The organism is Modestobacter caceresii, assembly GCF_000761485.1.
GTDB classification, from domain to species: Bacteria; Actinomycetota; Actinomycetes; order Mycobacteriales; family Geodermatophilaceae; genus Modestobacter; species Modestobacter caceresii.
The window spans coordinates 1-82,374 of sequence record NZ_JPMX01000007.1 but is presented as its reverse complement, the minus strand read 5'-3'; the positions used below and the strand labels follow the sequence as shown (position 1 = coordinate 82,374).

At 74.6% G+C, this 82,374-nt stretch carries 83 protein-coding genes, 1 tRNA gene and 1 pseudogene; 24 read left to right on the top strand and 61 right to left on the bottom strand.

Going from position 1 to position 82,374, the window contains the following annotated elements:
• Positions 1-753, bottom strand: a 753-nt coding sequence (locus IN07_RS02435; RefSeq protein ID WP_036333201.1) for a hypothetical protein, incomplete at its 3' end; no start/stop codon positions are given.
• Positions 750-1,031 (bottom strand): hypothetical protein, encoded by a 282-nt coding sequence (locus IN07_RS02430; protein WP_036333200.1) that lies wholly within the window; start codon positions 1,029-1,031, stop codon positions 750-752. The genes IN07_RS02430 and IN07_RS02435, both read right to left, overlap by 4 nt.
• A 165-nt stretch (positions 1,032-1,196) precedes the next feature.
• Here IN07_RS02430 and IN07_RS02425 point away from each other — a divergent pair, with 165 nt between their 5' ends.
• Entirely contained in the window at positions 1,197-1,634 is a 438-nt protein-coding gene (locus tag IN07_RS02425; protein ID WP_036333199.1) for a pilus assembly protein TadG-related protein, read from the top strand.
• Positions 1,635-1,681: 47 nt separating this feature from the next.
• On the opposite strand, the gene IN07_RS02420 is transcribed toward IN07_RS02425, so the two are convergent.
• A tRNA-Tyr gene (locus tag IN07_RS02420) sits at positions 1,682-1,763 on the bottom strand.
• Positions 1,764-1,852: 89 nt separating this feature from the next.
• On the opposite strand from IN07_RS02420, the gene IN07_RS02415 reads away from it, so the two are divergent.
• Positions 1,853-2,344 carry a YajQ family cyclic di-GMP-binding protein gene (locus IN07_RS02415; RefSeq protein ID WP_036333198.1) on the top strand — a complete coding sequence of 164 codons (492 nt, stop codon included), beginning with the start codon at positions 1,853-1,855 and terminating at the stop codon, positions 2,342-2,344.
• 39 nt (positions 2,345-2,383) lie between these two features.
• Here IN07_RS02415 and htpX read toward each other — a convergent pair whose 3' ends face one another.
• Positions 2,384-3,247 (bottom strand): zinc metalloprotease HtpX, encoded by an 864-nt coding sequence (gene htpX / locus IN07_RS02410; protein WP_036333197.1) that lies wholly within the window; start codon positions 3,245-3,247, stop codon positions 2,384-2,386.
• A 212-nt stretch (positions 3,248-3,459) separates the two neighbouring features.
• Here htpX and IN07_RS02405 point away from each other — a divergent pair, with 212 nt between their 5' ends.
• Positions 3,460-5,433 (top strand): 2-oxoacid:acceptor oxidoreductase subunit alpha, encoded by a 1,974-nt coding sequence (locus tag IN07_RS02405; RefSeq protein WP_052090572.1) that lies wholly within the window; start codon positions 3,460-3,462, stop codon positions 5,431-5,433.
• A complete protein-coding gene (locus IN07_RS02400; protein ID WP_231557958.1) occupies positions 5,430-6,554 on the top strand; it encodes a 2-oxoacid:ferredoxin oxidoreductase subunit beta in 1,125 nt (374 codons plus the stop codon). Before IN07_RS02405 ends, IN07_RS02400 begins: the two co-directional genes overlap by 4 nt.
• Positions 6,555-6,614: 60 nt before the next feature.
• Here the strand turns inward: IN07_RS02400 and pdxR are convergent, their stop codons facing one another.
• Positions 6,615-7,937, bottom strand: a complete 1,323-nt coding sequence (gene pdxR / locus IN07_RS02395; protein WP_231557957.1) for a MocR-like pyridoxine biosynthesis transcription factor PdxR — start codon at positions 7,935-7,937, stop codon at positions 6,615-6,617.
• A 126-nt stretch (positions 7,938-8,063) separates the two neighbouring features.
• Between pdxR and IN07_RS02390 the strand changes: the two genes are divergently transcribed.
• Positions 8,064-8,750, top strand: a complete 687-nt coding sequence (locus IN07_RS02390; protein ID WP_036333193.1) for a pyridoxamine 5'-phosphate oxidase family protein — start codon at positions 8,064-8,066, stop codon at positions 8,748-8,750.
• On the opposite strand, the gene IN07_RS02385 is transcribed toward IN07_RS02390, so the two are convergent.
• The 18 genes from IN07_RS02385 to IN07_RS02300 form a co-directional block, all read right to left on the bottom strand.
• On the bottom strand, positions 8,734-9,927 hold the full coding sequence (locus IN07_RS02385; RefSeq protein WP_064972345.1) for a PQQ-dependent sugar dehydrogenase: 1,194 nt from the start codon (positions 9,925-9,927) through the stop codon (positions 8,734-8,736). The two genes, IN07_RS02390 and IN07_RS02385, sit on opposite strands and share 17 nt — an antisense overlap.
• 12 nt (positions 9,928-9,939) lie before the next feature.
• Positions 9,940-11,016, bottom strand: coding sequence for a polyprenyl synthetase family protein (locus tag IN07_RS02380; RefSeq protein WP_081975121.1), 1,077 nt, complete (start codon positions 11,014-11,016; stop codon positions 9,940-9,942).
• Positions 11,017-11,090: 74 nt separating this feature from the next.
• Positions 11,091-12,635, bottom strand: coding sequence for an NADH-quinone oxidoreductase subunit NuoN (gene nuoN / locus IN07_RS02375; protein ID WP_036333191.1), 1,545 nt, complete (start codon positions 12,633-12,635; stop codon positions 11,091-11,093).
• The gene (locus IN07_RS02370) at positions 12,635-14,359 is read right to left on the bottom strand and encodes an NADH-quinone oxidoreductase subunit M (RefSeq protein ID WP_036333189.1); all 1,725 of its coding nucleotides are present in this window, start codon (positions 14,357-14,359) and stop codon (positions 12,635-12,637) included. The genes nuoN and IN07_RS02370 overlap by 1 nt, the downstream gene beginning before the upstream one ends.
• A gap of 40 nt (positions 14,360-14,399) precedes the next feature.
• Positions 14,400-16,304 carry an NADH-quinone oxidoreductase subunit L gene (nuoL, locus tag IN07_RS02365; protein ID WP_036333244.1) on the bottom strand — a complete coding sequence of 635 codons (1,905 nt, stop codon included), beginning with the start codon at positions 16,302-16,304 and terminating at the stop codon, positions 14,400-14,402.
• A 31-nt stretch (positions 16,305-16,335) separates the two neighbouring features.
• Positions 16,336-16,635 (bottom strand): NADH-quinone oxidoreductase subunit NuoK, encoded by a 300-nt coding sequence (gene nuoK / locus IN07_RS02360; protein WP_036333187.1) that lies wholly within the window; start codon positions 16,633-16,635, stop codon positions 16,336-16,338.
• Entirely contained in the window at positions 16,632-17,537 is a 906-nt protein-coding gene (locus tag IN07_RS02355; protein WP_231557956.1) for an NADH-quinone oxidoreductase subunit J, read from the bottom strand. The genes nuoK and IN07_RS02355 overlap by 4 nt, the downstream gene beginning before the upstream one ends.
• Positions 17,534-18,214, bottom strand: a complete 681-nt coding sequence (gene nuoI / locus IN07_RS02350; RefSeq protein ID WP_156119001.1) for an NADH-quinone oxidoreductase subunit NuoI — start codon at positions 18,212-18,214, stop codon at positions 17,534-17,536. Before nuoI ends, IN07_RS02355 begins: the two co-directional genes overlap by 4 nt.
• Positions 18,207-19,646, bottom strand: a complete 1,440-nt coding sequence (gene nuoH / locus IN07_RS02345; protein ID WP_036333185.1) for an NADH-quinone oxidoreductase subunit NuoH — start codon at positions 19,644-19,646, stop codon at positions 18,207-18,209. Before nuoH ends, nuoI begins: the two co-directional genes overlap by 8 nt.
• Entirely contained in the window at positions 19,643-22,162 is a 2,520-nt protein-coding gene (locus IN07_RS02340; protein ID WP_064972344.1) for an NADH-quinone oxidoreductase subunit G, read from the bottom strand. Before IN07_RS02340 ends, nuoH begins: the two co-directional genes overlap by 4 nt.
• A complete protein-coding gene (gene nuoF, locus IN07_RS02335; RefSeq protein WP_036333183.1) occupies positions 22,159-23,487 on the bottom strand; it encodes an NADH-quinone oxidoreductase subunit NuoF in 1,329 nt (442 codons plus the stop codon). Before nuoF ends, IN07_RS02340 begins: the two co-directional genes overlap by 4 nt.
• Before the next feature lies 1 nt (position 23,488).
• Positions 23,489-24,493, bottom strand: coding sequence for an NADH-quinone oxidoreductase subunit NuoE (gene nuoE / locus IN07_RS02330; RefSeq protein WP_036333181.1), 1,005 nt, complete (start codon positions 24,491-24,493; stop codon positions 23,489-23,491).
• On the bottom strand, positions 24,490-25,812 hold the full coding sequence (locus IN07_RS02325; RefSeq protein WP_036333179.1) for an NADH-quinone oxidoreductase subunit D: 1,323 nt from the start codon (positions 25,810-25,812) through the stop codon (positions 24,490-24,492). Before IN07_RS02325 ends, nuoE begins: the two co-directional genes overlap by 4 nt.
• Complete coding sequence (locus IN07_RS02320) at positions 25,809-26,528, bottom strand: NADH-quinone oxidoreductase subunit C (protein ID WP_036333177.1); 720 nt, start codon at positions 26,526-26,528, stop codon at positions 25,809-25,811. The genes IN07_RS02325 and IN07_RS02320 overlap by 4 nt, the downstream gene beginning before the upstream one ends.
• Complete coding sequence (locus IN07_RS02315; protein WP_036333175.1) at positions 26,525-27,193, bottom strand: NuoB/complex I 20 kDa subunit family protein; 669 nt, start codon at positions 27,191-27,193, stop codon at positions 26,525-26,527. Before IN07_RS02315 ends, IN07_RS02320 begins: the two co-directional genes overlap by 4 nt.
• Positions 27,194-27,229: 36 nt before the next feature.
• Positions 27,230-27,592, bottom strand: a complete 363-nt coding sequence (locus IN07_RS02310; RefSeq protein WP_081975124.1) for an NADH-quinone oxidoreductase subunit A — start codon at positions 27,590-27,592, stop codon at positions 27,230-27,232.
• A gap of 233 nt (positions 27,593-27,825) precedes the next feature.
• Positions 27,826-28,029, bottom strand: a complete 204-nt coding sequence (locus IN07_RS25045; RefSeq protein ID WP_036333173.1) for a hypothetical protein — start codon at positions 28,027-28,029, stop codon at positions 27,826-27,828.
• A 196-nt stretch (positions 28,030-28,225) separates the two neighbouring features.
• A complete protein-coding gene (locus tag IN07_RS02300; RefSeq protein WP_081975117.1) occupies positions 28,226-28,942 on the bottom strand; it encodes a demethylmenaquinone methyltransferase in 717 nt (238 codons plus the stop codon).
• A gap of 38 nt (positions 28,943-28,980) precedes the next feature.
• Between IN07_RS02300 and IN07_RS02295 the strand changes: the two genes are divergently transcribed.
• The gene (locus tag IN07_RS02295; RefSeq protein ID WP_036333170.1) at positions 28,981-30,255 is read left to right on the top strand and encodes an isochorismate synthase; all 1,275 of its coding nucleotides are present in this window, start codon (positions 28,981-28,983) and stop codon (positions 30,253-30,255) included.
• 112 nt (positions 30,256-30,367) lie between these two features.
• Complete coding sequence (locus tag IN07_RS23725) at positions 30,368-33,073, top strand: putative bifunctional diguanylate cyclase/phosphodiesterase (protein ID WP_052090570.1); 2,706 nt, start codon at positions 30,368-30,370, stop codon at positions 33,071-33,073.
• 12 nt (positions 33,074-33,085) lie between these two features.
• Here the strand turns inward: IN07_RS23725 and menD are convergent, their stop codons facing one another.
• Both menD and IN07_RS02280 read right to left on the bottom strand, forming a co-directional pair.
• Entirely contained in the window at positions 33,086-34,831 is a 1,746-nt protein-coding gene (menD, locus tag IN07_RS02285) for a 2-succinyl-5-enolpyruvyl-6-hydroxy-3-cyclohexene-1-carboxylic-acid synthase (RefSeq protein WP_036333168.1), read from the bottom strand.
• Positions 34,828-35,790, bottom strand: coding sequence for an o-succinylbenzoate synthase (locus tag IN07_RS02280; RefSeq protein ID WP_052090567.1), 963 nt, complete (start codon positions 35,788-35,790; stop codon positions 34,828-34,830). The genes menD and IN07_RS02280 overlap by 4 nt, the downstream gene beginning before the upstream one ends.
• A gap of 125 nt (positions 35,791-35,915) precedes the next feature.
• On the opposite strand from IN07_RS02280, the gene IN07_RS02275 reads away from it, so the two are divergent.
• From IN07_RS02275 to IN07_RS02260, 4 genes are read left to right on the top strand one after another with little or no spacing between them, the layout of a single operon-like run.
• Positions 35,916-36,617 carry a CDP-alcohol phosphatidyltransferase family protein gene (locus IN07_RS02275; protein WP_197058316.1) on the top strand — a complete coding sequence of 234 codons (702 nt, stop codon included), beginning with the start codon at positions 35,916-35,918 and terminating at the stop codon, positions 36,615-36,617.
• Positions 36,610-37,167 (top strand): hypothetical protein, encoded by a 558-nt coding sequence (locus IN07_RS02270; protein ID WP_036333166.1) that lies wholly within the window; start codon positions 36,610-36,612, stop codon positions 37,165-37,167. The genes IN07_RS02275 and IN07_RS02270 overlap by 8 nt, the downstream gene beginning before the upstream one ends.
• Positions 37,168-37,194: 27 nt before the next feature.
• The gene (gene menE, locus IN07_RS02265; RefSeq protein WP_231557955.1) at positions 37,195-38,340 is read left to right on the top strand and encodes an o-succinylbenzoate--CoA ligase; all 1,146 of its coding nucleotides are present in this window, start codon (positions 37,195-37,197) and stop codon (positions 38,338-38,340) included.
• Complete coding sequence (locus IN07_RS02260) at positions 38,340-39,209, top strand: 1,4-dihydroxy-2-naphthoate polyprenyltransferase (protein WP_036333164.1); 870 nt, start codon at positions 38,340-38,342, stop codon at positions 39,207-39,209. Before menE ends, IN07_RS02260 begins: the two co-directional genes overlap by 1 nt.
• A 46-nt stretch (positions 39,210-39,255) precedes the next feature.
• Here IN07_RS02260 and IN07_RS02255 read toward each other — a convergent pair whose 3' ends face one another.
• Positions 39,256-39,579: a DUF4229 domain-containing protein gene (locus IN07_RS02255; RefSeq protein ID WP_036333162.1), complete on the bottom strand. Its 324-nt coding sequence runs from the start codon at positions 39,577-39,579 to the stop codon at positions 39,256-39,258.
• A complete protein-coding gene (locus IN07_RS02250; protein WP_036333160.1) occupies positions 39,572-40,009 on the bottom strand; it encodes an Lrp/AsnC family transcriptional regulator in 438 nt (145 codons plus the stop codon). The genes IN07_RS02255 and IN07_RS02250 overlap by 8 nt, the downstream gene beginning before the upstream one ends.
• A 130-nt stretch (positions 40,010-40,139) precedes the next feature.
• On the opposite strand from IN07_RS02250, the gene IN07_RS02245 reads away from it, so the two are divergent.
• Positions 40,140-40,382 carry a hypothetical protein gene (locus IN07_RS02245; protein WP_036333158.1) on the top strand — a complete coding sequence of 81 codons (243 nt, stop codon included), beginning with the start codon at positions 40,140-40,142 and terminating at the stop codon, positions 40,380-40,382.
• An 88-nt stretch (positions 40,383-40,470) separates the two neighbouring features.
• Here IN07_RS02245 and IN07_RS02240 read toward each other — a convergent pair whose 3' ends face one another.
• The 14 genes from IN07_RS02240 to IN07_RS02175 all read right to left on the bottom strand — a co-directional run bounded on the left by IN07_RS02240 (position 40,471) and on the right by IN07_RS02175 (position 55,175).
• On the bottom strand, positions 40,471-40,872 hold the full coding sequence (locus IN07_RS02240; RefSeq protein ID WP_036333156.1) for a hypothetical protein: 402 nt from the start codon (positions 40,870-40,872) through the stop codon (positions 40,471-40,473).
• Positions 40,873-41,005: 133 nt separating this feature from the next.
• Complete coding sequence (gene ccsB / locus IN07_RS02235) at positions 41,006-41,989, bottom strand: c-type cytochrome biogenesis protein CcsB (protein WP_036333154.1); 984 nt, start codon at positions 41,987-41,989, stop codon at positions 41,006-41,008.
• Complete coding sequence (gene resB, locus IN07_RS02230; RefSeq protein WP_036333152.1) at positions 41,986-43,638, bottom strand: cytochrome c biogenesis protein ResB; 1,653 nt, start codon at positions 43,636-43,638, stop codon at positions 41,986-41,988. Before resB ends, ccsB begins: the two co-directional genes overlap by 4 nt.
• Positions 43,639-43,711: 73 nt before the next feature.
• A complete protein-coding gene (locus IN07_RS02225) occupies positions 43,712-44,569 on the bottom strand; it encodes a cytochrome c biogenesis CcdA family protein (protein WP_081975116.1) in 858 nt (285 codons plus the stop codon).
• Between the two features lie 3 nt (positions 44,570-44,572).
• Positions 44,573-45,148, bottom strand: a complete 576-nt coding sequence (locus IN07_RS02220; RefSeq protein ID WP_231557953.1) for a TlpA family protein disulfide reductase — start codon at positions 45,146-45,148, stop codon at positions 44,573-44,575.
• On the bottom strand, positions 45,141-45,776 hold the full coding sequence (locus IN07_RS02215) for a histidine phosphatase family protein (RefSeq protein ID WP_036333148.1): 636 nt from the start codon (positions 45,774-45,776) through the stop codon (positions 45,141-45,143). Before IN07_RS02215 ends, IN07_RS02220 begins: the two co-directional genes overlap by 8 nt.
• A complete protein-coding gene (gene hemL / locus IN07_RS02210) occupies positions 45,773-47,137 on the bottom strand; it encodes a glutamate-1-semialdehyde 2,1-aminomutase (RefSeq protein WP_036333146.1) in 1,365 nt (454 codons plus the stop codon). Before hemL ends, IN07_RS02215 begins: the two co-directional genes overlap by 4 nt.
• A 159-nt stretch (positions 47,138-47,296) precedes the next feature.
• Positions 47,297-48,298 (bottom strand): porphobilinogen synthase, encoded by a 1,002-nt coding sequence (gene hemB, locus IN07_RS02205; protein ID WP_036333144.1) that lies wholly within the window; start codon positions 48,296-48,298, stop codon positions 47,297-47,299.
• On the bottom strand, positions 48,295-49,854 hold the full coding sequence (locus tag IN07_RS02200; protein ID WP_036333142.1) for a bifunctional uroporphyrinogen-III C-methyltransferase/uroporphyrinogen-III synthase: 1,560 nt from the start codon (positions 49,852-49,854) through the stop codon (positions 48,295-48,297). Before IN07_RS02200 ends, hemB begins: the two co-directional genes overlap by 4 nt.
• Positions 49,855-49,942: 88 nt before the next feature.
• Positions 49,943-50,881, bottom strand: a complete 939-nt coding sequence (hemC, locus tag IN07_RS02195; RefSeq protein WP_197058315.1) for a hydroxymethylbilane synthase — start codon at positions 50,879-50,881, stop codon at positions 49,943-49,945.
• Complete coding sequence (locus tag IN07_RS02190) at positions 50,878-52,296, bottom strand: glutamyl-tRNA reductase (protein WP_052090565.1); 1,419 nt, start codon at positions 52,294-52,296, stop codon at positions 50,878-50,880. Before IN07_RS02190 ends, hemC begins: the two co-directional genes overlap by 4 nt.
• On the bottom strand, positions 52,293-52,982 hold the full coding sequence (locus IN07_RS02185) for a redox-sensing transcriptional repressor Rex (protein ID WP_052090562.1): 690 nt from the start codon (positions 52,980-52,982) through the stop codon (positions 52,293-52,295). The genes IN07_RS02190 and IN07_RS02185 overlap by 4 nt, the downstream gene beginning before the upstream one ends.
• Positions 52,983-53,239: 257 nt before the next feature.
• A complete protein-coding gene (locus IN07_RS02180; protein WP_036333140.1) occupies positions 53,240-53,500 on the bottom strand; it encodes a glutaredoxin family protein in 261 nt (86 codons plus the stop codon).
• Entirely contained in the window at positions 53,493-55,175 is a 1,683-nt protein-coding gene (locus tag IN07_RS02175) for a class I adenylate-forming enzyme family protein (protein WP_231557952.1), read from the bottom strand. The genes IN07_RS02180 and IN07_RS02175 overlap by 8 nt, the downstream gene beginning before the upstream one ends.
• A gap of 155 nt (positions 55,176-55,330) precedes the next feature.
• Here IN07_RS02175 and IN07_RS02170 point away from each other — a divergent pair, with 155 nt between their 5' ends.
• Positions 55,331-55,999 carry a sigma-70 family RNA polymerase sigma factor gene (locus tag IN07_RS02170; protein WP_197058314.1) on the top strand — a complete coding sequence of 223 codons (669 nt, stop codon included), beginning with the start codon at positions 55,331-55,333 and terminating at the stop codon, positions 55,997-55,999.
• Positions 56,000-56,084: 85 nt separating this feature from the next.
• Positions 56,085-56,996, top strand: coding sequence for an HAD family hydrolase (locus IN07_RS02165; RefSeq protein ID WP_036333136.1), 912 nt, complete (start codon positions 56,085-56,087; stop codon positions 56,994-56,996).
• A 300-nt stretch (positions 56,997-57,296) separates the two neighbouring features.
• Here IN07_RS02165 and IN07_RS02160 read toward each other — a convergent pair whose 3' ends face one another.
• The 5 genes from IN07_RS02160 to proC form a co-directional block, all read right to left on the bottom strand.
• Positions 57,297-58,205, bottom strand: a complete 909-nt coding sequence (locus IN07_RS02160) for a lysophospholipid acyltransferase family protein (RefSeq protein ID WP_036333218.1) — start codon at positions 58,203-58,205, stop codon at positions 57,297-57,299.
• Complete coding sequence (locus IN07_RS02155) at positions 58,198-59,328, bottom strand: NAD-dependent epimerase/dehydratase family protein (RefSeq protein ID WP_036333134.1); 1,131 nt, start codon at positions 59,326-59,328, stop codon at positions 58,198-58,200. The genes IN07_RS02160 and IN07_RS02155 overlap by 8 nt, the downstream gene beginning before the upstream one ends.
• Before the next feature lie 10 nt (positions 59,329-59,338).
• Positions 59,339-59,437 carry a 30S ribosomal protein bS22 gene (locus IN07_RS24460; RefSeq protein ID WP_012854759.1) on the bottom strand — a complete coding sequence of 33 codons (99 nt, stop codon included), beginning with the start codon at positions 59,435-59,437 and terminating at the stop codon, positions 59,339-59,341.
• A gap of 347 nt (positions 59,438-59,784) precedes the next feature.
• Positions 59,785-60,138, bottom strand: coding sequence for a helix-turn-helix domain-containing protein (locus tag IN07_RS27020; protein WP_231557951.1), 354 nt, complete (start codon positions 60,136-60,138; stop codon positions 59,785-59,787).
• Positions 60,139-60,411: 273 nt separating this feature from the next.
• On the bottom strand, positions 60,412-61,242 hold the full coding sequence (gene proC, locus IN07_RS02145) for a pyrroline-5-carboxylate reductase (protein WP_036333132.1): 831 nt from the start codon (positions 61,240-61,242) through the stop codon (positions 60,412-60,414).
• A 58-nt stretch (positions 61,243-61,300) separates the two neighbouring features.
• Between proC and IN07_RS26900 the strand changes: the two are divergent.
• A pseudogene (locus tag IN07_RS26900) lies at positions 61,301-61,845 on the top strand (type 1 glutamine amidotransferase domain-containing protein).
• 9 nt (positions 61,846-61,854) lie between these two features.
• On the opposite strand, the gene IN07_RS23720 reads toward IN07_RS26900, so the two are convergent.
• The gene (locus IN07_RS23720) at positions 61,855-62,832 is read right to left on the bottom strand and encodes a hypothetical protein (protein ID WP_052090560.1); all 978 of its coding nucleotides are present in this window, start codon (positions 62,830-62,832) and stop codon (positions 61,855-61,857) included.
• On the bottom strand, positions 62,832-63,776 hold the full coding sequence (locus IN07_RS02130; protein ID WP_036333130.1) for a Ppx/GppA phosphatase family protein: 945 nt from the start codon (positions 63,774-63,776) through the stop codon (positions 62,832-62,834). Before IN07_RS02130 ends, IN07_RS23720 begins: the two co-directional genes overlap by 1 nt.
• 39 nt (positions 63,777-63,815) lie before the next feature.
• Here IN07_RS02130 and IN07_RS02125 point away from each other — a divergent pair, with 39 nt between their 5' ends.
• The gene (locus IN07_RS02125; protein ID WP_036333128.1) at positions 63,816-64,655 is read left to right on the top strand and encodes a hypothetical protein; all 840 of its coding nucleotides are present in this window, start codon (positions 63,816-63,818) and stop codon (positions 64,653-64,655) included.
• Here IN07_RS02125 and IN07_RS02120 read toward each other — a convergent pair.
• The gene (locus IN07_RS02120) at positions 64,551-65,636 is read right to left on the bottom strand and encodes a helix-turn-helix domain-containing protein (protein ID WP_036333212.1); all 1,086 of its coding nucleotides are present in this window, start codon (positions 65,634-65,636) and stop codon (positions 64,551-64,553) included. The genes IN07_RS02125 and IN07_RS02120 overlap by 105 nt on opposite strands.
• Before the next feature lie 81 nt (positions 65,637-65,717).
• Here IN07_RS02120 and IN07_RS02115 point away from each other — a divergent pair, with 81 nt between their 5' ends.
• Complete coding sequence (locus IN07_RS02115) at positions 65,718-65,975, top strand: hypothetical protein (protein ID WP_036333126.1); 258 nt, start codon at positions 65,718-65,720, stop codon at positions 65,973-65,975.
• A gap of 10 nt (positions 65,976-65,985) precedes the next feature.
• Complete coding sequence (locus tag IN07_RS02110; RefSeq protein WP_036333123.1) at positions 65,986-66,204, top strand: DUF3072 domain-containing protein; 219 nt, start codon at positions 65,986-65,988, stop codon at positions 66,202-66,204.
• A 224-nt stretch (positions 66,205-66,428) separates the two neighbouring features.
• On the opposite strand, the gene IN07_RS02105 is transcribed toward IN07_RS02110, so the two are convergent.
• Positions 66,429-67,109, bottom strand: a complete 681-nt coding sequence (locus tag IN07_RS02105; RefSeq protein WP_036333121.1) for a response regulator transcription factor — start codon at positions 67,107-67,109, stop codon at positions 66,429-66,431.
• Entirely contained in the window at positions 67,106-68,410 is a 1,305-nt protein-coding gene (locus tag IN07_RS02100) for a sensor histidine kinase (RefSeq protein ID WP_036333119.1), read from the bottom strand. The genes IN07_RS02105 and IN07_RS02100 overlap by 4 nt, the downstream gene beginning before the upstream one ends.
• Before the next feature lie 259 nt (positions 68,411-68,669).
• Between IN07_RS02100 and phoU the strand changes: the two genes are divergently transcribed.
• Positions 68,670-69,338: a phosphate signaling complex protein PhoU gene (gene phoU / locus IN07_RS02095; RefSeq protein WP_231557948.1), complete on the top strand. Its 669-nt coding sequence runs from the start codon at positions 68,670-68,672 to the stop codon at positions 69,336-69,338.
• 127 nt (positions 69,339-69,465) lie between these two features.
• Here the strand turns inward: phoU and IN07_RS02090 are convergent, their stop codons facing one another.
• The 5 genes from IN07_RS02090 to mshA form a co-directional block, all read right to left on the bottom strand.
• Positions 69,466-70,227, bottom strand: a complete 762-nt coding sequence (locus tag IN07_RS02090; protein WP_036333117.1) for a phosphoglyceromutase — start codon at positions 70,225-70,227, stop codon at positions 69,466-69,468.
• Positions 70,228-70,276: 49 nt separating this feature from the next.
• Complete coding sequence (locus tag IN07_RS02085) at positions 70,277-71,554, bottom strand: aminotransferase class I/II-fold pyridoxal phosphate-dependent enzyme (protein WP_197058313.1); 1,278 nt, start codon at positions 71,552-71,554, stop codon at positions 70,277-70,279.
• Between the two features lie 208 nt (positions 71,555-71,762).
• A complete protein-coding gene (locus IN07_RS02080) occupies positions 71,763-73,322 on the bottom strand; it encodes an MFS transporter (protein ID WP_036333115.1) in 1,560 nt (519 codons plus the stop codon).
• Positions 73,319-73,843 (bottom strand): type III secretion system chaperone family protein, encoded by a 525-nt coding sequence (locus IN07_RS02075; protein ID WP_036333113.1) that lies wholly within the window; start codon positions 73,841-73,843, stop codon positions 73,319-73,321. The genes IN07_RS02080 and IN07_RS02075 overlap by 4 nt, the downstream gene beginning before the upstream one ends.
• Positions 73,840-75,234, bottom strand: coding sequence for a D-inositol-3-phosphate glycosyltransferase (gene mshA, locus IN07_RS02070; protein ID WP_231557947.1), 1,395 nt, complete (start codon positions 75,232-75,234; stop codon positions 73,840-73,842). Before mshA ends, IN07_RS02075 begins: the two co-directional genes overlap by 4 nt.
• A gap of 114 nt (positions 75,235-75,348) precedes the next feature.
• On the opposite strand from mshA, the gene IN07_RS02065 reads away from it, so the two are divergent.
• On the top strand, positions 75,349-76,152 hold the full coding sequence (locus tag IN07_RS02065) for an SDR family oxidoreductase (protein ID WP_036333111.1): 804 nt from the start codon (positions 75,349-75,351) through the stop codon (positions 76,150-76,152).
• Between the two features lie 136 nt (positions 76,153-76,288).
• Here the strand turns inward: IN07_RS02065 and IN07_RS02060 are convergent, their stop codons facing one another.
• The gene (locus tag IN07_RS02060; RefSeq protein WP_036333109.1) at positions 76,289-76,564 is read right to left on the bottom strand and encodes a hypothetical protein; all 276 of its coding nucleotides are present in this window, start codon (positions 76,562-76,564) and stop codon (positions 76,289-76,291) included.
• Positions 76,561-77,595: a UDP-N-acetylmuramate dehydrogenase gene (locus IN07_RS02055; protein WP_036333108.1), complete on the bottom strand. Its 1,035-nt coding sequence runs from the start codon at positions 77,593-77,595 to the stop codon at positions 76,561-76,563. The genes IN07_RS02060 and IN07_RS02055 overlap by 4 nt, the downstream gene beginning before the upstream one ends.
• 40 nt (positions 77,596-77,635) lie before the next feature.
• On the opposite strand from IN07_RS02055, the gene IN07_RS02050 reads away from it, so the two are divergent.
• Genes IN07_RS02050 through IN07_RS02035 form a run of 4 tightly spaced genes read left to right on the top strand, consistent with a single transcriptional unit; the run spans position 77,636 to position 80,398 of the window.
• Positions 77,636-78,481 carry a class I SAM-dependent methyltransferase gene (locus IN07_RS02050; RefSeq protein ID WP_063124212.1) on the top strand — a complete coding sequence of 282 codons (846 nt, stop codon included), beginning with the start codon at positions 77,636-77,638 and terminating at the stop codon, positions 78,479-78,481.
• 26 nt (positions 78,482-78,507) lie between these two features.
• Positions 78,508-79,287 carry a maleylpyruvate isomerase N-terminal domain-containing protein gene (locus IN07_RS24455; protein ID WP_197058312.1) on the top strand — a complete coding sequence of 260 codons (780 nt, stop codon included), beginning with the start codon at positions 78,508-78,510 and terminating at the stop codon, positions 79,285-79,287.
• Between the two features lie 2 nt (positions 79,288-79,289).
• Positions 79,290-80,150 carry a spermidine synthase gene (locus IN07_RS02040; RefSeq protein WP_036333106.1) on the top strand — a complete coding sequence of 287 codons (861 nt, stop codon included), beginning with the start codon at positions 79,290-79,292 and terminating at the stop codon, positions 80,148-80,150.
• 44 nt (positions 80,151-80,194) lie between these two features.
• Complete coding sequence (locus IN07_RS02035) at positions 80,195-80,398, top strand: PspC domain-containing protein (RefSeq protein ID WP_036333104.1); 204 nt, start codon at positions 80,195-80,197, stop codon at positions 80,396-80,398.
• Between the two features lie 27 nt (positions 80,399-80,425).
• On the opposite strand, the gene IN07_RS02030 is transcribed toward IN07_RS02035, so the two are convergent.
• From IN07_RS02030 to IN07_RS02020, 3 genes are all read right to left on the bottom strand, one after another.
• Positions 80,426-80,713: a DUF2516 family protein gene (locus tag IN07_RS02030; protein ID WP_036333102.1), complete on the bottom strand. Its 288-nt coding sequence runs from the start codon at positions 80,711-80,713 to the stop codon at positions 80,426-80,428.
• A gap of 137 nt (positions 80,714-80,850) precedes the next feature.
• Positions 80,851-81,777 (bottom strand): hypothetical protein, encoded by a 927-nt coding sequence (locus IN07_RS02025; protein WP_231557946.1) that lies wholly within the window; start codon positions 81,775-81,777, stop codon positions 80,851-80,853.
• Positions 81,774-82,274 (bottom strand): helix-turn-helix domain-containing protein, encoded by a 501-nt coding sequence (locus IN07_RS02020; RefSeq protein WP_081975113.1) that lies wholly within the window; start codon positions 82,272-82,274, stop codon positions 81,774-81,776. Before IN07_RS02020 ends, IN07_RS02025 begins: the two co-directional genes overlap by 4 nt.
• Between the last annotated feature and the right edge of the window lie 100 nt (positions 82,275-82,374).

Sequence of the window (82,374 nt, the reverse complement as noted above, 5' to 3'; positions counted from 1 at the left end):
GAGCCGACCGACCACGGCGGCGGCGAAGGCCGGGCTCGCCGCGTGCCCCGACCAGCGGACGGCCGCCGCATCGAGCTGCGCGGCCGTACCCGGCCGGGTCAGGTCGTCGGCGGCCTGCACCCCCAGGGCGGTGAGCGCGCCGGCCCCCCAGCCCGGCAGGCGGCCGGCGAGCCAGCCGGTCACCCGTTCGGCGTCCCCTGGGCGGGCGGCCCCACCCAGCGGTGCAGCGACCGCGGCGAGCACCGCCGCGACGGCGATGGCGTCGGCGGTCAGCTCGTCCAGCAGGGCCCGGTGCTCGACGGCGCGGTCGGCGTCGTCCACCGCGACCGCCGCGGCGAGGTCGGCGGCCTGGTCGCGGCCGGGAGCGGGGACGCCGCCGTCCCACGCCGGCCCCATCAACACGGCGAGCCGGGACCCGGCGTGGGCGAACTGGTCACGCTGGTCGGCGCGCAGGGCGGCGACCCGCGCGAGCACGGTCAGCCAGAGCTCACGGTGCGCAGCGAGCCGGGCGGCCGCCGTCGTCAGTGCGCTGTGCAGCTCGCCGGTCACGGCCGTCGCCGTGGCGACCTCGGTGGTCACCGCCGCCGCGTCGGCTCCCTGCCAGCCGGTGTCGACGGCCGCCGCGCCCAGCAGGTGCACCGTCGTCCCCGCGGCGAAGCCGGCCGATGTGAGCTGGTCGAGGACGTCGCCCAGGGCAGCCGGGGAGCCCGGCGGGTCGGGCAGCTCCGCCGGCGTGGGGAGCAGCGTGCTCACCGGGGGACCGCCGCGCCCCGCCCGGGGAGCAGCTCGCCGTCCAGCTGTTGCCAGGAGTCGGCGGCCGTCGCCACGGCACTCCGCAGCCAGGCCAGTTCTCCGGCCAGACAGCCACCGGCGGCCGCCACCGTCTCGCCGAACCCGGCCACGACCGGGCCGAGCGGACCGCCCACCCCCGCGCCGTCGCCCGTCGCCCTGACCTGGGCCACCCGGGCCGACGCGGCGTCCAGCACCCCGGCCAGCGCGTACAGCCGGGCCGGGACCACCTCGATCACCATGCCGGGGAGTCTGGCGGCCCGACGGCGTCGTCCCCGGCCGTCGTCCACAGGCTCGTTGGCGTCGCAGGCCGAGCGGGGCGTCGTCGTCCACACCGTCCACAGGCGTCGTCCACAACCGGTGGACGACGGCGGAGCACCGCTGCGGCCCGCCTCTAGGCTGCGCGCGTGCGCACCGGACCGCCCGACGTCGGCGACCCCGAGGCCGGGTCGACCCTGCCCTTCGTGCTGGTCTGCTGGCTGGTGGGGGCGCTGATGGTGTTCGGCGCGATCGCTGCCTCCGACGCCTTCCTGGAGCAGCAGGAGGTCCAGTCGGTCTGCGACGGTGCCGCGCTGGCGGCGGCGAACCAGGTCGACGAGGGTGCCGTCTACACCCGCGGGGTGGGCACCGAGCTGCCGTTGACCCGGGCGGCGGCCGAGGCGGCCGTGGCCGACCAGCTCGGGGACGCGGGCGTCGTCCTGGACTCGTGGTCGGCGGTGACCGACGGCGCCGAGGTGACCGTGCGGTGCAGCCGGTCGGTCCCGATCGCCTTCGGCTGGCTCTTCCTGGCCGGCGAGCCACTGGAGCGCACCGCCGTGGCCAGCGCCCGGGCACCGACCGCATGAACGAGGACGGCCCCCGACCGCGTGGTCGGGGGCCGTCGTACCAGGTGTGGCGGGTGAAGGATTCGAACCTTCGTAGGCTAAGCCGACGGATTTACAGTCCGCTCCCATTGGCCACTCGGGCAACCCGCCGTGGTGGTACCGGGAGAGCTTACAAGACGGGGGACGACGTCCTCGCCGGGTCCCCGGCGGCACGCCGTCCCCACTGAGGAGGAACCGACATGGCCGATGCGTCCTTCGACGTGGTGAGCAAGGTCGACCGGCAGGAGGTCGACAACGCCCTGAACCAGGCGGGCAAGGAGCTGTCGCAGCGGTTCGACTTCCGTGGCGTGAACGCCACCATCGCCTGGGCCGGCGAGGAGGCCGTGAGCCTGCAGGCCGACACCGAGGAGCGGGTGGCCGCAGCGCTCGAGGTGTTCAAGGAGAAGCTGGTCAAGCGGGGCATCTCGATGAAGGCGCTGGACGCCGACGAGCCGCAGTCCTCGGGGAAGGTCTACAAGATCTCCGCCCGGATCCAGCAGGGGATCGCCTCGGACAAGGCCAAGGAGATCGCCAAGGCCATCCGCGACGAGGGCCCCAAGGGCGTGCAGGCGCAGATCCAGGGGGACCAGCTCCGGGTCAGCGGCAAGAAGCGCGACGACCTGCAGGCGGTCCAGCAGCTGCTGAAGAGCAAGGACTTCGAGATCGCGCTGCAGTTCGACAACTACCGCTGAGCTGAGGGAGACGGCCCCCGCGCCGCGGCGCAGGGGCCGTCAGCCCAGTTCCCGGGCCATCTGCTGCAGCCGGGCGATGCGCTCGGCCATCGGCGGGTGGGTGGCGAACATCGACGCCATCCCCTGCCCGCGGAACGGGTTGGCGATCATCAGGTGGCTCTGGGTCACCAGCCGGTCGTCCTGCGGCAGCGGCCGGGCCGCCACGCCGCGCTCGAGCTTGGACAGCGCACTGGCCAGCGCCAACGGGTCGGAGCTGAGCCGCGCACCGGAGGCGTCGGCCTGGTACTCCCGGCTGCGGCTGACCGCCATCTGGACCAGGCCCGCGGCGACCGGGCCGAGGAAGACCAGCAGCAGGCCACCCAGCCCGCCGCCCTGCCGGTCCTCGGACCGGCCACCGAACAGCGAGGCGAACATCGCCATGTGCGCCAGGTAGGTGATCACCGTGGCCATGGCGCCGGCGACCGAGCTGATCAGGATGTCGCGGTTGTAGACGTGCGAGAGCTCGTGGGCCAGCACGCCGCGCAGCTCCCGGCGGTCCAGCAGCTCCAGGATGCCCTGGGTGCAGCAGACGGCGGCGTTGCGCGGGTTGCGGCCGGTGGCGAAGGCGTTGGGCTGGTTCGTGGGGCTCACGTACAGCCGGGGCATGGGCTGACGGGCCTCGGTCGCGAGCTCGCGCACGATCGCGTAGAGCTGCGGGGCCTGGGTCTCGGTCACCGGGAAGGCACGCATGGCCCGCAGCGCCAGCTTGTCGGAGTTGAAGTACGCCCAGCCGTTCACGCCGAGCGCCAGCACCAGCGCGATGAGCAGCCCGCCGCGGCCGAAGAAGCTGCCGACCAGCAGGATGACCCCGGCCATCAGGCCCAGCAGCACGGCCGTCTTCAGTCCGTTGTTCCAGCGTTGCACGAGCGGTAGAACGCCGCCGGCCCGATCCCCGTTCCCCCGGCGGGCTGGGGCCCGGCTGTGAGGTGAGCCGACCCTGTGTGGCTTCCCTCACGTCGACGGCCGAGCCGGTCCCCCGGCGCGCCGCGCACGTAGCCTGGCGGGTCGGAGGTACCTCACACATGACTGGCACCAACCCCGGAATCAGCTCTGCCGCGAACGGTGTTGCCCCTGGCATGCACCCCGCCGTGGACCCCGCCATCGACGCTGCCGCCCACAGCTCCGCCCCCGGCGGACTGGTGAAGAGCGTCGTCGAGCTCGATCGCGTCGTCATCCGGCTCGCCGGGGACTCCGGCGACGGGATGCAGCTCACCGGTGGCCGCTTCACCAGTGAGACGGCCTCGTTCGGCAACGACCTGTCGACGCTGCCGAACTTCCCCGCCGAGATCCGGGCGCCGACGGGCACCCTCCCCGGGGTCAGCAGCTTCCAGCTGCACTTCGCCGACCACGACATCATGACCCCGGGCGACGCCCCGGACGTGCTGGTCGTGATGAACCCGGCGGCGCTGAAGGCCAACCTCGTGGACCTCCCCGGCGGTGGCCTGCTGATCGCCGACTCCGACGAGTTCACCCCGCGGAACCTGGCCAAGGTGGGCTACGCCAGCAACCCGCTCGAGGACGGCTCGCTGGAGAAGTGGCAGCTGGTGAGCGTACCGCTGACCTCGATGACCACCGATGCGCTCGCGGACTCCGGCCTGGGCAAGAAGGAGGCCGAGCGCAGCAAGAACATGTTCACCCTCGGCCTGCTGTCCTGGATGTACCACCGGCCCACCGAGGGCACGATCCGGTTCCTGGAGCGGCAGTTCCGCCGCAAGCCGCAGATCGCCGCGGCCAACATCGCCGCCTTCCGCGCCGGGTTCAACTACGGCGAGACGACGGAGGCCTTCGCGGTCTCCTACGAGGTCAAGCCGGCTCCGATGGCCCCGGGCAAGTACCGGCACATCTCCGGCAACCAGGCGCTCTCCTACGGCCTGGTCGCCGCGGGGCAGCGCTCGGGCCTGCCGGTGTTCCTCGGGGCCTACCCGATCACCCCGGCCAGCGACATCCTGCACGAGCTGTCCAAGCACAAGGCCTACGGCGTGCGCACCTTCCAGGCCGAGGACGAGATCGCCGGCATCGGCGCGGCCCTGGGCGCCTCCTTCGGTGGGGCGCTCGGTGTGACGACGACGTCCGGTCCGGGTGTGGCGCTCAAGGCCGAGACCATCGGCCTGGCCGTGATGACCGAGCTGCCGCTGCTCATCGTCGACGTGCAGCGCGGCGGCCCCTCGACCGGCCTGCCCACCAAGACCGAGCAGTCGGACCTGCTGCAGGCCCTCTACGGCCGCAACGGCGAGGCCCCGGTGCCGGTCATCGCGCCCCGCTCCCCCGGCGACTGCTTCGACGCCACGCTGGAGGCAGCGCGGATCGCGCTGACCTACCGGACGCCGGTCATCCTGCTGTCCGACGGCTACCTGGCCAACGGCGCCGAGCCGTGGTCGATCCCGGCCACCGACGAGCTCCCCGACCTGCGCACGGAGTTCGCCACCGAGCCCAACGGTGAGGACGGCGAGTTCCTCCCCTACCTGCGTGACCCGGAGACCCTGGCCCGGCCCTGGGCGGTCCCCGGGACGGCGGGGCTGCAGCACCGGATCGGTGGGCTGGAGAAGGCCGACAAGACCGGGAACATCTCCTACGACCCGGAGAACCACGACTTCATGACCCGCACCCGGCAGGCCAAGGTCGACGGCATCGCCGCCTCGATCCCGGCGACCGAGGTCGACGACCCGGACGGCGACGCCCGGGTGGCCGTCATCGGCTGGGGCTCCACCTACGGACCGATCGGCGCGGCCTGCCGTCGGATCCGCGCCTCGGGCCGTTCGATCGCCCAGGTGCACCTGCGCCACCTCAACCCGCTGCCGGCCGACCTGGGCGAGATCCTCGCCCGGTACGACCGGGTCGTCTGCCCCGAGATGAACCTCGGTCAGCTGGCCATGGTCCTGCGGGCCAAGTACCTGGTCGACGTGCACAGCCACACCCAGGTGCGCGGGCTCCCGTTCCGCGCCGCCGAACTGGCTGCCGTGTTCCAGGACGTCATCGACGGGACCACCGGGACGGTCGCCACCCTCGACACCGGCTCCGACACCCCTGCACAGACGGGAGCGGCACTGTGACCGCCATCGAGTCCACCAACGCCCACGTGCACGACCTCGGCATGCCCGCCGCAGGTCCGGACGTCACCACGATCTCCGGCGCCATCGACGCCTCGGTCGCGGCGAACGGCCCGAAGCAGACGACGCTGAAGGCCAAGGACCTCAAGACCGACCAGGAGGTGCGCTGGTGCCCGGGGTGCGGTGACTACGTCATCCTCAACGCGGTCCAGAGCTTCCTGCCCAGCCTCGGCATCGCCCGCGAGGACATGGTCATCGTGTCGGGCATCGGGTGCTCCTCCCGGTTCCCGTACTACATGAACACCTACGGGATGCACTCGATCCACGGCCGGGCCCCGGCCATCGCGACCGGACTGGCCGCCTCCCGCCCGGACCTGTCGGTGTGGGTCGTCACCGGGGACGGCGATGCGCTGTCCATCGGCGGCAACCACCTGATCCACACCCTGCGCCGCAACGTGAACCTGACGATCCTGCTGTTCAACAACCGGATCTACGGGCTCACCAAGGGGCAGTACTCGCCGACGTCGGAGGTCGGGAAGGTCACCAAGTCCACCCCGATGGGCTCGATCGACGCCCCGTTCAACCCGGTGTCGCTCGCGCTGGGCGCGGACGCGACCTTCGTCGGCCGGGCGATGGACTCCGACCGCAAGGGCCTCACCGACGTGCTGCGCCAGGCCGCCGAGCACCAGGGCACGTCGCTGGTGGAGATCTACCAGAACTGCAACATCTTCAACGACGGCGCCTTCGAGCTGCTCAAGGACCCGGCCACCGGCCCGATGTGGACCATCCCGCTGGTGCACGGCGAGCCGCTGGTCTTCGGCCCGGGGGGCGCCTCCTGCGTCGTCCGCGACGACTTCGGCGGCCTGCGGATCGCCGAGACCAACCAGGTCGACGCGAGCCAGATCGTGGTGCACGACGCGCACCGCGAGGACCCGTCGTACGCCTTCGCGCTGTCCCGGCTGTCCAGCCAGGACCTGCGCTACAGCCCGATGGGCGTCTTCCGGTCGGTGGCCAAGCCCACCTACGACCGGATGATGGCCGACCAGCTCGAGGACGCCGCGGCCCAGGAGCCCGCCGACCTCGACGCCCTGCTGGCCGGCAGCGACAGCTGGACCGTCAGCTGATCCGAGTCGACCGCTGAACGCCGGTGGCCCAGGACCTCTCCGGTCCTGGGCCACCGGCGTTCATGCCCCGCGGAGCAGCTCGGTGAGCACCGCCAGGGCCCCGGCGAGCTCGCCCCTGGTGGGGTGGGCGAACCCGAGCACCAGCCCGGCCCGGTCCCCGTCGGCGCCGGCCAGGTGGTGCCGTCCCAGCCCGTCCAGGGCCACCCCGCGGGCCGCGGCCGCCGCGATGACCGCCGCCTCCGTCCCACGGTCGGGCAGCGGCACCAGCACGTGGGCTCCGGCGGGGTCTCCCTCCGCCAGGCAGCCGGCCGCGGTCACCGACGCGAGCACCTCCGCCCGGCGGCCGGCGAGCTCGCGGCGCAGCCGCCGCAGGTGCCGGGCGAGGTCGCCGGAGTCGGCCAGCGCGGCGAGGACCCGCTGACCGGCCCGAGCCGGGCGGGTGCCCGTCCTGGTCCGCCGGGCGAGCAGGTCGGCGCGCAGGCCCGGTGGCGCCACCAGCCAGCCGGCACCCAGGGTCGGGCTCACGATCTTGCTGGTGGTGCCGAGGTGGACGACGACGTCGGGCCCCAGGGCACCGAGCAGCGGCAGCGGAGCGACGTCGTAGCGCAGCTCGCCGTCGTAGTCGTCCTCCAGCACCCACCAGCCCTCGGTGCGGGCGCGGGCGACGAGGTCCAGCCGCCGGGCTGCCGACATCCGCAGGCCGAGCGGGTACTGGTGGGCCGGGGTGCAGTAGACGGCGGCCACCCCGGCCGGCACCGCGGCGACGACCAGGCCGTCGCGGTCGACGGGGACGGGCACCGGCTGCACACCGGCGTCGACCAGCGCACCGACGACCCGCTGGTACCCCGGGTCCTCCACCCCGACCCGGCTGCCCGGGGGCAGGACGCGGGCGACCTCGGCCACGGCGGCCGAGGTGCCGGACGTGGCCAGCACGTCGGCTGCGGTGGCCGACAACCCCCGGTGGCGCAGCAGGTGCTCGGCGACGGCGGCGCGGAAGGCCGGGTCCCCGGCCGACTCGGTGGTGGCGTCGGGCGCGCTGTCCCCAGCGGCACGCCAGGCACGACGCCAGGCCGCCTGGTCGAGCACCTCGAGACAGGGCGACCCGGCCCGCAGGTCGACGAGCGCCGGACCCGTCGGCGGCGCGGCCAGGCCGGCGCGGGCCGGTGCCGGTCGGGCCAGCACGGAGCCGACCACGAACGTGCCCACCCCGCGGCGCCCGGCAGCCCACCCCTCGGCCAGCAGCTGGTCGTAGGCGGCTGCGGTGACCGTCCTGCTGACCCGCAACGCCGCAGCCAGCTCCCGGGTGGACGGCAGTCGGTCACCCGGGCGCAGTGCACCGGCCACGGCGGCCTCCCGCAGCCCGTCGGCCAGCTGCGCCGACAACGGCCTCGCGGCCGACCGGTCGAGGACGACGGGCGGGACGTCGATCAGCGGACACCTCCGGTGGCCTGGCGGAAAAGCGGCGGAATGGCCCTTGGAGGATGCCACTGCGTGCTGCACGTTGGGGGCATGGACGTCGCAGCCCCGCTCTCCCCCACCGCCCGCAGCACCATCCGCCGCGGAGCTCGGCGGGCCCGCACCGACCGCGCGGAGCTGTACGCCGTGCTGGACGCCGGGCTCGTCGGCCACCTGGGCGTCGTGCTCGACGGCGCGCCGGTGGTGCTGCCCACCGGGTACGGCCGGGTCGGCGACACCCTCTACCTGCACGGCTCGACCGGCGCGGCCACCCTGCGCGCCGCCGCGGCCGGTCAGCCGGTGGCCTTCACCGTCACCCACGTCGACGGCGTCGTCTACGCGCGCTCGTCCTTCCACCACTCGATGAACTACCGCTGCGCCGTCGTGCACGGCACCGCGCAGCTGGTCACCGACCCCGCCGAGCGGCTGCGCGCGCTGGCGGCGCTGACCGAGCAGCTGGCGCCGGGCTCCTGGACGGCGACCCGGCAGCCGGACCGCCGGGAACTGGCCGCCACCGCCGTCCTGGCGCTGGACCTCGCCGAGGCGAGCCTGAAGGTGCGCACCGGCCCGCCCGGGGACGACGAGCGCGACCTGGCGGCCGATGCCGGCCCGGCGCCGGTGTGGGCCGGGGTCCTGCCGCTGCGCACCGTGCTCGGCGAGCCGGAGCCCGATCCGCTGCTCCCGGCCGGGGTGCCGGTGCCGCCCCGGGTGCGGGACCGTGCGCTCAGCTGGCCGGGGTGACCCGGAGCAGCTGGTCCTCGCCGTCGCCGTCGTCGGTGGTGACGTAGAGCGCGCCGTCCTGCCCCTGCTCGGGGGTGCGGATGCGGCCGTGGGCGTCCTCGAGCTCGGGCAGCCGGAAGGACTCGACGAGCTCGCCGTCATCGGTCAGCCGGAGCGCGAGGACGCCGGTGTCCTTCTGCACGCCGATGAGCAGCAGCCCGTCGTAGTCACCCCAGGCCTCCCCGTCGAGGAACGTCGCCCCGGACGGCGCGATGGTCGGCTCGCCGGAGGACCAGACCGCGGGCACGGCGCCGGGGGCGGTCATCGGCACGCTCTCGTCGTACACGCCCGCCCCGACCGGGTCCCAGCCGTGGTCGGCACCCGGCTGGAGCAGGTTCACCTCGTCGTCCCGGTCGGGCCCGTGCTCCACCGAGTACACCTGGCCGGAGTCGGGGTGCACGGCCAGGCCCTGCACGTTGCGGTGCCCGTACGTCCAGATCCGGTCAGCGGCGTCGGCGTCGGCGGTGAACGGGTTGTCCGGCAGGGCCTCACCGGTGTCCGGGTCGATCCGGAGGACCTTGCCGGCGAGCGAGCCGAGGTCCTGGGGGTTGGTCCCGAGGGCGTTGTCCCCCGTCCCGACGAAGAACGCGCCGTCGGGGCCGAACTCGACCCGGCACCCGCCGTGCCGTCCGCTGTCGGCGTTGACCGGGATGCCGCCCAGCAGTGGGTCGGCGACCCGGGTGGCGGTGGTCCACCCCTCGTCCACGGTCCAGGCGACCACCTGGATCTCGGCGCCATCGGCGGACTGCACGCCCTGGCAGGTGTAGAAGCGCCGGTTGTCGGCGAAGGCCGGGTCCAGGGCGAGCCCCATCAGGCCGGTCTCCCCCTCGGCGAACAGGTCGTCGAAGTCCGCGTCCAGCGTGCGCGCCTCGCCGTCGGGCAGCACCGCGGTCAGGCCGCCGGCGCGCTCGTCGACCAGCAGGGTGCCGTCCGGCGCCTGGGCGACGTCCCAGGGGTGGTCGAGCCCGTCGAGCACGACCTCGACGTCCAACGCGGGGGCACCGGTGGGTGCGGACACCGGCGCAGGGGCGGCCGCGTCGGTGTCGCCAGCGCCGGAGTCGGTGGCACCGCAGGCGACGAGCAGCAGCACGGCCCCCATGCAGGGTCCCGCCGCGAGCTTGCGAGCGGTGGGGGGCATGGGGGTCCTTCCTCAGCTGGTGCGGGTCACCACGTACGTGCACAACCCGGAGAGGGCCTCCCGCACCGGGCCGTCGGGCACCGCCGTCAACCGGTTGCGGGCCCGGTCGGCGTACTCGCCGAGCACGGCGGTGGCCCGGGCGAGCGAGGTCGAGCTGCGCAGCAGGGCGAGCGCCTCGGCGTGCTCGGTGTCGTCGACGACCGGGCCGGCCACCAGCTCGCGGAGCCGGGCCTCGGCCGGGTCGTCACCGGCCAGGGCGAACAGCACCGGCAGGGTGGCGATCCCCTCGCGCAGGTCGGTGCCGGGGCGCTTCCCCGACACCCCGGCCTCGCTGACGATGTCGATCAGGTCGTCGGAGAGCTGGAAGGCCACCCCGACCTCCTCACCGAACGCGGTCAGCGCGGTGACCAGCTCCGGGGTGGCGCCCGCGAACGAGGCACCGAATCGGGCGGAGGTGGCGACCAGGGACCCGGTCTTGTCGGCCAGCACCCCGAGGTGGTGGCCGACGGCGTCCTCGCCCGGCTGGGCGCCGACGGTCTCCCGCAGCTGCCCGGTGACCAGCCGCTCGAACGTCCGGGCCTGCACCCGGACGGCCTCCGGACCGAGGTCGGCCAGCAGGTCCGACGCCCGGGCGAAGAGGAAGTCGCCGGTCAGGATGGCGACGCTGTTGGTCCAGCGACTGTTGGCGCTCGGGGCGCCCCGGCGGACGGAGGCCTCGTCCATCACGTCGTCGTGGTACAGCGTGGCCAGGTGGGTCAGCTCGCAGACGACGGCCGCGTCGACCACCTCGGGGGCGTCCGCGTCGCCGAGCTGGGCGGCGAGCAGGGCCAGCAGCGGCCGGAACCGCTTGCCGCCGGCGGCCATCAGGTGACCGGCGGCCTCGTTCACGAACGCGTGCTCGCTGGCGACCGAGGACGCCAGCCGGGCCTCCACCCGCGCCAGCCCGTCGGACAGGGCCTCACCGAGCTCACCGTCGGGCAGCCAGGGGCCGATCGTCGAGGCCGGGCTGGCGGGCCGGTGCCAGGACTGGCCCTCTCGCTGGGGGTCGCGTCCGCCGCCCTGGGGGCTGGTGGTGCCGGCTCCGGTCATCAACCGACGAAGATAGCCGCCGCGCACGGCCCCCGGCGCACCGGCCTGCCGCCGGCCGGGCCGTCGGGAGCCGGTCAGCCGACGAACACCGCGGCCGACTCGGCCAGCTCGAGGACCGCGCCGGGCAGGACGCCGAGCACGAGCGTCGCGGCTGCGGTGACCGCGAGCACGATCGTGGTCGGCATGCCGGGCACGCCGACGGTGGGGCCGTCGGGCGCGGGGTCGGAGAAGTACATGAGCACGACCACCCGCAGGTAGAAGAACGCCGCGATCGCACTGGCGACCAGGGCGGTGACGACCAGCGGCCAGGCGCCGGCCTCGATGGCGGCCCGGAAGACGGCGAACTTGCCGGTGAACCCACTGGTGAGCGGGATGCCGGCGAGGGCCAGCAGGAAGAAGGACATCAGCGCGGCCACCAGCGGGGAGCGCTGGGCGAGGCCGGCCCACTGGGAGAGGTGGGTGGCCTCGCCGTCGCCGTCCCGGACCAGGGTGACCAGCCCGAACGCGCCGAGCGTGGTGAGGCCGTAGGTGACCAGGTAGAACATGGTCGCGGCCAGCCCGTAGCCGGTGCCGTCCGGGCCGAGGCCGATGACCCCGGTGAGCAGGAAGCCGGCGTGGGCGATCGAGGAGTAGGCCAGCATCCGCTTGACGTCGGTCTGGGTGAGCCCGAGCACCGCGCCGACCACCATGGACGCGATCGCCAGGGCGTAGACCAGCGGGCGCCAGGTCCAGTCGGCGGTGCCGAAGGCCACGTAGAGCAGCCGCAGCACCGCCCCGAAGGCGGCGACCTTGGTGGCCGCGGCCATGAAGGCGGTCACCGCGGTGGGGGCGCCCTGGTAGACGTCGGGGGTCCAGCTGTGGAAGGGCGCGACGCTGGCCTTGAACATCAGCCCGACCACGAGCAGGCCCAGCCCGATCACCATCAGGGCGCTGCCGCCCTCGGTGACCACGGCCACCCGCACGTCGGACAGCCGCACGCTCCCGGTCGCGCCGTAGACCAGGGCCAGCCCGTACAGGAAGAACGCCGAGGCGAAGGCGCCGAGCAGGAAGTACTTGACCGCCGCCTCCTGGGACAGCAGCCGGCGGCGGCGGGCGAGCCCGGACAGCAGGTACAGCGGCAGGCTGAGCACCTCGAGCGCCACGAACATGATCAGCAGGTCGTTGGCGGCGGTGAACAGCATCATGCCGCCGATGGCGAAGGAGGCCAGCGGGTAGGCCTCGGTCTGCACCCGCTCGGAGGTGGCCAGCTCGCGGTCCCGGACGCTGCCGGCCGGGACCGCGGCGGCGGCGACGAACGCCGAGCGGGCCGGGTCGAGGGCGCGCTCGCTGAACAGCAGGACCGACAGCGCGCCGAGAACGGCGATCGTCCCCTGCAGGAAGAGGGCCGGCCCGTCGACGGCCAGCGCCCCGGCGGCGGTGACCTCCTCGGTGCCGGCCAGCAGCAGCGTGGCGACGAAGGCCCCGACGGTGCCGACCAGGGCGATCGTCACCTGCACGGGATGGCGCACGGACCGGGGCGTGAACGCCTCGACCAGGACGCCGACGCACGCGGCGCCGAAGACGAACAGCAGCGGTGCGAGCGCCGCATAGGACAGGTCCGGTGCCTCGATGGCGCCCATCAGTCGGTCCCCCCGGTCCCGGTGCTGCCCGGTGCAGCAGGCGTGCTGCCCCCGGGGTCGACGCCGATGTCGCTCATGGTGGCCTCGACCGCCGGGCTGACCAGGTCGATCAGCGGCTGCGGGTACACCCCGAGCACCAGGATCAGGGCGACCAGCGGCGTGACGACGGCGATCTCCCGCCCGGACAGGTCACGGACCGCCAGCACCCGGGCCCGCGCCGGCGCCTCCAGCACCGCGGTCGCCCCGCCGGCACCGCGCTCGGGGACGGCGGTGGCGCCGCCCCGGGCGCCGTGCTCGCCAGCGCCGTGATCAGCAGGGCCGTGATCAGCAGCGCCGTGATCAGCAGGACCGTCCTCGTCGACCAGCAGCACGCCGCGCGGCGGCCCGTGCATGACCCGCTGGTACATCAGCAGCACGTAGAGGGCGGCCAGCACGATCCCCACGGTGGCGATGATCGTGAACACCGGGCGGGTCGGGAACGCCCCGATCAGCACCAGGAACTCGCTGACGAAGCTGTTGGTGCCCGGCAGCGCGAGGGAGGCCAGCCCGGCGAGCAGGAAGACCCCGGCCAGCAGCGGCGTCCTGGCCGCCAGGCCGCCGTAGTCGCGGATCTGCCGGGAGCCGCCGCGGGCGATGACCATGCCGACGACGATGAACAGCAGGCCGGTGGCGATGCCGTGGTTGAACATGTAGAGCACCGCGCCGGTGGCTGCCTCGGTGGTGAAGGCGAAGATGCCCAGCGCGATGAAGCCGAAGTGCGCGATCGAGGTGTAGGACACCAGCCGCTTCATGTCGCTCTGCCCGACGGCCAGCAGCGCCGCGTAGATGATCCCGGCCACGGCGAGCACCAGCACCCAGGGGGCCAGGTCGCGGGACGCGTCGGGGAACAGCGGGAGGCAGTAGCGCAGGAAGCCGAAGGTGCCGACCTTGTCCAGCACGCCGACCAGGAGCACGGCGCCGCCGATGGGTGCCTCGGCCCCCGAGTCGGGCAGCCAGGTGTGGAAGGGCACCAGCGGTGCCTTGATGGCGAAGGCGAGGAAGAAGCCGGCGAACAGCAGCTTCTGCACGTTCGGGTCGATCTCCAGCTGGCGCAGCGCGTCGAAGGCGAACGTGCCCTCCCCGAGCTGGGAGTTGCTGACCACGTACAGCCCGATCACCGAGGCGAGCATGACCAGCCCGCCGAGCAGGCTGTACAGGAAGAACTTGACCGCGGCGTACTGCCGGTTCGCACCCCCGAAGCTGCCGATCAGGAAGTACATCGGCACGAGCATCGCCTCGAAGAAGACGTAGAACAGGAAGACGTCGGTGGCGGCGAAGACCCCGACCATCAGCGACTCGAGCAGCAGCAGCCACGCCCAGAAGGCGGTCATCGACCGCGCCGGGCGGCCCGGCCGGGGCAGCGGGGTGTCCCGCCACGAGGCGCCCACGACGACCGGCACCAGCACGCCGATCAGCAGCAGCATGGACAGCGCGATGCCGTCGACGCCGAGGGCGAAGTCCACCCCGAAGTCGGGGATCCAGGCCACCGAGGTGGTCAGCTGGAAGCGCTCGCCGCCGGGGTCGAAGGCGACGGTGGTCAGCACGGCGAGCAGCAGGACCAGCAGGCTCACCGCCAGGGCGAGCTGGCGGGCCAGCGCCTCCCGGGCGGCCGGCAGCGCCGCGACGGCCGCCGCACCGACCGCCGGGACGACGATCATCAGGACCAGCCAGGGGACGTCGGTCACGGCCGGGCCGCCTCTCCGCGGGTGGGGGTGTTCAGGGTGGTCATGCCGTCACCGCGACCAGGGCGCCGGCGACCAGCACCGCGCCGCCGAGGATGCCGAGGGCGTAACTGCGGACGAACCCGGTCTGCACCCGACCCAGCCGGGCCGACCCGCCACCCAGCGCGGCGGCCGCGCCGTTGACCGCGCCGTCCACCCCGCGCGCGTCCAGCCAGACCAGCGCGCGGGTCAGCCACATCCCGGGGCGCATGACGAGCGACTCGTTGACCGTGTCGGCGTAGAGCCCGCGACGCGCGGCGGTGACCACCGGCGAGACGCGGGCCGGCGCCGTCGTCGGCACCTCGCGGCGGCCGACGAACAGCCAGGCCGTGAGCGCCCCGAGGGCGACGACGATCGTGACGACGATGCTGACCACCAGCGGCGACACCAGGTGCGCGGCCTCCTCCGGCTCGCCGAACACCGGCTCCAGCCAGCCGCTGAGCGGGAAGACCGACACCAGCAAGAAGCCCGCGGCGACCGACCCGAAGGCCAGCAGCACCATCGGCGCCGTCATCGACGCGGGGGCCTCGTGCGGGTGCACGCCCTCCTCCCAGCGGGGTCGGCCGAAGAACGTCATCAGCATCAGCCGGGTCATGTAGAAGGCGGTGAGCCCGGCGCCGAGAACGGCGACCCCGCCGAGGACCCAGCCGGAGACGCCGCCGCGGTCCAGCGCGGCCTCGATGATCGCGTCCTTGGTCCACCAGCCGGACAGGAACGGGAAGCCGATCAGCGCCAGGTAGCCCAGCCCGAAGGTGACGAAGGTGATCGGCAGCTTCCTGGCCAGGCCGCCGAAGCGGCGCATGTCGACGGAGTCGTCCATCGCGTGCATCACCGAGCCGGCACCGAGGAACAGCCCGGCCTTGAAGAAGCCGTGCGCCAGCAGGTGGGCGATGGCGGCCGCGTAGCCGACCGGCCCGAGCCCCACGGCCAGGAACATGTAGCCGATCTGGCTGACCGTGGAGTAGGCCAGCACCTTCTTGATGTCGTCGTGGGCGCAGCCGGCGATGGCCCCGATCAGCAGGGTGACCGCGCCGACGGCCAGGACGACGGTGCGGGCGGTGGGCGTGGCGTCGTACAGCGGGGCGCTGCGGGCGATCAGGTAGACCCCGGCGGTCACCATCGTGGCCGCGTGGATGAGCGCCGAGACCGGCGTCGGGCCCTCCATCGCGTCGGGCAGCCAGGCCTGCAGCGGGAACTGGCCGGACTTGCCGCAGGCGCCGAGCAGCAGGAGCAGCCCGATCGCGGTGACGGTGCCGCCGGCGAGCAGCCCGACCGAGCCGAAGACGCCGGCGTAGGACGTCGTCCCGAGCTGGGCGAACATCAGGAAGATCGCCAGCGCCAGGCCGACGTCCCCGACCCGGTTCATCAGGAAGGCCTTCTTGGCCGCCGTGGCGGCCGCCGGGCGGGTGTGCCAGAACGCGATGAGCAGGTAGGACGCCAGGCCGACGCCCTCCCAGCCGACGTAGAGGGCCACGTAGCTGTTGCCCAGGACCAGCAGCAGCATCGCCGCGACGAACAGGTTGAGGTAGGCGAAGAACCGGCGGCGGCCGGGGTCGTGCGCCATGTAGCCGATCGAGTAGACGTGGATCAGCGCACCGACCCCGGTGATCAGCAGGGTGAAGGCCGCCGACAGCGGGTCGAACAGCAGCCCGGCGGTGACGTCGAGGTTGCCGGTGTCGATGAAGGTGAACAGGTCCAGGCTCACTGTGCGGCCGGCGCGTTCGGTCAGCGCGAGGGTGCAGGCGAGCGCGACGGCGAACGCCGCGACCACGGTGCCGGTGGCCAGCAGGTGGCCCCAGCGATCGGTACGCCGCCCGCCCAGCAGCAACAGCGCCGCACCGGCCAGCGGCAGCACGATCACCAGCCACGCGACGGACAACAGCCCGTCGACCGGGACCGACGCAGGCACGACCTCGTTCACCCCTGTGCTCCCGTTCCGCTCAGTACTTCAGCAGGTTGACGTCGTCGACCGAGGCCGAGCGGCGGGTGCGGTAGATCGACATGATGATCGCCAGGCCGATGACCACCTCCGCGGCGGCGACGACCATCACGAACAGGGCGATGACCTGGCCCTCGACCGTCCCGGTGCTCCGGGCGAAGGTGATCAGCGTGAGGTTCACCGAGTTGAGCATCAGCTCGATGCACATGAACACGACGATCGCGTTGCGCCGGACCAGGACGCCGACCGCGCCGATGGTGAACAGGATCGCGGCCAGCACCAGGTAGTTCGTGATGGTCATCGGGGCGCGCCCTCTCCGCTGCCGGGGACCGGGCCGGTGGTGCCGCCGCCGATCGTGCCGAGCGCGGCGTCGGTGCCCCCGGCGTGCGGCAGCCCCTCCCGCTCGGCCCCCACGCTGCCGGTGCGCGGCAGCTCGTCGACCCGCACGGGCTCGACCCCGGTCGCGAAGCTGCTCGGCGCGAGACCGCCGTCGGGCAGCCGGCCGGGCGCGGCGATGGAGTTGGCCCGCGCGTAGACGCCGGGCCCGGGCAGCGTCTGCGGCCGGTCGGTGAGGAACCGGGCGCGGGAGCGCTCCTTCTGGCTGCGCAGGACGCCGGGCTCCCGTTCGGCGTGGGTGAGCATCAGCGCGCCCACCGCGGCCACGATGAGCAGCGCACCGGTGACCTCGAAGGCAAGCACGAAGCGCCCGTAGAGGACGGCGGCGATCGCCTCGACGTTGCCGGCGGCCGGCCCGCCCGCGGTGTCCTGCACCGCCGCGAGACCGATCACCGGCAGGTCCTCGGCGCCCCGCGCGACACCGGCGCCCACCAGCCCGGCGAAGCCGATGCCCAGGACGATCGCCGCCACCCGCTGCCCACGCAGCGTCTCGACCACCGAGTCCGACGTCTCCCGGCCGACCAGCATGAGGACGAACAGGAACAGGATCATGATCGCGCCGGTGTAGACGATGATCTGCGCCGCACCGAGGAACGGCGCCTCCTGGACGACGTAGAACACGCCCAGGCTGAGCATCGTGGCGACCAGCCACAGCGCCGAGTGGACGGCGTTGCGGGACAGCACCATCCCCAGCGCACCGGCCAGCGCGACCGGGGCGAGCACCCAGAAGACGATCGTCTCTCCGGTGCCGATGACCACCCCGGTGTCCGCAGCTGCGGCCACGACGCCCATGTGCCCGACGTTCACGCCCGCTCCTCGAGCACCGGCTCGGCCGCCTGCTGCGTCGGGGGCGCCGCCTTGGGGTCGCGCACGTAGTAGTCCTGCTCGTCGTCGCCCAGCCGCATCGGGTGCGGCGGCTGCTCCATGCCGGGGAGCAGCGGGGCCATCAGCTGCTCCTTGGTGTAGATCAGCGCCTGGCGGTCGTCGTCGGCGAGCTCGAAGTCGTTGCTCATCGTCAGCGACCGGGTGGGGCAGGCCTCGATGCACAGCCCGCAGAAGATGCAGCGCAGGTAGTTGATCTGGTAAACGGCGCCGTAGCGCTCACCCGGGGAGAAGCGGGCGTCCTCGGTGTTGTCCCCGCCCTCGACGTAGATGGCGTCGGCGGGGCAGGCCCAGGCACACAGCTCGCAGCCCACGCACTTCTCCAGGCCGTCGGGGTGCCGGTTGAGCACGTGCCGGCCGTGATAGCGCGGCTTCGTCTGCTTCGGGACGTCGGGGTACTCCTCGGTCGTCACCTTCTTGAACATCGTGGCGAAGGTGACCCCGAACCCCTGGGCGGGCCCGGGCAGCCAGCTGGACCGCTTGCCGGGGGCCGTGGTGGCCGGCGCCGCGGAGGACTGCCGGGCGATGGCCGTGCCCTCCCGCCGGGCCGGGCTGGCGCCTGACGTCGGCTCGGTGGGGGGCGGCGGGGTGGGCTCAGACATCGTCGGTCTCCTCGGGCGTGGTCGAGCTGGAGCGCCGTCCGGTGCCGACGACGGTCCCGGCGCCGACGGACTCGCGGCCGCGCAGCCGGGGCGACGGCGGTACGACCAGGTCCATCGGGGGCACCGGGAACCCGCCGGCGGCCCGGTCGCGGCCACGGGCGTCCAGCACCTGCGGCTCGGCCGGTGCCGGTCCGCCGGCGGCGGCCTCGCGGGCCGCGACCCGGGTGTCGCGGTTGCGCATCCGGGAGGCCAGCAGCAGCCCACCCAGCAGCACCAGCGCGATCGGCACCCCGACGAAGACCGCCATCTCGCCGGCGTCCACGTCGGTCTCCCGGGCGACGGCGCGCAGCGTCGCGACGACGAGGATCCAGACCAGGCCGACCGGGACGAGCACCTTCCAGCCGAAGCTCATGAACTGGTCGTAACGGAGCCGGGGCAGCGTGCCGCGCAGCCAGACGAAGACGAACAGCGCGACGACGACCTTGGCGAAGAACCACAGCAGCGGCCACCAGCCGGTGTTGGCGCCGTCCCAGATCGAGATCGGCCAGGGCGCCCGCCAGCCGCCGAGGAAGAGCGTGGCGGCCAGCGCGGAGACGGTGACGATGTTGATGTACTCGGCCAGGAAGAACAGGGCGAACTTCAGCGACGAGTACTCCGTGTGGAAGCCGCCGACCAGCTCGCTCTCGGCCTCGGGGAGGTCGAAGGGTGCCCGGTTGGTCTCGCCCACCACGGCGATGACGTAGATGACGAAGGAGACCGGCAGCAGGACGGCGAACCAGCTGGGCCCGGTGAACTCCAGGCCGAAGAGGGACAGCTCGGTGCCGTCGGCCTGGGCGGCGACGATCTCCGAGGTCGACATCGAACCGGCGTAGAGGAACACCGCGACGATCGACAGGCCCATCGCGATCTCGTAGCTGATCATCTGGGCGGCGCTGCGCAGCGAGCCGAGCAGCGGGTAGGTCGACCCGGAGGCCCAGCCGCCGAGCACGATGCCGTAGACGCCCATCGCCGAGCAGGCCAGCACGATGAGCACCCCGATCGGGGAGTCGATGAGCTGCAACGGCGTGCGCTCGCCGAAGATGCTGACCGTCGGGCCGAGCGGGATGACCGAGAACGCCAGGAAGGCCGGGATGGTGGCGATGACCGGCGCCAGGAAGTACACCGGCTTGTCGGCCAGCGCCGGCATGATGTCCTCCTTGAACGCCAGCTTCAGGCCGTCGGCAAGGCTCTGCAGGTAGCCGCGCGGCCCGACCCGGTTGGGGCCGATCCGCTGCTGCATCCGGGCGACGACCTTGCGCTCGAAGACGATGGCGAACAGCGTCATCAGCACCAGCACCCCGAAGATGCCGACGATCTTGATGAGCACGATCCACCAAACGTCGGACCCGAAGTCCGCCAGCGTCGGCTGGTCGGCGGCGGCGAAGACGGTCACTCCTGGGCTCCCCGCAGGCTGGAGACGGAGGTCGCGCCGGCCGGGGTGGGCGGCGGACCCGCCAGCCGGACGACGGAGCCGGGGCCGGCGCCGAGCTGGGCGCGGACCTCGCTGCCCGGCGACCGCATCGGCAGCCAGACCACCCCGTCGGGCATCTCGACCAGCTGCACCGGCAGCGTGACCGCCCCGGCCGGGCCGGTGACGGTGAGCGGGTCGCCGTCGGCCAGGCCGAGGCGGCGGGCGGCGTCCTTGCCCAGCCGGGCGGCCGGGGGCCGGGCGGTGCCGGCCAGCGCCGGCTCCTCCCGCTGCAGCGTCCCGACGTCGAGCAGCTGCCGCCAGGAGGCGAGCACCGCCTCGTCCTCGGCCAGCTCCGGCAGCGGTGCCGGCGCGACCTCGACCCCCGTCCCGGCGGGGGCCTGGGCGGCGCCGCCGAGGGCGGTCAGCTGGGCGCGGACCTCGGTCACCGACCCGACCCGCAGGTCGACGCCCAGGTGCTCGGCCAGGCCCTGCAGCACCCGGCCGTCGGTGAGCTGGCCGGTGCCGTGCAGGGTCGCGTCGAACGGGCGGACCCGTCCCTCCCAGTCCAGGTAGCTGCCGGCCTTCTCCGGGGCGGCGGCGACCGGCAGGACGACGTCGGCGTGCGCGGTGACCGCGGTCGGGAACAGCTCCAGGCTGACCACGAACCCGGCCGCCTGCAGCGCCCGCTCGGCCAGCACCGGGTCGGGCAGGTCGGCGGGGTCGACGCCTCCGACGAGCAGCCCGGCCAGGGCGCCGTCCCGGGCGGCGGTGAGGATGCCGGTGAGGTCCCGTCCCGGGGTCGCCGGCACGTCGGCTCCCCAGCGCTGTGCGACGGCGGCCCGGTCGGCGGCACTGGCGACGGTGCGGCCGCCCGGGAGCAGGGTCGGAAGCGCGCCCACCTCGACCGCGCCCCGCTCCCCCGCCCGGCGCGGCACCCAGCCGATCCGGGCGCCCGTCTCGGCGGCGAGCGCGCTGACCGCGGAGAAGCCGCCCGGCACCTCGGCCAGCCGCTCGCCGGCCAGGATGACCGCGCCCGGGTGGAACAGCGCGACGGCCGCCTCGGCGAGGATGCCGTCCACCGGGTTGGCGGCGAGCGCCTGCAGCAGCTGGGCCTCCTGGCCCGGGACGGTCGGCAGCACGGTGGCCTGCAGCTTCTCCGCGGCGCGGGTGCTGAAGGGGGCCACGTCGAACACCTGCATGCCCGCCGTCCGGACCGCCCGGCGCAGCCGCAGGAAGACGATCGGCGACTCCTCCTCCGGCTCGAAGCCGACCAGCAGCACCGCCTGGGCGGAGCTCAGGTCGTCGTAGCTCACCGCGCCGGCCCCGGGCGCGGTCCCGGCGACGTGCGTGGCCAGGAAGTCCAGCTCCTCGGCGGAGTGCGCGCGGGCCCGGGCGTCGACGTCGTTGGTGCCCAGCGCCACCCGGGCGAAGGCGGCCCAGGCATAGGCGTCCTCCACGGTCAGCCGGCCACCGGGCAGCGCCCCGACCCCGCCGGCCGCGCGCGCGGCGCGCAGGCCCTCGGCGGCCGCAGCCCACGCCTCCGGCCAGGAGGCGGGCTGCAGCTCGCCGTCCCGGCGGACCAGCGGCGTCATCAGACGCTCGTTGCTGCTGGCGTAGCGGAAGGCGTAGCGGCCCTTGTCGCAGTTCCACTCCTGGTTGACCGCCGGGTCCTCCCCGGCCAGCCGCCGGGTCACCGTGCCGCGCCGGTAGTCGGTGCGCTGGGCGCAGCCGCTGGCGCAGTGCTCGCAGACGCTGGGCTCGCTGCGCAGGTCGAACGGGCGTGCGCGGAACCGGTAGGTGGCGCTGGTCAGCGCGCCGACCGGGCAGATCTGGGTGGTGTTGCCGGAGAAGTAGGACTCGAACGGCTCGTCCTCGTAGATCGCCACCTGCTCCAGCGCGCCGCGCTCGAACAGCTCGATGAACGGGTCGCCGGCCACCTGCTGGCTGAACCGGGTGCAGCGGGCGCAGAGCACGCAGCGCTCGCGGTCCAGCAGCACCTGGGTGCTGATCGGCAGCGGCTTGGGATAGGTGCGCTTGGTCTCGACGAACCGGGACTCGGCCCGCCCGTTGGTCATCGCCTGGTTCTGCAGCGGGCACTCCCCGCCCTTGTCGCAGACCGGGCAGTCCAGCGGGTGGTTGACCAGCAGCAGCTCCATCGTGCCCTGCTGCGCCTTGTCCGCGACCGGGCTGGTCAGCTGGGTCTGCACCACCATGTCCGGGGCCACCGGGGTGGTGCAGGAGGCGACCGGCTTGCGCTGCCCCTCGACCTCCACCAGGCACTGCCGGCATGCGCCGATCGGGTCCAGCAGCGGGTGGTCGCAGAACCGCGGGATCTGCACGCCGATCTGCTCGGCGGCCCGGATGATCAGCGTGCCCTTCGGCACGGCGACCGGGAAGCCGTCGATGGTGCAGTGCACGGCGTCGGGTGGGGTGTGCGGGCCGGGCGCGCCCGGCGGCAGCGCCGGCGCGGGCTCGGGGGTGGCCGGGGTGAGGGTCATCGGGCTGCTCCAACCGGCTCGAGCCGCAGCGAGCGACCGAGGCGGGCCTGCTCCTCGGCCGGCAGCAGCGCGACGTAGTCGTCCTTGAAGTACTTCAGTGAGCTGGCGATGCAGCTGGTCGCGCCGTCACCGAGGGCGCAGAAGGAGCGGCCCAGGATGTTGTCGCAGGTGTCGGTGAGCAGGTCCAGGTCGGCGGCCCGGCCCTGCCCGTGCACCAGCCGCTCCAGGATCTGGACCAGCCAGTAGGTGCCCTCCCGGCACGGGGTGCACTTGCCGCAGCTCTCGTGCGCGTAGAACTCGGTGAACCGGAGCGTGGCCTCGACGATCGAGTCGGTCTCGTCGAAGACCATCAGCGCGGTGGTGCCCAGCATCGAGCCGGCCGCGGCGACCGAGTCGAAGTCCAGCGGCACGTCGAGGTGCTCGGCGGTGAAGTAGGGCGTCGAGGAGCCCCCCGGCGTCCAGAACTTCAGCTCGTGACCGGGCCGGACGCCGCCGGCCATCGCCAGCAGCTCGCGCATCGTCGTCCCCATCGGGGCCTCGTACTGGCCCGGGCGCACGACCCGGCCGGACAGCGAGTAGATCTTCGGGCCGGGCGACTTCTCCGGGCCCATGCTCTTGAACCACTCGGCGCCGCCGCGGACCACGTACGGCACGCTGGCCAGCGTCTCCACGTTGTTGATCACCGTCGGGGAGCCGTAGAGGCCGGCGACGGCGGGGAACGGCGGCTTGAGCCGGGGCTGCCCGCGGTAGCCCTCCAGGGAGTCCAGCAGCGCGGTCTCCTCGCCGCAGATGTAGGCCCCGGCGCCGGCGTGCACCACCAGCTCGAGGTCGTAGCCCGTGCCCAGCACGTCGCTGCCGAGGTAGCCGGCTGCGTAGGCCTCCTGCACGGCGGCCATCAGCCGGCGGTGGGCGTGCACCGCCTCCCCACGGACGTAGATGACGGCGAAGTGCGAGCGGATCGCGTAGGCGGTGATGATCACGCCCTCCACCAGGGAGTGCGGGTCGGCCATCATCAGCGGGAGGTCCTTGCAGGTTCCCGGCTCGCCCTCGTCGGCGTTGACCACCAGGTACTTGGGCGCCGCGGCCGGGCCGGTGGGCTCCTCCCCCGGCTTGGGCTGGGGGATGAAGGACCACTTCATCCCGGTCGGGAAGCCGGCGCCGCCACGACCGCGCAGACCGGAGTCCTTGACCAGTCCGACGACGTCGGCCGGCGCCATCTCCAGGGCCGAGCGGAGCGCGCGGTAGCCGTCGAGGCGCTCGTAGGTCTCCAGCGTCCAGGAGCGGGGCGCGTCGAAGCGGGCGGTGAGGACGGGGGTCAGGGGCATCTCAGGTCTCCCGCTCGATCGAGCTGTTCTGCCCGGCGCCCGAGCTGGTGGGCGGGGTGTCGGTGCCCTCGCGGCCGCGCTCGGCCGGCTGGCGGCCGGCGGGCTCGGGGGTGTCCGGGTGGTGCTGGGCCGCCCCGGCGCGCTCGGCGGGCGTGTCCGCGGAGGCGACGGCGGTGTCGGCTGCCTGCTCGGACGCCGTCTCGCCCGGCCCGCCCGCGGGCTCGACGTCCGGCTCGGGGGCGGCCTCCGGCTCGGGGCCCTGCAGCGACGGTGCGGTCTCGCCGCGCTCGGCGGCCAGCCGCACCCCGGCCAGCGTCGGCTCACCGGTCGACGGGGCGTCGATCGCGGCCCGCTCGGCGGCCAGGTCGGCGTGCTGGGAGAAGCCGGCCAGCTGCCGGGAGACGCCGCGGAAGTCGGTCAGCGGCGCCCCGCGGGTGGGTGGCGGCTTCTCCCCCATCCGCAGCGCGGTGACCAGCGCCCGGGCCGACTCGACGTCCTGCTGGTCGTAGAACTCGTAGTCGACGGTGACCACCGGCGCGTAGTCGCAGGCGGCCAGGCACTCGGCGTGCTCCAGGGTGACCGAGCCGTCGGCGGCGGTCTGGTCGTGGCCCACGCCGAGGTCGGCGGAGATCGCGTCGTAGATCCGCTGCCCGCCGAGGACGGCGCAGAGCGTGTTGGTGCAGACGCTGACCAGGTGCTCACCGGTCGGGTGCCGCTTGTACATCGTGTAGAACGTCGCGACCGCGCCCACCTCGGCCTTGGTCAGCCCGAGCAGCCGGGCGCAGAACCCCACGCCCTCGGGCGAGACGTAGCCTTGAACCGACTGCACCAGGTGCAGCATCGGCAGCAGCGCCGACCGCGGCTGCGGGTAGCGGGCCATCAGCTCGCGGGCCTCGGCCTCGGTCTGCTCGGTCAGCGGCGGCAGGTCCGGGGCGGCCGGCTCGACCGGGCTGGCGTCCAGCCCGGTGACCGCCGTCCCCTCGTAGGAGCCGGGCAGTGCACTCATCGATCCACTCCCCCCATCACGGGGTCGATCGAGGCGATCGCGGCGATGACGTCGGCGATCATGCCGCCCTCGCTCATCGCCGCGGTGGCCTGCAGGTTGACGAAGCTGGGGTCGCGGACGTGCACCCGGAACGGGCGGGTCCCGCCGTCGCTGACCACGTGGTAGCCGAGCTCGCCGCGGGGGGACTCGATGGCCGTGTAGACCTGGCCGGCCGGCACCCGGAAGCCCTCGGTGACCAGCTTGAAGTGGTGGATCAGGGCCTCCATCGACTGGCCCATGATGTGCCGGACGTGATCCAGGGACTGGCCCATGCCGTCGGCGCCCAGGGAGAGCTGCGCCGGCCAGGCGATCTTCTTGTCCTCGACCATCACCGGTCCGGGCTCGAGCCGGTCCAGTGCCTGGCCGATGATCTTGATCGACTCGGTGATCTCGCCCATCCGCACCAGGTAGCGGCCCCACGCGTCACAGGTGTCCGCCGTCGGCACCTCGAAGTCGTAGGTCTCGTAGCCCAGGTACGGCTCGACCTTGCGCATGTCCCAGGGCAGCCCGGCCGCGCGGAGGACCGGGCCGGTGACGCCGAGGGCCACGCAGCCGGTGAGGTCGAGGAAGCCGACGTCCTTGAGCCGGCGCTGCCAGATCGGCTGGCCGGTGAGCAGCCGATGGGTGCCGGCGACCCGCTCGGGGAGGACGGCGAGCAGCTCCCGCACGGACTCGACGGCGCCCTCGGGGAGGTCCTGCGCCAGCCCGCCCGGGCGGACGTAGGCGTGGTTCATCCGCAGCCCGGTGATCTCCTCGAGCACGTCCAGGACCAGCTCCCGCTCCCGGAAGCCGTTGGTCATGCCGGTGAGCGCGCCCATCTCCATGCCGAAGGTGGCCAGCGCGACCAGGTGCGAGGCGATCCGGTTGAGCTCCATGACCAGCACCCGGATGGTCTGCGCCCGCGGCGGCGCCTCGATGCCGAGCAGCTTCTCCACGGCCAGGCAGTAGCCGGTCTCGTTGAACAGCGGAGCCAGGTAGTCCATCCGCGTGACCAGGGTCGTGCCCTGGGTCCAGGTGCGGTACTCCGTCGTCTTCTCGATGCCGGTGTGCAGGTAGCCGATGACGACGCGGGCCTGGGTGACCGTCTCGCCCTCGAGGTCGAGCACCAGGCGGAGCACCCCGTGCGTGGAGGGGTGCTGCGGGCCCATGTTGACCACGAGCCGCTCGTCGCCCTGGGTGTCGGCGCCGAAGGTCTGGTCCCAGTCGCCGCCGGTGACCGTGTAGACCCGGCCCTCGGTCGTCTGCCGCGAGCCGGCGTACGGGTCGCTGGTGGTGGTCATCGGTAGCTCCGCCGCTCGTCGGGGGGCGGGATCTGCGCGCCGTGGTACTCCACCGGCACGCCACCCAGGGGGTAGTCCTTGCGCTGGGGGTGACCCTCCCAGTCGTCGGGCATGAGGATCCGGGTCAGCGCCGGGTGGCCGTCGAAGACGACGCCGAACATGTCCCAGGTCTCGCGCTCGTGCCAGTCCGCGGTCGGGTAGACGGAGGTGACCGAGGGGACGTGCGGGTCCTCGGCGGTGACCGCCACCTCCAGCCGGATCCGCCGGCGGTAGGTCATCGAGGTCAGGTGGTAGACGACGTGCAGCCGCGGCCGGTCCGGCGTCACAGCGGGGCCGCCGCTGTCGGCGTAGTCGACGCCGGAGACGCTGCTGCACAACTCGAAGCGCAGCGCCTCGTCGTCCCGCAGGGCCCGGACCAGGGTGAGCAGGTGCTCGCGGGCGACGAACCAGGTGATCTCACCCCGGTCGACCAGGACCCGGTGGACGGCGGCGGCGTAGGTGGCCTGGCCGACCGCGTCGGTCAGCGCGTCGGCGACCTCGTCGAACCAGCCACCGTAGGGCCGGTCCGTGGAGTGCAGCGCCACGGCCCCGCCGGGCTCGACCCGGACCAGCCCGCCGAAGCCGGAGGTGTCGCCGCTGCCGGTGACCCCGAAGGCGCCCTTGCGGAATCCCCCGCCGGGCTCGGTCGCCGCGCCGAAGCCCGCCTCGTCGCTCACCGGTCCGCTCCGGGCAGGACGACGGCGTTGCCTCCGCGCTGCTCGATGGCGAACTGACCGGTGCGGCCCTCGGCGGCGGCCTGCTCGTAGGCGCGCCGCGCCGCCGGGTCGGCCCGGACGCTGGAGGGCATCGCCAGGTGCAGCTCCGGCGCCGTCCCGTTGGCCCGGGCCTCGGCCTGCTCCCGGGCACGCTTGGCGCCCAGCGGCTGGTGCTGGATCTTGTGGTGCAGCTTGAGGATGGCGTCGGTGAGCATCTCCGGCCGCGGCGGGCAGCCCGGCAGGTACATGTCCACCGGGACGATGTGGTCGACGCCCTGCACGATCGCGTAGTTGTTGAACATGCCGCCGGAGCTGGCGCAGACGCCCATGGCGAGCACGTAGCGCGGCTCGGGCATCTGGTCGTAGATCTGCCGGAGGACCGGGGCCATCTTCTGGCTGACCCGCCCCGCCACGATCATCAGGTCGGCCTGCCGCGGGGAGGCGCGGAAGACCTCCATGCCGAAGCGGGCCAGGTCGTAGCGGCCGGCGCCGGAGGCCATCATCTCGATCGCGCAGCAGGCCAGGCCGAAGGTGGCCGGCCACAGCGAGGACTTGCGGGTCCAGTTGACCAGCTTCTCCACGCTGGTCAGCAGGACGCCGCTGGGGAGCTTCTCCTCCAGGCCCATGTCAGCGCCCCCTCTCCGTGGTCGGTGTGGTGCGAGTCAGTCCCACTCCAGCCCCCCGCGGCGCCACTCGTAGACGAAGGCGATGAAGACGGTGCCGATGAAGACGGCCATCGCGGTGAGGCCCCACAGGCCCAGCGCGTCGTTGGCGACCGCCCACGGGTAGAGGAAGACGATCTCGATGTCGAAGACGATGAACAACATCGCGGTCAGGAAGTACTTGACCGGGATCCGCCCGCCGGTGAGCGGCTGGTCGACCGGCTCGATGCCGCACTCGTAGGCCTGCACCTTCGCGCTGTTGTAGCGGCGCGGGCCGATGAACGGGGCCGCGGTGACCGAGAAGAGCGCGAAGCCCGCCGCGAGCACGAAGAGCCCGACCAAGGGCACGTAGTTCGACAGCATCAGCCACCCCCCACCGGGGGCGTGCACGTCTTCGGGCGGGACACTGCGACGACCTCCCCATGCTCGTGGACACCGGACCGACGACTGCGAACTGGTTCACCGTCTGCTTGTGAACAAGTTCACAAAGTCTCGTGGTCGAAGCCTATGCCGAGGGGTGTCGGAACACCAGGACCCCCGGTGATCGAGTTCACACCGGGGGTCCTGACAGGCCGCGCAGAGCGCTGATCGTGGGCTCACAGCGGCCCGGGGGCCGATGTGGGCGGCGGCGCGGTGGGGTCGGTCGGGCCCGGTCCCGGGACCGGCGCGGGGGCCGGCGGGGAGATCGGGTCGGTCGGGGAGATCGGGTCGGTCGGGTCCGGTCCCGGGACGGGATCCGGGGCCGGCGGGGAGATCGGGTCGGTCAGCGACGGGGGCGCGGGGGTTGGCGGGATCGTCATGCCCGGAGCCTGCTCCTCCCGGGGCGGCCGGGGAACACCCTCCGCCCGGGACGGGGACTCGCCGAGTGACGAGCTGTGCACGTCTCCGCCGGGCACGAGGCGTCGACGACTCGACACTCGACGAGCGGAGACCGACGCGGCGACCAGCAGCAGGAGCGCGGGCGCCAGGAGGTGGGCACCCCCTGGGCAGTCGTCCCTAGACGCGGGTGCCGCGGTGCAGGGCGACGACGCCGCCGGTGAGATCGCGCCACGCGACGTCGGCCCAGCCGGCGCCCTGCAGCCACCGCGCCAGCTCCGGCTGCGGCGGCCACGCCCGGATGGACTCGGCCAGGTAGACGTAGGCCTCCGGGTTGCTGCTGACCGCCCGCGCGATCATCGGCAGCGCCCGCATCAGGTACTCGGTGTAGACGGTGCGGAACGGCCTCCACACCGGGCTGGAGAACTCGCAGACCACCAGCGTGCCGCCGGGCCTGGTCACCCGGGAGAACTCGCGGAGCGCCGCCTGCGGGTCGGCCACGTTGCGCAGCCCGAAGGAGATGACGACACCGTCGACGCTCTCGTCGGCCAGCGGCAGCGCCATCGCGTCCCCGGCCACCTTCGGTACCGGCCGGGACGCCCCGGCGCGCAGCATGCCCTGGGAGAAGTCGCAGGCGATCGCGTGCACTCCCCCGGCGGCGAGCTCGACGGTGGAGACCGCCGTCCCGGCCGCGACGTCGAGCACGGTCGCACCCGGCCGCGCACCCAGCGCCTCGCGGGTGGCCCGGCGCCAGCCGGCGTCCAGCCCGGCGGAGAGCACCGTGTTGGTCAGGTCGTACCGGCCGGCGACCCGGTCGAACATCGCCGCGACCTCCGCCGGCCGCTTGTCCAGCCCGGCTCGCGTCCCCGCCGTCCCAGCCCGTTCCCCGGTCGCCACGACGGCGACGCTACCTGCGCCCCTCCTACCCTGGAGCGGTGACCACGGCAGCCGCACGCACCGCGACCAGCGCGGCAGCGGTCACCACCACCCCCCTGGGCGCCCGGCGCACGCCGCTGCTGACCCTGCTCCCCCGCGACGGCGCGCTCGCCTGGGTGCGCCGCGGCGAGGGCCTGATCGGCTGGGGCGAGGCGGCCCGGCTGGAGGTGTCCGGCCCCGGTGCGCTCGCCGAGGCCGCCGACTGGTGGGCCCAGCGCTGCGCCGGTACCGAGGTCCACGACCCGGTCGGCGTCCCCGGCTCCGGGCCGGTCCTCTTCGCCTCCGTGGCCTTCGACCCGGCGGAGGGGACGTCGGTCTTCGTCGTCCCCGAGGTGGTCGTGGGCCGCCGCGACGGGTGCACCTGGGTGACCGTCACCGGCGACGCGGACGACGAGGACCTCGCCGTCGTCGAGACCTCACCGCAGCACGCGGCCACCTCGATCGGCCGGCTCGCCTACGCCGACGGCGCCCTCGACCCGATGGCCTGGTGCGGCGCCGTCGCCGCCGCGGTCGCCCGGATCGACGCCGGCGAGCTGGACAAGGTGGTGCTGGCCCGCGACCTGCTGGTCAGCGCCGACCGGCCGTTGGACCCCCGCCGGCTGCTGCTCCGCCTGGCCGAGCGGTTCCCGGACACCTGGACGTTCGCCGTCGACGGCCTGCTCGGCGCCACCCCCGAGCTGCTGCTGCGCCGGACCGGCCGCGAGCTGGACGCCCGGGTGCTGGCCGGCACCGCCCCGCGGGGCGCCGGCGCGGAGGACGACCGGCTGGCGGTGGGCCTGCAGACCTCGGTCAAGGACCACGCCGAGCACGCCTACGCCGTCGACTCCCTCGCCGACGCGCTCCGGCCGTTCGTCGACGAGCTGGTCGTCCCCGAGCAGCCCAGCGTGCTCACCCTGCCCAACGTCCGGCACCTGGCCAGCGACGTCCGCGGCCGCCAGCGGGACGACGACGCCACCGGACTGCTGGAACTGGTCGGCGCCGTGCACCCCACCGCCGCGGTCTGCGGCACCCCGACCGCCGGCGCGGCCCGGGTGATCGCCGAGCTCGAGGGGATGGACCGCGGCCGCTACGCCGGGCCGGTCGGCTGGCTCGACGCGCGCGGCGACGGGGAGTTCGGGCTGGCGCTGCGCTGCGCGCAGCTGACCGGGGCCGACGGGGGGCGGCAGGCCCGGCTGTTCGCCGGGTGCGGCATCGTCGCCGACTCCGACCCGATCGCCGAGCTGGCCGAGACCCAGGCGAAGCTGGCTGCCTTCCAGGCCGCCCTGGAGGACTGACTCCCTCCCCCGGAAGGGGGGATCACACCGCCTGAGTGCCCCCCTCAGGTGAAGACGAGCCGCCGGCGTCCCGACAGTCTCCAGAACGGGAACACCGACAGGGGGACGACGGATGGACAGCAGGACGCTGAACGGTGGCGGGCGTACGGCCGTCGCCGCGTGGCTGCTGCTGGCCGCTGCCCTCATCGTCCTGGTCGGGTCCACCGGCGGCGAGACCGTGTCCTCGGTCGTCTCCCTGCTCGTCAGCATCACCGCCGCGGTCGCCGCCTGGCTGGGCGTCCGGCGGTGCCGCCCGGGGCCGGCGGCCCGGTGGGTCGCGGTCGCCGTCTCGCTCAACGCCCTCGGCGACCTCCTCTGGCAGCTCCAGGCGTGGCTGGCCGATGCCCCGCCGGACGTCTCGGTGGCCGACGCCGCCTACCTGTCCTCCTACTGCGCCCTGGGGGCCGCACTGCTGGTCTACGCCGGCGACGGCGACCCCCACCCACGGGCCCGGTTCCACGCCCTGCTCGACGGCGCTGCCGTGCTGGTGATCGCCCTGCTGGTGGTCTGGCAGAGCTCCGTGCACTCGACGCTGACCGACGACAGCCTGCCGCTGGGCACCCGGGCCGTCTGGGCTGCCTACCCGCTGCTGGACGCGGTGGTCATCGGCCTGGTGGTGCGCGGCATGGTCGTGCAGTCGCGGATCGGGGTGCCGGCGCTGCTGCTCGGCCTGGGCTCTACCGCCTGGCTCGCCTCCGACCTGGCCTGGCTGCTGCTGGCGGCCCCGAACACGGTCAGCGGCTGGCTGGACGCCGGCTGGCTGATCGGTGCGGCCGCGTTCGCCGCGCTGCCCTGGAGGGACCGCTCGGACCTCCCGGCCGGCCCGACGGTCACGCCCGGGACCGGGCGCTGGCGGATGACCCTGGCCTTCCTGCCGCTGCTGGTGCCCGGGGCGTTCGAGCTCCGGGCCTGGGTGGCCGGGGAGGACATCGACCCGCTGCCGGGCCTGCTGGCCACCTCCACGCTGACCGTGCTGATGATCGTGCGCGCCCAGCGGCTGCTCACCGACCAGAGCCGTGCCCGGGCCGAGGTCCACTCGTTGGCCCGGCGCTACGAGGCACTGGCGGTGACCTCCTCCGACGCGGTGGCCGTCGTCGACCGTGACGGGCGGCTCACCTCGGACTCCCGGTCGCTCGCCGCGCTGCTCGGGCGCCCGGGCTGCACCGGGCGCTCGCTGCCACAGCTGCTCAGCGGCGTCGGTGTGGACCCCGCCGACGTCCTGGCCACCCTCGACCGGGCCCGGCTCGTGCCGGGTCAGCCGGTCGAGCTGGAGCTGCGGGGCGACCACCCCACCGGCGGCACGGTGTGGCTGGGTGGCCGCGTCGTGGACCTGCGAGACGACCCCGACGTCGGGGGCATCGCCATCAGCGTCTACGACATCACCGCCCGCAAGCTGGCCGAGCAGGAACTGGCCCACCAGGCCTTCTACGACGGGCTCACCGGGCTGGCCAACCGGTCGCTCTTCCTGGACCACGCCGAGCAGGCGCTGCGCCGGGCCGGCCGCACCGGCAGCCCGCCGATCGTGCTCTGCCTGGACCTCGACGGGTTCAAGGACGTCAACGACAGCCTCGGCCACCTGGCCGGGGACGACCTGCTCCGCACGGTCGCCGAGCGACTGCAGGGCGTCGTCCGTGCGACCGACACGGTGGCCCGGCTGGGCGGCGACGAGTTCGCCGTCCTCATCGACGACACCCGGGGCGGCCTGCCGGCCGCCGCCTCGCTGGCCGAGCGGCTGCTGCAGGTCCTCGGCGAGCCGGTGCTGCTGCACGGCCACCGGGTCACCGTGGCCGCGAGCATCGGCATCGTCGCCGCCGAGCCCGAGGCGACCCCGCTGTCGTTGTTCCGCGACGCCGACATCGCCATGTACCGGGCCAAGGCCGCCGGCCGGGCCCAGTGGGTCGTGTTCGCCCCGCAGATGCGCGCCGCCGCGCTCGAGCGGATCCAGCTGGAGCGGGAGCTGGGTGGGGCACTCGCCGCCGGCCAGCTCCGGCTGGTCTACCAGCCGGTCGTCGACCTGCAGACCGAGCGGGTGGTCGGCTTCGAGGCGCTGCTCCGCTGGCAGCACCCCACCCTCGGCGCCATCGGGCCGGACCGGTTCGTCCCGGTCGCCGAGGACTCCGGGCACATCGTGCCGATCGGTCGCTGGGTGCTCGCCGAGGCCACCCGCACGGCTGCCCGCTGGCAGCGCGCCCACCCCCGGGCCACGCCGCTGTCCATGGCGGTCAACGTCTCCGCGCGCCAGCTGGTCGGCAGCACCCTGGTCGACCACGTCGCCGAGGCGCTGACCTCCAGCGGCATCGCGCCGTCCTCGCTGGTCCTGGAGGTCACCGAGACCGCGCTGGTCACCGACCCGGACGCGGCGGCCGAGCGGCTCCTGGAGCTGCGCGCGCTGGGCACCCGGCTGGCCCTGGACGACTTCGGCACCGGCTATTCCTCGCTGAGCTACCTGCGCCAGTTCGACGTCGACGTGCTCAAGATCGACCGCTCGTTCGTGAACCTGCTCGACGGCTCGGCCGACGACGCGGCGATCGTGCACGGGCTGGTCCAGCTGGGCCGCACGCTGCGGCTGGAGGTCGTCGCCGAGGGCGTGGAGACCGAGGTCCAGCGGGACCGGCTGCGCGCGGAGCGCTGCGACCTTGCCCAGGGCTGGCTGTTCGCCAAGCCGCTGGAGGCCGACGAGGCCGAACTGCTGCTGCTCGCCGAGGCCTCCGGCACACCGGCGCTGCCCCGCCCGCGGCCGGCGCCCATCGCCGGCGACCTGCCCGTCGCCCAGGCCTGAACCGGCGCCGGCCTAGCCGAGGGCGGTGACGGCGGCCGCGCGCAGCCGCGTGGCCAGGGCCGCCTCGGCGGCGGCTTCGGTGCGGACGACGACCACCCGCGGCCCGCCGGCGCCCAGCGCGGCCACCAGCTGCGAGGGGTCGCTGACCGCGGTCGCCGCCCAGCCGAGCGAGCGGGCCACCGCCACCAGGTCCCGGCCGTGCGGGGTGCCGAACACCCGCCGGTAGCTGGCCGCGTACTGCGGCTGCCCCGGCTCCAGCTGGGCGAAGATGCCGCCCCCGTCGTTGTCCGGGACGACGACGGTCAGGTCCGGCCGCAGCTCACCCGCCCCGGGCAGCAGCCCGGTCAGGTCGTGCAGGAACGTGAGGTCGCCCATCAGCGCGAACGCCGGACCGCCACCGGCCCCTTGGTGCGCCAGCGCGGCCCCGACCGCGGTGGAGATCGTGCCGTCGATGCCGGCCACCCCCCGGTTGGCCAGCACGGTCAGCCCCGGCCGCGGCACGGCCAGCCGGTCGACGTCGCGCACCGGCGTGGAGGAGCCCAGCACCAGCAGCGCGCCGGCCGGCAGCGTGGCCACCAGGTCCCGGGCCAGCCGGGCCGCGGTCAGCCCGCGCCCGGGGACGTCGTCCAGCTCCGCGTCGACCGCCGCCCCGACCAGCCGGGCGGCCTCGGCCCACTCAGCCGCCCACTCCCCGCCGCCCCGCGGCCCGGGGTCGCGCAGGGCCAGGCCCGGGTCCAGCTGGGCGCTGCCGACGACGCTGCTGCCCCGGCCCGGGTCGGCCCAGCGCGGCGAGGGCCCGTAGGTCTCCACGGTCACCGCCGGGTCGCCCAGCAGGGCGTTGACCGGCCGGGAGAGGGTGGGCCGGCCGACGACGACCACCCGGTCGGGCCGGTGTGCGGCCAGCCAGTCGGCAGCTCCCAGCAGCAGGGCGGAGCCGCGCACCGCCCCGCTCGCCCCCCAGGCCCCGCTGCTGGGCTCCGCCAGCACCGGCCAGCCCCGCTGGTCGGCGACGACGGCAGCAGCCCGCCCGACCGCGGAGGGGGCGTCCCCGGCGACGAGCAGGGTGCGCCCCCCGCCGGCCGGCTCGCCGCCGGTCAGCGGTGCGCTCCGCGTCCCGTCACCGGCCGAGGTGGTCCACGGCGCACCGTCCGGACGCCCGGTGAACTCACCCGAGAGCGGCGCCGGTCGCTCCCCGCCGCCATCAGGCATGAGCGGCTCACGGAGGGCCAGGTTCAGGTGCACCGGACCGGGGTCGCCGGACAGCGCACCCCGGGCCACGAGCAGCGCCTTGGCGACGACCGACCGCCAGTACCTGTTCTGCGCCGCCTCGCGACCCGGTTCGGGCACCCCGACGTCCAGTGCCCAGCGCACCGCACCGCCGTAGAGGCCGACCTGGTCGATCGTCTGGTTCGCGCCGGTGGCGCGCAGCTCCGGCGGGCGGTCCGCGGTCAGCGCCAGCACGGGCACCCCGCTCTCGTGCGCCTCCAGCACCGCCGCGTGCAGGTGGGCGGTCGCCGTCCCGGAGGTGGTCAGCACCGGCACCGGCCGCCCGGCGGCCTTCGCCAGCCCGAGCGCGAGGAACGCCGCCGTCCGCTCGTCGATCCGCACGTGCAGCCGCAGCCGGCCCGCCGTCTCGGCGTCGGCCAGCGCCAGGGCGACCGGTGCGGAGCGGGAGCCGGGGGCGACCACCGCGTCGGTGACGCCGCCGCGGACCAGTTCGTCGACGAGCACCCGGGCGAAGGCGGTGGCCGGGTTCACGGGGCCGTCACCGCGGCCAGCCGGGCACGCCAGCGCTGCTCGACCGCCGGCTCGGCCGCGGTCTCGGCGAGCCGGTCGGGCTCCGGGCGGCGCACCGGCAGCGCACCGTCGACCGGCAGCAGCGGCTCACCGGTGACGTCGTCGGTGAACAGCGCGACCGTGGCCAGGCCGCAGGCGAACGGCAGCTCCGGCAGCGCGGCGGCCAGCGCGACGCCGGCGGCGATCCCGACCGAGCTCTCCAGCGCCGAGGAGACCACGCACGGCAGCCCGTGCGCCTCGGCCACCGCCAGCGCCGCCCGCACCCCGCCCAGCGGCTGCACCTTCAGCACCACGACGTCGGCCGCCTCGCGCAGGTCGACCTCGCGGGGGTCGGCGGCGCGGCGGACCACCTCGTCGGCGGCCACCCGCACCTCCACCCGCCGGCGCACCGCCGCCAGCTCACCGATCGTGGCGCAGGGCTGCTCGGCGTACTCCAGGCCCACCCGGTCCAGCTCGCGCAACCGCGCGACCGCGGTGTCGACGTCCCAGGCGGCGTTGGCGTCCACCCGGATCGCCCCGGCCGGGCCGAGCGCATCGCGCACCGCCTCCACCCGGGCCAGGTCGTCGGCGGCGGACTGGCCGGGCTCGGCGACCTTCACCTTCGCGGTCCGGCACCCCGACCCCGTCACGATGGCGTGTGCCCGGTCCGGTTCCACGGCCGGCACCGTGACGTTGACCGGCACGCTGTCCCGCAGCGGGTCGGGCCAGCCGAGGACGGCGGACTCGTGCGCCGCGGCCCACCAGCGGCGGCTCTCGGTGACGTCGTAGTCCCAGAACGGGGAGAACTCGCCCCAGCCGGCCGGGCCGCGCACCAGCACCCCGTCGCGGACGTCGATGCCGCGGAACCGGGTGCGCATCGGCACCGACCAGACGTGCACCGCCAGGGCCGCCGCTGCGGCGTCGGGAGGGGCGGTGACCACGGCCGACAGCGTAGGCGGGCGGGCGGGACACCCGGGGGCGGTCCTGGTGCACAGGCCAACCGACCCCTAGCGTGCACTCCGCAGCGCCGCCCCGATCCGGCGCGCCCGAGACCCGGAGGTCCCCCGTGGCCCACTCGACGGCTCCAGGGACCGTCACCGTCGACCGCACCCCCCGCCGTCCCGGGCTGCCGGTGCGGTGCGGCGTGCGCGGCTGCGCCTGCGAGGACCCCCGACAGCTGCGCAACGCCGCGAACCTCGTCACCGTGGTGCGCACGTTGGCGTCGCTGGCGCTGGTGACCACCGCTGCCGTCCAGCACTCCTGGCCGTGGCTGCTCGCCGCCTACCTGACCTACTGGATCGGCGACTCCGCCGACGGCAACGTCGCCCGCTGGCGGCACCAAGAGACCCGCTTCGGCGCGGTGTTCGACGTGGTCTGCGACCGGATCAACTGCATCAGCTGCGCCCTGGTGCTGCTGATGTTCATCGACGCACCGTGGCCGGTCGCGGTCTTCCTCTTCCAGTTCGTCGTGGTCGACCTGCCGCTGACCTTGCTGCCGATGCGCTGGCCGGTGCTCTCGCCCAACTACTTCTTCCTCGTCGACCGGCTGGCCTGGACGCTGAACTGGCACGTGGTCGCCAAGGTCACCAACACCACCCTGCTGGTCCTGCTGCTGGTGTTCCTGCCCGACCAGCGGGTGGCCCTGGTCGCCGCCTCGGTGGTGCTGGTGATCAAGGTCTGGTCACTGGGCCGGGTGCTGCGGCTGCCCCTGCCCAGCGACCCGGTGCACGTCCGGCAGCCGACCTCGGGCGCCGCCGCCCGTGCCTGACGCCGGCACGATCGGCCTGATCGCGCTCGGCCTGGTGGTCGGCGCGGTCTCCGCCGTCACGCCGTTCCTGCCGGTGGAGGCCTACGTGATCGGCCTGGCGGTCGCCCAGTCCCCCACAGTGGCCGTCGCCGGCGCCGTGGCCGCGGCGATCGGCCAGACCGCGGGCAAGGTGCTGTTGTTCTCCGCCGCCCGGGGCGCGACCAGCTCCCGCTGGCTGGAGCGGCTGCGCGAGCGCGGGGCGGCGGAGGCGGCCGCCATCGCCGCCGCCGAGGCGGCTGGGGAGCCACCCCCGGGCGGGCCGGTGAAGCGGGCGCTCCGGCCGGTGGGCCGCTGGCTGAGCCGGGTCAACGCCCGGGGCGTCGCGCTGCTGTCCGGCCGCGGGGGCCCGGGGGTGGTGCTGCTCAGCGGCTCGGTGGGCATCCCGCCGCTGCTGGCGATCGCCTTCTACGCCGGGACGTCGAAGATGAGCCTGCGGGCGTTCGTGGTGACCTGCCTGGTCGGCCGCGCCATCCGGTTCGTCGTCCTGGCGCTGGTGCCCGACCTGTTCTGAGTGCGGGCCGCCGTAGCCTGACTCCTCGTGCACCGGCAGCTGACCCTCGTGGCCGCGCCGCCGCCGGAGGCGGCCGCGGCGGTGCTGTCCACCGTCTGGCCGGCGCTCCTCCGCAGCCTGGACGGCGACGGGCCGCTGGCCGTGCTGCCCGCCGGCACCGGGCCCGCCGACGCCGCGCGTGCGGTGCTCCGGCCCGACGAGCCGCTGGAGCCGGGCACGGACCTGGTCGTGGTGACATCCGGGTCGACCGGTGCGGGTAAGGGCGTGCTGCTCTCCGCGGCGGCGCTCCGGGCCTCGGCGGCCGCCACCGCCGACCGGCTGGGCGGCCCCGGCAGCTGGCTGCTCGCCCTGCCGACCTCGGCGATCGGCGGGCTGCAGGTGCTCGTCCGGACCGCGCTGGCCGGCCGGGAGCCCGTCGTCCTCAGCCGGGGCGAGTCGCTGGCCACCGCCGCGGCCCGGCTGCCGGCCGGCGACCGCCGCTACGTCGCCCTGGTGCCCACCCAGCTGCGCCGGTACCTGGCCGATGAGCCTGCCGTGCTGACCTCCTTCGACGGCGTGCTGATCGGCGGCGCCGCCACCGACCCCGCCCTGCTCGCCGCCGCCCGCCGCGCCGGCGTGCAGGTGCGCACCGCCTACGGCATGAGCGAGACCGCCAGCGGCTGCGTCTACGACGGCGTGCCGCTGGCGGGGGTCTCCGTGCGGGTGACCGACGGCATCGAGCTGGCCGGCCCGGTGCTGGCGTCGGGCTACCGGCTCGACCCGGCCGGGACGGCGGCCGCCTTCCGCGACGGCTGGTTCCGCACCCGGGACGCCGGCTCGCTGGACGACGCCGGCCGGCTCACCGTGCACGGCCGGCTGGACGACGTGGTGATCAGCGGCGGGGTCAACGTGTCCCCCCAGGCCGTGGAGGCGCTGCTGCGCGAGCACCCGTCGGTCACCGACGCCGTCGTCACCGGGCTCCCCGACCCCGAGTGGGGGCAGCGGGTGGTCACCGCCGTCGTCGCCGCCTCCGGCGCCACCCCGGACCTGGCCGAGCTGCGCCCCTGGGTCACCGCCCGGCTCGGCGCGGCCGCCGCCCCCCGCGAGCTGACGGTCGTCGACGCGCTGCCCACCCTGCACACCGGCAAGCCCGACCGCCGGGCCGTCGCACGCACGCTGAGAGGAACCGACTGATGGCCACCCCCGCCCAGTGGCTGGCAGGGGCCCGACCCCGCACGCTGCCCGCCGCGCTCGCCCCGGTGCTCGTCGGCTCCGGCACGGCGGCCGCGCTCGACGGCTTCCGGCTGGTGCCCGCGCTGCTCGCCCTGGCCGTCGCGCTCGCGCTGCAGGTGGCGGTCAACTACGCCAACGACTACTCCGACGGGAAGCGCGGCACCGACGCCGACCGGGTCGGCCCGATGCGGCTGGTCGGCTCCGGCGCGGCCACCCCGCACCAGGTGCTGGTCGCCGCGCTGGCGTCCTTCGCGGTGGCGGCGGTGGCCGGCCTGGCGCTCGCGGCGGTGTCCAGCTGGTGGCTGGTCGCCGTCGGTGCGGTGAGCATCCTGGCGGCCTGGACCTACACCGGCGGCCCGATCCCCTACGGCTACCGGGCGTTGGGCGAGGTCTTCGTGTTCGTCTTCTTCGGCCTGGTCGCCGTGGTCGGGACGACGTTCGCCCAGACCGAGACGCTGGACGGGCTGGCGTTCGCCGCGGCGGTGCCGATCGGGCTGCTCTCGGTGGCGCTGCTGGTGGTCAACAACCTGCGCGACGTGCACGGGGACGCCGCCGTCGGCAAGCGGACGCTGGCGGTGCTGCTCGGCGAGGCCCGCACCCGGGTCTTCTACACCGGCCTGCTGGTCGTCGCCTTCGCCGTGATCGCCGGGATCGGCGTCGTCCGGCCCTGGGCGCTGCTCGGCCTGCTCGCCGCACCGCTCGCGGTGCCGCCGGTGCGCACCGTGCTGGGCGGCGGCCGCGGGCCGGCGCTGATCGGCGCGCTCAAGGCCACCGGTCAGCTCACCCTGGTCACCGGCGTCCTGTTCGGCCTGGGCCTCGCCCTCAGCTGAGGCCTCACTGCAGGGCCCGCTCCGAGCGGCCCCTGGAGCAGGGCCGTCAGGCGTCGTCGGCGGCGGTGCCGCGGAGCTCGGCCCGCAGCCGCTCCTTGCGCTCGTTGCGCGCCACCAGGGCACCGGTCAGCTGCTCGCGCACCCGGCCCAGCGCCAGGTAGGACACCGGCATCGCCAGCAGCACCCCGAACAGGAAGCCGGGGGTGCCGGGCAGCCCGAGCACCCACAGCAGCCCGATCAGCGCCGCGGCGATCGCCAGCCGACCGAGGGTGTAGATCGCCAGCCACTTCGCGACACCACCCCGGCTCGGCGCCCCGCCGTCGGTGCCCCCGGGCACGGACGCCCCGGCTGCCCTCATCTGCTCAGCCACGACGGCCCTCCCACTTGGTCGACAACACCACGGTCGTCCGGGTGCGTGCGACGCCCCGGACCCTGTTCAACGCACTGATGGTGTCCTCCAGTGCCCGGATGTCGGGAACCCGCACCTTGAGCACGTACCCCTCGCTGCCGGCGACCCGCCAGCAGTCCTCCACCGACGACAGCTCCGCCAGTGCCGCTTCCAGACCGGTGTCGTCGACCTGGTCGCTCTCGATCACCCCGACCAGGGCGGTGACCCCGAGCCCTACCGATGCCGGGTCGACCACGGCCTGGTAGCCGGTGATCACACCGGCTGCCTCCAGCTTGCCGACCCGCTCGTGCACCGAGGGGGCCGAGAGCCCGACCTGCCGGGCGAGCTCGGCGTAGCTGGCCCGGCCGTTGGCCCGCAACAGGCTGATCAGCTGCTCGTCGACCGCGTCGATGTCGCCCTCCGGCTCCTCGGGTGCGCGCCCGGCAGACCGCCGGCGCAGGGCCCGCCCCGGTCGGGCAGGAGATCACCGGGTCCGAGTATCGCCGCGGTCGTACATTGGTGGCGATGAGGGGGGTGGCCCGATGGTCTTCCTGGTGATGTTGGTGATCGCGGTGGCCGTGGTCGTGCTCGTGATGCGCGCCGCGTCGGCGCAGGACGGTGGCCGAGGGGGGTCCGGTGGCATCGGTCGCCCGGAGCGCCCGCCGCGTGGGCCCCGCCCACCCCGGGCGCAGCGGCCCACCCGGCCGGTGGCCCCTGACGACGATCCGGAGTTCCTGCGTGAGCTGGAGCGACGGGCCCGTCGGGACGACGGCAGCCTGAACTGAGACCCGCGGGCCAGCCGGCCCGCTCCCGGACGCACCACGAGCCGTCAGCCCTCCGGGGCTGACGGCTCGCTGCGCCTGGGCGTCCTGCTCAGGCGGCGTCGCTGCCCGACCGCGCGGACGAGGCGGCCGGGCTCCCCCCGAGCCACCGGCGCCAACCGGACCGGCGCCGGTCCGGTCGTCCGTCCCCGGCCGCCGGCGCCACGGGGGTCACGGCCACCGCGGTGGTGGAATCCGTCGTCTCGGCGGCCGGGGGGTGCGTGGCGCCGTCGCGGTCCGGCCAGCCGAGGCCGGAGCCCTCACCAGGCTCGCCGGGCCAGCCGAGGCCACCGTCCGGCTGGCTCTCCCCTTGCTGGCTGTCGACCTGCTGACCGTCCGGGAGGCCGGGCGCGTGCCGGGGCGGGCCCGGCTCCACCGACGTCGTCCGCTGCCGCAGCGCGGCCGCGACGATCGGGTCGACGCGGGCACCGTTCCCCGCCGAGTGCCTACCCACGGTGAACTCGACCGCGCTCAGTCATGCGGTCAGGATGACACGGTGCGCGCCCTGGGGCGCACCGTCCCAGGAGTCGCGCGTCCTGTTCCACCCGATCGTGACAGTGGGTGACCGGCCTGAGAACCCGGAGGCGTCAGACGCCGCCGTAGCTGTGCAGGCCGGTCGACACCAGGTTGACGAACAGCAGGTTGAAGATCATCACCACGAGGCCGACGATGTTGATCCACGCCGAGGGGCGCCCCCGCCAACCGGCCGTGGTGCGGGCGTGCAGGTAGGCCGCGTACACGATCCAGGCGATGAACGCCCAGGTCTCCTTCGGGTCCCAGCCCCAGAACCGGCCCCAGGCGCTCTCCGCCCAGATCGCACCGGCGATGACCGCGAAGGTCCAGATGGGGAAGCCGAAGACGGCGGTGCGGTGGGCCGTGCGGTCCAGCGCCGCCGCCGTGGGCAGCCGGTCCAGCAGCGACGGGGCAGCGGGTGCACCCGTGGCGGCACCGGCGGCCACCGTCGCGTCCCGCCGGCTGCGCACCAGGTAGAGCGCGCTGGCGATGCCGCTGACGAAGAAGATGCCGAACCCGATGGTGGCGGTGCTCACGTGGATCGCCAGCCAGCTGGACCGCAGGGCGGCCACCAGCGGGCCGGCCTCGGCGTACAGGAACAGCCCGATCAGCACCATCGACAGCACCACGGGCGCCAGCAGGAAGACGCCGATGTGCCGCAGCGACGGCGCCCGCACGGCGAGCACCAGGTAGGCCACGACCGCGACCAGGACCACCGCGGTGGCGAACTCGTACATGTTGCCCCAGGGCAACCGGTCGGTGGCCATGCCCCGCGCCACCAGCACCCCGGCGTGGGCGACCGCGCCGAGGCCGGTCAGCACCATCGCGACCAGGCCCAGCCGGCGGGCCCGCGTCGGCTCGACCGGCTCGCCGGCGGCCCGGACGTCGACCGGCGGCTGGGCGGGGACGCCCCCGGCGGCGACCAGCTGCTCGCTGCGCCCGCGGACGGACCGGCCGAAGGCCAGCTCGGCGCAGAAGGCGACCACAGCCAGGGAGTACAGGCCGACGCTGATCGAGAACAGGGTGTCGGACAGTGCGGCCAACGACTCGTCGATCACGACGGCGGTGCCTCCTCATCGGGTGCCGGCCCGTGTCCACGGGCCGCTGGGGTGCTCGCCGGGGCGTCGGCGCGGGCGGCCAGGGCTGCCTGCACGTCCTCGGTGAGCGAGGTGAAGCGGGGACCGGTGTCAGCGCTGCCGCGGGTCAGCGAGCCGATCGACAGCACGGTACCCCCGCCGTCCGGGGCGGGGTCGGAGCGGGCGAACACCCGTTCCCGGCGCACCAGCAGCATGCCCAGCAGGCCCACCAGGACGGCGATCGACGCCCCGAGCACCCACACCTGGCCGGGGTCGTGCGACACCTGCAGCGCCGCGAACTCCTTCAGGCCGCTGAAGGTGACGACGGTGCCGTCGGGCAGGGTGGTCGACTCCCCCACGGCGAGGTTCGTCCGGGCCACCCGGTTCAGCAGGCCCCGGTCGATCTGCTCCCGGTCCAGCGCGTAGACCGACTGCGGCAGGCCGGAGTCCAGCCCCAGGTAGCCGGTGTAGACGTCGATGCCGACCTTCGGGTCCAGCGGCCGCGGGTTGATCGAGGTCAGGAAGCCGGCCTCCAGCACACCGGTCGGGGCGAGGAAGCCCTCGATCGCCAGCTGCTCGGTCGAGCCGGCACCCAGGTCGGGCACCTTCAGCACCCCCTGGCTGAGCATCGTCCCCAGGTCGGCCGGGAGGAACGGCGCGGAGAGGTCGGTGAACGTCTGGCCGTCCGGCCGGGTGATGCTGAAGACGGGGCTGAAGCCGTGCCCGGTGACGTAGACCCGGTCGCCGCCCACCCGCAGCGGGTCGTTGACCCCGATGGTGGTGCCCACCGGGTCGGCGCCGTCCAGCTCCCAGTTGATGTCCGCGGTGTACGAGGCGGCGGTGAGGTTCTCCTCGTACTCCGCCTCGAAGTCCTCGAGGTCCACGCACAGCCGCGAGAGGTCCTCACCGTCGACCAGCGGCCCGGACCGGTGGGTGTCGTACTGCTGGAACGCGTTGCAGAAGCCCTGGCCCTCGGTCACCAGGATGCTGCCCTCGTAGCCCCAGAGCTTCCCGCCGGCCAGGCCGAGCAGCAGCGCCAGCAGCGAGAGGTGGAACAGCACGTTGCCGGTCTCCCGGAGGTAGCCCTTCTCCGCGGAGGCCTCCGGACCGGACCGGCCCTCCCGGCGGACGACGCGGAACCGGCGGACCCGCAGCTCCTCCTCCACCACGTCCAGCGCGGCCGGGCCGGCCAGCGAGGTGGTCAGTGCCGCCGACTCCGGCAGCCGCTGCAGGTGTCGGGGTGCCGTCGGCGGCGGGGTGAACAGCGACCGGCCGTGCTCGATCGCCCGGGGCACGACGCAGCCGATCAGCGAGATGAACAGCAGCAGGTAGATCGCCGCGAACCAGGGCGAGCTGAAGACGTCGAACAGGTACAGCCGGTCGAGCCAGGGTCCGAGCGTGGGGTACTCGGCCAGGTAGCCGGCCACGTCGCTCTGCGACAGCGACCGCTGCGGCAGCAGCGACCCCGGGATCGCCGCGACGGCCAGCAGGAACAGCAGGATCAGCGCTGTGCGCATCGCGGTGAGCTGACGCCACCAGCGCAGCAGCCGGCCCGCCACCCGGCGGCCGGGCGAGGGCGGGGACGGCGGGCTGGCCGGTGCGGCCGGGCGCGGCGGGGCGGTGGCGGTCACCGGGCCTCCTCGCTGGCGCTCGTCGCCCCGGCGACAGGGCGTGCTGTGCTCATCGGTGATCTCGCGAGCTCGATCACAGCGGCGCCGACTCGGCCAGACCGGTGGCGGCCAGCCAGCCGCGCAGCCAGATCATCAGCTCGGTCCACGCCCCGGTGACCAGCATCAGCCCGACGCCGATCAGCACGACCCCACCGATCCGGGTGACCGTGCGGGCGTTGCGGCGCAGGAACGACATGGCGCCCACGGCCCAGCGGGCGCCCAGCGCCACGAGCACGAACGGCACGCCGAGCCCCAGGCAGTAGGCCAGCCCCAGGAACGCGCCCCGCCCCACGGTCGCCTCGCTGAAGGCCAGGCTCTGCACGGCCTGCAGGGTCGGGCCCAGGCACGGGGTCCAGCCCAGGCCGAAGACCACGCCCAGCAGCGGGGCGCCGGCCAGGCCGACGGCGGGGCGGGCGGAGATCCGGGCGGTGCGCTGCAGGAACGGCAGCCAGCCGAGGAAGCCGAGCCCCACCACGATGGTGACCAGGCCCATCACCCGGGTGATCACGTCGTTGTACTCGAGCAGCAGCCGGCCCAGCCCGCCCACGGCGCTGCTGATCGCCACGAAGACCACCGTGAAGCCGAGCACGAACAACACCGAGCCCAGCACCATCCGGCCACGAGAGGCCCGCTCGTCGACCGGTCCGACGGCGGTGGCCACCGAGGCGCCGCCGGTGAGGGGCTGGCCCCCCGACACGGCACCGGCCGACGCCGGGACCGGAGCCGCCGTCCGCGGGGCGCTGCCCACCAGGCCCGTGACGTAGGAGAGGTAGCCGGGGACCAGCGGCAGCACGCAGGGCGAGGCGAAGCTGATCAGCCCGGCCAGCGCGGCCACCGCGGCGGCGACCAGGAGCGGCCCGTCGCCGATCAGCTCCCTGATGGCCTCCACCACGGCTCAGGCCTCCCCGGTCAGCTGCGCGATCACCGTGCGCAGGTCGTCCTGGCGCACAGCACCGGTGTACACCGCTGCGACGCGACCTTCACGGTCCAGCACGATCGTCGAGGGGATCGCGGCGGCCGGGTAGTCGCGGAAGGCCAGCGCCACCTCACCGCGGGGGTCGAACAGCGAGGGGAAGGTGATCCCCTTGCTCTCCAGGAAGGCGTTGGCCAGCTGTTCGGTGTCCTTGACGTTCAGGCCGAGGAACTGGACGCCGTCGTCCCGGACGTCGGTGTAGACCTCCTGGAACTCGGGGCTCTCCACCCGGCAGGGCGCGCACCACGAGCCCCAGAAGTTGAGCACCGCGACGTCCCCGGCCAGCTCGCCGGAGTCGAACTCCCCGCCGTCGAGCAGCGTGCCGGAGAAGTCCGGGGCGGTGGCCCGCTCCCCCTCGGGGATGACCTCGCCGTACGGCGTGGCCGCCTCGAAGCGGAACTCACCGCCGTTGGTCACGTCCACTGGTTCGTCGCCGGTGCTGCAGCCCGCGGTGAGCACCGCGGCCACCGCCAGCGCCGCCGCCAGTCGGCTATGCACCGGGCACCGCATCGGGGTCGGTGGCCCCGGCCGGCTCGGCGTACTCCAGCCGCACCAGCCGGTCGCCGTCGTAGGTGAGCGAGGTGACGCTGGCCAGCCCGCACTCCCGGCGCCGCGGGTCGTGCAGGTAACGACGGCCCTCCAGGTGCAGCCGCACCGTCCAGACCGGCAGCTGGTGGCTCACGCAGACGGCGGCGTGCCCGCGGGCGGCGTCCCGGGCCGTGTCGATCGCACCGAGCATCCGCGCGGCGATCTCCCGGTACGGCTCGCCCCACGACGGCGTCCACGGGTTGCGCAGCCGCCACCAGTTGCCCGGGTGCCGCATCGCCCCGTCACCGACGCCGAAGGTCTTGCCCTCGAAGGAGTTCCCGGCCTCGATCAGCCGCTCGTCCGTGGCGATCTCCAGCCCCAGCGTGTCGGCGATCGGGCGCGCGGTCTGCTGCGCACGCTCCAGCGGGCTGGCCACCAGGTGGGTGACGTCGCGGTCGGCGAACCAGGCGGCCGCGGTACGGGCCATGCCCTCGCCGGCCTCGCTCAGCCGGTAGCCGGGCAGTCGCCCGTAGAGCACGCCGGCCGGGTTGTGCACCTCGCCGTGCCGCATCAGGTGGACGACGGTCGTCTCGCTCACGGCTGCAGCTCCAGGGTGTCCTTCGCCTCGGGCGAGGCGGGGCCGCCGGCAGCGGCCGCGGCGGCCGACGCAGCGGCGGGCAACGCGGCCAGCACGTGGTCGAGCGCCTCGTCGTCCAGGGCGGCGCTGACGAACCACGCCTCGAAGGCCGAGGGCGGCAGGTAGACGCCGCGGGCGAGCATGGCGTGGAAGAAGGCGGTGTGCGCGGCGACGTCCTGGCTGCGGGCGTCGTCGTAGTCGCGCACCTGGCGCTCGTCCGGGACGAAGAACACCGAGAACATCGAGCCGGCCTGCTGCACCCGGTGCGGCACCCCGGCGGCGAAGAGCGCCGCGCTGGCGGCACCCCGCAGCAGGGCGGCGACGGAGTCACACCGCTCGTAGACCTCGTCGGTGCACAGCCGCAGCGTGGTCAGCCCGGCCGCAACCGCCACCGGGTTCCCGGCCAGCGTGCCCGCCTGGTAGACCGGCCCGGACGGGGCGAGCTGGTCCATCACGTCGGCGCGGCCACCGAACGCCGCGGCCGGCATGCCCCCGCCCATGACCTTGCCGAAGGTGAACAGGTCGGCGTCCACCGGGTCCAGGCCGTACCAGCCGGCGCCGGAGACCCGGAACCCGGTCATCACCTCGTCGACCAGCAGCAGCGCCCCGGAGGCCGCGGTGATCCGGCGCAGGTGGCCGTTGAACCCGTCCAGCGGCGGGACGACGCCCATGTTCCCGGCGGCCGCCTCGGTGACGACACAGGCGATCTGGTCGCCGCGCTCGGCGAAGACCGCCTCGACCGCGGCGACGTCGTTGTAGGGCAGCACGATCGTGTCGGCCGCCGCGCCCGTGGTCACGCCCGGGGTGTCGGGGAGGCCGAGGGTGGCGACGCCGGACCCGGCGGAGGCCAGCAGCGCGTCGACGTGGCCGTGGTAGCAGCCGGCGAACTTCACGATCAGCGGCCGGCCGGTGTACCCGCGGGCCAGTCGCACCGCGGAGAGGACCGCCTCCGTGCCGGAGTTGACCAGCCGCACCCGCTCGACCGGGGCCACCCGGGAGACGATCTCCTCGGCCAGCTCTGCCTCACCGGCCGTGGGGGTGCCGAAGGTGAAGCCGCGGCGGGCCGCCTCGGTGACGGCGGCGACGACCTCCGGGTGGGCGTGCCCCAGGATCATCGGGCCCCAAGAGGCCACCAGGTCCACGTAGCGGCGGCCGTCGACGTCGGTCAGCCAGGGGCCCGAGCCCGAGGCCATGAACCGCGGGGTGCCCCCGACGGCCCGGAAGGCGCGCACCGGGGAGTTCACCCCGCCGGGCGTCACCCGACCCGCCCGCTCGAACAGCTCTGCCGACACCGGGGCCTCGTACGGGTAGGGCTCAGTCACGGTCCCACTCTCCCAGGTTCGTCTGTGTGCACGGATCCGGTGATGGAACGGCCGCCCTTCAGGGGCCCGCGCCGAGCTCGCGAGGCGTGGGCAACGGCCCCGCTGCAGGGCCCCGGTACGAGCTTGCGAGTTCCGGGGGGCAGCGGGGTCCTTCCACCTTCAGCAGCGCAGCCAGCGGGCGGCCTCGACCGCCCAGTAGGTCAGCACCGAACCCGCACCGGCCCGCCGGATCGAGGTCAGCGTCTCCAGGACAGCCCGCTCGCGGTCGACCCAGCCGTTGGCGGCGGCCGCCTCGACCATCGCGTACTCGCCGCTGACCTGGTAGGCGGCCACCGGGACGTCGACGGCGTCGGCCACCCGGGCGATGATGTCCAGGTAGGGCCCGGCCGGCTTGACCATCACCGCGTCCGCGCCCTCGGCGAGGTCCTGCGCCACCTCGCGCAGCGCCTCGTCGGTGTTCGGCGGGTCCATCTGGTAGGTCGAGCGGTCACCGAACTGCGGCGCCCCCTCGGCCGCCTCGCGGAAGGGCCCGTAGAACCCGGAGGCGTACTTGGCGGCGTAGGCCAGGATCGGCGTCTCGGTGTACGCGGCGCTGTCCAGCCCGGCGCGGATCGCCGCGACCTGGCCGTCCATCATCCCGCTCGGGGCGATCACGTGCGCCCCGGCCTGGGCCTGGGCGATCGCGACGGCGGCGTACCGGTCGAGCGTCGGGTCGTTGTCGACCACGCCCGCCGGGGTGACCACGCCGCAGTGCCCGTGGTCGGTGTACTCGCACAGGCACAGGTCGGCCATCAGCACGAGCTCGTCGCCGAGGTCGGCGCGCAGCTGCTGCAGCGCCGCGTTGACCACGCCGTCGGCGGCGTCGGCCTGCGAGCCGACGGCGTCCTTGTCCGCGGGGATGCCGAACAGCATCAGCCCGCTGATCCCGGCCTCGGCCGCCTCGGCGGCGGCCTTCCGCAGCGACTCGGGGGTGTGCTGGACGACGCCGGGCATGGAGCTGATCGGCACCGGCTCGGCGATGCCCTCCTTGACGAAGACGGGCAGCACCAGGTCGGCCGGGGACAGCCGGGTCTGCGCCGTCCACCGGCGCATGGCCGGGGTCGAGCGCAGCCGACGACCCCGGGCGAACCCGGGGTTCGCGCCGCCCTGGCCGGAGGTCACTTGGACTCCCCGGCCTCCGCCTCGGCCCGGCGGGCCTGGGCGAACTCGGCGAGCGCGTCGACCAGCGGGCCGACGGCCGCGGTCTCCGGCTGCACGTCCACCCGCAGGCCGAACTCGGTGGCACTGGCCGCGGTGGCCGGGCCGATCACCGAGACGACGGTGCGGGCGTGCGGCTTGCCCGCGATGCCGACCAGGTTGCGCACGGTCGAGGAGGAGGTGAAGCAGACGGCGTCGAAGCCGCCGCCCTTGATCGCCTCGCGCACCGCGGCCGGCGGCGGCGCCGCCCGCACGGTGCGGTAGGCGGTGACGTCGTCGATCTCCCAGCCGCGCTCCTTGAGCCCGGCCGCGAGGGTCTCGGTGGCGATGTCGGCCCGGGGCAGCAGCACCCGGTCGATCGGGTCGAAGACGTCGTCGTACGGCGGGAAGTCGGCCAGCAGGCCCTCGCTGGACTGGTCGCCGCTGGGCACCAGCTCGGGCACGATGCCGAACTCGCGCACCGCGTCGGCGGTCTGCTGCCCGACGCAGGCGACCTTGACCCCGGCGAAGGCGCGGGCGTCCAGGCCGAGCTCGGTGAATTTCTCGCGGACGGCGCGCACCGCGTTGGTCGAGGTGAACACGATCCAGCCGTAGCGGCCGGTGACCAGGCCCTTGACCGCGCGGTCCATCTGCGCGGGGCTGCGGGGCGGCTCGACGGCGATCGTCGGCACCTCCACCGGGACGGCCCCGTAGGCGCGCAGCCGCTCGCTCATGTCGCCGGCCTGCTCCTTGGTGCGCGGCACCAGCACCCGCCAGCCGAACAGCGGGCGGCTCTCCCACCAGGAGAGCTTGGCGCGCTTGTCGACCACGGCACCGACGATGACCACGACCGGCCCGGCCAGGCTGTCCAGCCCGGCGGACTTCTCGGCGACGGCGGTGAGCTTGGCGGCGATGCTCTTCTGCGCCGTCCCGGTGCCCTGGGTGGTGACGACGACCGGGGTGTTGCCGGACAGGCCGCCGTCGAGGAGGCCGGCCGCGGCGGTGGCCACCTGGTCGGCGTCGGCCTGCAGCACCAGCGGGCTGCCGGTGCCGGTCGAGGCGGCGGCGAGCGCCGCCAGGTCGACCGGGGCGTCGGAGGTGCGCAGGTCGGCCTGGACCGAGCTGGCACCCAGCGGGACGCCGGCGTAGGCGGGCACGGCGGTGCCGATCGCGACGCCGGGGACGACGTCGAACGCGACGCTGGTGCGGGTGACCGCCAGCGCCTCCTTCACCACGGCGTCGCTGGTGAACGGGTCACCGGCGATCAGCCGGACGACGACGCTGCCGTTCTTGGCCGCGGCCACCGCGGACTTGGCCACCTCGGCCGGCTCGCCGCTGACCGTGGTCAGCTCGAGGTCCGGGTGGGCCTCCAGCAGCGCCTCGCGGACGGCGGCGGAGACCTCGGGGTCGGCCAGCACCGTGTCGGCGCCGGCGATCGCGGCGCTGGCCCGGACGGTCAGCAGCTCCGGGTCACCGGGCCCGGCGCCCACGAAGACCACCGTGCCCTTGCCGTTGCCGTTCTGCTTGCGTGAGCGCGTCATCGCGTGCTCCTGTTCCTGCCCCCGGAGGGGGTCGCTGCGGGTGGTACGGGACGGATGGGGCGGGGGGCGTGGCCCCCGCGGGGGGCGGTCACCGGCTGGCTGCCATGAGCGCAGCCGCGCCGCGGTCCAGCAGCTCGGCGGCCAGCTCGCGCCCCAGGGACTCGGCCGCGGCGGCCGGCCCGGTGATCGAGCTCCGGACGCCGTCGCTGCCGTCGAGGGCGGTGACCGACGCGCGCAGGTAGAGCTCCGCGGCGCCGTCCTCGCCCTCGGCGAGCTCGGCGTGTGCGGCCACCGGGGCGCTGCACCCGGCCTCCAGCGCGGCGAGCACCGCACGCTCGGCTGCCACGCAGGCCCGGGCCGCGGGGTCGTCGAGCACGGCGAGCAGCTCACGCACGCGGGTGTCGTCGGCGCGGCACTCCACGGCGAGGGCACCCTGCGCCGGGGCGGGGAGCACCTGGATCGGGTCGAGCACCTCGGTCACCGCCGACAGCCGGTCCAGCCGGGCCAGACCGGCCCGGGCCAGGACGACGGCGTCCAGGTCGCCGGAGGTGACCCGGCCCATCCGGGTGTCGACGTTGCCGCGGATCGGCACGATCTCCAGGCCGAGACCCAGGGCGCGCAACTGGGCCACCCGGCGGGGGGCACCGGTGCCGATCCGGGAACCGGCGGGCAGCTCCCCGAGGCTGAGGCCGTCGCGGGCGACGAGCACGTCGCGGGGGTCCTGCCGCGGCGGGACGGCGGCCACGGTCAGGCCGGGGCTCGGCGAGGTCGGCAGGTCCTTGAAGCTGTGGACGGCGAGGTCGACGGTGCCCTGCTGCAGCGCGTCGCGCAGGGCGGTGACGAAGACCCCGGTGCCGCCGAGCTGGTTGATCGCCTCGGTGGACCGGTCGCCGTAGGTGCTGATGTGCACCAGCTCCACCGGCACGCCGGTGGCCGCGGTGAGCGCGTCGGCGACGTGCTGGGACTGGGTCAGCGCCAGCTGGCTCGCCCGGGTGCCCAGCCGCAGCGGCGACTCCACGCCGGTCACGCGGCACCCCCGGTGCGCCCGTCGCGGGTGGCGTCGATCCGCGGGTCCAGCGCCGACAGCGGGGTGCCGGCCGGCAGCTCGGGGTCGACGGTGACCGCGTCGGAGAGGCTGGTGCGCTCCCCGTCGGTGACACCGGACAGCCCCAGCCCGAACAGCGCACGCAGCGCGTCGGCGTAGTCGGTGCCGCCGGGGGCACCTGCCAGCTCCTTCACGCGGACGGTGGGCTCGTGCAGCAGCTTGTCGACCACCCGGCGGACGGTGCGGGCGATCTCGCTGCGCGCCTTGGCGTCCAGGTCGGGCAGGCGCGTGGACAGCCGGAGCAGCTCGGCGTCGACCACCTCGGCGGCCTGGCTGCGCAGCGCCGAGACGGTCGGGGCCACCGCGGCGGCCTGCCGCTCGGCGCGCAGCAGCGAGGTCTCCAGCTCGACCAGGGCGTGCGCGGCGGCGATGTCGTCGGCGGCGACGGAGCCGGCCACCGGCTGGCCGGGGTGCGCGGCGCGCTCCCCCTGCAGCATCGCCAGGTCCACGACGTGCACGCCGGGCAGGCCGCCGACCGAGGCGTCGACGTCGCGCGGGAGCGCGAGGTCGACGATCACCAGCGGCCGCCCGGCCCGCCCGAGGAGGGCCTCCTCGACCAGGTCGGTGCCGATGACGGTGCCGGTGGCGCCGGTGCAGGTGACCAGGACGTCGGCCGCGGCGAGCTCGGCGGGCAGCTGCTCGAGGTCGGCCTGCCGGCCGCCGATCGACTCGGCCAGGCGGGCGGCGCTGGCCGGCGTCCGGCTGCTGACGGTGACCGCCGCGCCCCGCCGGGCCAGGGTGGTCGCGGCCAGGGCACCCATCGACCCGGCACCGACCACCAGCACCGGGCGGTCGGCGAGCTCACCGAGGGTCTCCGAGACCCGGTCCAGGGCGACCGAGACCAGCGAGGCGCCGGCCCGGTCGATGCCGGTCTCGGCGTGCACGCGCTTGCCCACGCGCAGCGCCCGCTGGGCGATCGGGTGCAGCTCGCGCCCGACCGTGCCCTCCTCCTGGGCGAGGGCGTAGGCGGCGCGCAGCTGCCCGAGCACCTGGGTCTCACCGACGACCATCGAGTCCAGGCCCGCGGCGACCGTGCACAGGTGCCCGATCGCCTGGTCCTCGTAGTAGACGGTGACGTAGGGGGAGAGCTCCTCCACCGTCGCGCCGGCGTGCCGCGCGAGCACCCGGCTGACGTCGGTGATCCCGCCGTGGAAGCGGTCGACCTCGGCGAACACCTCGATCCGGTTGCAGGTGGCCAGCACGATGGCCTCGGAGACGTGGTCGCTCTCGACCAGCTCGTGCAGGGTCTTGACCTTGTCGTCGCCGGTCATGCTCACCTGCTCGAGCAGGGCCACCGGCGCCGTCTGGTGGCTGATGCCGACCGCGAGCAGGCTCATCGGGCGACCCCCTGGGCGGGCCGCAGCGGGGCCAGCAGCGGCGGCGTCCCGTCGCGCTGCTGGTCCAGGAAGGCCAGCACCTGCAGCTCCACGGACAGGTCGACCTTGCGGACGTCGACACCCGCAGGGACCGTCAACGCCACCGGCGCGAAGTTCAAGATGCTCCTCACCCCGACCGAGACCAGTCGGTCGCAGACCGACTGGGCCACCTCGGCCGGTGTCGTGATGACGCCGATCGTCGCGTGGGTCTCGGCGACGACGGCCTCCAGCTCCTGGACCGGGCGGACCTGGAGGCCGCCGACCCGGTGCCCGACCGTCGCGGGGTCGGTGTCGAGCAGGCCGACGAACTCGAAGCCCCGGCTGGCGAACCCGGCGTAGTCGGCCAGTGCCGACCCCAGCCGGCCGATCCCGATGAGCACGCAGGGCCGGGAGCGCTCCCCGCCGAGGGCGTCGGTGAGCCGGTCCCGCAGGCCCGAGACCGAGTAGCCGACCCCGCGGACGCCACAGGGACCGAGGTAGGACAGGTCCTTGCGGAGACCGGCGGGGTTCACCCCGGCCGCCGAGGCGAGCTCCCCGGAGGAGACGTGACTGCGACCGCCGTCGGCGAGGCCGGCCAGCACCCTCAGGTACACGGCCAACCGGGCAACGGTGGCCTCCGGGATGATCCGGGGCCGCGACTGGGGCACGGGCAGACTCCACAGCGATCCGAACGCACTCCCCGGGCGGACCGGGGACGATCGGGAGGACTCAGACAGGTCAGGGAGACGGGCACGTCGGCGCCCGGCAAACGCCACGGTAACCGCTTGTGAACGCCTGAACAAAGTCGCCGAGGGCGTCCGCGCAGGTGGCGGGCGCCCGCTGTGTCGAGGACCACGCCCCGAGGACCCCCGGACGGGTGCCCCAGCATCTCACCGGCCGCGGGCGACGTCCCGCTCGGGGCGGGTCAGTGGGGTGCGGGGATGCCCAGGTCGCGGCGCAGCCGCGGGACGTCGACGGTGAAGTGGCTGTGCTCCCGGCCGTCGAGCAGGACCACCGGCACCCGGTCGCCGTACTCGATCCGCAGCTCCGGGTCGGTGTCGACGTCGACCAGCGAGATGCCGAGCCCTGCCTCCCCGCCGATCCGGGTCAGCGTCTCGGCGGCGATGACGCAGAGGTGACAGCCCTCGCGGGTCAGCAGCTCCAGCCGGGGCCCCGGCTCAGTCATCGGTGGCCTCCCCCGCCGCCGACGGCTCGGCGTCCGCCGCGGCCGACTGCTCGGCGTCCGCCGCGGCCGCGGCCCGCTCCAGCCCGAGCTCGCGGAGCCGGGCCCGGCTGACCTTGCCGGCCAGGGAGTGCGGCAGTTCGGGGACGAAGTGGACGGCCACCGGGACCTTGAACCGGGCCAGCGACCGGCCGGCGTGCTCGCGCAACTGCTCTTCCGTCACCTCTGCGCCGGGGGTGCGGACGACGACGGCGTGCACCGCCTCGCCGCTGCGCTGGTCCGGCACGCCGATCACCGCGCTCTCGGCCACCCCGGGGTGCTCGGCCAGCACCCGCTCCACCTCGCCCGGGTAGACGTTGAAGCCGCTGACCAGCACCAGGTCCCGGCGCCGGTCGACCAGCTTGAGGTCGCCCTGGGCGTCGCGGTAGGCGATGTCGCCGGTGAGCAGCCAGCCGTCGGCGTCCGGGCCGTCGGCCCCGTCGGGCCAGTAGCCGCGGAACAGGTTGGGGCCGCGCACGCAGATCTCCCCGGTCTCGCCGTCGGCGTCCTCGTCGCCGAACGGGTCGCCCCAGACGTCGGCCCGCACCCGGCTGCCCGGGTCCGGCCCGGCGGTCGGCCCGCCCGCGGTGTCCCGCAGCACCAGCTCCACACCGGGCAGCGGACCGCCGATGCAGTCCGGCTTCGCCCGCCCGGTCGCCAGTGTGCTGGCCAGCACCGGGGCGGCCTCGGTCAGCCCGTAGCCCTCCCAGACCGTCACCGCGGCGCGGGTGCGCATGGCCTCGAAGAGCGCACCGGGCATCGGCGCGGCACCACAGCTGGCCGTGCGCACGGCGGCGAACCCGCGGCGGAGCACGGCGTCACTGCCCGCCGCGTCGGCCACCGCCAGCCAGGCGGCGTACATCGGCGGGGCACCCGGCACCGCCGACACCTCCTCGGCGGCCATCAGCGCCAGGGACCCCGCTGGGTCGAACTCGTCCAGCAGCACCGCACAGGCACCGGTGGCCGCGACCAGGCCCCAGCCGCTGTTGAAGCCGTAGACGTGGAACAGCGGCAGGGTCAGCAGCACCCGGTCGCCGGTGCGCACCGGTGGCGGCTGGAGCGCCAGGCACTGCTGCTGGTTGGCCAGCAGCGCGGCGTGGGTGAGCATCGCGCCGCGGGGCCGCCCGGTGGTGCCGCTGGTGTAGGCCAGCAGGGCCAGCGCGTCGGGGTCGTCCGGGTCGGCCGGCGCCGGGCCGTCGGCTGCCGGGGGCCCCACGCACACCGGGACGCCGACCAGCTCGGGCCGCTCCCCCGCCACCACGAGCAGCCGGGCACCTGAGTCGGCGAGCAGGTGGGTGACCTCCGGGTCGGTGTAGGCGGTGTTGACCGGGACGACGACCAGCCCGGCCCGCAGCGCACCCATCACCGCGACCACCCACTCCACGCCGTTGGGCAGCTGCACCGCCACCCGGTCACCGGTGTGCAGTCCGCGCTCGAGGTACCCGGCGGCCGCCCGGTCGGTCAGTGCATCGACCTCCGACCAGGTCAGCCGGCGTTCGCCGTGGACCAGCGCCGGCGCGTCGCCGTGGCCCGCGGCCGCACGGCGGACGAGTGCGGAGAAGGAGCGCACCCCGCCGTCCTGCACGAGACCGTCCTGCTCGCGTCCGTCCTGCTCGTGCGGCTCTCGTTCGACCGGCACGACGGACCTCCGCAGGGCAGCAGCCGTCTCGGACGGCGGGGACGTGGACGCAGCGGCACGATGTTGTCACCATGGGCGGCGGACCGCACCGTCCGTGGCTGCGTGGCGCCCGAGCAGCTCGGCTCGGCAGGGATGTGAGGAGGTCCGACAGCGGCATGACCCGCCTCCCATCCATCGCGTCCCCGGCCGTCACCTCGCCGACCGTCGCGTCCCCGACGCCATCGCAGGTCGTCCCCCGGCCGCGCCGGGGCGGCGACCCGACCCCGGCCGAGGCCGAGGTCTGGGCGCTCGTGGGCCGGGCGCAGGCCGGTGACGCGGACGGGTTCGGGGAGCTCTACGACCGGTACGCCGACGTCGTCCACCGTTACCTGTCCCGCCGGGTCGCCGACCAGGCCACGGCGGAGGACCTCACCAGCGAGACGTTCGCGCGCGCCCTGCGCCGGATCGACTCCCTCACGTTCCAGGGGCGGGACGTCGGAGCCTGGCTGATCAGCATCGCCCGCAACATCGTACTGGACCACGTGAAGAGCGGCCGCCACCGCCTGGAGGTCCTCACCGCCGACATGCGGGACGCGGACCGGGCGACCGACGGCCCCGAGGACGCCGTGCTGCAGCGGTTGGCGAACGTGGACCTGCTGGCCGGCGTCCGGCTGCTGTCCGCCGACCAGCGGCAGTGCGTGGTGCTGCGCTTCTTCCAGGGGCTGTCGGTGGCGGAGACGGCCACGGCCATGGGCCGCAAGGACGGCGCGGTGAAGGCGCTGCAGCACCGGGCGGTGCGCCGACTGGCCGCACTGCTGCCCGACGGACCGGCCACGGGCGGGTGACCCGGCGATAGGGTCGCGGTGACGGTCAGCGAGGTGGCGGTCGACGACGTACCGGTCGGAGCGACACCGGGGAGGTGGTGCGGGGATGGTCCGAGTGCCCTTCCGAGGCCGCAGGGCGCGCACCCCGGTCGAGCTGGAGGACGACGAGGCCCGCGCGCTCGTCGCCGGCGCCGCCTCGGCCGCCGCGGCGGAGACCGAGGCCACCACCCCCGCGCCGGACCGCACGGGAGCGGCGTTCTTCGACGTCGACAACACGATGATGATGGGCGCCTCGCTCTTCTGGTTCGCCCGCGGCCTGGCCGCCCGCAAGTACTTCACCAGCCGCGACGTCGCCTCGTTCGTCTGGCAGCAGGCCAAGTTCCGGGTCGCCGGGAGCGAGAGCGCGACCGACATGCACACCGTCCGGGACAACGCCCTGGCGTTCGTCGCCGGCCGTGAGGTGCAGGAGATCGTCGACGCCAGCGAGGAGATCTACGACGAGCTGATGGCCGACCGCATCTGGTCGGGCACCCGCAACCTCGCCCAGCAGCACCTGGACGCCGGCCAGCGGGTCTGGCTGGTCACCGCCACCCCGGTCGAGCTCGCCTCGATCATCGCCCACCGCCTCGGCCTGACCGGCGCGCTGGGCACCGTCTCCGAGATCGTCGACGGCCGCTACACCGGCCGGCTGGTGGGCGAGATGATGCACGGGGAGTCCAAGGCACAGGCCGTCCGGGCGATCGCCGAGCGGGAGGGCCTCGACCTGGCCCGCTGCACCGCCTACAGCGACTCGACCAACGACCTGCCCATGCTGACCCTGGTCGGCACCGCGGTCGCGGTGAACCCCGACTCCGAACTGCGCGCCGTCGCCCGGTCCCGCGGCTGGACGGTCAAGGACTACCGGACCGGCCGCAAGGCCGCCAAGATCGGCGTGCCCACGGTGGGCGTCGCCGCCCTCTCCGGCGGCGTCGTCGGCGGGCTCATCTCCCTGCGCCGCCGGAACCACTGGCCGTTTTGATCGTCATCCTCCGGATGACACCGCGGCCAACTGCCGTGCCCCGGTCTCGCTGAGCCGTTTGCCGGCTCACCTCGGGGAGCCCTCCGGGCCCCCGCTCGGTGTGCCCGCGACTTCGTCGCGTCTCCTGCCCCGCCCGTCCGTGGCGTGCCCAGCCTGCGCGGAGCCGCTGCCTGCACTCCTCTGGGGGCCTTCGGTCCCCGTCGTCGTGCTCCGGCTGCGCCGGATGTCGAGTCCGGTCAGCTGGCCGGCCGGCCGGTCAGCTGGCTGGTCGGCCGGTCAGCTGGCTGGCTGGCTGGCTGGTCAGCTGAAGACGCTGCGGCGTTGGAGGAGGAGGCGGTAGAGGGAGTGCTGGATGGTCTCGCGGACCTGGTCGGTCAGGTTGAACACGACCATCGGGTCGTCGGCCGCGGCCGGCCCGTAGGACGCGGTCTCGATCGGCTCACCGAAGGCGATGAACCACTTCGACGGCAGCGGGACCGCACCCAGCGGGCCCAACAGCGGGAAGGTCGGGGTGATCGGGAAGTAGGGCAGGCCGAGCAGCCGGGCGGCGGTGCGGGCGTTGCCGATCATCGGGTAGATCTCCTCGGCCCCCACGATCGCGCACGGCACGATCGGGGTGCCGGTGCGCAGCGCGGCGCTGACGAAGCCGCCGCGACCGAACCGCTGCAGGGTGTACCGCTCGTGGAACGGCTTGCCGACGCCCTTGAAGCCCTCGGGGAAGACCCCGACCAGCTCTCCGCCGGACAGCAGCCGCTCGGCGTCCTCGTTGCAGGCCAGGGTGACGCCCAGCTTGCGCGCCAGGGACCCGATGAAGGGGACCTGGAACACCAGGTCGGCACCGAGCAGCCGGAGCCGGCGGGCCGCCGGGTGCTCGTCGTGCAGCGCCACCGTGGTCATCAGTGCGTCGACCGGCACGGTGCCCGAGTGGTTGGCCACCACCAGGGCGCCCCCGACGTCGGGCACGTTCTCCAACCCCTGGGTCTCCACCCGGAACCAGCGGTGGAACAACGGCCGGAGCCCCGGGAGCAGGACGTGGTCGGTGAGGTCGGGGTCGAAGCCGAACTCGTCGGTGTCGTACTCGCCGATCAGCCGGCGGCGCAGGAACTCCAGGCCCCCGGCCAACTGCTCGTCCCAGCCCGGCGGGGTCGCCGGGGGCGGCGGGGGCGGGTCGTCGTCGGGGCGCAGGGGGATCACCCGGGCCTCAGGCATCGCGCACCGCCCGCAGGCCCGGCACCGGGGGCGCGGCACGGCGGCGCCCCCCGGTGACGCTGCCGAGAGCGCCCTGCACGGCGTGCACGCCACCGGCGACGGAGCCGAGCACGGTCCGCGCGGAGGCGGCGACGTCATCGACGAGTTCGGCACGGACGACCGGGGGCAGGCTCCGCCCGTAGTCGGCGAGGGCCTCTGCGGTGCTGTACTGCGGCACGTAGCCGAACTCCTCGCGCAGCACCTGGGTGTCGATGACCCGGCCGAAGTTCAGGAAGCGCATCTGCTCCGGCGACCAGTCGACCAGGCGGGCCCAGCGGGTCGTCCGGCCGAGGGAGCCCATCGCCGGCTCCGGCAGGGGCAGTGCGACGCGACCGAGCCGACGGATCGCCTGGGACAGCAGGACCGTGCCGTCGGCACCGACGTTCGCCGTGCCGACGAAGTCGCCGGTGGCGGCGCGGGTCAGCACGGCCACGGCGTCGTCCTCGTGGAGGAGCTGCAGCCGGGCGTCGTGCCCGAGGGCGGTGGGGACGACGGGCATCCGGAGGAACCCGGACAGCAGCGAGTCGATCCGCGGGCCGATGAGGTTGGTGAACCGCAGCACGGCGACGCCCACGTCGGGGCGGCGGCGGGCGAAGGCGCGGACGTACCCCTCGATGTCGAGGCTGTCCTTGGCGAAGCCACCACCGGGCACCCGCCGGGCCTGCATGGTCTCGGTGAAGACCGCGGGATCCCGGGAACTGGCGCCGTACACAGCGCTGGTGCTCTTCAGGACCAGTCGGCGGACCGCGACAGACCGCTGGCAGGCGGCCAGCAGCTGCATGGTGCCGATGACGTTGAGCTCCTTCATCGACACCCGCCCACCGGCACCGGCCGGTGTGGCGCTGATGTTCATGTGCACGACGGTGTCCACCGACGCCGACTCGATCACCTTCCCGATCAACGGGCTGCGGATGTCGGCGCGGACGAACTCGGTGCGACCGAGGCGACGCAGCACCTCGGGGGCCGGGGGGACGGTGTCCACCCCGATGACCCGGGTGATCGCCGGGTCAGCGGCGAGCTCGGCCGCCAGCGCGCCGCCCAGCCACCGGCTGACGCCGGTGACGAGGACGACCGCGGGCGGCACGAGCGTCAGCTCACTTCTTGTTGCGCCGCTGCACGCGGGTCTTCTTGAGCAGCTTGCGGTGCTTCTTCTTCGCCATCCGCTTGCGGCGCTTCTTGATGACAGAACCCATGTCCCGCTCCCGACGTCGTCTTCGCTCGGCGGCCGGGGGTGGTGACCGGGGTGGTCACGCGGATCCGTGGTCCGGGCGCCGGGCGAGGTGATCAGCTCGTGCGCGGCCCGCCCCAGGGGGACGGCACCGCTCAGCACCCGAGACTACCCGGCGGCTGCCCCCGAGCGGGAACGCCCGCCCGGCGAGGTGCTGGAGAGCCGTCGCAGGCTCCCCCGCGAGCGGAGGTGACGTGCTGGAACGGCCGCCTCGCAGGGCCCCGCCGCGAGCGGAGGTGACGTGCTGGAACGGCCGCCTCGCAGGGCCCCGCCGCGAGCTTGCGAGCGGTGGGGGGCGAGGTGGTCCTTCAATCAGGCGATGTCGGTGTAGGCGTCGCGCAGGTACTCGTGCACGGCGCGCTCGGGCACCCGGAAGGAGCGGCCGACGCGGACGGCGGCGAGCTCCCCGCCGTGGACGAGCCGGTAGACGGTCATCTTGGAGACGCGCATGAGGGCGGCGACCTCGGCGACGGTCAGGAACGAGACGGCGGCGCGGGGCGCCGGCACGGCGGCCGGGCGGCCGAGCGGCATCGAGGCCGGGTGGGCGGCGGGGACCGGGCGGGCCATCGAGGCGGCCGAGATGGGCCGGCCCATCTGGCGGGGCATCGGAACACCCGGACGGACGGTCTGGACGGCGGCGCGCTGGGGCATGGTCACGTGGATCATCTCCGGTTCTCAGCTCCATGTGCGGCCACCGGCTTCCCCACCGGCGAACAGAACGCTCATGTGCTGGAACAGAGCGTAAGGGGACCGGAGTGACAGAAGCGATGGGTGAAACGAACAGGCGGACCGGTCCGTCCTGGGCACAAGTGGACAGAAACACCGCGTGACACACCCGTCACGGCGTGTTGTCCCCAAGTCGACAAGCTCCCCAGGGGCCGTTCTCCACAGATTTCTGTGGAAAACCACATGCGTGTGATTCAGCCCGGCGCCAGAGGGTCAGGAGGTGCGGCCGAGCTCCACCGAACGCTGGTGCGCCGCCTCGATCGCGGCGATCAGCGCTGCCCGCACGCCGTGCCGCTCCAGCTCCCGGATGGCGGCGATCGTCGTCCCGCCGGGGCTGGTGACCGCCTCCCGCAGCTGGACCGGGTGCTCGCCGGAGTCGCGCAGCATGACCGCCGCGCCGTAGGCGGTCTGCACGATCAGGTCGGCGGCGACCGTGCGTGGCAGACCGAGCAGGATGCCCGCGTCGATCATGGCCTCGACCAGGAAGAAGAAGTACGCCGGGCCGCTGCCCGAGAGCGCGGTCACCGCGTCCTGCTGGCTCTCCGGGACCCGGCGCACCTGCCCCACCGGCAGCAGCAGCGCCTCCGCCTCGTCCAGGTGCGCCTCGGTCGCGTGCGCCCCGGCCGAGAGCACGCTCATCCCGGCGTCGACCAGCGCCGGGGTGTTGGGCATGACCCGCACCACCGGGGTGCCGGCCGGCAGCGCCGCCTCGACCCGGCTGGTGGGCACCCCCGCCGCCACCGAGACCACCAGGTGCTCCGGGGTGACGTACGGGCCCAGCGCCGCCAGCAGCGTGTCGATGTCCTGCGGCTTGACGGCCAGCAGCAGCACCCTCGCCCGGGCGGCCGCCCCGGCGAGGTCGGTGGTGCCGACGCCGTACCGAGCCGTCAGCTCGGCCGCCCGCTCCGGGCTGCGCTCGACGACCAGGAACTCCCGCCCGTCCCCTGCCTGGCGGACCAGGCCGGCGAGCAGCGCCTCACCGATCTTGCCGCCGCCGATGACGGCCAGCCGTGCGTCGGGACCCGTGTGCCCTGCATCGATCATGTCCGCGACCGTAGTGCCCGGGCGTGTGCGCCCGGAGGGGCCGGGGTAGCCGCCCGCCATGTCCGGGGAACTGAACGGCAAGCGGGTGGCCGTGCTCGCCACTGACGGCGTCGAGCAGGCGGAGCTGGACCAGCCCTGGCAGGCGCTGGTGGACGCCGGCGCCCGGCCGGAGCTCGTCGGGCTCGAGGCCGGCACCATCACCGCCTACCAGCACATCGACAAGGGCGACTCCAAGGACGTCGACGTCGCGGTGTCCGACGCCGACCCCGGCAGCTACGACGCGCTCGTGCTCCCGGCGGGGTGATCAACGGCGACTTCGTGCGCGCCGACCGAGGGGCCGTCCGGTTCGTGAAGGCCTTCTTCGACGCCGGCAAGCCGGTGGCCGCCATCTGTCACGCGCCCTGGGTGCTCGCCGAGGCCGACGTCGTCCGTGGCCGCCGGATGACCTCGTGGCCCTCGCTGCAGACCGACCTGCGCAACGCGGGCGCCGAGTGGGTCGACGAGGAGGTCGTCGTCGACGGCAACCTGACCACCAGCCGCAAGCCCGACGACCTGCCGGCGTTCGGACGCACCCTCGTCGAGCAGATCGCCGCCGCGGGCTGACCGAGCAGGTCAGCTGTCGGCGAGCAGGCCCGCGGCCGGCGCGATCACCAGCACCGTCCCGGCCAGCAGCAGCACCGCCAGCAACCGGACCGGCAGCGCGCCCTGACCCCGGCGCTGCCGGTACGCGGCCACCCCGGCGACCAGACCGGTCACCGTCACCGGGGCCGCGACCAGGGCGACGTAGGGCAGCAGCTCCCACAGCACGGTGAAGGCGAAGTAGACGCCGATGCCGGCGGCCAGCGCGACCACCATCTCGCCGGCGAACCGCGCCCAGGCCAGCACGCTCTCCCGGCCGGTCAGCGGCTCCTCGTCGGCCTTGGCTGCCTCGGCCTGCGCCGCGGAGACGACCGGGATCGGGCCGGTGACCGGGTGGTCGGCACCGCGCCGGCCCGCGCCGGTGGCGGCCCTGGCCGTCGCCCCCGTGGAGCCCGTCGGCGCGGATCTGCGGTGCGTGGAGGTCGGGTCCGACGAGGTGGTCGGGGCTGCTGCCGGGATGGCGGCGGTGGAGGGTCCGGTACCGAACAGCGGCTCGGCGCCGGGGCCGGTCGGGGCGGCATCGGACTTCCGCCGACCGGTGCCCACCGCCGGGGGCGCCTCGTCCGCGCGACCGGCCGCCGGCCGGGCCGACGCCGGGGCGGCCGGCGGTGTCTGCGGGCTCAGCAGCCCGGCTGCCGGCCGCGCCTTCGGCTCGGGAGCCGGAGTCCAGACCGGGACCGACGGCGCACGCTCCGGGGCCCGTGCCGGGGAGCGGGGCGGGGTGGCGGAGCGGCCGTTCGGCGTCGCCGCGGGCGAGCGCACCGGCGCCTCTGCCCGCGATGACCCCGAGCCGGTGTCCACCCGTGCCGAACGGCCGGTGGACTCGACGTCGCCGTTGGGCTGGCGTCGGCGGCCGGGGCGGGTGCCGAGCTCGCTCTCCAGACCGTGCTCGCGCAGGATCTCGGCGAGCGAGCGGACGCTGTACTCCCCCGACGGGTTGGGCTGCGTCATCACGCTCCTTCCAGCTGGTCCAGGCGCCGCAGGATGACGCCCTCACGCAGCGCCCACGGGCAGATCCGCACGAACGGTACGTCCACCGACCGCATCGCGGCCTGCGCCACGACGGCACCGGCCGGGACCTGGTGCGCCCGCGCTGCGGACACCCCCTGCAGCTCGGCCAGCGCCGCGCACTCGATCCGGGAGACGAAGCCGAGCACCTGGGACAGCCCGGTGGCGGTCAGCTCGCGGGGGGCACGCAGCCCGGCGGCCGACGGGGCCGCGCCGGCCAGCCGGGCCAGCGTCCGGAAGGTCTTGGACGTGGCGGCCACCAGGTCCGGTGTGCCGGCGTCGCGCAGCTTCCGGCCGACCGGGGCCAGCACGTCGGTGGCGTGGTCGGCGAGCTCGGCCAGCGCGGACAGGTCGGGCCGGCCACCGGTCTCGGCGTCGGGCAGGAACCGGCGGGTCATCCGGCCGGCGCCCAGCGGGACCGACAGGGCGACGTCGGGATCCTCGTCGACACCGGTGGCCAGTTCGAGCGAGCCGCCGCCGATGTCGAGCACCAGCAACCGGCCGGCACTCCAGCCGAACCACCGCCGCACGGCGAGGAAGGTCAGCCGGGCCTCGTCCTCGCCGGAGAGCACCTGCAGGTCGACACCGGTCTGCTCGCGGACCCGGCGGAGCACCGCAGCCCCGTTCTCCGCGTCCCGGATGGCCGAGGTGACGAAGGCCAGCAGCTCGTCACAGCGCTGCTGGGCCGCCTGCTGCTTCGCCTTCTGCACCGCGTGCAGCAGGCCCTTCTCCCCCGCCTTGGACAGCTTGCCGTCGGCGCCGACGTGCTCGGCGAGCCGGAGCACGGAGCGGTCGTCGTGCATCGGCGTGGGGTGGGCACCCCGGTGCGCGTCCACCACCAGCAGGTGCACGGTGTTCGAGCCGACGTCCAGCACCCCGAGTCGCATGCCCGAGAGTCTGCCGGGTCGGGCGCCTAGGCTGCGCCGGTGGACCCGAGCACAGCCGCCGACAGCCCTCCCGAGGTCGGGCTGGACTTCCCCCGCGAGTGGATCGAGTTCCTGGACCCGGCTGATCCCGAGCACCTCGTGCGGGCCGACCTCACCTGGCTCACCAGCGCCTGGACCTGCGTCTTCGGGCGCGGCTGCGCCGGTGTGGTGGCCGGCCGCGCCGAGGACGGCTGCTGCAACCACGGCGCCTTCTTCACCGACACCGACGACCTCACCCGGGTCGAGGAGTCGGTCGGCGAGCTGACGCCCGCGGACTGGCAGCGGCATCCGGGCACGACCCCGGGCCGGGACGACTGGACCGAACCGGACACCCTGACCGAGCCGGCACCGGGCGAGGACGCCGAGCAGGCGCTGCGCACCCGGGTGGTGGACGGCGCCTGCGTCTTCCTCAACCGGCCGGGGCACCCCGCCGGGGCCGGGTGCGCGCTGCACGCCATGGCGTTGCGCCAGGGCCGGCACCCCCTGGAGACCAAGCCCGACGTCTGCTGGCAGCTGCCCGTGCGCCGGGAGCAGGAGTGGGTCGACCGGCCCGACGACAGTCGGGTGCTCGTCTCCACGATCGGCGAGTTCGACCGGCGTGGCTGGGGTCCCGGCGGGCACGACCTGCACTGGTGGTGCACGGGCTCGCCGACGGCGCACGTCGCCGCCGAGCCGCTGGTGGAGACGTACGGCCCCGAGCTCGTCGCGCTGCTCGGACCGGCCGCCTACGCCGAGCTACGCCGGCTGACCGAGGCCCGCCTGGACGCCGGCCTCGTCGCTCCCCACCCCGCCAGCCCCCGGCCAGTGCCGGTGGAGCTGCACCGGCGCCGTCCCGACTGAACCACCCGGGCGGGCGCCGGCCCGGAAGGTCTGCCGGTAGGCCCGCGGGGAGACCCCGCGGCGCCGGGTGAACTGCTCCCGCAGGCCGGCCGCGGTGCCGAAGCCGACCAGCCGGGCGATCTCCTCGACCGGGGCGTCGCTGCCCTCCAGCAGAGCCTCCGCCGCGGCCAACCGCTGGCCGAGCAGCCAGGCGTGCGGCGTCGTCCCGGTGGTGGCCTTGAACCGGCGGGCGAAGCTTCGAGGGCTCATCAGCGCCCGGCGGGCGAGCAGCTCGACGCTGATCTCCTCCGCCAGGTGCGCCCGGGCCCACTCCAGGACGACGCCCAGCAGGTCGTCCTCGCAGCGGGCGACCGGGGTGTCGATGTACTGCGCCTGCCCACCGTCCCGGTGCGGGGGGACGACCATCTCCCGGGCGAGCGCGTTCGCGGCCGCGGCGCCCCACTCGCGGCGGACCAGGTGCAGCAGCGCGTCGATGCCGCTGGCCGTGCCGGCCCCGGTGATCACCTGGCCGTTGTCGACGTACAGGACGGTGGGGTCGACCTGCACCTGCGGGAACCGGGCGGCCAGCTCGCCGGCGTACTGCCAGTGCGTGGACGCCCGCTCGCCGTCGAGCAGCCCGGCCCAGGCCAGCACGAACGCCCCGGTGCAGTGACTGACGACCGTCGCCCCGCGGGCGTGCGCCGCGCGCAGGCCGTCGAGCAGCTCCGTCGGCGGCTCACGGTCGAACTGCCCCCAGGCCGTGATGAGCACGATGTCGGAGACCGTCAGCCGGTCCAGGCCGTGCTCGACGAGGATCGCCAGCCCGGCGTCGGTGCGGAGCAGGCCCGGTCGCTGCGAGACGAGCGCGAAGTCGAACTGCGGCAGCCCCATCGCACGGCGGTCGTAGCCGAACACCTCGGTGACCACGCCGATCCCGAAGCTGCCCGCCATGCCGTCGGTGACCACGAGGCTGACGACCAGCGGGCGGTCCGATGTGCTCATGGGCACAGCATGGCAGAAAACATGCGGCCTCGGTCAGTCCTGCCACTCGTCGCCCGGCGGCGCGAGCGAGACGCTCACCGCATGTTGCTGATCACCTGCCCCGTCACCCGGACCGACGAGCTGGTCGCCGACCGGCGGATCCGATCGGTCGCCAACCACCCCACCCACATCGCCGTCGCCGTCGAGTGCCCGTCCTGCGGCGGCACCCACGTGTTCCGGACCGGACGGCGGTGGGAGGAGCGCCGCTCCGAACTCGCCACCCGGTCCGCCCAACAGGCCGCCGTCCAGGCGACGACGGCCGCCGCCGCTCGAGCTGCACGGCTCCGACAGCCCGCGTAGCTTCGAACACATGAGCGAAGCGAACAGCACCGGCCCGGTCAGCCCGCAGAGCACCGAGAAGGACCCCGACGACTGGGTGACCGGCGGAGAGCCGGCCACCGGCGCGCAGAAGAGCTACCTGAACACCCTGGCCCGCGAGGCCGGCGAGGACGTCCCCGACGACATCAGCAAGGGCGACGCCTCGAAGAAGATCGACGAGCTCCAAGAAGAGACCGGCCGCGGCCAGTAGCCAGGAGTGCCACCGAGGTGCCGGGAGCGTGCCGCGAGCCGGCCACCACCGGTGGTCGCCTGACACGGGGGCCCGCAGGGTCCCCTGGCAGGCGACGGGTCCCGCCGCAGGCGGTCAGGCCGGACGGCGGGCCCGCAGGGTCCACCTCCGGCCTGACAGGAGCGGCTCAGCGCAGACCGGCCCCGCTCCTGGCCGCGGTGGGAGGCCGGAGGCCGACAGTCCCACTAAGCCTCGAACTTGTACCCCAGCCCCCGGACGGTGACCAGGTAGCGCGGGTTGGCCGGGTCGGGCTCCAGCTTGGCGCGCAGCCGCTTGACGTGGACGTCGAGGGTCTTGGTGTCCCCGACGTAGTCGGCGCCCCAGACCCGGTCGATCAGCTGGCCGCGGGTGAGCACCCGGCCGGCGTTGCGGAGCAGCAGCTCCAGCAGGTCGAACTCCTTGAGCGGCAGCGACACCGTCTGGCCGTCGACCGCGACGACGTGCCGGTCGACGTCCAGCCGAACCGGTCCGGCGACGAGGGCGCCCTCGGCAGTCGGCTCCGCCTCGGTGCCGCGGCGCAGCACGGCCCGCATCCGGGCGACCAGCTCCCGGGCGGAGTACGGCTTGGTGACGTAGTCGTCGGCCCCCAGCTCGAGCCCGACGACCTTGTCGATCTCGGCGTCCTTGGCGGTCAGCATGATGATCGGCACGGAGCTCTTGGCGCGCAGCGACCGGCAGACCTCGGTGCCCGACAGGCCGGGCAGCATCAGGTCGAGCAGCACGATGTCGGCCCCGGCCCGGTCGAACTCGACGAGCGCGTCCGTCCCGGTGGAGGCGACGACGGTGTCGTAGCCCTCCCGCCGCAACATGTAGGACAGCGCGTCGGAGAAGGACTCCTCGTCCTCCACCACGAGCACTCGGGTCATGACCGTCCCTTCTGCAGGACCCCGGAGGGTCCCTCGTCGGCCCCTGAGGAGCCCTGATCGGATGTCTGGCGGCTGCGCAGTGGTGGTACCGGTGGCCGTTCGGGCGCACCGTCGTCGTCCATCGCCCCGTCGGCGTCTGCCGCGAGGGGGATGCGCAGGGTGAAGGTCGAGCCGAGCCCCTCCTCGCTCCAGACCGTCACCGAGCCACCGTGGTTGGTGGCCACGTGCTTGACGATCGCCAGCCCGAGCCCGGTGCCGCCGGTGGCGCTGGCTCGGGACTGGTCGACCCGGTAGAAGCGCTCGAACACCCGCGACCGGTCCGAGCGGGGGATGCCGATGCCCGAGTCGGTCACCGCGACCTCGGCGAAGCCGGACCGGGCGCGCGCGCCGACCGCGATCGTGGTGCCGCCGGGGCTGTAGGCGACGGCGTTGGCGAGCAGGTTGGTCAGCGCGGTGGCCAGCTGGGCCTCGACCCCGCGGACCACGAGGCCGGGCTGGGCGGCGACGGCCAACTGGATGTCCTTCGCCGCGGCGGCGGCCCGGGTGCGGTCCACGGCTTCGGAGACGACCGTGCCCACCGCGACGGGCACCAGCTCGGGCAGCGGTTCGGCCCCCTGCAGGCGGGAGAGGTCGATCAGCTCGCGGACCAGCCGGGACAGCCGGTCGGCCTCGTGGCTCATCCGCGCGGCGAACCGCTGGACCGTCTCCGGGTCGTCGGCTGCGTCCTGCACCGCCTCGGCCAGCAACGCGAGCGCGCCGACCGGGGTCTTCAGCTCGTGCCCCACGTTGGCCACGAAGTCCTTGCGGACCGCCTCGACCCGCCGGGCCTCGGTGACGTCCTGCAGCACCAGCGCGACCGGCCCTGCGGAGGTGGCGGGGCCGGTCCCGAGCCGGATGCCGTGCACGGCCACCATCCGCGGCCCTGCTCCCACCAGGTCGCTGGGCAGGGCGACGTCGGCTCGCTGGCTCCCGGTGACCTGCACCTCGCGGGCCACCTCGACCAGCCCGGGGACGAGCAGCCGGTTGCCGCGCAGGACGCCCAGCGCCCGGGCGGAGGCGTTGGCCAGCAGCACGGCCTCGTCGGGGCCGAGCAGGACGACGGCGGGGTCCATCAGGTCGACCAGCCGGCGGCTCATCGCGGCGTCGGAGTCCGTGCGGCGCTCGGCGCGATCGGCCGCACCGGCCTGCTGGTCCGCCTGGGCCTGCCGCCGGGCGCGCGAGGACCGCACGACCAGTGCCGCCGACGCCGCCAGCAGCAGGCCGAGCACCAGGCCCACCAGCAGGGCGACGACCGGGTCCACAGGGCCGATGCTAGACAGGACCGGGGCGCGGACCAGCATCCTCGGTGTCGATCACCCGGTCGGGTCGGAGGAGTTCACCGTCGGACCCCTGGCCGTTCACCTGGCGGCCTCCTCAGGCCGGAAACGGGTCTCTACCCTCGATCACACACGTGTCGCGACCGACGAACCCGCCGACGGCGCACACGCGGGGGGGCCGCGTCGTCCCGGGTCGCCGTCCCCCGGGTGCCGCCTGCGCGCGGCGACGGGACGAGGAGGAACCGTGTTGCGAGAGAGCTACCGCGAGGAACTGGACGACATCAACGCCTGCCTGGTGGAGATGGCGAACTCGGTCGGCTCGGCGATGAGCACGGCCACGACCGCTCTGCTGGACGCCGATGTCGCCCTCGCCGACCTGGTGATCGCCGGCGACGAGCGCATCGACGCCGTCCGGGAGAGCATCGAGGAACGCTGCTTCACCCTGTTGGCCCGCCAGCAGCCGGTCGCCACCGACCTGCGCACCATCACCACGGCCATGCGGATCGTCGGCGACCTGGAGCGGATGGGCGACCTCGCCGAGCACATCGCCAAGGTGGCCCGGATGCGTTTCCCGGAGCACGCGGTGCCGCAGGAGGTCCGGCCGGTCTTCCTGGAGGCCGGGCACATCGCGGAGAGCCTGGTGACCAAGGCGGGGACGGTCATCGCCAAGCGGGACGTCGCGGCGGCCATCGAGCTCGAGGCCGAGGACGACCTGATGGACCAGCTGCACAAGCAGCTGTTCCGTGAGCTCCTCGCCCCGACCTGGGGGCACGGCATGGAGTCGGCCATCGACGTCACCCTGCTGGGCCGCTACTACGAGCGCTTCGCCGACCACGCGGTCAGCGTCGCCCGCCGGGTGGTCTTCCTGGTCACGGGCGAGAAGCCGACGCTGGCCGTCGCCGACCCGCACTGACCCCACCCGCACGACGACGGGGCCCGGGCGCGCGATGCGCACCCGGGCCCCTTTCTGCACCCGACAGGTCGGCCCCTCTGCAGGGTCCCGCCCCGAGCTCGCGAGGGGTGGGGGGAGAGTTGTCCTTCTACTTGCCCTGGTTCTTGACCGCCTCGATCGCGGCGGCGGCTGCGTCGGGGTCGAGGTACTGGCCGCCGGGCGTGATCGGCCGCAGGTCGGCGTCGAGGTCGTAGCGCAGCGGGACGCCGGTGGGGATGTTCAGCCCGACGACCTCGTCCTCGCCCATGTCGTCCAGGTGCTTCACCAGGGCGCGCAGGCTGTTGCCGTGCGCGGCCACCAGGACGGTCCGGCCGCTGCGCAGGTCCGGCACGATGGAGTCGTACCAGTACGGCAGCATCCGGACGACGACGTCGGCCAGGCACTCGGTGGCCGGGCGGGCCTCCGAGGGGAGGAACCGGTAGCGGGGGTCGCCGTCCTGGCTGTACTCGCTGCCGGCCTCGATCGGCGGCGGCGGGGTGGCGTAGCTGCGCCGCCAGGTCATGAACTGCTCCTCGCCGTACTCGGCGAGCGTGGCGGCCTTGTCCTTGCCCTGCAGGGCCCCGTAGTGCCGCTCGTTGAGCCGCCAGGAGCGGCGGACCGGGATCCACTGCCGGTCCGCGGCGGCCAGCGCCAGCTCTGCGGTGGTGATGGCCCGCTTGAGCAGCGAGGTGTGCAGGACGTCGGGGAGCAGCCCCTGCTCGGCGAGCAGGTGCCCGCCGCGGGCGGCCTCGGCACGCCCCTTCTCCGACAGCTCGACGTCCACCCAACCGGTGAACAGGTTGGCCTTGTTCCACTCGCTCTCGCCGTGGCGGAGCAGGATGAGGGTCCCGGTGCTCGTCGTGTCGCTCACGCGGCCATCCTGCCCGACCACCCCGGCCGGGGTGCACGGCAGGCGGCCCTCAGGCCATCGCACTGCCGGCCATCGCGCTCCCGGCCGTCGCACCGGCCAGCTCCGGGGAGCGCACCCCGCGGACGGCGGCGGCCACCAGCTCCCCGGCCCGGCGCAGCTGCTCCTCGGTGTGCGTGGCCATGACCGCCAGGCGCAGCACGCCGTGTCCGCGCGGGACGGCCGGGTAGCTGACCGCGTTGGTGTAGACCCCGGCCTCGTGGGCGGCGGCCCATGCGCTCCGGGTGGCCTCGTCCTCGCCGGTGCGGACGGCGATGACCGCACCCTTGCCGGGCAGCGGCGGTGCACCGCACTCGCTGAGCACCCGGCGCAGCAGGTCCCCGTTGTCCCGCAGGCGCTGCATCCGCTCCGGCTCCCGGCGCAGCACCCGGAGCGCGGCGAGCGCGGCGGCGACCTCTGCCGGGGCGTTCGCGGCGCTGAAGATGTAGGGCATCGCCGAGGCGCGGATGCCGTCGGCGACCGCACGCGAGGTGAGCACCGCACCGCCGACGCTGGCCAGCGACTTGCTGAACGCCACGGTGACCGCGTCGACCCGGTCCAGGACCCCGGCCGCCTCGGCGGCGCCCCGGCCGTTGGCCCCCAGCACCCCGAGCCCGTGCGCCTCGTCGACCACCAGCCGGGCGGAGAACCGGCCGCAGAGGCCGGCGATCGCCGCCAGCGGCGCCGACTCCCCGCTCATCGAGTAGACGCCGTCGACGACCACGACCGCCCCGGCCTCGGGGTCCAGGCGCCCCAGCCGCCGCTCGAGCGAGGCCACCGAGTTGTGGGTGAAGCGGAGCACGGTGCCCCGGCTGGCCGCCGCCGCGGCGTGCAGGCTGGCGTGGGCGTGGGCGTCGACGAGCAGCACGTCACCGGGCGCGCCGATGGTGGAGAGGACGGCGACGTTGGCGTTGACCCCGGCGGAGGTCAGCACCGCGTCCTCGGTGCCGTGGTGCTCGGCGAGCTCCCGCTCCAGGGTCAGGTGCAGGCGGGTGGTGCCGTTGAGGATGCGGCTGCCGGCCGAACTGGTGCCGTACTGCCGCAGGGCGGCGACCGCGGCCTCGACCACCTGCGGGTCGCCGGCCAGGCCGAGGTAGTTGTTCGTGCCCAGGTTGATCCGGGTGCGGCCGTCGTCGAACACCGTGAGCGGCTGGGGCGCCCCGGCGGTGGGCACCGAGTGCGTGGCCATCCCCTCCCGCACGTGCCGCCGCATCATCTCCGCGCGGGTGCTCTCCAGCAGGGGGGCGAAGGGGTCGCGGCGGGTGGGGACGGACCGGGCAGCGTCGAACACGGGCAGCTCCTCGCAGTCGGCGCGGGGATCGCAGCCGTTCACCCTGACCATGACGGTCAACACGCTCCGTGGTCAACGGATACCGCTCAGTCCGGTCGCGGGTCACCCGAGCAGGCGTGGGACGAGTCACTCCTCGACGGAGCGTGTCGGGTCGGGGCAATCGGCAGGGCTCGGGCGGGTGACACCCGGTCGCGCGAGGAGGAAGGGCTCAGCCGGCCGGACGACGGCCGGGGAGCCAGAGCAGGACGACGACCGCGGCGATCACCGCGGCCGCCGCGGTGCCGACGGCGGTCAGGTGCATGGCACCCACGAACGCCTCCCGGGCCGGGTCGACGACGGCCGCGGCCGCTGCTGCGGTCTCCCCGCCGGTCGCCTCGGCGTCCTCCACCGCGGCGAGCGTCGCCACGATCGACTCCCCCGCCTGGTCCCGCGCCCCGGCGGGCAGCGCCAGGACGTCGTCCCCGAGCCGGTTGGCGTAGGAGGTGGCCAGCACCGAGCCGAGGATCGCCACGCCGAGCGCGCCGCCGACCTGGCGCACCGCGTTGTTCACGGCCGCCCCGGCACCGGCCTTCTCCCGAGGGACGACGGACATGATCGACTCGGTCGCCGGGGCCATCACCGCCCCCATGCCGATGCCCTGCAGCGCGAGGTCGGCGAGCACCAGCCAGACCGGCGCATCGGCGTCCAGCAGCTGGATGCCGGCGAAGGAGAGCGCGATCAGCGTGAAGCCGGTGGCGCAGACCGCCTTGGCCCCGAACCGTTCGGCCAGCCGCGAGGTGCGCGGCGCGGTCAGCGCGATGCCCAGGGCGACCGGCACCAGCGAGGCCCCGCTCTCCAGCGGCGAGTAGCCGCGCACGCCCTGCAGGTAGTAGACGAGGTAGAACGTCGCCCCCTGCAGGGCGAAGAAGTTGAGCGCGAGGGCGCCGGCCGCCGCGGAGAAGGCGGGGTTGCGGAACAGCGAGACGTCCAGCGCCGGGTGCGCCGTGCGCCGCTGCCACCAGATGAAGACGACCAGCAGGACGACGCCGGCGGCCAGTGGCCCCCAGGTCTGCAGCTCGCTCCAGCCCTCGCTGCCGCCGCGGATGATCCCGTAGACCACCCCGACCAGTGCGGCGATGGACAGCAGCACTCCGGGGACGTCGAGCCGGCCCGGGTCGGGGTCCTTGGACTCGGGGACGACGGTCAGGACGCCGACCGCACCGACCGCCGCGACCGGGACGCCGAGCAGGAAGACCGCACCCCACCAGAAGTGCTCCAGCACCAGGCCACCGGCCAGCGGCCCGCCGGCGACGGCGAGCCCGGAGGCACCGGCCCACAGGCCGATCGCCCGGCCCCGCTCACCGGAGGGGAAGACGTTGGTGATCACGGCCAGGGTGGCCGGCTGGATCGCCGCGCCGCCGACGCCCATCAGCGCCCGCCAGCCGATCAGCTGGAGCGCCGAGTCGCTGAAGGCGGCCAGCACCGACCCGAGCGCGAAGATCGTCAGCCCGGCCAGCAGCACCTTGCGCCGGCCGATCCGGTCACCGATGACGCCCCAGCTGAACAGCAGCCCGGCGAACACGAGGATGTAGGAGTCGATCGCCCACTGCAGCTCGCCCTGGGTGGCGTCCAGCTCCCGCTGCAGGGTGGGCAGCGCGACGTTCAGGATCGTGTTGCCCATGATCACCATGAGCAGGCAGACGATCATCGTGCCGAGCACCCACCAGCGGCGCTCGTAGCCCGGCGGCAGTTGGTCGGCCGCCGGCGCCGGGCGTTCGGTGGTGCTCACCCCTGCGGGTCTCGGGGCCGCCGGGCGGGGTCGGCGAAGGCGGCGAAGGCCTCCAGGTTGCGCAGCGATTCCCCGCGCTTGACCCGCCAGTCCCACTCGCGGCGGATCGAGGTGCCGAAGCCGATCTCCAGCAGGGTGTTGAAGTGGTCGTCGGCGTGGCTGAGCACCGAGCCGAGCAGCCGGTCGATCTCCTCCGGGGTGATAACCGCGTGCGGGAGCCGGCCGGTCAGGTAGACGTCACCGACGCTGTCGATCGACCAGCTGACGCCGTAGCTGCGCGCGTTGTGCTGCAGCAGCCAGGCCCACAGCTGCTCCCGGTTCTCGTCGGGCTGCCGGCAGACGAACGCCTCGATGGTGAGGGCGTGCGCGCCGATGGTCAGCCCGACGACCGTCTTGAGCTTCTTCGTGCCGGGCAGGGTGACGACGAAGCGACCCTGCCCGGGGTGTTCGTGCTCCAGCTCGGCCGAGCGCAGCGTCTCCTCGACGACCGCGTCGAGTTCGGGGAGGCTGCGCTCGCTCATCGCCGGGCCCGACCCCCGAGGCTGTTCCCGCCGGTCAGCACCCGCACGGCCTCGGCGGCCCGGTGTGCCCTGCCCACCCGGCGCCGGCCCATCTCGCTCATCGCCGCGGCGTAGGCGTCGACCAGCGAGTCGGTGGTGCGGTCCCAGCTGAAGGCGGCGGCGTGCCGCCGGGCGCCGGCGGCGAGCAGCTCACGCCGCGCCAGCACCCGGCGGATGGCCGCGGCGTAGGCCTCCGGGTTGCGGCCGGCGACCAGCAGTCCGGAGACCCCGTCGTCCACGGCGGTGGGCAGCCCGCCGACCGCGGCGGCGACCACCGGGGTGCCGCAGGCCTGGGCCTCCAGTGCGACCAGCCCGAAGGACTCGTTGTGGCTGGGGACGACGGCGACGTCGGCGGCCCGGTAGTGGTCGGCGAGCTGCGCGGGCGCCTGCGGCGGCAGGAAGCGGACCACGTCGGAGACGCCCAGGGAGACCGCGAGCTCCTGCAGCCGCTGCGGCTCGGCCAGTCCCGACCCGCTGGGCGCACCGACGACGAGCACCTCCAGCCGGTCGCGGAGGGCCGGGTCGGCGGCGAGCATCCGGGCCGCGGCGTGCAGCAGCATCTCCGGGGCCTTGAGCGGCTGGATCCGGCCGACGAACAGCAGGACGACGGCGTCCGGGGCCACCCCGATCCGCGCCCGGGCGCCGCGGCGGTCACCGGGCCGGAAGCACTCCAGGTCGACGCCGGGCGGGACGACCAGCGTGCGGCGGGGGTCGGCGTCGTAGAAGTCGACCAGCTGCCGGGCCTCCTCGGCGGTGTTGGCCACCAGCCGGTCGGCCTCCGCGACGACCTGCTCCTCCCCGATCACCCGGGTCCGCGGCTCGGGCTCGTCGCCCTCGGCCAGGGCGGCGTTCTTCACCTTCGCCAGCGTGTGCGCCGAGTGCACCAGCGGCACGCCCCAGCGGTCGCGGGCCAGCCAGCCGACCTGGCCGGACAGCCAGTAGTGGGAGTGGACGACGTCGAAGTGCCCCGGATCGTGCTGGGCCTCCTCGCGCAGCACCGCGGCGGTGAAGGCGCACATCTGGGCGGGCAGCTCCTGCTTGCCCAGGCCCTCGAAGGGACCGGCGCTCACGTGCCGCACGGTCACGCCGGGCGCCATCTCGACCACCGGCGGCTGCTCGCTGGAGGTGGCCCGGGTGAACACGTCGACGGCGATCCCGCGGTCGGCCAGCCGGCGGGACACCTCGACCACGTAGACGTTCATGCCCCCGGCGTCACCGGCGCCCGGCTGCTCCAGCGGGCTGGTGTGCACCGACAGGGTCGCGACCCGGCGCGGCAGCACCGGCGCGGTCGGCTCGGGTGCGGCGCCGGCCCGCCACGGCGTGGGCTGGCGCGGGTGGCGGCGAGCGGGCACGGAGATCCTCCCGCTCGGGCACCTGGGGCCGCTGAGGCCTGCTGGGGCTGCTGAGGCGGCCCGGTCGGGACACCCTGTCGTCGTCCCAGTCTGCAACAGCGCCAGGATGGGCACATGTCCAGCCCCGTCGCCCCGTCGTCCTCCCCCGTCGACCGGTCGTCCGACACGGCGCCCTCCGCCGGGTCGGGCCGCGTCGCCGTCGTCACCGGCGCCTCCAGCGGCATCGGCGCCGCGACCGCCGAACGGCTGGCGGCCGACGGCTTCTCCGTCGTGCTGGCCGCCCGCCGCATCGACCGGCTGACCGAGCTGGCGGAGCGGATCGGCGGCCGGGCGGTGCAGCTGGACGTGACCGATCCCACCTCCGTCGCCGCCCTCGCCGACGGGCTCGACCGGGTCGACGTGCTGGTGAACAACGCCGGCGGCGCCTTCGACAGCAACCCGGTCGCCGACGCCGACCTGGACTCCTGGGAGCGCACCTACGACGTCAACGTGCTGGGGACGGTGCGGGTGACCAAGGCACTGCTGCCGGCGCTGCGGGCCTCGGGCGCCGGCGACCTGGTGTTCGTCGGCTCGACAGCCGGGCTGATCAGCTACGAGGGCGGGGCGAGCTACACCGCGGCCAAGCACGGGGTGCACACGCTGGCCGAGACGCTGCGACTGGAGCTCGTGGCCGAGCCGGTGCGGGTGGTCGAGATCGCGCCGGGGATGGTCAAGACCGAGGAGTTCTCGCTCAACCGCACGAAGTCGCAGGAGAAGGCAGACGCCGTCTACCGCGGGGTGCGCGAGCCGCTGGTCGCCGCCGACGTCGCCGACTGCATCGCCTGGGCGGTCACCCGGCCGCACCACGTGAACGTCGACCTGCTCGTCGTCCGGCCCCGCGCCCAGGCCGCCCAGCACAAGGTGCACCGCGAGCAGTAGGCCGCCGATGCCCCGGACGGGGCCGAGATCCGGCGAAACGCTGTCTCCAAGCCCGCCGACCCAGCACCCAACCGGATCTCGGCGTCTCGCGCGGTCCTCCGTGGACGGAGCAGGTCACGCTCTCCCGGGCACTGTCCTAGTCCGCGTTGCGGTGCAGGACGTCGTAGGCGCTGGTCACCCGCGCCGGGTCGGCGGCGGTGCCGTTCCTCTCGAACAGCGCCTGCGCGTCCGTCACCTCGGCCTCGGTGGCGCTCCCGGAGTTCAGCACCCGGGAGATCAGCCCGGTCAGCGCGGCGTCGGCCTCCACGCGCGCCATCCACCCGGTGAGCTGGGCGGGGTCGGCCGGCATGGGGGCCGGGGTGCGCAGCGCGTCGTAGAGGGCGCCCAGCTGCAGGGACTCGGCCGGGTTCACGGGCGCACCGCGGTCGGCTCGGGCACCAGGGTGACGCCGAACTGCTCCCGCACCGCAGCGACCACCCGGTCGGCGAAGGCCATCAGCTCCGTGGCGGTGGCGCCGGGCTCGGTGGTCAGCGCCAGGCTGTGCCGCGACGACGTCCCGACCTTCCCGGCGCGGGTACCCCTGCCGTAGCCGGAGTGCTGCACCAGCCAGGCGGCGCTCAGCTTCACCTGCGCGGCCCCGTCGGCGCCGATCCCGGCCGGCCAGGACGGGCACTCGGGCACCGCGGTGCCGACCGGCACGACCGGGTTGGTGAAGAACGACCCGGCGCTGCGCGAGTCGGGGTCGGCCGGGTCCCAGACCATCCCCTTGCCGCGGCGCAGCGCCAGCACGGCGTCCCGTACTGCGGCCAGCGGCGCGGTCTCCCCCAGCTCGACGCCCAGCGCCTTGGCCAGCTCCGCGTAGCTGACCGGGCTCGACTGCTCCGAGGCCCGCAGCAGGAAGGTCACCGAGAGGACGACGTACGCGCCGGGCTGCTGCTTGAGCCGGCTGTCGCGGTAGGCGAAGCCCAGCTCGGTGGGGAGGAACACCCGCTCGGCCCCGGCGGACCGGTCGTACGCCCGCACCGAGGTGATCAGCGCCGCGACCTCCTGGCCGTAGGCGCCGACGTTCTGCACCGGGGTGGCGCCGGTCGAGCCGGGGATGCCGGACAGCGCCTCCATCCCGGCCAGCTGCTGACCCACGGTGTGCGCGACCAGGTCGTCCCAGGGCTCGCCGGCCTCGACCTCGAGCTCGACGCCCTCGGCGGTGTCGGTGCGGGAGATGCCCCGGGTGCGCACCAGCACCACGTCGCCGGGCCAGCCGGTGTCCGGGGCCACGATGTTCGAGCCACCGCCGAGCACCAGCAGCGGGCGGGCGGCGTCGTCGGCGTCCCGGACGGCGGCGACCAGCTCGTCGCGGCCGGTGACCTCGACCAACCGCTCGATCGGACCGCCGACCCCGAGGGTCGTCAGGTCCGCCAGCTGGGCGTCATGGCGTACCTGCACGCCACCACCGTAATCGGCGCCACGACTAACCTCGTGCACCGTGAGCGACCACACCCAGCGTGCGTCGCTGCCGCCCGTCCGCAAGGCCCCCCGGCTGGCGGCGGGCCGCGCCCGCGCCCTCGGGCTGCCGACCCGGGGCACCACGAACGCCAACCGGCTCCGTCGGGTCGACCGCTGGCTGGTGGCCACCCAGGTGGCCCGGCTGCGTGACGCCGCCCGGCCGCTGGTCGTCGACCTCGGCTACGGGGCGTCCGCGGTGACCACGCTGGAGCTGGTCGACCGGCTCGCGTCCGAGGTCGACCGGCTGGAGGTGGTCGGCCTGGAGATCGACCCCGAGCGGGTGGCCGCGGTGGCCGACGACCGTGACCCGCCGCGGGTGGACTTCCGGCTCGGCGGCTTCGAGCTGGCCGGCCTGCGCCCGGTGCTGGTGCGGGCGTTCAACGTGCTGCGCCAGTACGACGAGGAGTCCGCCGGCCGGGCCTGGGACACGATGCGCGCCGCGCTGGCACCCGGGGGCCTGCTGGTCGAGGGCACCTGCGACGAGTGGGGACGACGGGCGACCTGGGTGGCCCTGGACGAGGACGGCCCGCTCACCCTGACCCTGGCCGCCCGGGTGTCGGACCTGGAGCGCCCCTCCGACCTGGCCGAGCGGCTGCCCAAGGCGCTGATACACCACAACGTGCCCGGGCAGCCGGTGCACGCCTTCCTCACCGCCTTCGACACCGCCTGGGCCTCGGCGGCCGGGCTGTCGACGTTCGGCCCACGGCAGCGCTGGGCCGCCGCCGTCGAGTCACTCGCCGACGACGGCTGGCCGCTGGTCGGGCCGACCCGGCGGTGGAAGCACGGCGAGGTCAGCGTCCGCTGGTCGGCTGTCGCGCCGACCTGACCCGCCCCGTGCGGCACGATGACGAGGTGGCCGCCCCCCTGCTCACCCCCGACGAGCTGCACGACCGGTGCATCGCCGCCGTCGTGCAGGACGGCGAGCGGATCGGTGTGCTCGCCCAGGGGCTGGACGCCGGGCGCACCGCGGCCGCCGGTGGGCTGCAGGCGGAGGTGCCCTGGGTGGCCGGCTGGACGGCCCGCGACCTGATCGCCCACCTCGGTGCGGTGCACCGCTGGGTCACCGGGATCCTGCGGGCCGGCTCCACCCGTGCGCCGGGCTCCTACAGCGGCATCGCCCCGCCGCACGACGACCTGCACGGCTGGTACGCCCTGGGCCTGACCGAGCTGGTCGCCACGCTGCGCACCACCGACCCCGACGCGCCCGCCTGGCACATGAGCCCGGCCGCCGGTCGCACCGCCCGCGACTGGGCCCGGCGGCAGGCGCACGAGCACACCGTCCACCGGCAGGACCTGGAGGCGGCCGCGTTCCTGGACCCCGCGCCCGTCGACCCGGTACTGGCCGGTGACGGCGTCGACGAGCTGCTGGCCGTCGTGCTCCCCCGCTGGCAGCACACCGCCCCGCTGGTCACCGCCCGGGCGTCCGTCGGTGTCACCGCGACCGACCTCGAGCGCGGCTGGACCGTCGAGGTCGCCGACGGCGCCGTCCGGTGCACCGACGGCGCCATCGCGTCCGCCGACGCCCAGCTGTCCGGGACGGCGCCCCAGCTGCTGCTGCACCTGTGGGGCCGCCCGGCCGAGGTGACGGTGCACGGCGACCGGGCCGCCGAGGCCCTGCTGCGAGGGCGCTGACCGTGGGCCGGCGCGACCGTGGGCACCTCACCGCACTCCCGGGCGCCACCGAGGTGGGCGGGGGGACGGCGGAGCTGCTGGCCGACGCCGACCGGGACGGCTCCTGGCAGCTGCTGGTCAACGGCACCCCGCAGTCGCACGTCGACCTGACCGACCCCACGTACCTGGAGTTCGAGTACGTGCGGCGGATGGGGCACGTGCTCGACCTGGTCGCCGAACCGGGCCGACCGCTGGACGTGGTGCACCTGGGCGGGGGCGCGCTGACGCTGCCCCGCTACGTGGCGGTGACCCGACCCGGGTCGGCGCAGCGGGTGATGGAGCTCGACGAGGCGCTCACCGAGCTGGTGCGCCGCGAGCTGCCGCTGCCCCGGAACGCCCGCATCCGGGTCCGGGGGATCGACGCGCGAGCCGGGCTGGCCGCGCTGCCCGACGCCAGCGCCGACGTCGTCCTGGTCGACGTCTTCGCCGGGGCCCGGACCCCGGCCCACCTGACCACGGTCGAGTTCGCCACCGACGTGGCCCGGGTGCTGCGCCCCGGCGGCACCACGGCGTGGAACGTCTCCGACGGCCCGCCGCTGCGGTTCGCCCGCGCCGAGGCGGCGACCCTGCGGGCCGTCTTCGGCCACGTCGCCCTGCTCGCCGAGCCCGGCACGCTGCGCGGGCGCCGGTTCGGCAACACCGTGGCGGTCGCGTCCGCAGCCGAGCTGCCGATCGCCGGGCTGACCCGCCGGTGCGCCGGCGACCCGATGCCCTCCCGGGTGGTCAGCGGCGCGGAGCTGGACCGCTTCGTGGGGCAGGCCGCGCCGGTGAGCGACGCCGTGGCCGAGCCCTCACCCCCGCCGCCGGCCGGCATCTTCGACTGAGCAGAGGGGGTGCACCCGCCCGGGCCTCGGCCTAGGGTCGGGCCATGACCGCTCCCGCGTCCCGACGGCTCACCCGCGACTCCCGGCACAAGGTGATCGCCGGGGTGTGCGCCGGCCTGGCCCGCCGCTACGGCCTCTCCCGCACCGGCCTGCGGGTGGCGTTCGTCGTCTCCTGCGTGCTCCCGGGCCCGCAGTTCGTCGCCTACCTCGTGCTGTGGGTCGTCATGCCGCGCGACGACGGGCGCTGACCGCCACCCCATCAGGGGGCGGCGGGTTCACCAGCTGGAGTTGCCCCGAGGCAGGCCGCGCACGGTGGGGCGCACGTCGACCAGGTAGACGACGGCGGCGATCACGGCCGGCAGGCCCAGGAAGCTGAGCGGCCCCTGCCAGAGCAGGACCAGCGTCGCGATGCCGGTGATCGCCATCCAGCCGGGCTTGGTCAGCTTCCCGGCCGCGACGAACGCGGCGGCCGGTCGGATGATCGCGTCGATGAAGGCCCACACCGCGAGGGCGAGGGTCGCGTAGAAGACGACGAGGTTGATGAGCCCGTCGATGCCAGCCATGTCAGCAGGATAGGCGCGCCGGGCGTCGCGGCGGCGCCTCGACCCTCGCCACACCGCCGGCCCTGACCCCCCGGGGTGACAGCACTGCGCCCCGGCACCCGCAGTGCGGGCGCCGGGGCGCGGTGCTCAGCTCTGTGTCAGCTGGTGGCGTCGGTGCTCTTCGCCGGGACGGCCAGCGGGTCGGGCAGCGTGGTGCCCTCGGACATCACCGGGGCGACGGTCGCCGGGGTGGCCTTGGTGGTGCGCTTGGCGGCCGCCTTCTTGGCCGGGGCCTTCTTCGCCGGGGCGGCGGTGTCCCGGGCGCTGCGCTTGGCCGACTCGGCGACCTCCTGGGTCTCCTGCTGCGCGGCGTCGACGGCCTTGTCGGTGCGCGACTTGGCCTTCTGCGCGACCGAGGTGACCTCGTCGGAGGCCTTGCCGATCGTCTCGCCGGTCTCCGCGAGCACGTCCTCGACGGTGTCCTCGACAGCGTCGACGGCCTTGTCGGTGCGCGACTTGGCCTTCTGCGCGACCGAGGTGACCTCGTCGGAGGCCTTGCCGATCGTCTCGCCGGTCTCCTCGAGCACGTCCTCGACGGTGTCCTCGACGGCGTCGACGGCCCGCTCGGTACGGGCCACGACCTTGCGGAACGCCGGCTGGGTGCGGAGGTCGTCGACGACCTTCTCGCCGCGACCGGCCAGCTCCTCGATCGCGCCGAGCGCCTGGGTGCGGGCGCTCTCCACGAGGCCGGTGACGGTGCCGAGCACGGTCTCCGGGCGGACGGTGGCGGCGACCCCGCGGGCCTGCTCGGCGCGGACCCGGGCCTCGGCCGCGGCCTGGGCGGCGCGGGCGCGGGCGGCCTCGATGCGGCTGCGCGCCTCCTTGCCGGCCAGGTCGGCCTGCACCTGGGCCTCGCCGGGCAGCGCCTCGGCGCGGGTGCGGAAGGTGCCCACGACGGTGCGGGCACGGTCGACCGCGACGTCGCCGGCGCCGAGTGCGGCCAGCAGGCCGGTGCGGACGAAGGTCTCGCCGTGGTGCTTCAGGGTGTCGGTGCGGCTCATGCCGTCTGTGTCGGTGCGGCTCATGCCGTCTCCTCCTGGGGAGTGGGGGTGGGTGCGGTGGTGGTGGGAGCGGCCGCCTGCTCGCGGGCCAGCTGCGCGGCGTGCTCCCGGGTGTAGGTCTCGTACAGCTCCAGGAGCACGGCCTTGTGCCGCTCGGAGAGCGCCTCGTCGGCGCGCAGGGCGGCCACGGTGCCGGCCGTGCCGGACCGCCGGTCGAGGATCCCGGCCTGCTCGTAGAGCGTCTCCGCGGAGATCTTCAGGCCGCGGGCGATCTGCGCCAGGATCTCGGCGGAGGGCTTGCGCAGCCCGCGCTCGACCTGGGACAGGTAGGGGTTGCTGACACCGGCCCGGCGGGACAGCTCGCGCAGCGACACCTGGGCGGCGTTGCGCTGGGTGCGGATGAACTCACCCACCGAGGAGCTGACGGTGGTGTTCACCGTCGAGGCCTCGGCGGCCGCGGTCGCCACGCTCTCGCGGACCGCGGTCACCTGCTCCCGGACGAACTCCGTGGGTCGCTGCACAACCCCACGGTAGCCCAATGTGCTAGCTGCTGCAAGCAGGCTGCTAGTGGTTCCCGTCGTTGATTCGTCGAGGGTCAGGCGGCCTTCGGTTCGTGGGCGG

What these genes read in the sequence shown, in the direction of transcription:
- IN07_RS02430 (WP_036333200.1), bottom strand. Translation starts at nt 1,031, where the DNA reads ATGGTGATCGAGGTGGTCCCGGCCCGGCTGTACGCGCTGGCCGGGGTG.
- IN07_RS02415 (WP_036333198.1), top strand. Translation starts at nt 1,853, where the DNA reads ATGGCCGATGCGTCCTTCGACGTGGTGAGCAAGGTCGACCGGCAGGAG.
- IN07_RS02405 (WP_052090572.1), top strand. Translation starts at nt 3,460, where the DNA reads ATGCACCCCGCCGTGGACCCCGCCATCGACGCTGCCGCCCACAGCTCC.
- IN07_RS02390 (WP_036333193.1), top strand. Translation starts at nt 8,064, where the DNA reads ATGGACGTCGCAGCCCCGCTCTCCCCCACCGCCCGCAGCACCATCCGC.
- IN07_RS02385 (WP_064972345.1), bottom strand. Translation starts at nt 9,927, where the DNA reads ATGCCCCCCACCGCTCGCAAGCTCGCGGCGGGACCCTGCATGGGGGCC.
- IN07_RS02380 (WP_081975121.1), bottom strand. Translation starts at nt 11,016, where the DNA reads ATGACCGGAGCCGGCACCACCAGCCCCCAGGGCGGCGGACGCGACCCC.
- nuoN (WP_036333191.1), bottom strand. Translation starts at nt 12,635, where the DNA reads ATGGGCGCCATCGAGGCACCGGACCTGTCCTATGCGGCGCTCGCACCG.
- nuoK (WP_036333187.1), bottom strand. Translation starts at nt 16,635, where the DNA reads ATGACCATCACGAACTACCTGGTGCTGGCCGCGATCCTGTTCACCATC.
- nuoI (WP_156119001.1), bottom strand. Translation starts at nt 18,214, where the DNA reads ATGTCTGAGCCCACCCCGCCGCCCCCCACCGAGCCGACGTCAGGCGCC.
- IN07_RS02340 (WP_064972344.1), bottom strand. Translation starts at nt 22,162, where the DNA reads ATGACCCTCACCCCGGCCACCCCCGAGCCCGCGCCGGCGCTGCCGCCG.
- nuoF (WP_036333183.1), bottom strand. Translation starts at nt 23,487, where the DNA reads ATGCCCCTGACCCCCGTCCTCACCGCCCGCTTCGACGCGCCCCGCTCC.
- nuoE (WP_036333181.1), bottom strand. Translation starts at nt 24,493, where the DNA reads ATGAGTGCACTGCCCGGCTCCTACGAGGGGACGGCGGTCACCGGGCTG.
- IN07_RS02325 (WP_036333179.1), bottom strand. Translation starts at nt 25,812, where the DNA reads ATGACCACCACCAGCGACCCGTACGCCGGCTCGCGGCAGACGACCGAG.
- IN07_RS02315 (WP_036333175.1), bottom strand. Translation starts at nt 27,193, where the DNA reads ATGGGCCTGGAGGAGAAGCTCCCCAGCGGCGTCCTGCTGACCAGCGTG.
- IN07_RS02310 (WP_081975124.1), bottom strand. Translation starts at nt 27,592, where the DNA reads ATGCTGTCGAACTACGTGCCCTTGGTCGGGCTCTTCGTGCTCGCGGCG.
- IN07_RS25045 (WP_036333173.1), bottom strand. Translation starts at nt 28,029, where the DNA reads ATGACGATCCCGCCAACCCCCGCGCCCCCGTCGCTGACCGACCCGATC.
- IN07_RS23725 (WP_052090570.1), top strand. Translation starts at nt 30,368, where the DNA reads ATGGACAGCAGGACGCTGAACGGTGGCGGGCGTACGGCCGTCGCCGCG.
- IN07_RS02260 (WP_036333164.1), top strand. Translation starts at nt 38,340, where the DNA reads ATGGCCACCCCCGCCCAGTGGCTGGCAGGGGCCCGACCCCGCACGCTG.
- IN07_RS02245 (WP_036333158.1), top strand. Translation starts at nt 40,140, where the DNA reads ATGGTCTTCCTGGTGATGTTGGTGATCGCGGTGGCCGTGGTCGTGCTC.
- IN07_RS02200 (WP_036333142.1), bottom strand. Translation starts at nt 49,854, where the DNA reads ATGACGCGCTCACGCAAGCAGAACGGCAACGGCAAGGGCACGGTGGTC.
- IN07_RS02190 (WP_052090565.1), bottom strand. Translation starts at nt 52,296, where the DNA reads ATGAGCCTGCTCGCGGTCGGCATCAGCCACCAGACGGCGCCGGTGGCC.
- IN07_RS02180 (WP_036333140.1), bottom strand. Translation starts at nt 53,500, where the DNA reads ATGACTGAGCCGGGGCCCCGGCTGGAGCTGCTGACCCGCGAGGGCTGT.
- IN07_RS02170 (WP_197058314.1), top strand. Translation starts at nt 55,331, where the DNA reads ATGACCCGCCTCCCATCCATCGCGTCCCCGGCCGTCACCTCGCCGACC.
- IN07_RS02165 (WP_036333136.1), top strand. Translation starts at nt 56,085, where the DNA reads ATGGTCCGAGTGCCCTTCCGAGGCCGCAGGGCGCGCACCCCGGTCGAG.
- IN07_RS02160 (WP_036333218.1), bottom strand. Translation starts at nt 58,205, where the DNA reads ATGCCTGAGGCCCGGGTGATCCCCCTGCGCCCCGACGACGACCCGCCC.
- IN07_RS24460 (WP_012854759.1), bottom strand. Translation starts at nt 59,437, where the DNA reads ATGGGTTCTGTCATCAAGAAGCGCCGCAAGCGGATGGCGAAGAAGAAG.
- IN07_RS27020 (WP_231557951.1), bottom strand. Translation starts at nt 60,138, where the DNA reads ATGATCCACGTGACCATGCCCCAGCGCGCCGCCGTCCAGACCGTCCGT.
- proC (WP_036333132.1), bottom strand. Translation starts at nt 61,242, where the DNA reads ATGATCGATGCAGGGCACACGGGTCCCGACGCACGGCTGGCCGTCATC.
- IN07_RS23720 (WP_052090560.1), bottom strand. Translation starts at nt 62,832, where the DNA reads ATGACGCAGCCCAACCCGTCGGGGGAGTACAGCGTCCGCTCGCTCGCC.
- IN07_RS02130 (WP_036333130.1), bottom strand. Translation starts at nt 63,776, where the DNA reads ATGCGACTCGGGGTGCTGGACGTCGGCTCGAACACCGTGCACCTGCTG.
- IN07_RS02120 (WP_036333212.1), bottom strand. Translation starts at nt 65,636, where the DNA reads ATGAGCACATCGGACCGCCCGCTGGTCGTCAGCCTCGTGGTCACCGAC.
- IN07_RS02115 (WP_036333126.1), top strand. Translation starts at nt 65,718, where the DNA reads ATGTTGCTGATCACCTGCCCCGTCACCCGGACCGACGAGCTGGTCGCC.
- IN07_RS02110 (WP_036333123.1), top strand. Translation starts at nt 65,986, where the DNA reads ATGAGCGAAGCGAACAGCACCGGCCCGGTCAGCCCGCAGAGCACCGAG.
- IN07_RS02105 (WP_036333121.1), bottom strand. Translation starts at nt 67,109, where the DNA reads ATGACCCGAGTGCTCGTGGTGGAGGACGAGGAGTCCTTCTCCGACGCG.
- IN07_RS02075 (WP_036333113.1), bottom strand. Translation starts at nt 73,843, where the DNA reads ATGAGCGAGCGCAGCCTCCCCGAACTCGACGCGGTCGTCGAGGAGACG.
- IN07_RS02065 (WP_036333111.1), top strand. Translation starts at nt 75,349, where the DNA reads ATGTCCAGCCCCGTCGCCCCGTCGTCCTCCCCCGTCGACCGGTCGTCC.
- IN07_RS02035 (WP_036333104.1), top strand. Translation starts at nt 80,195, where the DNA reads ATGACCGCTCCCGCGTCCCGACGGCTCACCCGCGACTCCCGGCACAAG.
- IN07_RS02030 (WP_036333102.1), bottom strand. Translation starts at nt 80,713, where the DNA reads ATGGCTGGCATCGACGGGCTCATCAACCTCGTCGTCTTCTACGCGACC.
- IN07_RS02025 (WP_231557946.1), bottom strand. Translation starts at nt 81,777, where the DNA reads ATGAGCCGCACCGACACAGACGGCATGAGCCGCACCGACACCCTGAAG.